Annotated in this window: 105 protein-coding genes and 1 riboswitch (2 of these 106 cut by a window edge); of the genes, 57 read left to right on the top strand and 48 right to left on the bottom strand. The window is 36.1% G+C overall.

Annotated elements, in window-relative coordinates; all coding sequences use genetic code 11:
• The 6 genes from AC59HC_RS08990 to AC59HC_RS08965 form a co-directional block, all read right to left on the bottom strand.
• On the bottom strand, window positions 1-1,165 hold the 5' portion of the coding sequence (locus AC59HC_RS08990; protein ID WP_411413423.1) for a SusD/RagB family nutrient-binding outer membrane lipoprotein. It extends 200 nt beyond the left edge of the window; only the first 1,165 of its 1,365 coding nucleotides appear in the window; the start codon lies at window positions 1,163-1,165; its stop codon lies off the left edge, out of view.
• Window positions 1,166-1,167: 2 nt separating this feature from the next.
• A complete protein-coding gene (locus AC59HC_RS08985; protein WP_496558462.1) occupies window positions 1,168-4,086 on the bottom strand; it encodes a SusC/RagA family TonB-linked outer membrane protein in 2,919 nt (972 codons plus the stop codon).
• A 366-nt stretch (window positions 4,087-4,452) separates the two neighbouring features.
• On the bottom strand, window positions 4,453-5,877 hold the full coding sequence (locus tag AC59HC_RS08980; protein ID WP_429812674.1) for a SusD/RagB family nutrient-binding outer membrane lipoprotein: 1,425 nt from the start codon (window positions 5,875-5,877) through the stop codon (window positions 4,453-4,455).
• 12 nt (window positions 5,878-5,889) lie between these two features.
• Window positions 5,890-8,889 carry a SusC/RagA family TonB-linked outer membrane protein gene (locus AC59HC_RS08975; RefSeq protein WP_496558461.1) on the bottom strand — a complete coding sequence of 1,000 codons (3,000 nt, stop codon included), beginning with the start codon at window positions 8,887-8,889 and terminating at the stop codon, window positions 5,890-5,892.
• Window positions 8,890-9,177: 288 nt separating this feature from the next.
• A complete protein-coding gene (locus tag AC59HC_RS08970; RefSeq protein WP_496558460.1) occupies window positions 9,178-10,608 on the bottom strand; it encodes a SusD/RagB family nutrient-binding outer membrane lipoprotein in 1,431 nt (476 codons plus the stop codon).
• Window positions 10,609-10,625: 17 nt separating this feature from the next.
• On the bottom strand, window positions 10,626-13,673 hold the full coding sequence (locus tag AC59HC_RS08965; protein WP_343643105.1) for a SusC/RagA family TonB-linked outer membrane protein: 3,048 nt from the start codon (window positions 13,671-13,673) through the stop codon (window positions 10,626-10,628).
• Window positions 13,674-14,163: 490 nt separating this feature from the next.
• On the opposite strand from AC59HC_RS08965, the gene rnhB reads away from it, so the two are divergent.
• Complete coding sequence (gene rnhB / locus AC59HC_RS08960) at window positions 14,164-14,748, top strand: ribonuclease HII (protein WP_496558459.1); 585 nt, start codon at window positions 14,164-14,166, stop codon at window positions 14,746-14,748.
• 131 nt (window positions 14,749-14,879) lie between these two features.
• Here the strand turns inward: rnhB and yidC are convergent, their stop codons facing one another.
• From yidC to AC59HC_RS08945, 3 genes are all read right to left on the bottom strand, one after another.
• A complete protein-coding gene (gene yidC, locus AC59HC_RS08955; RefSeq protein WP_227943270.1) occupies window positions 14,880-16,679 on the bottom strand; it encodes a membrane protein insertase YidC in 1,800 nt (599 codons plus the stop codon).
• A 178-nt stretch (window positions 16,680-16,857) separates the two neighbouring features.
• Complete coding sequence (gene pyrG / locus AC59HC_RS08950) at window positions 16,858-18,465, bottom strand: CTP synthase (protein ID WP_110008139.1); 1,608 nt, start codon at window positions 18,463-18,465, stop codon at window positions 16,858-16,860.
• Window positions 18,466-18,690: 225 nt separating this feature from the next.
• On the bottom strand, window positions 18,691-19,260 hold the full coding sequence (locus AC59HC_RS08945) for a YceI family protein (RefSeq protein WP_110008140.1): 570 nt from the start codon (window positions 19,258-19,260) through the stop codon (window positions 18,691-18,693).
• A 140-nt stretch (window positions 19,261-19,400) separates the two neighbouring features.
• On the opposite strand from AC59HC_RS08945, the gene radA reads away from it, so the two are divergent.
• A complete protein-coding gene (gene radA, locus AC59HC_RS08940; RefSeq protein ID WP_343640748.1) occupies window positions 19,401-20,750 on the top strand; it encodes a DNA repair protein RadA in 1,350 nt (449 codons plus the stop codon).
• Between the two features lie 122 nt (window positions 20,751-20,872).
• A complete protein-coding gene (locus AC59HC_RS08935) occupies window positions 20,873-21,466 on the top strand; it encodes an acyl carrier protein phosphodiesterase (protein WP_202841363.1) in 594 nt (197 codons plus the stop codon).
• A gap of 5 nt (window positions 21,467-21,471) precedes the next feature.
• Here the strand turns inward: AC59HC_RS08935 and AC59HC_RS08930 are convergent, their stop codons facing one another.
• Both AC59HC_RS08930 and AC59HC_RS08925 read right to left on the bottom strand, forming a co-directional pair.
• On the bottom strand, window positions 21,472-21,987 hold the full coding sequence (locus AC59HC_RS08930) for a DUF6702 family protein (RefSeq protein ID WP_202841365.1): 516 nt from the start codon (window positions 21,985-21,987) through the stop codon (window positions 21,472-21,474).
• Between the two features lie 77 nt (window positions 21,988-22,064).
• Entirely contained in the window at window positions 22,065-25,283 is a 3,219-nt protein-coding gene (locus AC59HC_RS08925) for a S8/S53 family peptidase (RefSeq protein ID WP_496558458.1), read from the bottom strand.
• A gap of 151 nt (window positions 25,284-25,434) precedes the next feature.
• Here AC59HC_RS08925 and AC59HC_RS08920 point away from each other — a divergent pair, with 151 nt between their 5' ends.
• The 4 genes from AC59HC_RS08920 (at window position 25,435) to AC59HC_RS08905 (ending at window position 29,269) form a co-directional block, all read left to right on the top strand.
• Complete coding sequence (locus AC59HC_RS08920) at window positions 25,435-26,013, top strand: HupE/UreJ family protein (protein WP_227943265.1); 579 nt, start codon at window positions 25,435-25,437, stop codon at window positions 26,011-26,013.
• A gap of 67 nt (window positions 26,014-26,080) precedes the next feature.
• Window positions 26,081-28,468 carry a M1 family metallopeptidase gene (locus tag AC59HC_RS08915; protein WP_496558457.1) on the top strand — a complete coding sequence of 796 codons (2,388 nt, stop codon included), beginning with the start codon at window positions 26,081-26,083 and terminating at the stop codon, window positions 28,466-28,468.
• A 278-nt stretch (window positions 28,469-28,746) separates the two neighbouring features.
• Entirely contained in the window at window positions 28,747-28,884 is a 138-nt protein-coding gene (locus tag AC59HC_RS08910; RefSeq protein ID WP_167348788.1) for a hypothetical protein, read from the top strand.
• 250 nt (window positions 28,885-29,134) lie between these two features.
• Window positions 29,135-29,269 carry a hypothetical protein gene (locus tag AC59HC_RS08905; protein ID WP_496558456.1) on the top strand — a complete coding sequence of 45 codons (135 nt, stop codon included), beginning with the start codon at window positions 29,135-29,137 and terminating at the stop codon, window positions 29,267-29,269.
• A 56-nt stretch (window positions 29,270-29,325) separates the two neighbouring features.
• On the opposite strand, the gene AC59HC_RS08900 is transcribed toward AC59HC_RS08905, so the two are convergent.
• Window positions 29,326-30,024: a LytR/AlgR family response regulator transcription factor gene (locus tag AC59HC_RS08900; protein WP_202841369.1), complete on the bottom strand. Its 699-nt coding sequence runs from the start codon at window positions 30,022-30,024 to the stop codon at window positions 29,326-29,328.
• Window positions 30,017-30,985, bottom strand: coding sequence for a sensor histidine kinase (locus AC59HC_RS08895; protein WP_496558455.1), 969 nt, complete (start codon window positions 30,983-30,985; stop codon window positions 30,017-30,019). The genes AC59HC_RS08900 and AC59HC_RS08895 overlap by 8 nt, the downstream gene beginning before the upstream one ends.
• Before the next feature lie 296 nt (window positions 30,986-31,281).
• Between AC59HC_RS08895 and AC59HC_RS08890 the strand changes: the two genes are divergently transcribed.
• From AC59HC_RS08890 to AC59HC_RS08815, 16 genes are all read left to right on the top strand, one after another.
• On the top strand, window positions 31,282-31,974 hold the full coding sequence (locus AC59HC_RS08890; protein WP_411413414.1) for a DUF2490 domain-containing protein: 693 nt from the start codon (window positions 31,282-31,284) through the stop codon (window positions 31,972-31,974).
• A 24-nt stretch (window positions 31,975-31,998) separates the two neighbouring features.
• Complete coding sequence (locus tag AC59HC_RS08885) at window positions 31,999-33,285, top strand: CitMHS family transporter (RefSeq protein WP_343640730.1); 1,287 nt, start codon at window positions 31,999-32,001, stop codon at window positions 33,283-33,285.
• A 46-nt stretch (window positions 33,286-33,331) separates the two neighbouring features.
• Window positions 33,332-34,543, top strand: coding sequence for a cation:dicarboxylate symporter family transporter (locus tag AC59HC_RS08880; protein WP_496558454.1), 1,212 nt, complete (start codon window positions 33,332-33,334; stop codon window positions 34,541-34,543).
• Window positions 34,530-35,321 (top strand): TerC family protein, encoded by a 792-nt coding sequence (locus AC59HC_RS08875; protein ID WP_496558453.1) that lies wholly within the window; start codon window positions 34,530-34,532, stop codon window positions 35,319-35,321. The genes AC59HC_RS08880 and AC59HC_RS08875 overlap by 14 nt, the downstream gene beginning before the upstream one ends.
• Before the next feature lie 116 nt (window positions 35,322-35,437).
• The gene (locus tag AC59HC_RS08870; protein WP_002976538.1) at window positions 35,438-35,716 is read left to right on the top strand and encodes a co-chaperone GroES; all 279 of its coding nucleotides are present in this window, start codon (window positions 35,438-35,440) and stop codon (window positions 35,714-35,716) included.
• A 33-nt stretch (window positions 35,717-35,749) separates the two neighbouring features.
• Complete coding sequence (locus AC59HC_RS08865; protein WP_115958591.1) at window positions 35,750-36,109, top strand: four helix bundle protein; 360 nt, start codon at window positions 35,750-35,752, stop codon at window positions 36,107-36,109.
• Between the two features lie 55 nt (window positions 36,110-36,164).
• Entirely contained in the window at window positions 36,165-37,790 is a 1,626-nt protein-coding gene (groL, locus tag AC59HC_RS08860; RefSeq protein WP_062675889.1) for a chaperonin GroEL, read from the top strand.
• A gap of 102 nt (window positions 37,791-37,892) precedes the next feature.
• Entirely contained in the window at window positions 37,893-38,792 is a 900-nt protein-coding gene (locus AC59HC_RS08855; RefSeq protein WP_496558452.1) for an alpha/beta hydrolase family protein, read from the top strand.
• Window positions 38,793-38,805: 13 nt separating this feature from the next.
• Entirely contained in the window at window positions 38,806-38,949 is a 144-nt protein-coding gene (locus tag AC59HC_RS08850) for a hypothetical protein (protein ID WP_496558475.1), read from the top strand.
• A 341-nt stretch (window positions 38,950-39,290) separates the two neighbouring features.
• Complete coding sequence (locus AC59HC_RS08845; RefSeq protein ID WP_496558451.1) at window positions 39,291-40,508, top strand: DNA cytosine methyltransferase; 1,218 nt, start codon at window positions 39,291-39,293, stop codon at window positions 40,506-40,508.
• Window positions 40,508-42,835, top strand: coding sequence for an ATP-binding protein (locus AC59HC_RS08840; RefSeq protein ID WP_496558450.1), 2,328 nt, complete (start codon window positions 40,508-40,510; stop codon window positions 42,833-42,835). The genes AC59HC_RS08845 and AC59HC_RS08840 overlap by 1 nt, the downstream gene beginning before the upstream one ends.
• Window positions 42,819-43,742 (top strand): response regulator, encoded by a 924-nt coding sequence (locus AC59HC_RS08835; RefSeq protein ID WP_496558449.1) that lies wholly within the window; start codon window positions 42,819-42,821, stop codon window positions 43,740-43,742. The genes AC59HC_RS08840 and AC59HC_RS08835 overlap by 17 nt, the downstream gene beginning before the upstream one ends.
• A gap of 406 nt (window positions 43,743-44,148) precedes the next feature.
• Window positions 44,149-44,556, top strand: coding sequence for a helix-turn-helix transcriptional regulator (locus AC59HC_RS08830; protein ID WP_496558448.1), 408 nt, complete (start codon window positions 44,149-44,151; stop codon window positions 44,554-44,556).
• Between the two features lie 26 nt (window positions 44,557-44,582).
• Window positions 44,583-45,032 (top strand): hypothetical protein, encoded by a 450-nt coding sequence (locus AC59HC_RS08825; RefSeq protein WP_496558447.1) that lies wholly within the window; start codon window positions 44,583-44,585, stop codon window positions 45,030-45,032.
• A gap of 71 nt (window positions 45,033-45,103) precedes the next feature.
• Window positions 45,104-45,598 carry a hypothetical protein gene (locus AC59HC_RS08820; RefSeq protein WP_496558446.1) on the top strand — a complete coding sequence of 165 codons (495 nt, stop codon included), beginning with the start codon at window positions 45,104-45,106 and terminating at the stop codon, window positions 45,596-45,598.
• Window positions 45,599-45,642: 44 nt separating this feature from the next.
• On the top strand, window positions 45,643-46,278 hold the full coding sequence (locus AC59HC_RS08815) for a hypothetical protein (RefSeq protein ID WP_496558445.1): 636 nt from the start codon (window positions 45,643-45,645) through the stop codon (window positions 46,276-46,278).
• 323 nt (window positions 46,279-46,601) lie between these two features.
• Here the strand turns inward: AC59HC_RS08815 and AC59HC_RS08810 are convergent, their stop codons facing one another.
• Complete coding sequence (locus AC59HC_RS08810; RefSeq protein WP_482399628.1) at window positions 46,602-47,030, bottom strand: CBS domain-containing protein; 429 nt, start codon at window positions 47,028-47,030, stop codon at window positions 46,602-46,604.
• Between the two features lie 549 nt (window positions 47,031-47,579).
• On the opposite strand from AC59HC_RS08810, the gene AC59HC_RS08805 reads away from it, so the two are divergent.
• The 18 genes from AC59HC_RS08805 to AC59HC_RS08720 all read left to right on the top strand — a co-directional run bounded on the left by AC59HC_RS08805 (window position 47,580) and on the right by AC59HC_RS08720 (window position 62,185).
• The gene (locus AC59HC_RS08805; protein WP_146207821.1) at window positions 47,580-48,209 is read left to right on the top strand and encodes a hypothetical protein; all 630 of its coding nucleotides are present in this window, start codon (window positions 47,580-47,582) and stop codon (window positions 48,207-48,209) included.
• Window positions 48,210-48,852: 643 nt separating this feature from the next.
• A complete protein-coding gene (locus AC59HC_RS08800) occupies window positions 48,853-50,028 on the top strand; it encodes a Kelch repeat-containing protein (RefSeq protein WP_496558444.1) in 1,176 nt (391 codons plus the stop codon).
• Between the two features lie 59 nt (window positions 50,029-50,087).
• A complete protein-coding gene (locus AC59HC_RS08795; RefSeq protein ID WP_496558443.1) occupies window positions 50,088-50,783 on the top strand; it encodes a hypothetical protein in 696 nt (231 codons plus the stop codon).
• Window positions 50,784-50,820: 37 nt separating this feature from the next.
• Window positions 50,821-51,330 (top strand): YegJ family protein, encoded by a 510-nt coding sequence (locus AC59HC_RS08790; protein WP_313003776.1) that lies wholly within the window; start codon window positions 50,821-50,823, stop codon window positions 51,328-51,330.
• Window positions 51,331-51,436: 106 nt separating this feature from the next.
• Window positions 51,437-51,982, top strand: a complete 546-nt coding sequence (locus AC59HC_RS08785; RefSeq protein WP_496558442.1) for a hypothetical protein — start codon at window positions 51,437-51,439, stop codon at window positions 51,980-51,982.
• Between the two features lie 7 nt (window positions 51,983-51,989).
• Window positions 51,990-52,649, top strand: coding sequence for a DUF2461 domain-containing protein (locus AC59HC_RS08780; protein WP_496558441.1), 660 nt, complete (start codon window positions 51,990-51,992; stop codon window positions 52,647-52,649).
• 30 nt (window positions 52,650-52,679) lie between these two features.
• A complete protein-coding gene (locus AC59HC_RS08775; RefSeq protein WP_202841388.1) occupies window positions 52,680-53,255 on the top strand; it encodes a hypothetical protein in 576 nt (191 codons plus the stop codon).
• A 9-nt stretch (window positions 53,256-53,264) separates the two neighbouring features.
• Window positions 53,265-53,804: a hypothetical protein gene (locus AC59HC_RS08770; RefSeq protein WP_496558440.1), complete on the top strand. Its 540-nt coding sequence runs from the start codon at window positions 53,265-53,267 to the stop codon at window positions 53,802-53,804.
• Window positions 53,779-54,231: a hypothetical protein gene (locus AC59HC_RS08765; RefSeq protein ID WP_496558439.1), complete on the top strand. Its 453-nt coding sequence runs from the start codon at window positions 53,779-53,781 to the stop codon at window positions 54,229-54,231. The genes AC59HC_RS08770 and AC59HC_RS08765 overlap by 26 nt, the downstream gene beginning before the upstream one ends.
• Entirely contained in the window at window positions 54,232-54,735 is a 504-nt protein-coding gene (locus AC59HC_RS08760) for a hypothetical protein (protein WP_343640691.1), read from the top strand.
• 1 nt (window position 54,736) lies between these two features.
• A complete protein-coding gene (locus AC59HC_RS08755; protein WP_202841396.1) occupies window positions 54,737-55,171 on the top strand; it encodes a hypothetical protein in 435 nt (144 codons plus the stop codon).
• Between the two features lie 85 nt (window positions 55,172-55,256).
• Window positions 55,257-56,867, top strand: a complete 1,611-nt coding sequence (locus AC59HC_RS08750; RefSeq protein WP_496558438.1) for a serine hydrolase — start codon at window positions 55,257-55,259, stop codon at window positions 56,865-56,867.
• A 131-nt stretch (window positions 56,868-56,998) separates the two neighbouring features.
• Window positions 56,999-57,382, top strand: a complete 384-nt coding sequence (locus AC59HC_RS08745) for a 5-carboxymethyl-2-hydroxymuconate Delta-isomerase (protein ID WP_062675862.1) — start codon at window positions 56,999-57,001, stop codon at window positions 57,380-57,382.
• 36 nt (window positions 57,383-57,418) lie between these two features.
• Entirely contained in the window at window positions 57,419-57,922 is a 504-nt protein-coding gene (locus tag AC59HC_RS08740) for a DinB family protein (protein ID WP_346562296.1), read from the top strand.
• Between the two features lie 477 nt (window positions 57,923-58,399).
• Window positions 58,400-59,644, top strand: a complete 1,245-nt coding sequence (locus AC59HC_RS08735) for a hypothetical protein (RefSeq protein WP_411413399.1) — start codon at window positions 58,400-58,402, stop codon at window positions 59,642-59,644.
• A 41-nt stretch (window positions 59,645-59,685) separates the two neighbouring features.
• A complete protein-coding gene (locus AC59HC_RS08730) occupies window positions 59,686-60,039 on the top strand; it encodes a DUF2200 domain-containing protein (RefSeq protein WP_496558437.1) in 354 nt (117 codons plus the stop codon).
• Between the two features lie 146 nt (window positions 60,040-60,185).
• Window positions 60,186-60,311, top strand: a riboswitch (FMN riboswitch).
• A gap of 92 nt (window positions 60,312-60,403) precedes the next feature.
• Window positions 60,404-61,051, top strand: a complete 648-nt coding sequence (ribB, locus tag AC59HC_RS08725) for a 3,4-dihydroxy-2-butanone-4-phosphate synthase (RefSeq protein ID WP_110008179.1) — start codon at window positions 60,404-60,406, stop codon at window positions 61,049-61,051.
• A 135-nt stretch (window positions 61,052-61,186) separates the two neighbouring features.
• Window positions 61,187-62,185, top strand: coding sequence for a T9SS type A sorting domain-containing protein (locus AC59HC_RS08720; RefSeq protein ID WP_343640676.1), 999 nt, complete (start codon window positions 61,187-61,189; stop codon window positions 62,183-62,185).
• A 62-nt stretch (window positions 62,186-62,247) separates the two neighbouring features.
• Here AC59HC_RS08720 and AC59HC_RS08715 read toward each other — a convergent pair whose 3' ends face one another.
• On the bottom strand, window positions 62,248-64,332 hold the full coding sequence (locus tag AC59HC_RS08715) for a TonB-dependent receptor domain-containing protein (protein ID WP_202841404.1): 2,085 nt from the start codon (window positions 64,330-64,332) through the stop codon (window positions 62,248-62,250).
• 163 nt (window positions 64,333-64,495) lie between these two features.
• On the opposite strand from AC59HC_RS08715, the gene AC59HC_RS08710 reads away from it, so the two are divergent.
• Both AC59HC_RS08710 and AC59HC_RS08705 read left to right on the top strand, forming a co-directional pair.
• Window positions 64,496-65,248: a DUF3575 domain-containing protein gene (locus tag AC59HC_RS08710; protein ID WP_110008182.1), complete on the top strand. Its 753-nt coding sequence runs from the start codon at window positions 64,496-64,498 to the stop codon at window positions 65,246-65,248.
• Between the two features lie 110 nt (window positions 65,249-65,358).
• Window positions 65,359-66,651: an MFS transporter gene (locus tag AC59HC_RS08705; RefSeq protein WP_429812618.1), complete on the top strand. Its 1,293-nt coding sequence runs from the start codon at window positions 65,359-65,361 to the stop codon at window positions 66,649-66,651.
• A gap of 48 nt (window positions 66,652-66,699) precedes the next feature.
• Here AC59HC_RS08705 and AC59HC_RS08700 read toward each other — a convergent pair whose 3' ends face one another.
• The gene (locus AC59HC_RS08700) at window positions 66,700-66,918 is read right to left on the bottom strand and encodes a hypothetical protein (protein WP_110008184.1); all 219 of its coding nucleotides are present in this window, start codon (window positions 66,916-66,918) and stop codon (window positions 66,700-66,702) included.
• A 218-nt stretch (window positions 66,919-67,136) separates the two neighbouring features.
• Between AC59HC_RS08700 and AC59HC_RS08695 the strand changes: the two genes are divergently transcribed.
• The 6 genes from AC59HC_RS08695 (at window position 67,137) to AC59HC_RS08670 (ending at window position 72,369) form a co-directional block, all read left to right on the top strand.
• Window positions 67,137-67,811, top strand: a complete 675-nt coding sequence (locus tag AC59HC_RS08695) for a DUF4919 domain-containing protein (RefSeq protein WP_343640668.1) — start codon at window positions 67,137-67,139, stop codon at window positions 67,809-67,811.
• A 202-nt stretch (window positions 67,812-68,013) separates the two neighbouring features.
• The gene (locus tag AC59HC_RS08690; RefSeq protein WP_496558436.1) at window positions 68,014-68,865 is read left to right on the top strand and encodes an alpha/beta fold hydrolase; all 852 of its coding nucleotides are present in this window, start codon (window positions 68,014-68,016) and stop codon (window positions 68,863-68,865) included.
• Window positions 68,865-69,335 carry an RNA polymerase sigma factor gene (locus AC59HC_RS08685; RefSeq protein WP_202841409.1) on the top strand — a complete coding sequence of 157 codons (471 nt, stop codon included), beginning with the start codon at window positions 68,865-68,867 and terminating at the stop codon, window positions 69,333-69,335. Before AC59HC_RS08690 ends, AC59HC_RS08685 begins: the two co-directional genes overlap by 1 nt.
• Window positions 69,325-69,918 (top strand): hypothetical protein, encoded by a 594-nt coding sequence (locus AC59HC_RS08680; RefSeq protein ID WP_202841411.1) that lies wholly within the window; start codon window positions 69,325-69,327, stop codon window positions 69,916-69,918. The genes AC59HC_RS08685 and AC59HC_RS08680 overlap by 11 nt, the downstream gene beginning before the upstream one ends.
• Window positions 69,915-70,526 carry a class I SAM-dependent methyltransferase gene (locus tag AC59HC_RS08675; protein ID WP_202841412.1) on the top strand — a complete coding sequence of 204 codons (612 nt, stop codon included), beginning with the start codon at window positions 69,915-69,917 and terminating at the stop codon, window positions 70,524-70,526. Before AC59HC_RS08680 ends, AC59HC_RS08675 begins: the two co-directional genes overlap by 4 nt.
• Before the next feature lie 61 nt (window positions 70,527-70,587).
• A complete protein-coding gene (locus AC59HC_RS08670) occupies window positions 70,588-72,369 on the top strand; it encodes a GEVED domain-containing protein (protein ID WP_496558435.1) in 1,782 nt (593 codons plus the stop codon).
• 85 nt (window positions 72,370-72,454) lie between these two features.
• Here the strand turns inward: AC59HC_RS08670 and AC59HC_RS08665 are convergent, their stop codons facing one another.
• The 5 genes from AC59HC_RS08665 to truA all read right to left on the bottom strand — a co-directional run bounded on the left by AC59HC_RS08665 (window position 72,455) and on the right by truA (window position 76,979).
• On the bottom strand, window positions 72,455-74,212 hold the full coding sequence (locus AC59HC_RS08665; RefSeq protein WP_202841416.1) for an ABC transporter ATP-binding protein: 1,758 nt from the start codon (window positions 74,210-74,212) through the stop codon (window positions 72,455-72,457).
• 128 nt (window positions 74,213-74,340) lie between these two features.
• Window positions 74,341-75,111, bottom strand: coding sequence for an alpha/beta hydrolase (locus tag AC59HC_RS08660; protein ID WP_343640659.1), 771 nt, complete (start codon window positions 75,109-75,111; stop codon window positions 74,341-74,343).
• Between the two features lie 86 nt (window positions 75,112-75,197).
• Complete coding sequence (locus AC59HC_RS08655; RefSeq protein WP_202841421.1) at window positions 75,198-75,785, bottom strand: Crp/Fnr family transcriptional regulator; 588 nt, start codon at window positions 75,783-75,785, stop codon at window positions 75,198-75,200.
• Between the two features lie 70 nt (window positions 75,786-75,855).
• Window positions 75,856-76,197: a hypothetical protein gene (locus AC59HC_RS08650; RefSeq protein ID WP_202841424.1), complete on the bottom strand. Its 342-nt coding sequence runs from the start codon at window positions 76,195-76,197 to the stop codon at window positions 75,856-75,858.
• A 29-nt stretch (window positions 76,198-76,226) separates the two neighbouring features.
• Window positions 76,227-76,979 carry a tRNA pseudouridine(38-40) synthase TruA gene (gene truA / locus AC59HC_RS08645; protein ID WP_429812606.1) on the bottom strand — a complete coding sequence of 251 codons (753 nt, stop codon included), beginning with the start codon at window positions 76,977-76,979 and terminating at the stop codon, window positions 76,227-76,229.
• An 87-nt stretch (window positions 76,980-77,066) separates the two neighbouring features.
• Between truA and lpxK the strand changes: the two genes are divergently transcribed.
• The 6 genes from lpxK to AC59HC_RS08615 all read left to right on the top strand — a co-directional run bounded on the left by lpxK (window position 77,067) and on the right by AC59HC_RS08615 (window position 82,967).
• Window positions 77,067-78,092, top strand: coding sequence for a tetraacyldisaccharide 4'-kinase (gene lpxK / locus AC59HC_RS08640; RefSeq protein ID WP_202841428.1), 1,026 nt, complete (start codon window positions 77,067-77,069; stop codon window positions 78,090-78,092).
• The gene (locus AC59HC_RS08635; RefSeq protein ID WP_202841430.1) at window positions 78,076-78,891 is read left to right on the top strand and encodes a purine-nucleoside phosphorylase; all 816 of its coding nucleotides are present in this window, start codon (window positions 78,076-78,078) and stop codon (window positions 78,889-78,891) included. Before lpxK ends, AC59HC_RS08635 begins: the two co-directional genes overlap by 17 nt.
• Before the next feature lie 210 nt (window positions 78,892-79,101).
• Window positions 79,102-79,617 carry a TlpA family protein disulfide reductase gene (locus AC59HC_RS08630; protein WP_202841432.1) on the top strand — a complete coding sequence of 172 codons (516 nt, stop codon included), beginning with the start codon at window positions 79,102-79,104 and terminating at the stop codon, window positions 79,615-79,617.
• A gap of 89 nt (window positions 79,618-79,706) precedes the next feature.
• Window positions 79,707-80,162, top strand: a complete 456-nt coding sequence (locus AC59HC_RS08625) for a GNAT family N-acetyltransferase (RefSeq protein ID WP_202841434.1) — start codon at window positions 79,707-79,709, stop codon at window positions 80,160-80,162.
• A gap of 190 nt (window positions 80,163-80,352) precedes the next feature.
• Complete coding sequence (dinB, locus tag AC59HC_RS08620) at window positions 80,353-81,450, top strand: DNA polymerase IV (RefSeq protein ID WP_343640650.1); 1,098 nt, start codon at window positions 80,353-80,355, stop codon at window positions 81,448-81,450.
• A 44-nt stretch (window positions 81,451-81,494) separates the two neighbouring features.
• Window positions 81,495-82,967 (top strand): alpha-amylase, encoded by a 1,473-nt coding sequence (locus AC59HC_RS08615; protein ID WP_343640648.1) that lies wholly within the window; start codon window positions 81,495-81,497, stop codon window positions 82,965-82,967.
• Between the two features lie 58 nt (window positions 82,968-83,025).
• Here AC59HC_RS08615 and AC59HC_RS08610 read toward each other — a convergent pair whose 3' ends face one another.
• From AC59HC_RS08610 to AC59HC_RS08600, 3 genes are all read right to left on the bottom strand, one after another.
• Complete coding sequence (locus AC59HC_RS08610) at window positions 83,026-83,193, bottom strand: hypothetical protein (protein WP_202841437.1); 168 nt, start codon at window positions 83,191-83,193, stop codon at window positions 83,026-83,028.
• 233 nt (window positions 83,194-83,426) lie between these two features.
• Entirely contained in the window at window positions 83,427-84,767 is a 1,341-nt protein-coding gene (locus AC59HC_RS08605; protein WP_202841438.1) for a carboxylesterase family protein, read from the bottom strand.
• A 224-nt stretch (window positions 84,768-84,991) separates the two neighbouring features.
• Window positions 84,992-85,894 carry a helix-turn-helix domain-containing protein gene (locus tag AC59HC_RS08600; protein WP_343640644.1) on the bottom strand — a complete coding sequence of 301 codons (903 nt, stop codon included), beginning with the start codon at window positions 85,892-85,894 and terminating at the stop codon, window positions 84,992-84,994.
• Between the two features lie 257 nt (window positions 85,895-86,151).
• On the opposite strand from AC59HC_RS08600, the gene AC59HC_RS08595 reads away from it, so the two are divergent.
• Window positions 86,152-87,207, top strand: coding sequence for an NAD(P)-dependent alcohol dehydrogenase (locus AC59HC_RS08595; RefSeq protein WP_110008202.1), 1,056 nt, complete (start codon window positions 86,152-86,154; stop codon window positions 87,205-87,207).
• A 52-nt stretch (window positions 87,208-87,259) separates the two neighbouring features.
• Here AC59HC_RS08595 and AC59HC_RS08590 read toward each other — a convergent pair whose 3' ends face one another.
• Complete coding sequence (locus AC59HC_RS08590) at window positions 87,260-87,688, bottom strand: winged helix-turn-helix transcriptional regulator (protein ID WP_411413392.1); 429 nt, start codon at window positions 87,686-87,688, stop codon at window positions 87,260-87,262.
• Between the two features lie 81 nt (window positions 87,689-87,769).
• On the opposite strand from AC59HC_RS08590, the gene AC59HC_RS08585 reads away from it, so the two are divergent.
• The gene (locus AC59HC_RS08585) at window positions 87,770-88,648 is read left to right on the top strand and encodes an NAD(P)H-binding protein (protein ID WP_343640642.1); all 879 of its coding nucleotides are present in this window, start codon (window positions 87,770-87,772) and stop codon (window positions 88,646-88,648) included.
• Between the two features lie 112 nt (window positions 88,649-88,760).
• Here the strand turns inward: AC59HC_RS08585 and AC59HC_RS08580 are convergent, their stop codons facing one another.
• The 23 genes from AC59HC_RS08580 to AC59HC_RS08470 all read right to left on the bottom strand — a co-directional run.
• Window positions 88,761-90,044, bottom strand: coding sequence for an alkaline phosphatase family protein (locus AC59HC_RS08580; protein ID WP_496558434.1), 1,284 nt, complete (start codon window positions 90,042-90,044; stop codon window positions 88,761-88,763).
• A gap of 110 nt (window positions 90,045-90,154) precedes the next feature.
• Window positions 90,155-91,000 carry a GNAT family N-acetyltransferase gene (locus AC59HC_RS08575; RefSeq protein ID WP_202841446.1) on the bottom strand — a complete coding sequence of 282 codons (846 nt, stop codon included), beginning with the start codon at window positions 90,998-91,000 and terminating at the stop codon, window positions 90,155-90,157.
• Window positions 91,001-91,175: 175 nt separating this feature from the next.
• Window positions 91,176-91,925: a DOMON domain-containing protein gene (locus AC59HC_RS08570; RefSeq protein ID WP_496558433.1), complete on the bottom strand. Its 750-nt coding sequence runs from the start codon at window positions 91,923-91,925 to the stop codon at window positions 91,176-91,178.
• A 1-nt stretch (window position 91,926) separates the two neighbouring features.
• Window positions 91,927-92,451 carry an ankyrin repeat domain-containing protein gene (locus AC59HC_RS08565; RefSeq protein ID WP_496558432.1) on the bottom strand — a complete coding sequence of 175 codons (525 nt, stop codon included), beginning with the start codon at window positions 92,449-92,451 and terminating at the stop codon, window positions 91,927-91,929.
• The gene (locus AC59HC_RS08560; protein ID WP_496558431.1) at window positions 92,448-92,993 is read right to left on the bottom strand and encodes a YceI family protein; all 546 of its coding nucleotides are present in this window, start codon (window positions 92,991-92,993) and stop codon (window positions 92,448-92,450) included. Before AC59HC_RS08560 ends, AC59HC_RS08565 begins: the two co-directional genes overlap by 4 nt.
• Window positions 92,994-93,004: 11 nt before the next feature.
• Complete coding sequence (locus AC59HC_RS08555) at window positions 93,005-93,352, bottom strand: hypothetical protein (RefSeq protein ID WP_496558430.1); 348 nt, start codon at window positions 93,350-93,352, stop codon at window positions 93,005-93,007.
• A gap of 1 nt (window position 93,353) precedes the next feature.
• Window positions 93,354-94,196, bottom strand: a complete 843-nt coding sequence (locus tag AC59HC_RS08550; RefSeq protein WP_202841450.1) for a DUF5777 family beta-barrel protein — start codon at window positions 94,194-94,196, stop codon at window positions 93,354-93,356.
• A gap of 125 nt (window positions 94,197-94,321) precedes the next feature.
• Window positions 94,322-94,972, bottom strand: coding sequence for a Crp/Fnr family transcriptional regulator (locus AC59HC_RS08545; RefSeq protein WP_202841452.1), 651 nt, complete (start codon window positions 94,970-94,972; stop codon window positions 94,322-94,324).
• A 206-nt stretch (window positions 94,973-95,178) separates the two neighbouring features.
• Window positions 95,179-97,359 carry a TonB-dependent receptor gene (locus tag AC59HC_RS08540; RefSeq protein WP_496558429.1) on the bottom strand — a complete coding sequence of 727 codons (2,181 nt, stop codon included), beginning with the start codon at window positions 97,357-97,359 and terminating at the stop codon, window positions 95,179-95,181.
• 29 nt (window positions 97,360-97,388) lie between these two features.
• The gene (locus tag AC59HC_RS08535; protein WP_411413383.1) at window positions 97,389-97,880 is read right to left on the bottom strand and encodes a hypothetical protein; all 492 of its coding nucleotides are present in this window, start codon (window positions 97,878-97,880) and stop codon (window positions 97,389-97,391) included.
• 86 nt (window positions 97,881-97,966) lie between these two features.
• A complete protein-coding gene (locus AC59HC_RS08530; protein WP_411413382.1) occupies window positions 97,967-98,437 on the bottom strand; it encodes a hypothetical protein in 471 nt (156 codons plus the stop codon).
• A 3-nt stretch (window positions 98,438-98,440) separates the two neighbouring features.
• Window positions 98,441-101,266, bottom strand: coding sequence for a T9SS type A sorting domain-containing protein (locus AC59HC_RS08525; RefSeq protein WP_496558428.1), 2,826 nt, complete (start codon window positions 101,264-101,266; stop codon window positions 98,441-98,443).
• 209 nt (window positions 101,267-101,475) lie between these two features.
• On the bottom strand, window positions 101,476-101,781 hold the full coding sequence (locus tag AC59HC_RS08520) for a DUF3467 domain-containing protein (RefSeq protein ID WP_002976436.1): 306 nt from the start codon (window positions 101,779-101,781) through the stop codon (window positions 101,476-101,478).
• Between the two features lie 87 nt (window positions 101,782-101,868).
• Window positions 101,869-106,134, bottom strand: a complete 4,266-nt coding sequence (rpoC, locus tag AC59HC_RS08515) for a DNA-directed RNA polymerase subunit beta' (RefSeq protein WP_110008212.1) — start codon at window positions 106,132-106,134, stop codon at window positions 101,869-101,871.
• Between the two features lie 122 nt (window positions 106,135-106,256).
• A complete protein-coding gene (rpoB, locus tag AC59HC_RS08510) occupies window positions 106,257-110,078 on the bottom strand; it encodes a DNA-directed RNA polymerase subunit beta (RefSeq protein ID WP_137905183.1) in 3,822 nt (1,273 codons plus the stop codon).
• Between the two features lie 594 nt (window positions 110,079-110,672).
• The gene (locus tag AC59HC_RS08505) at window positions 110,673-111,110 is read right to left on the bottom strand and encodes a hypothetical protein (RefSeq protein ID WP_202841462.1); all 438 of its coding nucleotides are present in this window, start codon (window positions 111,108-111,110) and stop codon (window positions 110,673-110,675) included.
• Between the two features lie 269 nt (window positions 111,111-111,379).
• On the bottom strand, window positions 111,380-111,748 hold the full coding sequence (gene rplL / locus AC59HC_RS08500; protein ID WP_062675820.1) for a 50S ribosomal protein L7/L12: 369 nt from the start codon (window positions 111,746-111,748) through the stop codon (window positions 111,380-111,382).
• A 46-nt stretch (window positions 111,749-111,794) separates the two neighbouring features.
• Window positions 111,795-112,382: a 50S ribosomal protein L10 gene (gene rplJ / locus AC59HC_RS08495; RefSeq protein WP_110008215.1), complete on the bottom strand. Its 588-nt coding sequence runs from the start codon at window positions 112,380-112,382 to the stop codon at window positions 111,795-111,797.
• Window positions 112,383-112,399: 17 nt separating this feature from the next.
• On the bottom strand, window positions 112,400-113,092 hold the full coding sequence (gene rplA / locus AC59HC_RS08490; protein WP_002976422.1) for a 50S ribosomal protein L1: 693 nt from the start codon (window positions 113,090-113,092) through the stop codon (window positions 112,400-112,402).
• An 11-nt stretch (window positions 113,093-113,103) separates the two neighbouring features.
• A complete protein-coding gene (rplK, locus tag AC59HC_RS08485; RefSeq protein ID WP_047435399.1) occupies window positions 113,104-113,547 on the bottom strand; it encodes a 50S ribosomal protein L11 in 444 nt (147 codons plus the stop codon).
• A 266-nt stretch (window positions 113,548-113,813) separates the two neighbouring features.
• Window positions 113,814-114,482 carry a hypothetical protein gene (locus tag AC59HC_RS08480; RefSeq protein ID WP_110008216.1) on the bottom strand — a complete coding sequence of 223 codons (669 nt, stop codon included), beginning with the start codon at window positions 114,480-114,482 and terminating at the stop codon, window positions 113,814-113,816.
• Between the two features lie 6 nt (window positions 114,483-114,488).
• A complete protein-coding gene (locus AC59HC_RS08475; RefSeq protein ID WP_110008217.1) occupies window positions 114,489-115,136 on the bottom strand; it encodes a hypothetical protein in 648 nt (215 codons plus the stop codon).
• Window positions 115,137-115,147: 11 nt separating this feature from the next.
• Window positions 115,148-115,343 carry the 3' portion of a hypothetical protein gene (locus AC59HC_RS08470; protein WP_110008218.1) on the bottom strand. It continues 425 nt past the right edge of the window, so the window shows 196 of its 621 coding nt (coding positions 426-621); its start codon lies beyond the right edge, outside the window; it ends in the stop codon at window positions 115,148-115,150.

Here is a 115,343-nt window from a genome sequence, read left to right as displayed (position 1 = left end):
GAGTAATTATATTCTGTAATGTTACTGCAGCTGAAGCTGTAGTAGCAAAGACAGGATTATCAGTACCAGTAACATCTATCAAAGATGCACTTACAGCAGTTTTCAGGGCAGCTTGAGCACCTACAGTATTTCCAAGTCTGAATTGTGCTTCTGCTTCTATGAATTTAATTTCACTATAGCTAAATATTATATTCGATGTACTTGCACTTCCTGCAAAGTAACTCCCAAAAGGAGAAGCATCTGTGTTGCTATCTTCCGGAGCTGATCCGGAATATCCCCCGGATGCATCTAATCCTGCATAATGAGGTAGCCTTGGATCACTACTATTCTTTAAAAGATCTATAAAATATTTTCCCATAGACATATAACCTGATCTTTGATTATTAAATGCAAACCAAAGATTTTGATTATTTCCTCCATCAAATCGAGCCACCAAGTTATCTGAACTGGAAGTAAACGAGTTTTGCAAGTAGTTTAAAGCCTTCTGAGCTGCTACAGTACTTCCTTCTCTTTGAGTTAGTCTTAATGCATATCTTGCTTTAATGGCATAGGCTAATTTTTTCCATTTATCTATATTTCCTGCATAAAAGATATCATCACCTGCCGGTAACCCTAAATTAGCATTTTCAGGTTTTGATAAATCTATTATTGCACTATCCAAATAACTTTGAATCTGAGAAATGATATTTTGCTGAGAATCATATTTTGGAGAGAAATTATTGACTCCTTGAAACGCTTCTGAAAAAGGTACATCACCCCATGTATCAGTAGCATACCCCATATTTAAGGCTAATAAAATCTTAGCCATCCCTGAATAATAAGGATATTTATCCCCAAACTGAGTGATAATCTGATGAAGATTTACTCCAGTCTTATAAATATTAGACCAATCTGTTTCATTATCCAGTTCTGTTAAAAAATAATTAGTATAATCTAATGACTGAAACAGATTACCATTGGTATGCTGAGTCAACAAACTTATTTGTCTTGTCAAATTACCTGTTGAATTATTAATTGTTCCTACTGCTGCACCTGTAAATAAAGTTTTAGGAGATGTAACTTGCGTAGGACTATTGGGATTTTCATTAAATGTATCTAGCTCATGCTGACAAGAATTTAGAAATAATCCAGCAATAATTATAGGTATGTATATTATTTTTTTCATAATTAGAAAGTAAATTTAAAGGATAGTGTATAACTTCTCGTCCCGGGATTATTGAAATAATCAAATCCATTAGTATTTGAACTTGCACCCGCAATTGATGTTTCCGGATCTACACCTTTGTAGTTAGTAATTAAAAATAAGTTTCTAGCGGAAAAAGTAACCTGAGCCTCTCTTATAAAAGATAGAGTTTGAGTATTAGATAACATTTTACCAAAATTGTATGATAAACTTACATCTCTTAGCCTAAACCAATTTATATCTCTTTCTATCTGTTGTTCATTCGCACTACCAGATCCATCTCCTAAAAAGCTTGAATAATATAGTTTGTTATTAATTGCTTTCGTATTAGGAGCACCAGTTTCAGTAACACCAGGTATGGTATACATTGCTGACCTATCATCAGCAGAAGTCTGGGTCATTCCTAATCTATGCAATCTCGCTAATGTTCCGTTCCAGATATCACCACCTTTACGAATATCCAGTAAAAAACTTAAAGACAAGTTTTTATAACTGAAATTATTTCTGATTCCTCCTAACCAGTCCGGATTAGGGTTTCCAATAATTTGAGATTCTGCTGAAACTAATGGTAAACCATCAGATCCTATAATTAAGTTCCCAGCCGAATCTCTTTTCCAAGCCGTACCATAAAATACTCCCAAAGGTTCACCTTTAATGATGGCAGGAACAACATTTCCAGAAAAGAAATCACCTCCTTCACTAGAAAAATTTAAATTGTCTTGTATTTCAACAACTTTATTTACGTTTTTAGCCCAATTAAGATTTACACTCCAGTTAAAGTTTTGATTTTTAAGAATATCATACCCTAATTCTACTTCTATACCTTTATTTTCAACTGTAGGACCGTTGGTAAAATAATTCTGAAATCCCGAAGACGGTGCAACTGGAGCTTGGATAAGTAGGTCATAGTTGGTTGATTTGTAAGCACTCGCATTTAAGCGTAACCTTTTAAATAATTCTAATTCTAAACCTACTTCAAATTCGTCATTTCGCTCAGGCTTTAAATTTGGATTTTTCGCAATGGTAGTCAGTCCATAGGCACCAACTCCCATATATGGAGAAGTTAATTGCGGACCAAATGTATCAAAATAAGTTGGAGTTCCATAAGTGTTAACAATATTGTAAGGATTAGCAGATGCAAAAGTTTTCGCATAAGCTACTCTTACTTTTCCTAAATTAACCCAGTTTGGTAAATTTAATGTCTTATTAAACAGCCAAGATCCTGAAAAAGAAGGATAGAAATAGGAACTATTTTGTTTAGGCAGTGTACTGCTCCAATCATTTCTTCCTGTTAATGTTAAATAAAATTGGTCATAAAATCCTAATTCTGCCGAAGCCAATATCCCTCTTTTAATTTGTTTAAAATCTGTATTATTGGATACAAAAGTCGTAAAATTAGAAAGGTTGAATTGATTAGGTTCCAACATTGTAGATCCTTGAGTATATTGATCATTTCCAAATTTAGAAATTATCTGCCCCCCAAAACTATAATTCAAATTAATGTTATCAGTAAAGTTAATTAATCCACTAAAGATCAAATCTAAATTGTATTGACTTTGTGTATAAATGTCTACAACGACCTGGCCTGTTCGGTCAGCTGTTGAATTACCATTACTTGAGAATGAATAATTCTGCTGAGCATGGGTTGTATATGTATCTACTCCCGCTCTCAACAATACATTCAAAGCTTTATTATAATTATATGTTAAATAACCACTGATAATGGATCTATTTGTCTCATCTTTATATGGATTATTGTATACTGTATAATATGGATTGTCATATGCTGCAAAATAATTTTTATTATATCCTTGTACAGTCTGATAATCTCTAAGGTCATAAGTTGCTGGTGTTCTCAGTAAAGACAACATTACTCCAGCAATATTACTCCCTTTCTGAGCTCTTACCCCATTTGTATTGGAGAACTTTACATCAGCTCCAGCTTTTAGCTTATCGGTTAATTTAAATTCAGAATTTACACCAAAACTTGTTTTTTTAAGCGAAGTATTTGGAATAATCCCGGTTTGATCAATATGTCCAAATGAAGCTCTGAAATTACCATAATCCCCGCCTCCTGAAAATGCCAGGTTATAATTTTGTGCAGTACCAGTCTCAAAAAAGTTTTTAGCATTATCATAGGCCTTCAAACCAGATACACTTGAAATTAAGGGTCCCCAACTTTGATTGGTTCCCCCTGTGACAGGAATACCATCAGAGCCATATTGAGCAGGTGCAATATAATTAACTCCATTAGTTCCGGCGGCATAAGTATTTTGAAGTTTCGGCAAGCGGGTAATCATATCAAAAGATACAGCTGTGGAGAAATCAATCCCAATTCCTTTTCTTTTTCTCCCTTTCTTGCTTGTATAAATAATTACACCATTTCTGGCATTTTCTCCATATAGTGCCGCTGCTGCACCTCCTTTCAAAATTGATACACTCTCAATATCATCAGGGTTTATATCAATAGCTCTGTTTGAGTCATCTACTCCAGCCAGATTACTGCCCTGCCCCGCATTATTATTGACAGAGTTATCAATGATCTGGCCATCTAAGACAATAATAGGCTGACTTGAAAGATTAATTGACTTTTGACCTCTGATCAGAATTTTACTTGATGCTCCCGGAGTACCAGATGAACCTGTAACCTGAATCCCGGCTGCTTTTCCTGCTAAGCCTTGAATAATATTTGCCTCTCCTGATTTTTTTAAATCATCTCCGTTTACTTGTGATGTAGCATACCCTATTGTCTTTTTCTCCTTTTTAATCCCGAGTGCGGTTACCACAACACCTTCAATCTCTTTTGTCTGTGTAATAGTATCTTTTTTCTTCTGCTGGGCATTTACAATAGCAACAGAAGAAGTTAATACTACAACAAGCAGACTCATTGTTAGTTTCTTCATATCAAAATTAATTTTTAGCCCGTAAAATTGTATTTTAATTAACAATTCAGCAAGAAAAAAAATTAAAAAATAACAAATAAACCAACAAAAGAAAGCAAAAACAATTAAAAAAATTAAAAAATTACATAAAAATTAAGAAAATTAATAAAAAAAATAACATCAATATTTCGATTGATACTATTAACATAGATCCAGACATAATACCATATAAATCTGACGTTTATACATAGAATACACAAAATACGTTTTTTATTTTCTAAATAAATCCATTTCTAAATGATATTAAATTTAAAAAAACATTATTTGCACAAATAAAAAACCACCCGAAGGCGGTTTAATTTAATATGAATGTTAATAAAATATGTGTTAATTTTTATCCCAGAAAAGTTTTGTTGTAGCCTTATCTCCGCCAATTTTAGTACCCGCAGCTTTTACATTATCTCCGTTTAGCACATACTCCTGATCAGAATAAGGCATTCTATAGGGTACAGAAGATAAATTTGACTTCGGAGGATTCACAAGAATCGGATAGTCTAAACGTCTGGTAAAATTCCAACTTGCAAATCCTTTGTTAAACATAGCAATCCAAGCTTGTACACCTATAGACTGTTTCCAGTTTGCCGGATTATAAGGATGTGCAAGCACATATGCATCTGCAATAGTAGCGCTTACACCATTCTCCCTCATAGATTCATTCACTGCAATTGCATAAAGCTCTGCTGCTGTACCTCCTGCTGAATAACCTCTTGCAGCAGCCTCTGCTTTTAAGAAGGCTACTTCCGCATAACTAAAAAGGTTGGATGCTGCAGTAGCACTTCTGAAATAAGAGCTTAATTGAGAGAAGTTAGTGTATGGATCATTCAGCTCTCCAAAAACTCCTCCTTTATATACTCCTCCTACTTTGGTAAACCACACATCCATTCTTGGATCGGAAAGAGAACTCATAGTATTGATTGTTAATTCACTAGGCAAAAAATCATTTCTATTTGATGCTACTAAATTATCAAATACCGGATTTGAGAAAGTTCCGCCGTCATATTTAAATTTGTAAGCGTCGTCGTCAGAAGAAATAACCCCACTGGCTATTGCAGATTCAACGGTAGTTTTTGACAATGCAGGATCAACATCTGCTAAATTTATTCCTAATCTTAATTTAATAGAATTTGCAAATTTCTTCCATTTGGTCATATTACCTCCATAAACCAGATCTCCATAACCGGTAGCTGCAGGTTTTATAGTAGCCGTAACAGCATCGATTCTTTTGATCAAGTCAAGATAAATAGTCTTGGCATCATCATATTTAGGGGTTAATATTTCATCAGGTTTGAAAGCCTCAGAATAAGGAACATCTCCATAAGTATCCACGATATTTTCCCAAATAAATATTTCTTCAATTTCTAAAGTAGCCAATTTATTGATTCTAACATTTTCATCTGGTTCTACTTCTTTTACCAGGTTAACCTTTGCTTGTTTCAGATTATTAATACTGTAAACATACATTCTGTTAAAATGATTACGAGGCTGATTACGGGTTACTAAATTATATTGAGTTTCGTCCGGATATTGAGTTTCTGCCCATTGTTGTGTAAAGAATCTGTAATTATTAAAATTCACACTGGGGTTATCCATATAATAAGATGACTGATATAAGGCAGTAGCTAATAAATTGTCAGACGGAAGGATTGATGGATGTTTAGGGTCATCGTTAAGAGAAGTCAAATCACTTTGGCATGAACTTAAAGCCAACCCAATGCATGCAGACACCAAACTTATTTTTATAATATTTTTCATTTTTAAAGTAATTTAGAATTTAAATGTAACATTGATACCCAAATCTCTTGTCGTAGGCATGGAACCAATTGACCATCCATAAGAGCTAAGTCCGCCGCCTACCATGGCTTCAGGATCAGCATATGGTAAATTTTTATGAATTATCCACAGATTTCTACCTACAATTGAAATCTTGGCATCATAAATCTTGGTACCTGCCAGTAAAGATTTTGGAAGCATATACCCAATACTTGCTTCTCTAAGCTTAATAAAAGATCCATCATAAACAAATTCGCTTGCTGGTCGGGTTTTGTATCCGGGAGAACCATTATTATCAACCGGTGATAATCCAATATTATTTGGAGTACCGTCAGGAAGAACACCAGGTAAAACAATAGGTTTATCCCTAAAATCTCCTTCAGCTGTTTCTTTGTACAGACCGGATGACAATCCATAATACATATCTGTTGAGAATATATCCCCTCCTTTACGCATATCAATCAAGAAACTTAAAGAAAATCCTTTGTAGCTGAAGCTATTTCTAATACCTCCAATCCAGTCCGGGGTAGTATTACCTATCACCTGATTTGGGTTTTGTAAATATTTTCCTGTCTTAGGATCGATAACTTTTTGTCCATTTAAATAGGTATAATCAGCACCAATCAATGTTCCCCAAGCTTCACCAACTCTGGCGTTTAAAGATACCCCACCCTGAAAACTATTTAATAGATAGTTATTAATTCCCGGATATAATTCTACTACTTTATTTTGATTTTTTGACCAGTTGGCGTCAATATTCCAAGTAAAATCTTTTGTCTTTATTGGCACTAGTCCTAGCTGTACTTCAACCCCGCTATTATCAATTCTACCAGCGTTGAATATTTTACCTGTATATCCTATAGCTGCAGAAGTAGGAAGTGGAGAAAGTATCTGAGGAGTAGTTCTTGTTTTATAATAGGCGAAATCAACCGTTATTCTGTCTTTTAAGAAATGTGCTTCAGTTCCGACTTCAAATTCATTGGCCTTTTGCGGTTGCAGACCTGGGTAAGGTTGATTTAAAATAGAGTTATAAATTCCTTGATTAGATAAAATTCCAGCAGGTCTATAATTATTAAATAATTGATAAGAAGCAGCAGATCCTCCAACCTGAGCATAATTTGCTCTTATTTTCCAGAAATTCATCCATCTTTTAGTATCTAGAATTTCGGACATAATTAACGATCCTGTAATAGAAGGGTAGTTAAAAACATTATTACCTTTTAAAAGGGTTGATGTTTCTTCTATTCTGAATGTTGCATCTAAATAGAATTTTTTATAAAAATCAAAGGAAGCTGTTGCGTACCATGAGTTAGTTTGTATTGTATACTCAGTTTCATCTGCAGCTAGTGGTGCCTTTTTAGAGTTGGATAGGGCATAAATCCCAGGTACAATTAGTCCTCCTTCTGTTGATGCATAGACTGAATTATAATAATTTCGACGTATATTTCCTCCTACAACTCCGGAAAGGTTAATATTATCCGTGATATCAAATTTGTAATTCACCATTAAGTCATAGTTGGTCTCTGTCTGCAGTATGTCTCGTCTTCCATATCCAGAACCAATGGTGTTATTTGATTGTCCAAAAGCCTGAGGCAAAGAACCAACTGCCAATCTAGTTTCTGCTATAAGATTTGATCTGTCATATGAAACTTTTCCGGTAACAGAAATATTATCAAACAGATCATATGTTACCAGGCCATAAGTGAAATTCCTGTATCTTTTGTCTGAAGAATAATTCTGATAGGCCTGAAAATATGGATTGTTCCAATATGCAGGTGCTCCATTTGCTGCAGACTTTCTGTTCCAGGTAACATTACCAAAGTTATTGGATGCATTGGCTACATTTGGATCTACATTTGCAAAATATAAGTTTTGCAGAGCATCAATATCTACGTTAGTCTGCCACCATTGTCTGAAACCGGTAGCTATATTGTTTGAATAACCCGTAATACTCCTACCTTTAGTATCCTGTAAAGTTATTGTTGAATAGAAAGACGAATGCAATTTAGGCGTTAGATCATAATTAATCTTTAAAGAGAAATTATTTTTATTAAGATGAGAGTTAGGTATTAACCCATCGGACATCATATTTTCATAGGTAAAACTAATATTTTTTCCTTTTTGCCCTTTTTCTAAAGTTACGCTGTTAATATATGAGGCTGGATTTTCGAAAAATTTAATCGGTCCATTCTTAGCGGCCACCCAAGGAGTTGCTTTTTGATAATTGGGGGATAAAGGATTAAATGAATCCCACTGATATACCAATAAATTAGGATCAAATTTAGGGCCCCATGAAGCATCTGCTCCAAAATTCGCATTATTCAAACCATCAGAAGCCTGTGTACCGAATTTTTGAGAATAACCGGCACCATATCTTGTCTGATATTCAGGAAAAGTAGACTTATCAATAAATCCTACCTGTATTGCTGAGGAAAACGTCACACCCCAAGAACCATCATCTTTTCCTTTTCCATTTTTAGTTGTAATAACAATTACTCCATTTAACCCTCTTTCACCGTAAAGGGCTGAGGCCGCTGCTCCTTTTAATACGTTTATGGATTCAATATCTTCCTGGTTGATATCAGAAAGAGCATTACCGTAATCAATTGAGTTTTCCCGGGTACTGGTGTTGTTAACAGGTGATCCATCAATAACAATTAACGGATTTCCGCCGGCAAGCGACTTCACCCCTCTTATAACCAAATTGGAAGATCCTCCAAAGTTGTTATTTGTAGTAACATTAAGACCGGCCACCTTACCTGATAATTGCGCTGCAATATTTCCTGTATTTGTTGTCCCGTCTGACAAAGCGCTTGCTTTAATTTCCTGCGACGCATACCCCAAAGATTTTTTTTCTCTTTTAATACCAAGTGCAGTGACTACCACTCCTTCAATTTCTTTTGCTTTAATTGTATCTTTCTTCTCCTGAGCACTTACAATTGCCATAGAGGAAGTCAATACTAAAACAAGAAGACTTGTTGTTAGTTTCTTCATATCAATTATTTTTATATCCGTACAAATTTGTAGAATATATTCAATAATTCAAATAAAAATGTTAAAAAAAATAAAAATTTACCACAAATAAGCAATAAATACTATTAATTAACAAAAATTTTAAATTAAAAAAAAGATATATATAAATAAAATACTATAGTTTTAATAAATTAACAAAAATATTTCAATCAACTTAAACACTTAAAACAATTTAATTATTAAATAAATGATATTATTAAATAAAAAAACCGCCCGAAGGCGGTATAATATGAATGTTGTTAATACGTTTTAATTTTTATCCCAGAAAAGTTTTGTTGTTGCTTTATCTCCTCCAATTGCATTCGCAGCTGCTGAAACGTTAGCATTATTGACTACATATTCCTGATCAGAATATGGCATCCTGTAAGGCATCCCCCCAGTATAAGATGATGCTGGAGCAGTAAGTACAGGACTATCTAATCTTCTCACAAAGTTCCAAGCAGCAAAAGGATTATTCCACATAGCAACCCATCCTTCATATCCGATAGATTGTTTCCAGTTTGTTGCATTATATGGATTGGCTAAGATGTAAGCTGCAGCATCAGTTGCAGATATTCCATTTTCAGTCATAGATGCAGTAACTGCTGCAGCATATAGACCAGCTGCTGTTCCTCCTGCATTATATCCTCTTGCCGCAGCTTCAGCTTTCAGGAATAAAACTTCAGTATAGCTTAATAGATTTGCAGGAGCATTACCTGTTAAAAAAGTAGGATTTACATGAGAAAAATTAGAAAATGTGTTTAAAGTACCGTAGACACCCCCCTTATAAGCTCCTCCAATCTGAGTAAAATAAGCTCCTCTTCTTGGATCTGATTTAGCATTCATTGGGTTTACAATAACATCCGATGGTAAAAAATCATTCCTCCCTGAAGCTACTAAATCATCAAATAATGGATTTGTAAAAGTATTTCCATCAAATTTCAATGAATAAGAGCTATCATTTGAATCAATTACTCCACCACTGATAGCACTTTCAGCTACTGATTTTGATGTTGCAGGATCAACATCTGCAAGATTAATTGCTAATCTTAATTTAATTGAATTGGCAAGTTTAACCCATTTATTCATATCTCCTTTGTAAACAAGATCTTCAGGATATCCAGCTTTAGTCTTATTAATTTTTGCTATTGCTGCATCTAATCTCGTTATTAAATCAAGATAGATTGATTTAGCATCATCATATTTTGGAGATTTAATAGTTTCTGCTTGCAAAGCCTCTTTATAAGGTACATTACCAAATGTATCCACAATATTTTCCCAAACAAAAATGGAAGCAATTTCTAGAGTAGCCCATTTGTTATTAACTACATCAGCATCAGCATTAATCTCTGTTGGAAGATCTTTTTTAGCTTGCTCAAGAGGTGCTAATGTATAAACATACATTCTTCTGAAGTGATTTCTTGGCTGAGCTCTAGTAGTCAAATTATAATTGGTTTCCTGTACATAGGTTGTCTCTGTCCATTGTTGCGTAAAAAAACGATAATTATTAAAGTTTACACTACCCGTATACATATAATAGAATCCTTGAAACATACTTGTTGCCAATAAATTCCCTGTTGGTACAGTTGAAGGGTGCTTGGGATCCTCATTCAGAGAGGTAAGATCGCTTTGACATGAGTTAAACAATAATAACGAAGCAACAACACCTCCAGCGTATAATATATTTTTAAACTTTTTCATTTTAATAAATTTTATTTTTAGAATTTAAAGGTAAAATTAACACCCAATTCTCTTGTTGTAGGAAGAGCTCCCACAGATGATCCATATGAATACAATCCACCCATTTGAGATGATTCAGGATCTGCATATGGAAGATTCTTATGAATAATCCAAAGGTTTCTACCCACGATAGAGATTTTAGCCTCATTCATGAAGGTATTTGCCAATATACTCTTAGGAAGAGAATACGTAATACTAGCTTCTCTTAGCTTTACAAAAGATCCATCATATACAAATCTTTTGTCAGGAGCAATGGCATACCCATCATTTGGATTGTTACCATATTCTAAAGGATTAACTACATCTGTGTTAACTGGTGTTGTATTTACCTGACCATTAGGATTAACTCCGGCTAATACAGGTATATTTGTTCTATAACCATCAACAGCAGTTTCAGGGAATAATCCACTCGCTAATCCATAATACATATCTGATGAAAATACATCCCCTCCGTGACGAACATCTATTAAGAAACTTAATGAGAAATTTTTATATCTAAATGAATTTCTTAATCCACCTGTCCATTTAGCTTGAACATTTCCGATTACTTTATTACTCTCTGTTTGATACAATCCTGTCTCAGGATCCACCACTTTCTCACCATTTAAGTAAACATAATCACTACCATAGATATCTCCCCACTGGTTTCCAACTGAAGCCACTATGGAAGCGCCTCCTACTAATCCTACGAGTTGATATACCTGCAGACCAGCATCTAGCTCTACAACCTTACTTTTGTTTTTAGCCCAGTTGACATCTATATCCCATGCAAAATCTTGTGTTTTTATTGGGCTTACTCCTAAATGTAATTCGATCCCTTTATTGTTAATTTGTCCCGCATTGATTGCTGCACCAAGTTTCCCGGAACCAGCTGAAATATCCGGAGTAATAAGTTGGTCAAATGTCTTTGTATCATAATACGCCCCATCAAGAACAATTCTGTCTTTTAAAAAGTGAACTTCCGTACCAAACTCAAATTCTCTGGATCTCTGAGGTCTTAAATTTTCATTTTTTAGAATTGTTTGAGGTCTGTAGATATTAATATTTCCATTTCCTGTATTAAAATATCCTGCTGTATAATAAGAATATTTCAATTGGTAAGAATCAGCAGTACCTCCTACTTCTGCATAGTTTCCTCTTAATTTCCAAAAATTCATTACTGATTTATCAGATTTTAAAAGTTCTGATAAAATTACAGATCCGGAAACAGACCCATAAGTATATTTGTTATTACCATCAGGTAAAGTTGAACTCGCATCTCTTCTAATTGTTCCATCCAGATAGAATACTTTATTAAAATCAAATGAAGCCGTAGCATATAAACTGTTAGTTTGTATTGTTCCTTCAAACTCTACTGGGTTTAATAAAGGAGCTTTGGAATTATCTAATGAGTAATATCCTCGCTTAATTAGACCACCTTCCGTTGATGCTTCGATAGAACTCTCATGATTTCTTCTTACATTTCCTCCAACTATACCACTGATGTTTAACCACGAAGTAATATCATATTTATAATTTGCGAATAAATCAAAGTTTGTTTCACTTCTACTTAAATCATATCGATGATATCCAGAGCCTATAGCTTTTCCTGAAACTCCAAAATTTTGAGGATACGACCCCTCAGCAAGCCTTCTTTCAAAAACTAAATTAGTATTATCGTAACTAAGCTTACCTGTAATATTAATATGATCATTTACATCATAAGTTAACTGAGCATACGAAAATGTTCTTGTTCTATCATCAGTAGAATAGTTTTGATATCTCTGAAAATATGGATTGTTCCAAAAGGCAGGCTTTCCATTTGATCCACTTTTTCTATTCCACGTAACATTTCCGTAGTTATTAGCTACTGTAGGATTTCCAACATTATTAAAGTAAGCATTTTTCAACGCTTCCAAATCAACATTTGTCTGCCACCATTGTCTGAAACCTGTAACAATATTGTCGTTATAACCAGTCTCTGTTCTACCTGTCGTTCCCTGTATTGTTAGGGTTGTATAGACTGTCGCGTGTAATTTAGAATTTAAATCGTAGTTTACTTTAGCCGAAATTGTATTTTTTCTTAAATCTGAATTTGGTAATAGACCACTAGATAGATTATTATCGTATGTCAGATTAAAATTAAATCCTTTGCTTCCTTTTGACAAGGAAATGGAATTAATAAATGACATCGGTGTTTCAAAAAATTTAAGCGGGCCATTTTTTGCCGCTACCCAAGGGGTTGCTTTTTTATAATTTGGTGATGTCGGATCAAATGAGTCCCATTGATAAACTAATAAATTTGGATCAAACTCTGGGCCCCAAGATGCGTCTTCTCCGAAATTGGCATAGTCTTTACCATCTGCCGCGCTTCCATAATAAAATGAAGGGTCATAACCTCCTCCATATCTAGTCTGATATTTTGCAAATGTAGATTTATCTATAAAACCTGCCTGCACCGAGGATGATAAAGTTACCCCCCAGGAGTTATCTTCTTTTCCTTTACCGTTCTTTGTTGTAATTACAATTACACCGTTAAGTCCTCTTTCTCCATATAAAGCAGAAGCAGCAGCTCCCTTTAATACGTTTACAGACTCTATATCTTCTTGATTAATGTCTGATAAAGCATTACCTAAGTCAAAACCTCCATTCTGATTACCAAAAGAAGTAGATGAATTATTGACAGGTGAGCCATCAATTACAATTAAGGGATTACTCCCTCCTAAAGATTTTACTCCTCGAATAACTAAGTTTGAGGATCCTCCAAAATTAGAGGTGGTTGTTACATTTAAACCCGCAACTTTACCAGATAACTGAGACGCTATATTTCCCGTATTTGTAGTCCCATCAAAAAGTTTATCCGCCTTAACTTCCTGGGATGCATAACCTAAAGATTTTTTTTCTCTCTTGATCCCAAGTGCAGTAACGACTATACCTTCAATTTCTTTAGTCTGTGAAGTTGTGTCATTTTTCTTCTGCTGAGCATTTACAATCGCAACAGAAGAAGATAATACAACAACAAGAAGACTCATTGTTATTTTCTTCATATCAAATTAATTTTGTACGCTACAAATTTGTAAAACTTTCTTAATAACACAAAGAAAAAAACAAAAAAAATATCAATATTTCAACATTATATAAAAAAAACTAACGAAAGTATACTATTTTTTGTTAAAAAACACATATTTAACAAAAATAAACCATTAAGACATTATATTTTTTTAAGAAATATTAACAATAATAAATATTTATATTATCTATAGAAAAAATGCACAAAAAGTACATCAAACCAACTGATTAACAATAAAATAAGTCACTTATAAAAGATAAAAAACTCTATAAAAATCAAAATACAATGCAATGCATATGATATTTTCACCCTGAAAAAGGAATCAATTACCCACAAATAGTGAAAAAAATATATTTAAATTACCAGAATCCGAATAGAAATAAATAATAACTGAAATAATGACAATAATAAATCCTATAAAATACTTTCCTGTAAAATTTTATATTTTTGCAGTATACATACAATTCATGGAGCTAATAAAAAACTGGTCAAACCTTTACATAGAGGCAGGGTGTGATGAAGTAGGAAGAGGATGTTTAAGTGGTCCGGTGGTAGCGGCAGCAGTAATTTTGGATGATGATTTTAAACAAAATCTGGTTAATGATTCAAAGAAATTAACGTTCAAAACCCGTATGGAGCTGGATAGTTATATTAAAGATAATGTGAGAAACTACGCCATTGCAGAGCTTCCACCGTCCTTCATTGACGAACATAATATTCTCAATGCAAGCATCCATGCAATGCATCGTGCGCTGGACAAACTAACGATAACTCCTGAACTTATTCTGGTGGACGGGAATAAATTTCATCCTTATAACTACATCCCTCATCAATGTATTATCAAGGGAGATTCCAAAGTATTATCGATTGCTGCAGCGTCTATTCTTGCCAAAAATTATAGGGATAAGTTAATGATTCAGCTTCATGAAGAACATCCTGAATATGGCTGGGACACCAATTTTGGCTATGCTACTAAAAAACATCAGGATGCGCTTATTAAACATGGGCCGACCCGATATCACAGACAGTCTTTCAGACTGAAATATGATTAAAAGTAACTGATTTTCAATTATTAAATTTTCATCCACTGATTGAAAATTTAAAATCATTCTAAATAAATTACAGATAAAAAAAGAGAAGCAATTGTTCAATTGCTTCTCTTTTTTAACGTATTATTAAGAATTTATTTCTTTTTATTTCTTTGTTGTTCCTGAGCTTTTTGCTGCTCCTGAGCCTTCTCCATCATTTCTCTCATTCTCTTCTGGAATTTACCTTCTGCTTTCGGTTTTTCCTTATTAGACTGAATCTGGGCATGGATTTTCTTTTCATCCAGGATCAAATACTTAATAACAAGGATAATCAGAATATTAATCGCATTCGATACAAAATAATACCATGAAAGACCTGAAGCCGAAGTATTAAGAAAGAACAGGAATGTAATCGGGAAGATATACATTAACACCTTCATGTTTGGCATTCCTTCCTGCTGAGGCTGCTGCATATTTCCTGAAGTCATAACAGTATAGATTAAAATAACAACTGTACAGGCTAAAGCGAAAATACTTAGGTGGTCTCCAAGGAAAGGAACTTTAAACGGAAGCTTGATCAAATCATCATACGCTGTCAAATCTTTTGCAAACCAGAACCCTTGACCTCTAAGATCAATAAAGTTTGGGAAGAAACGGAACAAAGCATAGAAGATAGGAATCTGAACTAATGCCGGTAAACATCCCGCCATCTGATTCACTCCGGCTTTTCTGTAAACCTCCATCGTTGCCTGCTGCTTCTTCATCGGATCTGCATCCTTGAACTTCGCATTCACCTCGTCAATTTCCGGACGAATCACCTTCATCATAGCACTTAACTTGTGCTGCTTATACATAATTGGCGACAGGATCAGCTTTACGATGATCGTCATTACAAAAATCACCCAACCTGCTGATAATCCCCACGCAGCAATAATACTGTATAACCACATGAAAAAATAACGGTTCATTGCCCCGATGAATGACCAGCCTAACGGAAGGATTTCATCAAAATTCTTATCGTAAGATTTAAGCAATGGCAAATCCAATGGCATAAAATACCATGTGAAATCCTGGTTCAGCTCACTTCCGGTCATCTGAACAAAACCTTCGTAGTTGAATTTCTTCAGATACTCTCCTTCTTCAACATTTTCCTGATTACCTTTACTTTGTGTAAATCCGTTTTTAGCTTCAATGACTGAAGAGAAAAACTGCTGTTTTACACCAATCCAGTTAAGAGTTTCTTTTTCCTCTTCCATTGTGGTTCTTCCATCATAATCATAGTCTTTATAATTATTGAAGGCATAAGAAAATTCTGAGTGAGACTGCTCCTGAGCTCTACCTTTTTCAAGGTTTCTTACATTATAATCCCAGATAAAATCTGCTTTGTTATCAGAAGTAATTTTAGAAAGTCCCTGAGTTCTTACTTTAAAATCAAGGGTATATTTTGGTAATAGTGTGTAAATGAATTGAATGACAGCACCATTGTAATCTGCAGTTAAGGTTACAGCATTTCCATTAACAGCTGGTGAGAAAACTAAATCTTTAGTATTAACGATTTTCCCTGTTTTATCTTTAAACTGAAAACCGTAGTTTGAGTTATTCTTAGTAATAAGATAAAGCGGCTGATCTGCATTATCCGTTTTGTGGTTGTAGGCTTTATATTTTAAAAGTTCTACTTTGGAAACCTGTCCTCCTAAGCTTGAAAATTCAAGTTTCAATTCATTATTCCCAAGACTTGCTGTCTGAATGGCATTAGGAGTTACATTTGGATTGATATTGCTTGCCTGAGTTTGCTTTACGGCATTTTTTGCCTGTTCCGTTTTCTGCTCCTGAGCTTTCAACTCCGCTTCTTTCGTTTGTTTGTTCTGGAAATAGAACATAAAACCGAAGAGAACAAGGCATAAAACCGCGAAACTAATCATTTGCTTCTTATCGATTCCGTTGTTTTGTTGCATTTTATTTTATATTAAAATTTTAAATTTAAAATGTACGTACGGGTGTACATAATTTGAGCTGACAAAAATACTGTTTTTTTATCAAAACTCTATGCTTTACGTTGTTACTATATAATAAACTCAGGCTGATTATTCTCAGCCTGAGTTTATATGTAGACGTTTATGATAAAATTTTACCTTATTTCTTTTCGCAAGCTTTGATGAAAGCTCTGAATAAAGGATGCGGTGTTGCTACCGTACTCTTATATTCCGGGTGATACTGAACCCCTACATAGAACGGGTGATCAGGAAGTTCAAGCGCTTCTACCAAACCTGTTTCAGGGTTAGTACCTGTAGCAAGGAAACCATTCTTTTCAAATTCCTGAAGATAATCACTGTTGAATTCATAACGGTGACGGTGTCTTTCAGAGATATTTTTGTTTCCGTAGATATCGTATAATTTAGAACCGTTTTTCAATGAGCACTTCCATGCTCCAAGACGCATTGTTCCTCCTTTATCTACTACATTTTTCTGTTCTTCCATCAAAGAAATTACAGGATCAGGAGTAGCGGTATCAAATTCCATGGAGTTTGCTTTGGTATGTCCTAAAACATTTCTTGCAAATTCAATCGTCATAATCTGCATTCCTAAACAGATTCCCAACATTGGAATTTTATTTTCTCTTGCATATTTTGCGGTAAGAACTTTTCCTTCAATTCCTCTGTCGCCGAAACCTGGAGCTACAAGAATACCATTCACACCTTTCAGTGTATCTTTGATATTTTCTTCCGTAATATCCCCACTGTATACCCATCTAACTTTGACTTCAGTTTCAAGGTCAGCTCCGGCATGTTTGAAAGCCTCAGCAATTGAAATGTACGAATCCTGAAGGGAAACATATTTTCCAACCAAAGCAATTTCAACGGTTTTCTTAGGATTCTGGAATTTTTTAAGGAAACTCTTCCAGTCTTTAAGATCAGCATCTTTATCACTTTTCAGATCCAGTTCTTTCAAAACTACATCATCAAAGTTCTGCTTCTGAAGGTACATCGGAACTTCATAAATGGTTTCAAGATCTTTACATTCAATAACATTATCTAAAGGAACGTTACAGAACTGAGCCAATTTTGCTCTCTGATCTTTAGGAATTTTATGTTCTGTTCTGCACACCAAAACATCAGCCATAATTCCGCTTTCCATCAGCTGACGAACGGAATGCTGGGATGGTTTTGTTTTTAATTCTCCACTTGAAGCCAGATAAGGCAGTAAAGTAAGGTGAATCACCATAGAATTACTCTCTCCCAATTCCCACTTCAACTGGCGAACAGTTTCAATGTATGGTAAAGATTCGATATCCCCTACAGTTCCTCCGATCTCAGTAATAATGATATCGTAGTTCTGTTTTGAAAGGATTTTAATTCTACGTTTGATTTCGTTAGTAATATGAGGAATTACCTGAACTGTTTTTCCAAGGAAGTCTCCTTTTCTTTCTTTTTCAATTACAGTCTGGTAGATTTTTCCTGTAGTAACGTTGTTGTTTTGGGATGTAGGAGCATCAAGGTAACGCTCGTAGTGGCCTAAATCCAGATCCGTCTCTGCACCATCTTCAGTCACATAACACTCTCCGTGCTCATAAGGATTCAAAGTTCCTGGGTCGATATTGATATAAGGATCTAATTTTTGGATCGTTACATTAAAGCCGCGTGATTTTAGTAGAAGTCCCAGAGAAGCAGAAACGATTCCCTTTCCCAAAGATGAAGTTACACCTCCTGTCACAAAGATGTACTTTGTATTCTTTTTACTCATTAGATTAGGTTTGTGCAAAGTTAGGGGAAAAAGAAATACAAAGCAATCTTTTACATTTTGAAAATGATAAAACACCCCTCAAACAACTATAAAACCAGATAAAAATTTTTATTAATATTGATCTAAACAAATGAAACAAAGCTACAACCCAAAGGATTCTCGCCTATCAGCAAAAAAGGTTTTCCATTTGAGCGGAAAACCTTTTTATATTTTATATTCTGAATATTATTGCTTAGTCAGTTCAAAGTAAGCTGTTACTTCAACATCTTTCGCGATTCCGGCTCCTGACGGGTCATATTTGATTCCATAATCCAGACGATTCACGGTAAATTTGGTCTGAATTCCCATAATCTCTTTTCCGTCCTTATTTTTTGTAATTCCTCCAAACGTAACTGGAGCAGTAATTTCTTTTTCCACGCCCTTCATCGTCAGTTTCCCTTTTACGATGTAATTATTGTTCTTATCTTTTGTAACGGAAGAACTCTTAAATTCAATCGTAGGATATTTGGCAACATCGAAAAACTCTTCGCTGATAAGATGTCTGTCTCTCATGTCCACTCCTGTATTAATGGAAGGGACACTGATAGAAAAACTCAAATCGGCATTATCCAGATTAGCACCACCAGTGGCTGCTTTTCCGTCAAATTTATCAAACCTTCCCTGCACAAAACTGATTCCCATGTGCTTGATATTAAAATTGATTGATGAATGCATCTGGTCTACCTGCCAGCTTCCCTGTGCAAAAGCAACAATACTTACAAGCGTAAATACGAAAGATAAAAATACTTTTTTCATTGTAATGATATTTTACATTAATATATTTTAATTGAATAAAGCTAAGATATGAAAGATATTCCTATCACAGACGTATTAGTTTTTTTATATTAAACCCATTTACATTCTGAAAAAAAAATGCTTTTTTATAACTTCGCAGTATGGCAAAACTGAAAACAGCATATTTCTGTCAAAACTGCGGAACCCAGTACCCTCAATGGCTGGGGCAATGTAAAAACTGTGGAGAGTGGAATACATTAGTGGAAGAGATTGTGGAAAAACCTTCTCACAAAACACCTCCCTTTTCGAAAACCAAACAACATGTTATCAATATTGTTGAAGTAGAAACCAGCGAAGAACCTAGAATAAAAACACCTTCCGAAGAGCTGAACCGTGTTTTAGGAGGCGGCATCGTTTTGGGTTCTGTGACCCTGATTGGTGGTGAACCGGGAATCGGGAAATCTACCCTTCTGCTTCAGCTTGCTTTAAAAATGAAGAAAAAAATCTTCTATGTTTCCGGGGAAGAAAGTGCTTCTCAGATCAAAATGAGAGCAGACAGGCTTACGGATATTCAGAATCCGAACTGTTTTCTTTTTACTGAAACTTCACTGGAAAAAATCCTTCATGAGGCCAAAAAACTGGAGCCGGATTTCATGATCATCGATTCTATCCAGACGCTGCAGTCTCAATTGATAGAAAGTTCTCCGGGAACCGTATCCCAAATCCGGGAATGCTCCAATGAGATCATCAAATATGCCAAAGAAAACAATACTCCGGTATTTCTTGTAGGCCACATCACCAAAGACGGACAGATTGCCGGGCCAAAGGTTCTTGAGCACATGGTGGATGTTGTTCTGAATTTTGATGGAGACAGGAATCACCTGTTCAGATTACTAAGAGCCAATAAAAACCGTTTCGGGTCCACTTCAGAAATCGGAATTTATGAAATGATCTCACAGGGATTGAAAGAGATTAAAAACCCTTCGGAAATATTGATTACCAAGAAGTTTGAGGAACTTTCAGGGAACTCCGTTGCAGTAACTCTGGAAGGAAACAGACCTATGCTTCTTGAAATACAGGCACTGGTAAGTACCGCCGTTTATGGTACTCCTCAAAGAAGCAGCACCGGTTTTGATTCCAAAAGGTTGAATATGCTTTTAGCCGTACTGGAAAAAAGAGCTGGTTTTCAATTGGGGGCAAAAGACGTTTTCCTTAATATTACCGGAGGAATAAAGACAGACGATCCGGCACTGGATCTGGCGGTGATCGCTTCTGTTCTTTCATCCAACGAAGATATTGCTATTTCCGAACATTACTGCTTTGCCGGAGAAATTGGTCTGAGTGGTGAAATCCGTCCGGTAGCCCAGATTGAGCAGAGAATTACTGAAGCAGAAAAACTGGGTTATGAAAAAATATTTGTTTCCAACCTTAATAAAATCCCGAAAAGAAAATTTGGAATCAAGATTGAAGAAGTGAGTAAAATTGAGGATTTTCACGAGAGACTGTTCTAGAGTGAATGGTCAATTTTGCTTCGCAAGTCAATGGTCAATTAATATCACGATAAAAAATTCACAAGCGAAGCGAATTCACTTTTCACCTTTCACTATCCACATTTAATTCATACCTTTAAATTATGAATTATCTGGCTCATTCTTTTCTTTCTTTTACCGACGGGCAGATCGTGGGGCAATTTCTCGAAGATTTCATCCGCAACAGAGATCGTTTTTCTTTCCCGAAGGAAATTCAGGACGGAATTACCCTGCACAGAGCGATTGATACATTTACAGATTCTCATCCTGCTATTCACGAAGCCAAAAAAGTATTTGCTCCTTTGGTAAGACTGTACGCCGGTGCATTTGTTGATGTTTCAATGGACCATTTTGTAGCCAGAGATCTTTCCCTGAATTCCCTGGCAGAATGGAAAGCACATTCACTTCATGTTTACAGTGTTTTGAATGCCCATGAACAGTGGCTCCCTGAAAATTTTAAAAAGATGCTGGTTAAAATGGAACAGGATGACTGGCTTTATAATTACCGTGAAGACTGGGGAATTAAATTCAGTATTCAGAATGTACTGAATAAAGCCAAATATCTGGATAAAGATATTCCTGTTTTTGAAGCTTTTTTAAAAAATAAAGATCTTCTTCAACAGTGTTATGATGATTTTTTTCCTGATCTGCTGGCTCACGCCAAAGGAATCAATACATTGCTTCAGCTGGAAAACTGATATTCTTAAAACTGTTTATAGAGATAACGGTTGGGATAGGTAAGTTTTTCACTGTTTCTTTGCCCGTTTACAATGATATGAACAATATTGATCTGATCATCAAAAAGGTTATATAAAAAACTGACAGCAGCTTCTACTTTTTTCGGAACGGGCACCGGTTCTGACTCAAGAAAGATATCTACAGATTCCTGATCTTCTTCATAACCAATATAATTTACTTTTAAAAATTTGTTATCAGCCTTTAACCTGAAATATTCTGAACAATATTTTTGCAGGGCATCATTCAGTTTCGCCTTATATTTTTCGTCATTAAAATGGAAAGCACTTCCATATTTTTTCCCCAGCCCATTTTCCATGTCATCAAGAAAGAATCTTCCGGTTACTTCAAAGGTTCTGGATTTTGAATTATAATTAATTTCAACAGATCCTACATGGTATGGATGAACCGCATCACTGCTCACAAAGCTCTGAAAAACAATTGTCATCAAAAAAAGAAATCCCCAAAAAAACTTACCCGGCATGAATTTTATTTTACAGCAAATATAAAAAAAGCAGCAGTTATACAACCGCTGCTTTTGATTATAATGGATTGATGAATTTATTGCTTCATTACTTTTTTCGTAATTTTTGTGTTATCATCCAATGCAATGGTAAACAGATACGTTCCTCTTACCAGTTCTGAAACATCAATTTTACCGGAATTTTTATCTACATTGACCGTTTTAACCAATTTTCCTGAAGCATCATAAATAGTTACTGCTCCTTTAGAATATCTGCCTAACGATACATTTACAAAATCTTTTGCAGGATTCGGGGTGATGTTCACTTCTGAATTTAATTTAACATCTGCTGTTCCCAATGTTGTTCCTGTTTTTACAAAATATCCGCCAAAGCCTGCCGTCTGGAAGCTCACTTCCCAATATTGGTAAGTATCATTCCAGATAATATCTGCAATATTCGGGGTAATAATTGTGGCAGTTCCTCCAAAAGAAGCTACGGTACCTGTAGTACTTGTTCCTGTATATTTTTCAATAAGAAGATTTGCTTTATTTGCAACATCAGTAGGTGAAGTAGGTAATTTCACTGCATTGCTCAGATTATAGGCATCGAAATCACTCTGTTTGAAATATAAGGTTACTTTACCGGTTGCTGTGGTTGTGTTTGCATCCGAATTGATTTCATATCTTCTTGCCACATAGTTGGGCTGTGCATTATCAATCCACACTTTGGATGTTACATTTCCTGTTACGGTACTGGCTGTTTCTTTTTCTATTCTTGAGATAAGCTGGCAGGAATTTGTAAAATAATTGTAACCATTTGTCACCGTACCGGCTTTCGTCTGGTTGGAAGTTGCTAAATTCTTTACTTCAGCAACATTTTCGTAGACCACGGCTCTCATTTTAAGATCAAATGTTCTTGAAGTCCAGGTAGTACCGTCTGTAGAAGTCTTAGATCTGTTATTCACTACTGCATTTTCAGCTTTCATGGCAATCCTTCCTCCTAATCCGTTTACGACAATATAAAATTCTTTTCCGGTTACCATTTGAATATTCAGATCTGAAAGGCTCACATAATTCCAGGTAAATCTTTGAACGTTATTAAGCCATGAAGTAATGGTTTTAGTCGCAATAATATCTCCGGGGTTTCCATTGGCATCCACTTTTCTGATTTGAATATCAACCGGAATATCCGAAGGAAGAGAAGTACCTGTTAAGAATGAAAAACCGCCCAGTTTTCCTGTCAATGTCGGCGTATATCTTACTGCCAGGGCAATATTATCAAAGTAATAATTAGATTCTGTATTGGCAATAATATAAGGCTCATCGTATCCTACAGTTTCAAAATTAGATTTTACACAACCTAATTCATCCGTAACAGCTTTGTAAATATCTAATTTCCCATATCCCCATCTCATATTGGGAACAGTTCCTGTTGCCCCATCCATTCTTGCATTGGAAGTAAGACGTGCTTTCACCTGGGCTGCCGTTAATGAAGGATTAGCCTGAAGCAGTAAGCCGACAGCTCCTGCTACCCCCGGTGAAGACATACTTGTTCCCTGGTTTTTTACATAATAATTGGTTCCTGCAATAATATCTGTTGAGCCAGGAGCAGAATCGGCTGATCGGGCAGAAATCACGTTCTGTCCTGAGCCTGCAATATCCGGTTTCTGGACACCATCTACTCTTGGTCCCTGTGCACTGAATGAAGAGATGGATTCTTGCGGAGTAAGTGTAAAGTAGCCGCTTGCTCCACTGTACCAACTGGCTCTTCCCATATAGGAAGCTACCGTGATGGCGTTGGAAGCATTTCCCGGTGATCCTACAATATATTCATTATCCCCGTTTTGTAAGGTGGTTTGCACTCCCTGACTATACAGCCAGCCGTGGGCTGTGATCTGCTGGGTTCCGTTGTTGGTAATTTCCAATGAATAATTTCCCTGAACATTGGTGGTTCCGGAGGTTCTGGTCACTACCAACTGCACATACCTTTTATTGTTGTCGTTACTCCAATAGTTGTACATAGTTGCGGTAAGACCTCCTCCCAATATAGTGTGAGCGGTGTTTGTACTGATATTCTGTGTATACTGCTGTCCGTCCGGAGTGGTTAATTTTGCAGTAACGGGAGTATTGTCATTGGCATACATAATGAATGAGAATACTGAAGCTGCGGAAGTGTTGCTTGCTACGGTAAAGTTATAGGTCTGTGCCGCACCGGCTGCAATATCTACTTTTCTGTGAAGATTAGCTCCATAATCATTTCCTGCAGAAATCACAACAACTCTTCCCGCTCCTGAAGTGGTAAAACTATTCACTGCTACTTCATGGCTGGAGGTTCCGTCGTGGGCACTGCTCTGACCACCGATACTCATATTAACGACAATGGGCTTATTAAGAGCCGTTGCCACGTTCTTGAAATACGTTAAAGCATTAATGGTATTGGTTGTGGGAAAAGACCCGTTGCCACCTTTTACAAAAACAATATCTGCATCAGATGAGAATCCCTTATGTCTTTTATCGGCAAAGGCTGCACCATTCCCGGCTGCTGTACCTGAAACGTGGGTTCCGTGACCATTAATATCATTTTCACGAACAAAACCTGTTGGTGTTCCGTCCAGTTCATCTTCAATCTGCGCTCGGGTATATTCTACACCAGTAGAAAACCCTATCGGGGCGGTTTCTCCCGCCTGTGCAGTTAATGTCTGATCCCAAATGGAAACAATTCTGCTTTTGGTCTGATCATCGGCTTTTCTGAAATCAGGATGCTTCCAGTCTATTCCGCTGTCATAAATTCCTACCAAAACACCTGTTCCGTTATAAGCGGTGTTATTGAAAACTCCATCCTGCAAAAGGCTTGCTCCGGACTGAGCTCTGCTCACATCATTATGAAGCTCATCAAATTCCGGCGCCATTACAGAGGTTACATAAGGAAGCTGCATCAGTCTTTCAATATCTTCAATGGTAACCAAAGCTGTGGAGAAAGCCGGCAGCTGGCTCTGAATAATAAAACCGTCTGCTTTCAGTTTTTCCGGTTCTTTGGTATAAATAATACATGAATACATGGTTTGTGCTCCCTTTGAAGTCACTACCAGATGCTTATCAAGTTTCATATCAGGACGTTCCAAATCCCTAACAGATCTTCCATTGGCTATATTTTCCTTATTTTTCAATAAAATATCAAACCGGGAGTCCAGTTTTTGTACCTGTCCGTAAAATGCATAGGAATATAATCCTAAAAACGCTGCTGCAGCATTTCTGAGAAGCTTCGCTCCTCCGGGTGAAATGTTTACATTTGTAGAAAATAATTTTTTAATATCCATAATTCATTTTTAAGCAATACAATTATACAATTTTTATTCAACATATCAATAAGCCAAGATATTAACAACAATCAAGCTTAAAAATTAAACCAAATAATAAAATCAATCATATTTTAACAATATATTCAAAATATAAAATTTTTTAACCAAAATGCAGGATTTTCTTTTTTATTTAAACCTTGGATGGGAACACATTATTTCACTGGATGCCCTTGATCATCAGCTTTTTGTTCTGGCTTTAATTGCTGTTTATTCTTACAGTGACTGGAAAAAAATTCTGATTCTTGTTACGGCATTCACCATTGGACATTCCATTACATTAGCACTGAGTATTCTGGATATTTTCAGAGTTCCTTCCGACTGGGTGGAATTTTTAATTCCTTTAACCATTGTTCTGACCTCTCTGGATAATATTATCATGAAAAACCAGAAACAAACTCTGATGCGGGCCAACTATTATCTTGCACTGATCTTCGGCCTTGTTCATGGGATGGGATTTGCCAACACCGCAAGAGTAATGATTGCCAAAAGCCAGAGTATAGCCTTACCTCTGCTTGGCTTCAATATCGGACTGGAGCTTGGCCAGATTGTAATTGTTTTTGCTATTTTGATCGTCCTTTTCATTCTGCTCAATCTTTTTAAAGTGAATAAAAAAGACTGGATTTTATTTGTCTCTTCAGGCGTATTTGCTTTATCCCTAAAAATGACTTTGGAAAGAATTCCTTTTTAAAATTTAAATATTCATATTAATTCAACAGGTAATTACTATCTTTGATCATCAAAAAATCATTTCGGTTATGAAACTAAAAGTTGTTATACTTTCACTTTCTGTATTTGCATATACAGGTTTCACCGCACAAAATATTCAGAATAACCCAGGCAGCAATCATGGTAACAAGTTTGAGCAGCTGGGCACTATTCTGCCAACACCCAACATTTACAGAACGGCATCAGGAGCTCCCGGTCACGGGTACTGGCAGAACAGGGCCGACTATAACATCACCGCTTATCTGGATGAGGATAAAAGAAATCTGAAAGCTTCAGAAACGGTGACTTATTACAACAATTCGCCTGATGATCTGGATTATATCTGGCTTCAGCTTGATGAAAATGAACATTCCAGCATTAGAAATGCAGGATATGATACGTCATCTGTTCTTCACCCTTCAACAACAGACCAGCAGCTTAAAGTAACAGAACTTCCTGTTAAGGATAACGGGTATGGTGTAAGTCTTGAGAAAGTGACTGATGCTTCAGGTAGTCCTTTGAAATATACAGTCAACAAGACTATGATGCGTATTGATCTTCCCAAGGTTTTGAAAAAGGGCGAGAAATTCGTTTTCAAAGTAGACTGGAACTACAATATTCCCAACAGAATCAAAATGGGTGGCCGCGGCGGTTATGAAAACTTTCCTGAAGACGGCAACGATCTGTATACCATGGCACAATGGTATCCGAGAATGTGTGTGTATAGTGATTTCCAGGGCTGGCAGAACCACCAGTTTACCGGAAGAGGTGAATTTGCGCTGGTTTTCGGAGACTTTAAAGTTTCAATGAATGTTCCTTCCGATCATATTGTTGGCGGAACCGGAGAGTGTAAAAATTATGATCAGGTATTAACGTCTGATCAGCTGTCAAGATACAGAAAAGCTGAAAATGCTTCTGAACCGATTGAAATTGTAACTTTGGATGAAGCCAAGAAAGCGGAAAAAAATCATTCAAAACAAAGAAAAACATGGGTTTTTGAAGCGAAGGATGTTCGTGACTTTGCCTGGACTTCTTCCCGAAAATTTGTATGGGACGGAATGCGTGTAACCATTCCTGAAAACAATAATAAAGTAATGGCAATGAGCTTTTATCCAAAGGAATCTTATGGTCTTTACAGAAAGTTTTCCACAAAAGCGGTTGCTCATACCATTAAAACCTATTCGGAATTTACCATTCCTTATCCATACCCTGTAGCCCAATCTGTAGAAGCGGCCAACGGAATGGAATATCCGATGATCTGTTTCAACTTCGGAAGAACCGAAAAGGACGGAACCTATTCTGAAGGGACCAAAAACGGAATGATCGGAGTTATCATCCACGAAGTTGGGCACAACTTCTTCCCTATGATCATCAATTCTGATGAAAGACAGTGGGCATGGATGGATGAAGGTCTGAACACCTTTACAGAATACCTTACAGAAGAAAAATGGGATAATAAGTTCCCTTCCAAAAGAGGACCGGCATGGACCATCGTAGATTATATGAAACTGCCGAAAGATCAGCTGGAGCCTATCATGAGCAACTCTGAAAATATTGTTCAGTATGGGCCGAACGCGTATTCAAAACCTGCCACCGGATTGAACATTCTTCGCGAAACAATCATGGGAAGAGAGCTTTTCGACAAAGCTTTTAAAACGTATGCCAAAAGATGGGCTTTCAAACATCCTGAACCTGCTGATTTATTCCGTACCATGGAAGATGCCAGTGGTGAAGACCTGGACTGGTTCTGGAGAGGATGGTTTTACGGTACAGATCCTGTAGACATCGCTATTGATAAAGTAACGGTAGCCGTTCCTGATCTTGAGACGAATCCTAAAGCTGCTGCTGAAGTGAAATATCAGGTAGAAAAACCATTGGTCAACAATTTTGAAGATCTTTCAAAAATCAGAAACAGAGAAGATAAGAATATTAAATTCTATGTAGACGGCGATAAGGATGTTCAGGATTTCTATTACAAATATGACAGAGGCCAGGAAAAGGTAGATAATAATAAGCAATATAGCATCAAAACCGAAGCTGGTCTTCCTTTAGATGCTAAGGATAAAGAGAAATTCAAAAATATTACAGGATATCAGATCGATTTTGTCAACAAGGGCGGATTGGTAATGCCTATCATTCTTGAGTTCACGTTTGAAGACGGTTCAAAAGTGTATGATAAATCTGCTGCACAGATCTGGAGGCTGAATGAACAAAAAGTTTCCAAGACTTATTATTTTGATAAGAAAGTGAAATCTATTCAGCTTGATCCCATGAGAGAAACTGCTGATATTGATACCACCAATAATTTCTGGAGCAGTACCGGAGCGGGTACTGAAACTTCTAAATTCCAGCTTTTCAAACAAAAACAGGAAGGCGGAAATGTAAGAGGAGGCTCAACCGGAAAGGTTAATCCAATGCAGGCTGCAGGAAAAAGTTAAAACCAAGAAGTTGTAAACTTTAACAAATACAGCACTACTTCGTATTAAAAAGAATAATTCTTTTTTTAATACGAGGTAGTGTTTTTTTTTGCTTAAATCTGCCTATCCAAAAGTTCAGGAATCAATTGAACTCCTGCAAATACCAACACCTGTTTTCCGTCTATAAAAAATATAACAACCTGACTTAAAAAGTTTTATATTTGAATAAACATCAACATCAATGTCAAAAACCTGATTGACAATAAATGCTCAGGGTTCAAAAAAACAAAATATTACTTATGAAAAATGCCAAATTACTAAGCAGAGATGCTCAGAAAACCATCAATGGCGGGCTTGCTGCCAGACTCGTATGCTGCGAACGCGACGACAACGGAAAATGTACTTTATGGATCGGACCGGGACAAAATTGTCCTTAATCTGTAACCTGATAACAATTAAAATAAAGCCGGAGTTTTCCGGCTTTTCTGTTTTATATTCTCAAGCTCCGGATTTCGGATAAAAACCATTAATAACTGATAATCAAAATTTTATTATAAAAATTATAAACAAAAATATATCACATTATAAGGAAAAATAGTATCTTTGATTCACTTCTTTTACACCAAATGTCAAAATCCTGATTGACTTTAAATGTTCAGGGATATACAAAACAAAATATTATTAACTATGAAAAACGCTAAATTATTAAGCAGAGATGCTCAGAAATCAGTCAATGGCGGAGCAACAGGACGTATTTGCTGTGAGTACAATTACAAAGGACAATGTATCCTGTGGATCGGACCGGGACAATATTGCCCATAGTTCCAATCCTTAGATAACAATTTAAGATAAAGCTGGAAATATTCCGGCTTTATTTTTTAACTTAAATGTTCTTTTACATTCTTTTTATAAGTTCTCCCTAACGGAAGCTCATCGCCGTTTTTCAAAAAAACATGGCTGGAATTATACGAATTGATATGTTCTGATAACACAATATAAGACTTGTGAATTCTGATAAAACCGAAATGTTGAAACTTCTCTTCAAAATTGGACATTCTCTCCAGAATCATATACTTTTTCAACGGCGTCATAAGGACAATATATTCTCCGAATCCCTGTATCCAGAGAATATCTTTTAGAAAAACTTTATTCATCACATAATTGGATTTGAACATAATAAAGTCTTCCTGCTGCTGACTGCTGGCTGAGCTTTTAAACTGAACAAAATCCCTTGCTTTATTGACTGCTTTTTTAAATGTTTCAAAATCCACAGGTTTGATAAGGTAATGAACAACATCCAGCTCAAAGGCTTTCACTGCATATTTTGTTTCCAGCGTAAGAAAAATACATAGCGGCGGATCAGGAAGCTGCTGCAAAAGCTCTACTCCATTAATCCCAGGCATATTAATATCGAAAACAACAAGATCTACTTTATTGGTTTTCAGAAATGCCAGTGCTTCTTCCGGTTTCTGAAATGAAGCCAGCAGTTCAACCTCTTCAAGCTGATCACAATATTGTTTTACAAGCTGTAATGCAGGATATTCATCATCTACATTTACGATAGTCAGGTTAGCCATTGATAATAATTGTTAAAGCAATTTTATACTGATCATTTTCTTTCGGGCCGGAATAGAACTCATACTGATCAGTATAAAATTTTTCCAATATATGAATTATGGCTTCATTTCCCAACCCGTGATAATCAGATTCAGCGACAAGAGTTCTATCTTTCCCGACAGAATTTATAATTTCAAAATACAGTTCAGAACGCTCAATATGACAGAATAATTTTATAAAAGCGTGAGCATCTTCTCCTATTGCTGAATGTTTTAAAGCATTTTCAAATAATGTAAGAAGTATAGCGGACGGAATTTCAGCAATGTCAAATTCTTCCTGATCTTCAATATCCATGACAATATCCAGCTGATTATTATATTTAAGCTGATACAAAGCAGCAAGTGCCTTCAGGGAAGAAAATTCCTGAGAAACGGTTACTTTTTCTTTTCCGCTGTCATAAATAATATATTTCAAAAGCTTGCTCAACTGCAAAATAGAATCCGATGTCTTCTCCGAATGGGTAACACTGTTGGCATAGATATTATTAAGGGTATTCAGCAAAAAATGAGGGTTCAGTTTAGACTTCAGCAAATCAAGATAAAGCTGATCTTTCTCTTCTCCAAGGCTGATCACATCCTGTTCTATTAAAAATTTGTCTTTGGTAATTCCCAAAAAAGAGCCTACCAGAATGATGATTCCCTGTGAGATATACACGTTATACAAGAATCCGACGTGGTAGCCTTTACCACTGAAATCCATCTGAAAAACGGCAGGTCCCCAAAGAATTCTGAAAAGACTGGAGACTAAAAAGAGGATCAAAGCATAGAGGATAAACTCCGGGTATTTATTGGACAAATAGAACCGGGGAACCAGATAATAGTACACCAGATAGTAAATTCCCACATTGAAAATGGTGTTCAAAATAATGCTTATTACCAACTGAGTTGAGTCCAGGAAGTAGTTTTCGGTGAAATAAGTCATCAAAATGAAGATAAAAAGGAAAAAAATGTGCTGAAACCTCAACAAAAATTTCCAACGGTATTTCATAAGACTTTCCAGAATCTTACCACTAAATAAAATTCTGATAATCAATAATATAACAATAAAATTAATGATTAAAAACATAGTCCATACCTTATTTTGAAACGCCTCAAATATAAATATCTTTTTGCCTCAAAATGCAGTTCGTTGAGAAAAACTGTCATTGATTGAAAAATTCCAGAGCCGCTCTTTCTAATAAATATATTTGAAAAAGTACAATATTAACCCAATATTATATGAAAATCAATATAAAATTAACCCTTATTTTATCATTATGTTTATTCAACGGACTTTATAGTCAGAGTAAAGATAATTACAATATGTGGTTTCAGTACCTGATGTCGGCAAAACTTACCGATAAAAGTACTTTAACTGCACTTACCCAGTACCGTTCCTTCGATCTGGCTTATGACACAAGACTTTTTCTGGTAAATGCCTATGTAGATTATGAAGTAGCTGAAAATATAAGACCTGCCGCTGGAGCCATGTTTCTGATCCTTGAATCTTACAATGCTGACGATTCTAAAAAAATACGGTATGAAAAGAGACCATTCCAACAGGTAACTGCTGATTATTATATCGGAAGAACATCAATTTCCAACCGTCTCAGAGTGGAAGAGCGTTTTCTCAGCAACCCCGATGAATTTGAGGTAAGACTCCGGTATCTGATCTCTGTCCGTATTCCCTTCAACAAAAAAGGAGAAAAAGAAAAACTCTACGGTATTCTTAAAAATGAAATAAGAATGAATATGGATAAAGAAGAACCTTTCGACAGCAATCGTATTACCGCAGGCCTTGGAATAAAAGTGGGAAAAAATTCTGCTCTGGAACTGGCCTTTATCAATCAGATGGAAACCGGAAAAACAAGCAATTACGGATTTATAGGCTTCAGAAACAGTTTTGACTGGAGAAAAAAGAAACAACAATAACCTCATTAATATTTATAGATAACTATGCTTACATTTCTTGGTTTTTTAATGATTTTCATCTTCATGATCCTGATCATGAACAAAAAGATGACCCCGCTTACGGCTTTGGTCATTGTGCCGGTAACTATAGCCCTTTTTGCAGGCTTTGGTCCTCAGTTGGGAGACATGATGAAAAACGGTGTCAAAGAAATAGCTCTGACCGGTGTTATGCTGATCTTTGCGATCCTTTATTTCAGTTTAATGATAGACACGGGACTTTTTGAACCGTTAGTGAATATAATTTTAAAAGCAGTTGGAGACAATCCCATCAAAACAACCATAGGAACTGCTGTTCTTACGGCATTGGTTTCATTGGATGGTGATGGTTCATCCACCTATTTAATTGTCGTGGCTGCTATGCTTCCGTTGTATAAAAAACAAGGGATGAATCCGCTGATTCTTACCTGTATTATTATGCTTGCCGGGCAGATTATGAATATTCTTCCCTGGGGAGGACCAACAGCAAGGGTAATGAGTTCCCTGAAGCTTGGCCACACTGAAATATTTGTGCCTATGATTCCTATTATGGCAATAGGGATTCTGTGGGTTATATTTGTTGCCTATATTTTGGGCAGAAGAGAAAAAATACGAATTGCAAAACATGGTAAGTTTACAAACTACAACAGCAATGATATTATTGGTGAAGCAGATCCTTCACTCCGCCGCCCGAAACTGATTCTGATCAATCTTGCTCTTACCATTACCCTTTTGGTAGTCATGATTCTTGATATTGTTCCTTTAGGGATTGCCTTTATGATTGCTTTCTGTATCGCTTCCATCATCAATTATCCCAAATTAAAGGACCAGCAGAAAATCATTTCCAAACACGCAGGAAATGCCCTATCAGTGGCAGGAATGATCTTTGGAGCCGGAATTTTTACGGGAATCCTGAACGGATCGGGTATTATGCAGGCAATGGGAAACAGTATGATAGAAATAGTTCCTAAGAGCTGGGGCGGTTATATGAATATTGTGACAGCCTTATTCAGTATACCGTTTACTTTTTTCCTATCCAATGATGCCTACTACTTTGGAATATTGCCCATTATCGTTGCTACCGGTCACCAATTGGGAATTTCACCGGAAATATTGGGAAGAGCAAGTCTTATCGGGCAGGGTTCTCACCTTCTCAGTCCATTGGTTCCGTCTACTTATCTGTTGGTATCGCTGGCGGGTGTGGAGTTTTCAGATCATTTGAAATATACATTAAAGTGGGCCTTAGGATCATCAGTCATCATGTTGCTGAGTGCATTGATTCTTGGTATTATATAAGGTTATATCTTTGAATTTCGTAATCTTATTATCTATAAAAAAGTGAATGATGAAAACTGTTAAGCAAAAAACATTTACAGACTCCTATTTAAGAAACCTTACCCTGTATGTTTTCACGGCTATTATCTGTGGCGCATTAACGGGTTATTATTTTCCGGAAGTCGGTAAACAGCTGGAAAAGGTAAGCAGTTACTTTTTTATGCTTCTTGAAGTGTTGATCATTCCTGTTATTTTCATTGCGGTGACCTATGGCGTAAGCTATATTTTCAGCACTAAAAATGCTTTTAAAATTGTAATCCAGATGGTTCTGTATTTTTTAATCATCACTTCCATAAGCATTGTATTGGGAATCGGGTCCGGTCTTCTTTTAAAGCCGGGAGCCAACACGGGAATTATTATTTCTTCGCACAAGGCACTTCCGGAAAGATTTTTAACAACGGCCAGCAACCCACTGCATATCAGCAACTATGTACTTTTTCTTTTCATATCCATATCTGCGGGAATCGTCATTGGTATTTCGAAGAAGAGAAATAACATCTTTAAAGCTTTAGACGCAGGAAGAAATTTGTTTTTCAGGCTCATCAAATATGTGTATCTGTTTCTGCCAATAGTCATTTTCTGTAACATCGCTTATGGCATTTCGGTATATGGAATCAATACTTTGCTGCCTTTAAGTAAAATTGTGGCCACAGTGTATCTTACCAGTGTATTTTTTATTTTCGGGATATTAGGGGTTATAACGGCTTACTTTAAAATTAATCTTTGGGACTTTCTGATCAGTATCAAAGAAGAAATCATTCTTGTAGTGGCCACTTCCTCTTCAAAAACGGCCTTCCCAATGATCTTTGACAAAATGGAATCCCAAGGCTATGACCGGAAAATCCTTCGTCTTATTATTCCTCTCGGGTACAATTTCAATCTGACAGGAGCTTGTATTTATCTTTCTATTTCATGTATTTTTCTGGTTCAGCTTTACAATATTTCCCTTACGCCAATGGATTATTTCTGGCTTTTTATAACGATTTCCATTGCTTCCAAAACAGCTTCCGGAGTTCCCGGATCAGGCTTCCTTGCCCTGATGTTTACCCTAAGCAGGTTTGGAAAAATTCCTACCACGGATCTTGCCCTTTTATACAGCATAGACCGCTTTATGAACGAAGCGAGATCGGTTACCAATTTCATCGGCATTTCAGTTTCGGCTGCCATTATTTCAAAACTTAATCAAAATTCTATTTCCTTAAAAAATGATGTTTCCTGATTTTACACACCTTTTCAATGACATATTAGAAAACCCTGCAAAATCGATAGCCATTATCGGCAATCTGATCCTTATCGAAAGCCTTCTCTCCGTAGACAATGCTGCCGTATTGGCAACCATCGTCATGGACCTGCCCGAAAATCAAAGAAAAAAAGCACTGAAATACGGAATCCTTGGAGCTTATGTATTTCGCGGGCTTGCTCTTATTTTCGCCTCCGTACTCATTTCCGTCTGGTGGCTGAAACCACTGGGAGGATTATATCTTATTTATATTTCCTTTGACTGGTTTGTCAAAAAAATAAAAAACACAAATGATGAAGAAAATACTGAGGAAAACCCGGACAAAGAATCCAGCTGGCTGTATAAAAATTCAATCGGGCTGGTTGGACAATTCTGGGCAACGGTTGCTATTGTGGAAGTAATGGATCTTGCTTTTTCTATCGATAATGTTTTTGCTGCCGTAGCATTTTCAGATAATTTACTTCTGATTACATTGGGGGTTTTTATTGGAATTTTAGCGATGAGATTTATTGCACAGTGGTTTGTCCGTTTGATGCAGGTATTTCCTTTCTTGGAAACGGCAGCTTTTATTGTCATAGCTATTTTAGGAATTAAATTAAGTCTGTCCCTATACGAGCACTTCTACCCTGCTACAGCCTTTGCCAAGTTTTTAGCCAGCCATACCATGGAAATTTTAGTTTCCGCCATTACCGTTCTGTTGTTTGTAGTACCGGTAGCCACCAGTTATCTTTTGGGATTTCCGGCCCGCAAAAAATAATTTTTCTGCCAAATTTTCACATTCGGAAATAAAAATCTGCCATTTCAGCCATCAGCGTCTCATGGCATACATTTAGAGAATTACAACACAGAAATAATTAAAAAATTAAATATATTATGTCAGTAAACTTTAAACCATTGGCAGACAGAGTTCTGGTAGAGCCAATCGCAGCAGAAACTAAAACAGCTTCAGGAATCATTATCCCGGACACTGCAAAGGAAAAGCCGCAAGAAGGTACTGTAGTAGCAGTAGGTCCTGGTAAAAAAGACGAGCCTACAACGGTTCAGGTAGGTGACAAAGTACTTTATGGTAAATATTCAGGTTCTGAATTGAAGTTGGAAGGTAAAGATTATTTGATCGTAAGAGAAGCTGATTTATTGGGAATCATTGGGTAAAAGCAGTAGGCATTAAGCTATAAGCAGTAGGCAATGAGAGACTACAAAAAATATGATACCTGGAAAATTTCTCATGAATTGGTAAAAGAAATTTATATTATTTCTGAAAATTTTCCTAAATCTGAGCTTTTTGGTCTTACTTCTCAAATAAGAAGGGCAGCTGTTTCTATTCCTACCAATATCGCAGAAGGCTGTGGTAGATCCACAGATAAAGAATTTGCAAGATTTATAGAAATAAGTATAGGTTCTACAAACGAAACCGAATATCTTCTTTTTCTTTCTTGTGATTTAGGATTTACTTCTGAAGATAAAATAGCAGCACTTAATGCAACACTCAATTTAACCCGGCAAAAACTTATACAACTTAGAAAAAAATTATTAAATAATAATTAATTGCTAAAGGTAAAAAGCTTATCGCTTAAAGCCTATAGCCCAAAGCTTAAAAATTATGGCAAAAGAAATAAAATTCGATATTGAATCAAGAGACGCTCTAAAAAGAGGGGTTGATGCATTAGCAAATGCAGTAAAAGTAACTTTAGGTCCTAAAGGGAGAAACGTAGTAATCGAAAAATCTTTCGGTGCTCCACACGTAACTAAGGATGGTGTTTCTGTAGCAAAAGAAATCGAACTTGAAGATAAGGTAGAAAACATGGGAGCTCAGATGGTAAAAGAAGTAGCTTCCAAAACCAACGATATCGCAGGAGACGGTACTACTACCGCTACTGTATTGGCACAGGCTATCGTAAGAGAAGGTCTTAAGAACGTAGCTGCCGGTGCTAACCCAATGGATCTTAAAAGAGGGATCGACAAAGCGGTAACAGCTGTTGTGGAAAACCTTAAATCTCAATCTCAGGAGGTTGGAGATTCTTCAGAAAAAATCAAGCAGGTTGCTTCTATTTCTGCCAACAACGATGATACCATCGGTTCTTTAATCGCTGAAGCGTTCGGAAAAGTAGGTAAAGAAGGAGTAATCACTGTAGAGGAAGCTAAAGGTACTGATACAACCGTAGACGTTGTAGAAGGTATGCAGTTCGACAGAGGATACCAGTCACCTTACTTCGTGACTAACCCTGAGAAAATGTTAGCTGAACTTGAAAACCCATATATCCTTTTAGTAGAGAAGAAAATTTCTTCAATGAAAGAATTACTTCCGGTTCTTGAGCCAATTGCACAAGGTGGTAAGTCTCTATTAATCATCTCTGAAGAAGTTGAAGGAGAAGCTTTAGCTACTCTGGTAGTCAACAAACTAAGAGGTTCTCTTAAAATTGCTGCTGTAAAAGCTCCAGGATTCGGAGACAGAAGAAAAGCAATGTTGGAAGATATCGCAATCCTTACAGGTGGACAGGTAATCTCTGAAGAGCAAGGTTTCACAATGGAAAACATCTCTTTAGATATGCTTGGAACTGCTGAGAAAGTAACGATCGACAAAGACAACACAACAGTTGTAAACGGTGGTGGTGACGAAGCGAAAATCAAAGGAAGAGTTGCTCAGATCAAAGCTCAGATGGAAACTACAACTTCTGACTACGACAGAGAGAAACTTCAGGAAAGATTAGCTAAGTTAGCTGGTGGTGTTGCTGTACTTTACGTAGGTGCTGCTTCTGAAGTAGAAATGAAAGAGAAAAAAGACAGAGTAGATGATGCCCTACACGCTACAAGAGCAGCTGTAGAAGAAGGTATCGTTGCTGGTGGTGGTGTTGCTTTAGTAAGAGCCATCTCTGCACTTGATAATCTTTCAGGATCTAACGCTGACGAAACTACAGGGATCAAAATCGTTAAGAGAGCGATCGAAGAGCCATTAAGACAAATCGTTGCCAACGCAGGTGGTGAAGGTTCTGTAATCGTTGCTAAAGTAGCAGAAGGTTCAGGAGACTTCGGGTACAACGCGAAAACTGACGAGTATGTTCACATGCTTGAAGCAGGAATCATTGACCCAACTAAAGTAACAAGAGTTGCCCTTGAAAACGCAGCTTCTGTTTCCGGAATGCTTCTTACAACTGAATGTGTAATCACTGAAGTAAAGAGCGCTGAACCAGCTATGCCAATGGGTGGTGGAATGCCAGGAATGATGTAACGGTCAGCGACCGAGGCAAATTAATATACTAACCGTTCTACTTTTTGTAGGGCGGTTTTTGTTATATTTGATGAGTAACTATGACACATGAAATAATTTAAAATGAAAATCAGTTTTTTCTCTAACATATTTATTGGGTTGCTATTAATAGCTTTGCCAGAAATGGTACTTTCACAATCCACCGATTTTACCATTCAGGATGTAAAATTTGAAAGTCAGGGGATCACCCTTGCAGGCTCAATTTTAGAACCTAAAGAACCATTGGTAGCCGTTATAATTGTTCACGGGTCTGATCCTGTAAAAAGAGAAATAGAGTTTGCAAAACGTCTTGCTAAAGAAGGGATTGCCGTATTAACATATGATAAACGCGGTGTTGGAGAATCTGGAGGCGTGTATGTAGGGCCGTCTGTTGGCACCAATAATATTGACACTACTAACCTTAATTTATTGGCTCATGATGTAAATGCAGCCGTAAAAACATTCCATTCCTATCTGAAAGATAAAAAAATACCAATCGGATTAGTAGGATTCAGCCAGGCTGGATGGATAATCCCGATTGCTGCAAGTAAAAACCCACAAATTGAATTTATGGTTTTATTTAGCGGTCCTACCATTACTACTCTTGAGCAGCTTCGCTTTCAGTTTTATACTAATGGAAACAATAATTTTTGGGAAAATCATACAGAAACAGATGCCATTGAACATACCAAAAATGATCCAGACAGGTACCAATTTGCAGCAACTGATCCCAAAATCTATTTAAACACCCTTTCAATTCCCGGGCTTTGGCTTTTTGGTGAAAAAGACATACAGATTCCGGTAAAGTTATGTATAGAACAATTAAATACACTTAAAGCTCAAGGTAAGCCTTTTGAATATACTCTTTTTTCTAAATTGAGCCACAACACTTCTTCTAGCAATGATACAACTCCCGTTAATGTTGCTATCCAATGGATTAAGCAGAAAGTTTTCAAAAGTAAAAAACATACATATTCAAAATAAAGCATATATAAACATGCTTGAGGCAGGTATCATTGCCCCAACTAAAAACGCAGCTTCTGTTTCCGGAATGCTTCTTACAACTGAATGTGTAATCACTGAAGTGAAGAGCGCTGAACCAGCTATGCCAATGGGTGGTGGAATGTCAGGAATGATGTAACAGCGTGTCGCTGAGACAAATTTAATATACTAACCGTTCTACTTTTGTAGGGCGGTTTTTTGTTTTTTAACAAAAATACGGTTTTCCGTAATGGAATATTATACTTATATTTTATATTTGATTATTAATAACTAAAATCAAAATAACATTTATATAATTGTAGGTTATATATTGGCTAAATACATAAAATTTGATGATATAGACGATTCTAAAAATAGATCTTCCTAAATAAGGGTTGATCAAAATAATTCAAACTCAATCAAAAATAGCCTTGTAATTTCTTATAAAACCTTTATATTTCAATTTAAAAAAAACTAAATTTGAAAAATTTTTTTGTATAGATGAGCACTTTTAAATATATAGATTTATTCTCTGGTTGTGGAGGGCTATCATTGGGGTTACATAATTCCAACTGGAAGGGTGTTTTTGCTATTGAAAAAAATAGTGACGCATTTAAAACTCTAGAATTTAATCTTATAAAAAAGAAAAAACATTTTGATTGGCCAAAATGGCTACCTCAAAATGCTCATGATATTAATCAAGTATTAAATAACTATGAATCGGAACTCAAAAATCTTCAGGGTCAAATAAATTTAGTGGCAGGAGGTCCTCCTTGCCAAGGTTTTTCGATGGCTGGTAGAAGAGATGAATCTGACGAAAGAAATAGTTTAATTAATTCTTATATAAAGTTCGTACAACTTGTACAGCCTAATTTGATTTTTTTTGAAAACGTCAAAGGTTTTACTATGGAATTTAAAAAGAATAGAGAAAAAGGCATCGCTTATTCTGAATTAGTTCTAAAAAACCTTCGAAATCTTGGATATATTGTTCAAGGAAAATTAGTTAATTTTTCAGAATTTGGAGTTCCTCAAAAAAGAACGAGATTTATATTAGTAGGAATGAAAGATAACCTTCCTAAAGCATCACAAGAAATAGTAAATGCTTTTTTTGAAGAATTAGAAAATAATAAATTCAAATTTTTAAAAAATAAAAATCTAAGTTTTGTAAACACTGTAGAAGATGCAATATCTGACTTACTACAATCTAATGGATTAGTCGATTCAATTGACTCTCCTAGCTTCAAATCATCAAAATATGGTTTAAGTAAATCAAAATACCAAAAATATTCTCGTAAGAATGTTACATCAGACATTCCCGATAGCCATAGATTTGCAAAACATCAAATTTCTACAATTGCAAAATTTAGGAATATTTTGGAATTAACTGAAAACAGAAGAAATTTAGATATATCAAACGATATTAGAGAAAGATATAATATAAAAAAACACACAATAATCCCTTTATGTGGTAATAACTGTAGTCCAACAATTACAACACTTCCAGACGATTACATTCATTATAAAGAACCTCGAATATTAACAGTTAGAGAATATGCAAGATTACAATCTTTCCCGGACTGGTATCAATTTCAAGGTAAATATACAACAGGTGGAAAACTTAGAACTAAAGAAGTTCCTAGATATTCCCAAATTGGAAATGCAATTCCACCATTATTTGCGGAACAAGCGGGTATTGTTTTAAAAAAACTTTTATCATAATGCAAAACGAATTAAATTTTAAAATAAGTTCAGCATTAAAAAATATTATTGGGCGTGATTTAATCAATGACGACTTTATAGCTGTTTTTGAACTTGTTAAAAATGCTTATGATGCTCATGCAAGTGAAGTAAACATTTTTTTTGAAAGAGATTCCATCTCTTTCAAAAAAATAATTATTACCGACAATGGGAAGGGAATGAATTATTCTGACCTAATTAACAAATGGTTATTCGTAGCTTATTCTGCAAAAAAAGAAGGAACAGAAGAAGATAGTTATGAATATAGAGATAAAATTAAAATAAAAAGAGCTTATGCTGGAGCTAAAGGAATAGGTAGGTTTTCATGCGATAGATTAGGTTCTAATTTATATCTTGAAACAATAAAAGATGAGGATAACGCTAAAGTTGAAGTACTTATTACTGATTGGGAAAAATTTGACAATGATTTAAATGATGAGTTCATTAATATTAGTGTATTACACGAAACGTTAGATAATAGTTCTTATGAAAAAGATAAAGGAACGGTATTAGAAATTACTAACTTAAGAAGTGATTGGAATAGAGGCAAACTACTTAAATTAAAAAGTGCTTTAGCTAAGCTTATAAACCCCAATACTCAAAATGAAGAAGACAGATTTAGAATCAATTTGATTGTAGAATCTGAAAGTAAAAAGGATGAAGAGATAAAAGAATTGGGATTAAAAAAAAAGAAGTCAGAAGAAGCTATTTACAATGAAATTGTAAATGGAGAAATAAAAAATTTAATATTTGAGACTTTAGATTTTAAAACAACTAAAATTATTTCTCGTGTTTCACAGAGTTCTATTTCTACTGAGCTATTTGAGGGAGGAAAACTAGTTTACAAAATTACAGAACACAATACTAATTTGTATTTAAGTGATGTTGATTTTACTATTTACTATTTGAATCAATCAGCAAAACTTACCTTTAATAGAAGAATGGGAATGCCTGTAGTTGAATACGGGCATATCTTCGTTTACAAAAATGGGTTAAGAATATATCCATATGGTGAAAGAGGTGAAGACCCACTAAAAATGGATAATAGAAAAGCTCAAGGTACAGCAAGATATATTGGTACTAGAGAATCTATTGGTTATATTGAAATCAACGGAGAGAATTATCATTTATCTGAAACGTCAAGTCGTGGTGATGGTTTAATAAAAACCTATGCTTACAATGAATTGTATGAATGGTTCTATACAACATTGCGTAGACTTGAGAGATATGTAGTAGAAGTTTCCGATTGGGGAAAAGACTTATCAGAAGATGATTATATTAATTTAGATGAATCTCAAAAAGTTTTAGCGCTTCAAAATATTGTACAAAAATTAGCACGTTCACAAAATTTAATTTCTATAGAATATGCAGATGATCTATTTGAAATTTTGGAAGAAAAGGAAGAAAATTCAACTAAAAAAATTCTTGAGGAAATTAAAGAAAAAGTCAACAATCAAGATTTCAATAAAGATGAGATAATTTCATCTGTCAAAAAAATAGAAAAGAAAATATCTCATTTACAGACGACTAAAGAAGAAGCCGAAGAGGAAACTATTAAAACTCTTATAGAGAATGAAAAGCTGAATTCACAAATAGAGGCTGAAAAAAAGAAAAATCTTTGGACTAACTCAATTATTGGAACTGATAAGGAAAAAATTATAGCCTTGCAACATCAGATATTTCACTCTTCTGGACGTATAAATAGAAATATTGGACTATTACTTAAGCAATTAAAGAATATAGATGGATTTGAAAAGTATAACAAATTTATTTCAGTAATCTCTTTAGAATCTGCGAAAATAAATTCAATTGCCAATTTTATTACTAAGGCAAATTTCAATCTTAAAGCTACTGAAATTAATGAAGATCTAATTGAGTTTATTGTAGGATATATCAATGAAATATACATTAGTGATGACAAAGTAATTGATTTATCTATGAATATCGATATTAAAAATCAAAAAAATATTCAATATAAAACTAAGTTTATACCTTTAGAAATAACAACTTTATTTGATAATTTTATAAACAATTCAGAAAAATTAAAAGCAACCAAATTTGAAATTTCTTTTAAAATTTCTGATGAAAATATGATTGTTTCTTTATTTGATAATGGAAAAAATTATATACCAGAAGAAGATTATTATAAAATATTTGAATTAGGATATTCTACTACTGATGGTTCTGGAATTGGCTTATTCCAAGCAAGTGAAATTGTTAAAAAACTAAAAGGTAAAATTACTGTTCAATCATTAAAAAATGAAGGAACTACTTTTCAAATAACATTACCCTATGAAAATAGAATATAGCATTTTATGGCTTGATGATAAGAAATCTGACATAATAGATGATAATTATGCAGAGGATATCGTAAGTTTTATCACGGAACTCGGTTTTGAACCTATAGTGCACATTGTCAGTAATGAAGAAGAATTTTTTAAAAGCTTAAATGATTCTTATGATTTAATTTTAACAGATTACCACTTAAATGATGAAGAGGAGGGTGAAAGAAACGGTGATGTTATAATTGAAGAAGTGAGAGAAAAAAACATTTTCACAGAAATAATGTTTTATTCAGCTCGTGGAAATGTTAAAGATACTGATAAAAAAGATAGAATTACATTTGTTGAAACTAATAGAATCCCTGGTTCTACACATTATGAAAAGATTGTTGAGAAAGCGAAAGATTTGATTTCCTTAACTATAAGAAAATTTCAACACATTGTTCCAATGAGAGGATTACTTATTCAAGAAGCTAGCAATCTTGAAAATGAAATGTTAGAAATTATTATAAAATATCTTGACAAGAAAGATTCAGAAACTGTAAAACAAGCAATATTTACTGACGTAACTGCATTTTATAAAAGAAAGTTTGAATTATCTGAAAAATTTCAAAAAAACAACAATATAAATCAAATACTAAAAGATCCCTTGCTTATTTCTTCAGCACAAAGAGCAGTTGCAATAAGTCAAATTTTGAACGATGAAGGAAAAGAAAATTTTATTGATGATTTCAAAAATGATATTATTAAAATGAGAAATGAATTTGCTCACGCAAAATATATAAAAGATAACGAAAAAGGTATTGAATATTTTCAAACAAAAGCAGGTGATGTAATTTTTGATGCAGAACTTTGTAAAACAATTAGAATAAATCTAATCAAACATAAAAAGAATATTTCAGATTTAGACCAAAGTATTGATAGTTTGCAATAATTTTGAAAAAGAGCTGCCTATAACAAGACAGAAAACTTTTTATTCTTTTTATTTGATAAGATAATAATGACTAATCCTAGCTCTCGCTAGGATTTTTTCTTTATATCTATCTCTTTTACAAATTCGTATTTCTCTTCCAAAATTGGCTGTTATGGCCAGAAATCTTTTAGAGAGCATCCTAATTAGATATTAAGTTTAGGCTTTTAATATTGTATTTTGCGGTTTTAGAATGCGCTTCAATACCCAATGCTCCGCAAAGTCTCTCGACTTTGCGGAAAAAAAATAAGTAATCCAAAGTCAGGAGACTTTGGATTCTTTATATTCCTACCTCATCTAAAATACCTCCATTCTCCCATTTCCTATCCCCCAACTTTTACTTATATTTGTTTCTATAACGTACACAAATATGCAAAACAAAAAAATACATCAAGGGAGAAATATCAAGCGTTTTCGTGAGATGTTGGGCATCAAGCAGGAGGCTTTGGCTTTTGATCTTGGGGAAGACTGGAACCAGAAGAAAATTTCGCTTTTGGAGCAGAAAGAAACTATTGAAGATCCTTTACTGAAAAGGATTTCTGAGGTATTGAAAATTCCTGTGGAAGCTTTTCAGAATTTTGATGAAGAGCAGGCTATCAATATTATTTCTAATACTTTCGATAATTGTCATCAACCAGCTTCTATTTTCTATAATTCTACACTTAATCCTGTGGATCAATTAATCAAAGTACACGAAGAAAAAATTGCACTGTACGAAAGAATGCTGAAAGAAAAAGATGAAATGATGGCCAGACTGGAGCAGCTGATTCAAAAATAAAAAACAAAACTAATAACCAACCCTTCATGAAACTCTATACTTTCATAGCAGTATTATTCTTGCTGTCCTTCAGCTGTGCAAGAAAAGACCAATACCGTGTCGGCCAGCAATGGAACTACAAAACCCGCCCCACAGAAAAAAGCTCTACCCTTACCATATTAAAGATTGAAGACTACCCTGAAACCGGAAAAGTGATTCATATTTCTGTCAGCGGTTTGAAGATGAAAAACCCTGCCAGTCCTACTGGGTATGCAGAAAACCTCAGCCATCTTCCTCTATCAGAAGAAGCTTTGAACAAAAGTGTCACCAGCTTGAAAAAGGAAGCCTACAAAAAACTGGACTCCCTTGAAATGGATGGATATTCTTACTGGAAAAAAGAGTTTGATAAAGGAAATGCCGGGATATTTACGATTCCCGTTTCTGAGATTGTAAGTACAATGGAAAAATCTATTGTTGCAGGGGATTATACCAAATAAAATACCTACATGACAAAGTCTCTGGACTTCAGAAACAAACTATATAATTTAGAATTATCCTTGATACTGGTATGAAAAACTTTAGTCTGATTTTAGCTTTATTACTTTTTTTATCTTGCAACTCACAGAAAAAATTGCAGGGAACCTATAAATCCAACAAAGCTGAATTTGGTTTCTTTGTCACCAAGATAGATTTTAAGAATAACAATGAATTTAATTACGTGTTTTCCGGAGATCTTCAACATCAGGAACTTTCCGGGCATTATACGGTAAGCGGCCATAATTTGTATTTAAAATTCAATAAAAATAAAGAAGAGGTCGAATCTGTACATGATTCATTAACAATAGCTGACATGTTATCCGGCAACTATAATAATTATGATTTAAAAAACGAAAACGGGATCAACTACCATTTAAAATATAAAATCAAAGGAAATAAGCTCTTTGTTTATGACATCAAAAGTGGGCAACTGAAAAGAAAATCAAAAGTATATACTAACCAAAGGAAGTATGTATTTTGGGGCTCCCGGTGGAAATACCAAACAGTTTATCTTAAAAAAATATAGTCCTGGAATATTAATTTAATATCTAAATTAAAATCAGAATGAAAATGAATTGCAACAAATGTAAAAATGAAGTGATTACTCTAAAATTTACAGAAGAACAAAAGCTTGATCTTTATATTTTGATGCAAAACGATTTAAAATTATTTGCTGAAAAAAAATTAATTGACGAATTCAATGTAGACCAAAATGAAGCAAGAATTATTATTCAACATGTAAACAATAGAAATGGCAGATGTGCAGAATGTGAGTTTGAAAAATTGAATGGAGAATATACTGAATGTCCCAATTGTGGTGCTTTTAATTTTAATCTTAATGAACCAGTGTTTAATTTAGAATTTTGCAGTCATTTAGAATGGTCTCTGGATTTTAAAAACATTGAAAATGAAAAGATAAAATATTATGCTAAGAGTTTTTGGTGTGATGGTATACATCATTTACCCGAAGACACAAAATCTTTACTTTATCATAATATTGAAAACAACAAGCAAATAATAACAAAAGCCTGGATTGGATATGGTGGCAATGAAATTTATGAAATGAAAATCAAGTTTGGGAAAAAAGCTATAGAAAATTATAAAAATAATAAAAGTTTAATCGAATGCATTCCAGGAAATAATGAAGTTCCGAATTGGATAAAGTTATTTATGGAAGATAAAAAGATTGAAATTCAATTAAAATAATAACTGTTGTTAACCTGAGTTTTAACCATTGTAGAAGACAGTAACCTTGCTCCACAATGTCTCCTGACTTTGCTCCTCACCCGCTGCCGTACAATTGTATCCTGTGGCTTTGATTTTATATTATAAGAATCTTTAATTGATAATATTATAACCACACGAAAGAATTCTTGCAGCAACGGGGACATTCAGCAGCCTCTAAAAAAATAAAGAAACCCAAAGCCAAGACTTCGGATTTCTTATACGTATATAATTTCCAATTACTCTGAATTTGGAAAATGTAAGAACTCAGTGTAAGTGGACATTTAAAATGAATACTGGTTCATTTAATACTGCTGCAATAAATACTTTAAAATATCTGTAGTAGTCACAATACCTTTTAGCTCGCCATTTTCTACCACCGGAACAGAATGAAAACTATGTTCGGATAAAATCTCTGCCACTTCCTTTATGGTAGTCTCAGGATTTACAGTGAGAGGAGCTTTTGTCATCACCTGCGAAATAGTAAATACATCGTATACCACTGCTGACACAGGAACATCCTCCGCATCATCCGATTGTTCTACGTCCGCATAGCTGATTTTTAATAAATCACTATAACTTAATACGCCTAATAACTTTTGATTTTCTACAACCGGAATATGCCTGATTTTATTTTTTTTAAATAAATTTTCAGCCTCATACAATGATTGTGTAAGATTGAGTGTAATCAGGTTTTTAGTCATAATTTGGGAAATTGGAACTCTTTGTTTCATAGCATTTTTGTTTAGATTATTGTGAAGATTTACAATGAAAAACGAACCTTAAATCCCTTTTTCATACTCAAAGTTAGCGAAGAAACACCTGCCTCATCATACCATTGCAGCTGATATTTATCAATTTTCCCCGCTGTATGATATGTTACATATCATGGTTTCATTTTTGTATTTTTTCAAAGAAACCTCTAACTTTAGTATATCATTTTCAATAACTTACAAAAAACCACTCCACATTCTATGACACTAAGCAAGCAACAATATAGCTTTTTGTCCTCATCTAAAATACCCGCTCCCCCCGCTACCGCACGATTGTATTGTATGGCTCGGTTAAAACTATATAATTTATAATACTGTAACCACACGAAAGGATTCGTGCAGGTAGCATGGTATTGCTGGAATTTAGGGTTGAATGTTAGCAATAGAACTATTTGTTTCAGAAATCTTCGTAATTTTACACGGATTATGCTTCGGTTGCCCCGAAACTACAGCAATACCCGAAACGTTAGCAGAAATTTTATCATATACATCGCTTATCAAGCAAAACTTATGAAATTAAAACCAATTATTATTTTATCATCTGTACTTTTACTTACAAGTTGCGTAAAAGTTTGGAATCAGATGAGTGAATTGAAGCCACTTGAAGAGTACTCTACTCAAAACGCAAATATCCAAGAAAAAAATGTGATGGATGCAAAAATCACTTTCATTAACGATAAAACGATTGATGGAAAAATTAGAGGTCAAAAAAATATAATTTATGGATTTCTAAATGAAACTTCAATAAACAAATTTCTTCAAATTTATGATAAGACAGGAAAAAAAGAATACATCTATTTCCAACTCCTAAAAGAAATAACTATTAAAGATTATAACGGAAACGAAAGAAGATTTGTGAATAGAGGTTCTGAATATAAATCTTTGCAGGAGAACTTTTATGATGGAAAAATTAAATGGTTTAGAGAATATTACAATAACGCATATGATGGAAGCGTTCAGATAAAAGATCATTTCATCAATGAAAAAAATCAAGAAGTGAATGTTGGCACATTCAATAGTATGAAAAATAAACTGAAAGAAATTACCTCTTCAAAACCTGAATTATCTTCAAAAATTGAAAATACATCAACATTTGACAAAGAAACTGTTATTAGAATTTTAAAAGAATATGAACAATAAGAAAAATTTCTGATAACATCGGTTTTGCAATAGTGGGGCGAACCCACGCTCCGCAAAGTCTGGAGACTTTGCGCCATCATAAAAAACAAAATCCGAAGTCTCCCACTTCGGATTTTTTATATCCCTCCGCCTAAAATACCCCACTCTCCCGCTCCGCAAAGTCTCCCGACTTTGCGAAAAAAATAAAGCACCTCTACCCTCTTCTATAAATCCTTCAGCCACTTCATGAAGTATCTCCAGCCCCTTCCATAAGTCCTTACAGCCCCTTGGGTAAGGAAGTATCTCCCCTTCGGAACGGCCTTTACCCCCTTATGCAACCCCCTATAACCACTTCCTAAAGCCCCTCCAACCCCTTCCATAAGTCCCTTTACCCCCTTGGATAAGGGGCTATACCCCCTTCATGAACCCCCTATATCCCTTTGGTAAGGGGGTAGCGATACCTGATGAAATATAAAGTGTGATTGAAATCGACCATTTTTTAGAAATAGAACCTCATGCTTGTCTGAATAAAGTAATTTTAAAATTCTCTTCAACTTTTTCCTATCTTTAAACCATGATTATTCTCTTAAAGTCCGGTACTAAAAATAAACCCGGGCTCCAATAAAGAAAATCAGATAAAACAAACACACTAAACCTCATACCATTGAAAACAAAATTATTATTCCTTTCATTTTTGGGCTCACTGCTCGCCCATGCACAAACACTTCAATTTAAAACGCTCGCCAATATGTCTGCAGGAAGAGGAGCTATATCCAGTGTCATTGTAGATGATAATATCTATGTGAGCAACGGATATCAGGAAAGCGGAGGTATGGCCAATTATATTGAAAAATACAATATTACTGATAACAAATGGAGTGTTCTCAATGCTACTATCAGTCCTAAAAAATTTGCTAATTCGGAGACTTACAATAATAAAATGTATATTTTTAACGGTTGGGGAAACAGCCATCTTGAAATTGTAGATCTTGAAACCATGAAAGTAACGAAGGGTGCTGTGAACCGTTCGTATACAGGAAATGCAGGTTCTGCCATCCATAACGGGAAAATATATGTGTTCGGCGGAAGCGGACTGAACGGCGCTGCAACCACTGCATTTTCCAACAGATTCCAATATTATGATATTGCTTCAGATACCTGGCATCCATTACCGGATATGCCCACCGCCAGAGAAGCAAAGGGCAAAATTGTGAATGATAAATTGTATGTCATTGGCGGTTTCAACGGTACCTCATCCCGCCTGATCAATATCTACGACATCAATACCAATCGCTGGACCGATCAGATTACGATGCCAGCCGGGATATCAGGACATTCATTAGCGGTATCCGGTGATAAAATTTTCATTGCAGGAGGTTATAATAATCAGACGTTTCTGGCCTATTTCGATACAACAACCAATAAATTCCATCAGCTGTCATCCAATATGATTCCCAGAAGACACGCTGCAGCGGAAGTTTATAACAATAAATTATACATCATCGGCGGAAGTACAACGTCTGTAACCAAATCAGCTATTAAAAGTACACAAGCAGCTGATATTTCTGAAAGTGCCCTTTCTTCCAATACAGCCAATGAAGATCGTGAGACCACAACAAGAGTCTATACCAATGCATCCAGAGACGGTTTTATCATCAGTAATAAAAATAACAGCAATCAGTTTGAATTTACCGTCTACTCTTTAGATGGACAAGTGATCAACAGGGGCTTTGCCTATTATAACAGAAATATTGACTTATCAAGAGTACAGCGCGGAACTTATATCTTTAGTTTTAAAGATGAAAAAGGGGTTTTACAGAAGATTAAAATTGTAAGATGATAGTAAGTGCTATTTATTAAATATTTGCATTAGCACCATAATCCATTAAAACAGCTTTGATGGATTTACAGGATTTGAAAACCAATAACCATACTATGAACGCTCAGGAACTTCAAACATTACTCACTGAAAGAGCTGAAAAGTTTCATCTCAAAAATGAAGCATTTCACACGCTCCAAAAAATACTCTCAGAAGATCCTGAAGAATTGATAGGAGGCTTTGCCCGCCACGAAATTACTTTTGTATTTGAGGGATACCAATATCTGATTGAACAGCAATACCGGGAACCTGTTATCCGGGCAAGAATAAGTCTTTGTGTAGAAAATGACATGTATCTTAGAAATTCAGAACCCATTGGGTATTATGATCTTGAAATGGATTTTGATGGAGAAATAGTAGATGACTGGTTTGTTATCGAAAAGGAGAAATACCTGAAAGACATCGGAATCATATCCTATTTTCAGGAGATGAACAAAATGATGCCTTCTCACTATTTAAAAGGAAATCATGGCGAATATGAATTTGTTTCCTATATATCCTTAGTTGGAACACTATTCAAAAGCAAAGATTTTGAAGGCTCCGGATTATTTGTCGACCGAGCAAACACTTATTTAAAAGATCATTCTTTACCTGATAAAGATTACTTAAAGGAATGCAAGTATTTCCTGAAAATAATAAGCCGCTACCTGATAGAAAATAACCTGGTTTCTGAAGAACTGAAACAGAAATTAGAAGATTATACGATTAATAAGTGACAATTAGAAACTTGAATTAATATCATCAGATTAAATTATGCGCTGCAAATATCCAATCTATCTACTTCTAAGCCTTATCGTATTAAGCTGCCAAAGAAAAGATCAAGTTGTAAAAAGAGATAATGAGCCCGACATTCATATTCTGCAGGGAGAAGACACCGAAATGAATACTGCGATAGAAAATGCCCAAAAATCATTATATAAGTTCAAAGAAGCAATAGAAAGCCGCAATCCGGATTACTACAATTTTGCACTGAAAGAAAGATTTAACACCGCAGGTTCCGGAGGCGAGCATATCTGGATAAGTGAAGTTCAATATTCTGATGATAAATTCTATGGAATTGTAGATGGAGATCCCATATCAACAACAGAAGTAAAACTGGGAGATACTATTGAAATTAATCCACACAATATTACAGATTGGATGTATATCGATAAAAATATTGTGAAAGGAGGTTATACTACCAGAGTTTTAAGAAAAAGAATGTCACAAAAAGAACGTGAACAAATGGACAAAGAAAATGGGTTTACATTTGAAAATGAGTAAGCCTCATCATTTTCCCTTCCTTCATTTTTTATCCCTCCAACTTTCCCTTATATTTGTTTCAATAACGGTCTGATCAATGATGACGGCACAAACCAAACAAAAAAATATGACAACAAAAGAAGACTTCTGGGACAGGAAAAAGAAATTAAATGATGATTTTTTCGTAATGAGTTCCCTGACAAATCCGGCCACCGAAGAACAGATTACAAAGTATGAAGAAAGTACAGGTTTTACATTCAGTGAAGATATTAAGGATTTCCTGACAACATTTGGCTCCTTGCTTCTTGAAGTTAGAGAAGAAGTATGGAAACGGCCCGAAGAATTTGATGTTCTTCCAGCCTGGAAATTCGGGTACGGCTTTTTCGTGTACGGGCTTTCCCAGGACGAAGAAATGCCTTCATGGATGGGTTTTGAAGAGAAGCATGCCGAAGCTCTTGAATATAAAGAAAAGCCTCTGGGCCAATTATTTTTCAAACGCAGTGGAAATCTGTACAGAGCTTATACCGACAACGGCATCATCAAAGTGGAGTACGACAAATATGACGAGGAAGATTACGATATATTTGAAGGAAATATTTATGATTTCCTGATAGAGGAAATTAACAAATTAGAAGAAGATTATCAAGAATATATCAACGAAGGAAAATCCTGATCTGAATATGAAAAAAGCATTTGAGTTTCTTACCCATTTAAAAGAAAATAACAACCGGGAATGGTTCGCAAAGCACAAATCCGAATATGATACCATTGTAAAGGAAAATAAAGTTTTATTTACTCAGATCTACAATGAACTTCAGGAGCATGATCAGCTTAAAGGAATGCATATTTTCAGGATTTATAATGACGTCCGTTTTTCCAAAAACAAAACACCCTATAAAACCAATTTTGGAGTGGGATATTCCCGTTCGAAGCCCATGCTGAGAGGTGGATATTATATTCAGCTGGAACCGGGCAACAGTTTTGTAGGTGGTGGATTCTGGGGGCCTGAAGCCAAAGATTTACTTCGCATCCGTAAAGAATTTGAAATCAGCAGCAAAGAAATTGAAAAAATTATCGCTGATAAAACTTTTATACAATATTTCGGAGAACTTAAAGGAGACTCTGTAAAAACAGCACCGCGGGGTTTTGATAAAAATCATCCGGCTATAGATTTAATCCGAAAAAAACAATTCCTGGTGATGCGGGAATTTACAGATAAGGAGGTTCTGTCAGACAGCTTTCAGAAGGAAGCCATCCAGACCTTGCTGGCAATGCGTCCTTTTTTTGATTATATGAGTGAAGTGCTGACAACGGATCTCAATGGAGAGCTTTTGTATTAAAATTCATACTTTTTCAAAGCTAAACACGATATGAAACCGTTCCTTCTATTATCTTTTTATTTATTGATATCAGCATGTCATTCGTCAAATAAGAATGATGGCATCATCTCGAAACCTACATTTGAAATCATTAAGGAGACAGATTCAACGTCTTCTTTACGCTGGACTAATGGTAAGAGTATATTCAATTCTTCAGAGCCGATCAGTAACAATTATCTGGATCATAAAACATCCTTACAATGGAGTAATGATCAATTCATGTGTATCAGACATTCCAATGGAAGCGATACATGGACAGACTTAATTTTACCTTTCGACAGTAATGAAGTTAAATTGTATGAAAATGCTCTGGCTTATGACAAAGTGAACGGTATTGTTATCTATGAAACAGACTCTCTTCCTTACCGGTTAGTAGCCGAAAATATGATTAAAAAGGAAAAGCAGTTCCTGGGAGAAAACTGGAAAGACTGCTCCAGCATTTTCCCTCATTATTGCATCGACAGTATTCATATTGAAAACAAAGAATTGTATGTTCATTGGACTTTACCCAACAAAATAGATAAGCCCAACAAAACAGAAGTAGAAAAAATTAAAGTAAAACTTTAAAAACAACCCATGAAAATAAAAATTCTTCTTCTTCTTTTATTCATCGTCAATGCTGTCAAAGCACAAATCACCGAGAAAATAACCATTCCCAATGGCGTAGTATATCATTATGCAGATGATAAAATCAACGAAAAAGCAAAAAAACTGCTAACGGAGAGTCTTACCAATGCACCCAATGATGATCTGTTGGGAAAAAATTTAATTATCGGACCAACACTCTGGAAAAGATTTAAAAATATTGAAAGCTTAAAAAGTATTCCTGATAGTTTGATTTTCCATATAGATGATGTGGAAATTGAAGGAAAAATGGCCAAAAAGCTGGATGACTCCAAAAAAATATGGAATGAATTTAAAAAAGAAGTTTCCGGGAATTATCAGATAAGAAAAGCCAATGAAGACGAATTAAAATATTACTGGTCTACCATTTCATTTGATATTCAGGAACCCTTGTTCATCATTCAGACCGAGAACCACTATTATATTGTCAACTTTCTGCAGGAAAAGCTAAAAGTATTCTGGCTGGATGAGTTCCCATATAAAAATTCTTAGCAATCCTATTGACAAGGGAACCTATAGAACGGATGGAACCATTAAAACGTATAAAAATGGCAATGAGGTATATGTTACCGATAAAGGCAACAAAGAAACTAAACTTGAAAAGGTCATATTCTTGTCCGGTGATTCAGAATTAAAGGCCAATTCTTCTTTTGAGGATATTAAATCTGTTATTGAAAAAACCAACAGAATTTTTGAGAATTTGTTTAAAAACTCAAAAGGTGAAGGAAAAATAATGGTTCAATTTGAATTGGGAAAAAAGAAAAACGACATTCAGTTTGCAGTTAAAGATAATCCGGATCTGGAAATCATGAAAGAATTTGAAAAACAGGTGAATAAAGAAACATATCCTAATTCTAAAAAAAATACCGTTAAGTTTCAACTGCTTTATAAGGTTAATTCTTACAACGATATTGAATAAATGTCCACCATCATTAAAATAAAAAACAAGACCAATTGGCTATTGACCATTATATTAGGGTTAGGGTTACTCATACTCTCTTTTATTATTCTGATTATTATTCCTCTTTCAAGCCTTCAGGAGGAAAGTTCCTTTTTTATTTTACATTATATTTCATTTACCGCTCCATTTACAGTTTTTTTTATTCTATTCCTGTATATCTGGCTATGGAATACCTTTGGAAAAACGGTTCTGACCATTGATCCCGAAACCATAAAAATTGAGTATAAAAATAAATTGTTTGCCAGCCCTAAAACTTATCTGAAAAAAGATATTAATCAGATTGAAATAAAAGATTTTCAGGTAGAAAGATATAAGTTGGGTGTTCGTTATCACTTTTCTCTGAATGGCTCAACCTACTCTGTTGTTTTTGTACATAATGGCAATGAAATAAGACTTATAGACTGGATTACAGAAACCAAAGCCAGTGAAATAGTGAATGAAATAAAAAACATGTGGTATTAAAATGAAAAAAAACGATCAATCAAAACACCGTATCTGTATTTCAAAGATAAAAAGAACTACTATTAAACCTTACGATGCTTTTCAATGGACAAAATTTTATGAAGACAATTATTCTTTTTATGATGCATATCCTGGCATCTCAATCCAATTAAATGCAGAAGAACTTCTGATCTGTTCTACTATTATTGACTTAGATAATTACAGTATTCTGACGACTCAGAAATTGATCACATCAGAAAAAGGAGTTTTGGAATCCGGACTCATTATACATGCAGAAAATGGATTATACGGAAATTTTAAAGGACATGGAAATGAGAAGTTTACTTTCGGAAAAATCATTCTGGAAAATGGAAAAACCGTAAAGTATTTTATCGAAACCGGAAAAGCATCTATGATCATGGTCTATGGAGTTAAGACTTTAATTCAAATTAAATAATCCTCTACTCTTCTTCAATAAAAACATTTTTAAAACCCCATGTAATATTATCACACTCAAAAGTGTCTTATTTAAAAAAAATTACATGAAATCTATTCTCACCTGTATCGTTTTAATGTTTGCGATGCATCCTCTTTTTTCACAGAAATCCCAAAAACTGGAACAGTTATTTTCAACGTATGAAAAAGCAGGATTGTTCAGTGGTTCTGTTTTGATTGCCGAAAAAGGAAAAATTATTTTTGAAAATAGCTACGGCTACAGAAATGCTCCTAAAAAAGAAAAAAATACCAATAACAGTCTTTATAGAGTTTTCTCCACCACAAAAATGTTCACAGCAACCGTTATTTTTCAGTTGGAAGAACAAGGGAAATTGTCTCTGGATGACAAACTCTCCAAATATTATCCTGATTTTCCGAAGGGTGACAGCATTACTTTAGCTCATCTGCTTTCCCATACATCAGGAATTCAAAATCATACCAACTCTGAGGATACTGTAGATGAAGAAACATTTTTAAAATATATTTCTGCAAAACCCTTGAATTTCCCCCCGGGCAAAGATTGGGATTACTCCAATTCCGGATATTATATTCTGGGTTACATTATTAAAAAAATAACAGGTTCAGGTTATGATAAAGTGATAGAGAATAATATCCTGAAGCCCCTTAAAATGAACCATAGCGGATTCAACTTCAACAATGTTACGGATGAGAATAAAGCATTAGGTTATGAATTTCTATCCGATAATAAGTCTAATGAAGCATTACGTTTCAAAACTGACCATCCTTTTGGGGCAGGAGCCATGTATTCTACGGTAGAAGATCTTTTCAAGTTTAACGAAGCATTAAAGAATCACACCCTTCTGAAAAAGGAAACCACAGATAAAGCTTTTACTCCCTATCTCAAGGATCATTATGGATTAGGCTTCCAGATTTCGATTGTTTTTGACAAAAAACGGGTGGGGCATGATGGCGGCGGACCAGGTTACAGAAGCAGATATTACAGAATTCCGGAGGATGATATTTGTGTGATTGTCATATCAAATTCAGAACTTTCACACACGGATTTTATCTTTCCTCAATTAGAAAAAATACTGTACAATAAACCATATAGCATTCCGGCCATTGCAAAAGTGAGTCCCGGGGATTTAAAAAAGCTGGAAGGTGTTTATTCCACAGAAGATTCAAATTTTTACATCACCAGTAACGATGGACAACTTGTTTTCAAAGAAGGCAGCTATCCAAGAAACGCTTTATTACCGAAAAGCAAAACATCATTTCAGCTGGATGAAAAATTCACCTGTACATTCCAACGGGATCAAGACGGAAAAATAAATACTCTGGTCATTCATTTCTGGGATGGAACTGTAAAAACAGCAAAAAGAAAGGCCAATACTCTTACGTGGGGAATTATCGGAAACGCAACGCCGAACGGTTGGGAAGGAAAAGATATACCACTACAAACAGATCCTAAAAATCCGAATATCTCTTTTCTGAAAAACTATACATTAAAAAAAGGTAATTTAAAATTCAGGTTTAATAATGACTGGGGATACAACCTCGGTCTGAATAATGACAATAAAAGTATTGCCTTCGATGCTTATGATTTCCCAATCCATGAAGATGGAATTTATGATATTGTTCTTGACATGACCAACGCTGTACAACCACAATACAGCATTAAAAAATCAAATCTATAAAACCAGTATTCACAAAGTAAAAAATACATATTTTAAAGCCGTTTTGTTTTCAAAACGGTTTTTATTTTTAATTTCCATTACTATTTTTTATTATTTTTATCTCACACAAAATCAAACACAAAATAGAATCTATGCCCCATTTTATAATAGATTGTTCACAGGATATTCTTCAGCAGAGAACACCCGATGAATTGATGGATGCAGTTTATGAAGCGGCAGACGGAACAGGACTGTTTGCTCCCAATGACATCAAAGTAAGACTTCAACCCTATCAGTATTACAAATTAGGCACAGGTAAGAAAAATTTTCTACATGTGTTTGGGTATATCATGCAGGGGCGCAATACAGAACAAAAAGCAGATCTTTCGAAGCAGATCTGTAACCAGCTTTCAGAATTGCTGCCTGATATTTCTTTTCTTTCTGTCAATATCAATGATTTCGAAGCAGCGACCTACAGCAACAAAGCACTCATTAATCCTGAAAATTCAGACCAGGACAGGCATTTTGGTTTATAACATTCACCTTTACACACACAACTAAACATTAATAATATGAGCTTAAAAACATTAGTCAGCAAAAGTGCGCAGTACAACAATTGGGTAGTCAATAAATATATCGACTGGTTATCCACAAAGTCTGATGAGCAGCTTAACCAGGAAACTATTTCCAGTTTTCCGACTATTTTAAAAACACTACACCACATCTGGCAAACTCAGGAATATTGGTGGAGCCACATTTCAGAAAAAGATGATTTTGATTTTGTAAAAACAGCAGAAACTACCAGCAAAGAAGATGTTTTCAATGCCATAAAAAACAATTCGCAGAAACTTGTAGATTATGTGGAAAGTTTATCTGAAGAAGATCTTTCAAAAAATGTAAAGATAGAATCCCAATGGTTTCAGTGTGATTTTTCGAAATACGAGTATATCCAGCATGCTATTCTTCACGGAACGTATCACAGAGGACAGATCGTAACGATGGGAAGAAATATAGGAATCACCGATGCTCCTATGACGGATTTTAATTTCTGGAATATTTATAAAGATCAGCAATAAAAGCCCAATTTTGTGGATAAGTGTAAAATAGAATTTTCGGACACCGATCGAATCCAATTAAAATATTGATTTTAAATATTTTAAATCAAAACAGGCCGTTATCCACATTTTCAACTATTTGTGGATAACTTTTCAACATCCCATTCACAGCTGTGGATAAAGTATGGATAAGTTTTTCACTCATGAAAACAAACAATATAATATACTGAAAATAAATAATTTAAATCAATATTATTTTTTTTGAGAATTCCTGAAATAAAAAATCATGTGGATAAGTTCTGTGGATAACTTATCCACATTTTTTCGACCTTATTATTCGCAGGCATTATTTTTAAAGCAAATGCCAGAGGTTATCGACAAAATAAATTGCTCCAATTACCGGAATTGTTTTCATACCGGATTATTAGATTTTTTGTAAGTTAGTTGATAAGGTATAGAACCTCATTTTTTCAATAAAATTTTAATGTAAAAAGTTCAATGTACAACACTACAATCCAAAAAGAGTGGTTCTCAGAAGGGGAACGTTATGCAAAAGGCATCAATGAAATGGTTGAGTTTGGTGAAAAAAACGGCTGGGAAAACTGGAAAGGTGAAGAACCTGAAGATAAAAGAGCCAATATTGCCCGCGAAGTTTTTGAACTGCTTAAAACTGCCAACAAAAAAGGAGACACAGAAAACTTCAGAGAATATTTCCCACCTGCTCACGCTCCTATCATTCCCTTAATGGAAAATAAAGCTCAGAATATTGAGCATATGCACTTTATCACTGATGAAAAAATTGTTTTCCTGACAGGCACTTCATATGAAAAAAGACAGGCTTATCTTCTTGATAAAGATATTGTCACAAAACTCGATGAAAATATCCATGCTATCGGGAAATCCAAACGGGAAAACATTTTCGCCATTGCAGATGCTCACAAAATATCTTTATACAAAGGTTGGAATGGAGACCTTATCAATGAATTTGAAATGGATGAAAACCCAGATTTCGGGATTACAGATTTATATCCTTTTAATGATGGAAGCAAAGTTGTGATTGTTTCCTCAGACGGAATTTTTCTGGTTTCAAATACTGAAAAAAAACTCATCCATCCCATCAATGAAGACAATGAAGAAGACTGGAGCTCTCAGATTGACATGGAAAATGCAGCATTATCCAACGACAATTCTTATATCGTAGTAGGAGATCAGTGCTATGATCACAGAATACTGGATCACGAAGGCAATACCGTGGGATCTATAGGACCACAATCATCTTATCCACATTTTTGTCTTTTTGCAAAAGATGACAGCCAACTGATTACAAATTCCTGCCACTTTTACAACGGAATTACCATCGGAATCAATGCCGATCAATATGCAGGAGCTGATATTGAAGCGTATACAGAAAGTGAAGACTTTACTTTCATTGATGAAGAAATGAGAGTTTATGAAGGGGCTGCCATAAAAGATTATTATATTCTGGGAGACGCTTACGGCTATATCAAAGCTTTTGATAAGAATGGAAATCAGCTTTGGAGACACTTCCTTGGGTCTACCATTACAGGAATTGCACTTTCTGATGATGAAGAAACCCTGTGGGTAGCGGCACACTCAGGTATTTTACACAAATTAAAACTAGAGAAAGGACATAGAGATACCCACACCATCGGCAATGGGAAACATTATGAAGAGTTCAGACTGCTGATCTGGAAAGATGAGCCTCAGATCTGGAAGTGGTAATTAAAATCTTATTCTCAATATTAATTAATAACAATAAAGTCATGCAGAATACTAAAATTTTCACAACTGCTTTTGCCAGTGTTTATCCACATTACCTTCAAAAAGCTGAGAAAAAGGGACGCAGCAGAGAAGAAGTGCATGAAATCATATTCTGGCTGACGGGATATGATGAAAGTGATCTGCAGAACATCCTTAACAACAAAACCGACTTTAAAACTTTCTTTGAACAGGCACCTCAACTCAATCCAAATGTTTCATTGATCAAAGGAGTCATCTGCGGATATCGTGTGGAAGAAATTGAAGATGAACTGATGAGAAACATCCGGTATCTGGATAAACTGATTGATGAACTGGCCAAAGGAAAGAAGATGGAAAAAATTCTAAGAACAGCCTGAAAATTTAATTTCAAAAAAAAGTCATTGCTTAAATATGATTAAAAAGCTTCTCCAATTCAAAAAACTTCACGAAATTAGCGGTCTGTGCGTTAAATACTATTAATGAAATAAAAATTTAATTACAACATACAGCAAAACTTAGTATAAGTTTTCTTCGGGGCAGGGTGAAATTCCCTACCGGCGGTTACAGTCCGCGACTCCTTTCTTCGGAAGGGACTGATCTGGTGAAATTCCGGAACCGACAGTTAAAGTCTGGATGGGAGAAGAAAATGAGATGACCAATAAGATTCCTTATGGATTCTTGTTGCGTTGTATTTCATTTCCATGTACCGAAGTGTATTTTAACTTTTAAAAGTAAAATAACATGGAAAAATTATTAGAACAATTCGGAGCAAACTCCAAAGAACGTGTAGAAAAAGCACTTCAGACATTACAGCAGGGAAAAGGTATTCTACTGGTAGATGATGAAAACCGCGAAAATGAGGGCGATATCATCTTTCCCGCCTCCACTATTACAGAACAGGATATGGCACTTCTGATCCGCGAATGCAGCGGTATTGTCTGCCTTTGTATTTCCGAGGAAAAAAGCCGCCATCTTAATCTTCGTCCGATGGTGGAAAACAACAATTCAAAAAACCAGACCGCATTCACGATTTCCATTGAGGCAAGAGAAGGTGTGGAATCGGGAGTTTCTGCCAAAGACCGCGTGACAACAATCAGAACTGCTGTAGCAGCAAATGCTCAGGCAGAACATATTGCAAGTCCGGGCCATGTTTTTCCTCTGATTGCAAGAAAAGATGGTGTATTTGAAAGGCGTGGACATACCGAAGGCAGTGTAGATCTTGTAAAAATGGCCAATCTTGGTGAAGATGCCGTACTTTGTGAACTGACAAATGAAGACGGTTCCATGGCAAGGCTCCCTGAAATTGTAAACTTTGCCATCAAAAAAGATATGAGTGTCGTAACCATTGAAGATATTTATGCTTACCGTAAAATGGTAATAAGCAATTAAACCCAAGCATTTTTAACGCACAGACCGCCTGTTGATTCGATCAGCAGGCGTTTTTATTAAAAATATAATTAAAAAGAAAAAAAATTAACATTTGAATACTATTTTTTAATTATTTTTAACAAAAAAATTCTGACTATGAAAAAATCTCTACTCCTTTTACTAGGAGCATCTGCCATGATGTCTGCGCAGATCACGCTTACAAAAGCAGCCAATGACCCTATTTCCGGAAATATTGTTAATTACAACAACACAGCCGGCACCGTAAACAACTCTGCAACAGGTCCTAACGCAACATTTTCCAATGGCGGGCTTACGATGGGAGCAGCATCACAAACAACGTATTCAACTCCTAGTTCTACTGAAATAGCAACTTTCCCGGGTTCTACTCTTAAAATGGTAGACGGAGCAACAACCGTTTATTACAAAGCTTCAACTTCTAAACTGGAAATTACAGGAATTGTAAATACACAGGCCACTTTAAACTTTAGTGTGGATAACGGTACTCATATTAATTATCCAACAACGTACGGAGCGACACAGAACGACACCGCCAAAGGTACTTTTTCCTCATCTTCTGCCAGCGGATTATTCAGTGGTACAATGACTGCCATTGCTGATGCATATGGAACTTTAATTATAGGCAATCAAACATACACTAATGTTCTTAGAGTAAAATTCACACAGAATTTCAACCTGTATTCATCTCTGGATGTTACTTATTCTAACCCTATCGGAGCAATAACCAATACAGCCTATTCTTATTACGATGCTTCTCACAGATATGCCCTGCTTAATTCTACAAGCGGAAATATCAGTATTCCACTGTTGAGCATCAACCAGAATGTAAAAACTACATTTGCATTAAGTGAAACATTCCTGGGCGTAAACAGTGCAGTAAAAAAAGAAAACTTAGTGGTTTATCCTAATCCTGCACAGGATTTTATCGGTTTCAAAGGAAATACGGATAACTATTCCAAAGCAGATATTTACAGCCTGGATGGTAAACTGGTTAAAACTTCAGATGTAAAATCCGGAAACATACAGATTTCAGATCTTCCGCCAGCATCTTATTTCATTCAGATCAGCGGAAAAAATGCTGCAGATACAAAGAACACAAAATTCATTAAGAAATAATAAAACAAAATCCCCACTCCTACAAATGAGCGGGGATTTCTTATTAACATTCAAATTAGCATCTAAAAGGTAGCTGCAGGTGCAGTATCATTATTAAGCTTTCGCTGAATTTCTGTCTTTTTCCCTTTCGAGAAATCATAGCTCAGTCCTAATACAAACATGGATTTGTTGTTCATAATCTGTGTATGAACTTTATAATCTACGAGACTTTCCGGTAGGCTTTTCGTTTTATATTCCGAAGGCATTCCTATCCAGTACATTCCTGTAGAAAATGTCCAGTTCTTATGTTTATAGCTCACAAAAATATTATTCTGGTTTTCATTCGTATTAAGAAATGCTCCATTAAGGCTGTATACCGGAATATTGAACTGGTACTGAACAGAGAAAGATTTATATTCTGAAGAAAGCGAAAAGTAATTTCCTAAATAGTCATTTTTTATCAGAGCACCTTTACTAGTTCTTACTGTTTCAGATGTTGGTGTGATTACAGCTTTTATGACCAAAAGAGTATTTCCGAAAGGTTTATAAGATCCTGTTAACTGAACTCCATATCTCTGAGCATTCTTCCCGTTTTCATAAGTCAGGGCATATCCATTCAACACCTCATCGTGAACGTAGTACTGATTGATTACCCTGTTGGTATACCGGTAAAATAAGCCTGCATTAAAATCAAAATACTTATTATTAAAAGAATAAGTCAGGTTATTAGAAAAAACCTGCTGAGATTGTAAAAAGGGGTTTCCCCTCTGAACAATATTAGGAGCCAGCTGCACCACATTGCTACTCAAAGCATTACTCCATGGACTTACCGGATTATAACTTGCTGTAAAACGTAGGTTCTGATTCCCTTTAAGCTGATAAGCTAAAATAACCTTTGGAGTAAAAGTCCATTCATCAAAAGTATTTTCTGCACTTTTATTGTGAATATTGGTAAGCCCTGCTCCGATACGATAACTGAATTGATCTGCTTTTCCTGCAAATTCAGTATAAAAATACTGTTCCAGATAAGTAACATTATATTGAGAGTATCCGGCAAGATTATTCAGATCATTGGAAATAGAAGACCTTGAAATCCGGTATCCGGACGAAAGTTTTCCAGCCGTGAAATCATGCATATGCGCAAGTTCCCCAACCAAACTTGTTTGCTTTGCTTTCAATACCATATCATTGTCATATACAGACAATCCCGAACCAACAATCCATTCTTTGGCCGTTTCTGTGGTATTGGTGGTGTAATGAGAACCTACTACATTAATACTCAACTCATCTTTTTCACCAATCTTTTTAGAATAATATAGATCCAGCTTAGGAATCACATAATCCGAGCCATTATTTTTAAACATATTGTGTTCTTCTTTCAGATAATCTTCGGTAAAGACGCTCTGTCCTGTTCCTTTCGAAAACCTGCTGAAAATATCCATATTAAGTTTAGCCTGAAAAGCATAGTCATCGGGAACAAGTCTCGTATAGCGCAAAGCTATACTCTGGAAGGTATATCCAAAATGATCTTTGCGGTTTTCATCAGACCGGTAATGCTTCCCGTTCAGCTGATAATCATAGATGCTGTTGACTCTTCTGTCATTATAATCCCTAAGATTAAGGGAATATTCCAGTCCGAAATTATTTTTCCCTTTAGTATAATTGGCGTAGGCAGAACCGTTCACAAATCCGGTATTCAAAGCCGTAGATACATCAGCCCCGAAAACATACCCTGTTTCTGTGGATCTTGTCAGAATATTAACTACCGTATCTGCTCTCGTAGCCCATCTCGCTGGCGGAATGTCATAATATTCTACTTTCACCACTTCACCGGGCGCAACACTTCGGATCTGCATATCTGTAGCTTCAATCCCGTTGATAAGGAATAGTGTGGTTCCGCCTTTCGTACTGGTAATGGTATTTTCTACGGGATTCAGTTGTAACTCCGGGAGTGTGCTAAGTAAATCTTTTGCATAGCGTGCTCTGGCAAGCGCTTCTTTATCAAAAGTATAAACAGCTTTGTCTGCAAACTGTTTTTTACGTTGTGATTTTAAAATAACTTCCTGAATTTCTTTGGTTGTCCCTACATCAGCCGTATCATTTTTCTTCTCCTGTGAAAACATAAAAGCACTGCAAAGAAAGAAGATGGTATATATAGTTTTTTTCATGTCTGAAGATGAATTATACTAGTAGGACAATCAATGGCTGATGACTATTACATTAATAACAGCAAACAATTAAAAAATCAACATATTTTTTTATTTTCCATTTATTATGTTAAATTCAGCCCGTTTTTTGCTGGTATTTTTTTACATCACAAAATATTGAGTCATGAAAAAAGCATTCATAGTAATTCCGTACTTCCTGTTTTCGGTCCTGGGAGCTCAGGAAATTCAGAACAGCCCGGCAGAGAAGATGAATATCATCAAGACCAATGTCACGGCTTATACGTTCAGAAATATCAATCTGTCTTATGAAAGAGCTATCAGCCAATGGTTTTCTGTGAATCTCGGTTTCGGCACAATGCCTGAAGGAAAAGTACCTTTCATTAATGCTTTTCTGAAAGATGAAGATGAAAAAAGATTCCAGAATCTTAGAGTAAAAGCAACCAATTTCACCATTGAACCAAGATTTTATATCGGTAAAGGCTATGGAAAAGGATTTTATTTTGCTCCTTATTACCGGTACTCAAGTGTTACTTCCAATACTTTTGATTTTTATTATGATTATAAGGGTCCGAATGGAGTTACCTATCCAATTCCACTCAAAGGACAGGGGGACACCAATGGAAACAGTGGTGGATTAATGGTTGGGGTACAATTCTTTCTGACCAGAAGCCAGAATCTTGTCCTTGATTTCTGGATCGCTGGAGCCCATTACGGAAGCGGAAAAGGTGATTTTACCATGACCTCGGATTATGTACTGACGCCTGATATGCAGGCTCAGCTTAAAAAGGAAATTGAAAATCTGGACATTCCATTTGTTAAGTATACCGTAGAAACCAATGCCAATGGTGCCAGAATAAAAGTAGACGGGCCGTGGGCAGGCTTCAGAAGCGGGCTTTCCATTGGATATCGGTTTTAAGAAATCATTCTTAATATAGTATTCAACCGTTCTTTTTAGGAACGGTTTATTTTTTTCTGAATTTTGTATCTTGGATGTCATTATAAAAAAACTTTCTGGAAACAACATCTATGGACTCAGCCTCAATCACCACAGGTCAAAGAATCAAAGCCATCATTGGCGGATCTATCGGTAATCTCGTTGAATGGTACGACTGGTATGCTTACGCAGCCTTCGCCATTTATTTCTCCCATTCATTTTTTCCTGATTCTGATCTCAATGCCCAACTGATGAATACCGCAGGGATCTTTGCCGTAGGTTTTCTCATGCGCCCTATCGGCGGCTGGATGTTCGGAAGCATTGCAGATAAGATCGGAAGGAAAAAAGCAATGACGCTCTCCGTCCTGCTGATGTCTTTTGGATCTCTGCTGATTGCCCTTACTCCCACTTATCAGTCTATTGGTATTCTGGCCCCTTTATTACTTTTACTGGCAAGATTACTTCAGGGGCTAAGTGTGGGTGGTGAATATGGAGTTTCCGCCACTTACCTCAGCGAAATGGCCACGCAGGACAGAAGAGGATTTTATTCAAGCTTTCAATATGTCACTTTGATTGGCGGGCAGCTTATTGCTTTAGGTATTCAGCTTATTTTACAAAAATTATTACTCACTGAGGCCCAGCTTGAAGAATGGGGATGGAGAATTCCTTTTGTGATCGGAGCTATGCTTTCTATTATTGCCTTATATCTTAGAGCTAATCTTCATGAAACGGAAGCTTTTGAGAATAAAAAAGAAGTCAGCGAAAAGAAAAAAGGAACGGTAAAAGAGCTTATGAAACATCCAAAAGCTTTGCTTACCGTTGTGGGGCTGACCTTAGGAGGAACGCTGGCATTTTATACCTACACCACTTATATGCAAAAATTCCTGGTAAATACAGTACATCTTACCAAGGAAGAATCTACATTAGTCTCCTTTGTTTCACTCTTTATATTTGCATGTCTTCAGCCTGTATTTGGAGGATTATCAGATAAAATCGGAAGAAGGCCGCTTCTTTTAGGTTTTGGTATTTTGGGAACTTTATGTACCGTTCCGCTCCTTACGGCTCTCAGTACTACCACTTCAATATGGGGTGCATTTTTCCTGATTATGGCAGCTTTAATTATTGTAAGCGGCTACACTTCGATCAATGCGGTAGTAAAAGCAGAACTTTTCCCTTCTGAAATCAGGGCACTTGGTGTAGGTTTACCTTATGCTATTACTGTTGCTGTATTTGGCGGAACAGCAGAATATCTTGCGCTTTGGTTTAAAAAGATAGGGTCTGAAGAATATTTTTACTGGTATATTACCGGCTGTATTCTTTTTTCTCTGGTTGTTTATACCGGAATGAAAGACACCAAAAAGACCTCTACACTGGATAAAGATTAAATTATAAAAAACATGCACCGCAGATTTTCTGCGGCGCATATTCTATTTTTAATGATAGGCCTGTTTAAATTTTTCAATCATATGATCCAGATTATGACGCTGGACATAGATACTTTTTACCTCTTCATACCTCGGCGATTTGTAGAAAACCTCATGGAAATCCATACTGCCGTTTCCTACTTTCACAACTTTCTGTACTTCGATATTCAACTTTCTTAATTCGTCTTTGAAGACTTTAAATTCATCTTGTATACTACTACTGCTCATTAATATTTTTAGTTTTTTAGTTAAAAATTCCTTTTACCCCTTCAAATGTCAGGGGTAACATCTCAAATTCCGAATAAAGTTAGTAAATTTATTGACACAAAGTAGCAGTTTGATAATATTTTATTATTTTTTTTACAAATAGTAAGTTGATATTACCCGATTGATGCATATTTCGTATTTTTAATCTCACAAAAAATTGTAACAACCTTATACAAACCATGAGTATCAAAGCATTTTTCACTTTATTCTTTCTAACACTGCTGACTTTTCTGCATGCTCAGAAAATGGAATTCAAAGCACCGGATTATGCTGCCATTCAAAAAAGTATTGAGGATAAAAATTCAGAATTCTATTATCCAAAGCTTTTAAAAAGATTAAAGCAGAACGATACGCTCCTTACCGGCAATCAGTACCGTCATCTTTATTTCGGATATACATTTCAAAAAGAATATCAACCTTATAAAATAGGAAAGAAAGCTGAAGAAGTAGCCAAATATTACCGAGGTGAAGGTATCTCCCAAAAAGATCTTTCAAAGGGAATCCAGTTGTTCCTGGGTGCATTGGAGGAAAATCCACTGGATTTGCGGGCTATGAATTATCTCGCTTACTTGTATCATTTGAATAAAGATGATGCTACCGCCGAAAAAATTGCAGGAAATTTCCACGGATTATTAAATGCCATTCTTACTTCCGGCGATGGTCTCACATGTGAAACAGGTTTTCATGTGATTTCTGTAACAGATGAATATGTCCTTTTAAACAGATTTCAAATGGAAACAAAATCTCAAAGCCTGAAGGGAAAATGCGATTATCAGGAGTTTGAAAAGGACCAATATAAAATTCCCGGATTTTATTTTGACATCAGCAGGTTCTATGGAAAAATATTGGATTAATCATCCCGAATAAATACTTATCAATTTAATATTATTGAACCATTAACAAAAAATCGCTAAAATAAATTTCATATGATTTTGCCCTGAACAAAAGGGTTGAGAAGGAGGAGAAATATTTTTTTTCAAAAAAAATCAAATAGTGTGTAACATTTTTTTAAGGTTCGTCTCTAAAAGACAAATACACTTTAAAACTTAAGAAATCATGAAAAAATTTACACTCCTTTTAATCATTATGTTGTTTTTTTTAGCAGTATGCAATATATTCGGCCAACAAACAGTGTATCCGTTTGAATTAAAGAAAACAGGAAACGGAAATCAGGCATTAATTTTCATTCCCGGATTTGCTTCTTCAGGTGACGTCTGGAATGATACCACCGCAAAGTTTGAAAAAGATTTCACCTGCTATACTTTAACAATGGCTGGATTTGCAGGAATAAAACCCCAGACAGATGCCAGTTTTAAAGACTGGGAAAAAGGAATTGCAACCTATATCAAAGACAATAAAATTGAGAAGCCCATTCTTATCGGGCACAGTATGGGAGGCGGTCTTGCCCTGGCCATAGCGGCAGATTATCCGGAGCTTGCAGGTAAAATTATCATCGTAGACACGCTTCCCTGCCTGGCAGCGCTATCTGATCCCAGTTTTACATCGAAAGAAAATAATGACTGTTCGCCTGCTATTGCTCAATTGACAGCGATGAACGATGAGCAGTTCCGGAAAATGCAGGCACAGGCTATGCCACGTCTTCTGGCTGATATTTCTATGCAGGAAACGGTAATCAACTGGAGTATGAAATCGGACCGAAAAACATTTGCTAAAATGTACTGTGATTTTTATAATACCGATCTCAGAGAGAAAATAAAAAACATCCAATGTCCTTCCCTTATTCTTCTGGAATCTTATTTTGTTACTCTAAAGCCAACGATCGAAAACCAGTACAAAAATTTAAAAAATGCCAATATGCAGTATGCTTCAAAAGGTTTGCATTTTATCATGTACGATGATAAGGATTGGTATCTTAATCAGCTTACTCACTTTTTATCTGCGAAATAATGGTTTTTGAAGAGATATATGAACTCTACTGGCAAAGGATATTCCGTTTATGTATGGGATATGTAAATGATGCCGAACTTGCTCAGGATCTTGCCCAGGAAACCTTTATCATCGTCTGGCAGCAGCTTCCGAAATTCAGGAATGAATCCAGTATAGGGACGTGGATTTTCAGAATTGCATCCAATAACTGCCTCCGGCAGATTGAAAAGGAAAAGAAATTCAGCAAAACCGGTCTGCCCATGAATCTGGAAGAGAAAAAACAGGAATCTATAGAACCTCAGATCCAGATGCTCTACCAGTTTATTTCAGAACTGCCTGAAACGGACAGAATTATTATTTCATTGGAACTGGAAGAGGTAAAACAGGCTGAGATAGCCCATATCGTAGGACTTTCTGAATCCAATATAAGGGTAAAGATTCACAGAATAAAAGAAAAATTAACGCAAAAGTTTAAAGAAAATGGATTCTAATATAGATTTTAAAAATATATGGAAGCAGCAGACTTCCCACAAACCTGATCTGGATGCGCTTCTCGGTAAGCTGAAAAAATTCAGAAATCAAAATCTGCGCAGACTAATCTTTGCTAATATTGGATTGATCGCTACCTCCTTATTGATTCTTTTTATCTGGTACCGTTACCAGCCTGAAATGATCACTACAAAAATCGGGATTGTACTTGTCGTGCTGGGAATGGTTATTTTTCTTCTTGCCTACAACAAAATGTTTATGGTATTTTACAAGATTGATCAGACGCAGTCAAACAACGAGTATCTCCAGAGTTTATATGTAGTAAAGAGTAAGCAGAAATTTATGCAGACCACCATACTTAACTTATATTTTGTCATGCTCTTTCTGGGAATATGTCTGTATATGTATGAATATACTTCAAGAATGCCCCTTAGCTCAGGTATTCTGGCCTATGCTTTAACATCTGTCTGGATTGCTTTCAACTGGTTTTATCTGAGACCGCGAACAATAAAGAAACAGCAAGGTAAACTTGACGAATTAATTAATAAATTTGAAGAGATCAATAATCAATTAAAAGAATCATGATATCTTCTGACAACAAAAATCACTGGGAAAATGTATATGAAACCAAAAATCCGGATCAGGTAAGCTGGACCCAGAAAAAACCTCAGACTTCCCTTGATTTTATACATTCTTCCGGATTGGGAAAAGAGGCCAGCATCATAGACATTGGTGGTGGAGACAGCAACCTTGTTGATTTTCTTTTGGAGGAAGGTTATAAAAATATTACAGTTCTTGATATTTCTGCTAAAGCTTTGGAAAAAGCACAGAAACGACTTGGAGCAGCAGCAGACAAAGTAAAATGGATCACTAGCGACATTACGGCTTTCGAACCTATGGAAACCTATGATATCTGGCATGACAGAGCAGCCTTTCATTTTCTGACAACCCCGGAACAGGTTTCAAAATATATCGGTATTGCAGAAAAGAATGTGAATAACTTTATGATCCTCGGAACTTTTTCGAAAAACGGTCCTACGAAATGCAGTGGATTGGATATTCAGCAGTATGATGAAGAATCATTATCCGAAAAATTTAAAGAAAGCTTTGAAAAAATAAAATGTATTACTGAAGATCATATCACTCCCTTTGATACAGTTCAGAATTTTGTTTTCTGCAGTTTTAAAAAGTAGTAATGAATTGTATGTATTTTTTATTTATTTTTAAATTCCCAACCATTTAAATAAAAATACTATGAAAAAATTATTATTTCTGCTTATTTCAGGCACATTCTGCTCAAATTTTTATTCACAACATTTGGAATTCCAGGAATGCGGAACCGATGAATTAATGAAAAAACATTATGAAAGGTATCCTGAAGAGAAAGCGCGTGACGATGCTTTCAACCTGGAATTGTCAAAAATGATCAAAAGTGGCAAATTTACGTCTAAGCTCAACAATCAGGTATACGAAATCCCTATTGTTGTACACGTTGTAGGAGACGGAAGTGCTATAGGAACTGCTAATAATAAGTCTGACGCAGACATCATTGCATGGATAAACTATACCAATGGTGTTTTTGCAGGAAGTTCCACCAGCGGAATGTCAGGAACAAGTGCAATACTGCCTGTCAAATTTGTTTTTGCAACCAAGGATCCTAACTGTAATGTAACTAACGGGATCAATAGAATCAATGCTTCAGGTCTTCCCAAATATGTAAGCGGCGGTGTAAATAATGACAATACAACCAATGCCGTAACTGCTTCTGAGATTACTGCAATGGGAATGTGGGATACTTCTAAATATTATAATATCTATGTTGTTAAAAAATTAACATCCAACTCCGGAGGATTAAATGGCTTCGCTTATTATCCGGGAGGAAGCAAAGATTATTCTTTTATGGCAGCAAGTGCATCCGCTGTTAATGCTCAGACTTTAGGGCATGAATTCGGACACGCTTTGGGACTCAGACATACGCATGAGGGATACAATGAAACTACAGGAGACTGCCCTGTCAACAATGACTGTACTTTAGAAGGAGATCTTGTTTGTGATACTGAGCCTATGAAAAGTCTTTATCATTCCTCAGTTCCTCACACATGTCAAACCGGACAGATCAATCCTTGTACCACCCAATTATACAATGGTGGTGAGAGAAATGTGATGGCTTATACCTACTGTTTCAGAGATTTATTTACACAAGGACAGACCAACAGAGCTACAGCACAGCTTTTACAATACAGACAATCGCTGATCAACTCACCGGTTGGATCTCCAACTACTATTAATAACAATGTAACATTAACCAATGCATGTACTCCCGCAACCATTACAAATCCGGGTAATTACAATGTAGGAATTACTTTGGTAAAGTTTGGAAGTATTAATAATTATTCAACTAATTATAAGCAGGCAACCAATAATTTTTATGAAAACTTTACCGGTACTTACTGTTTGGGGATTTCAAAAACCAATATTCCCCAAAATGCAGCCACCACACTTACTGTAGCTCCGGGAACAAACAACCCTCACATTATCAAAGCATATATTGATTATAATAATGACGGTCAATTCGATGAATCTACAGAGCTGGTTCTTAATCAAAGTGGAATAAGCAATGGTTCATTGGCTACAGCACAGGTAACTCCTCCTGCGGGTGCAATAACCAATACTCCTTTAAGAATGAGGGTCATTGGAGAGTACAACGGAACAGCAGTAACGGCATGTTATACTCCAAAGTACGGACAGGTGGAAGATTACTCCGTCATCATTGAACCTCAGAATGTATTAGCAATAGAAAATACAGGATTGAAAAATGCACCTGTTATTTTTAAAGATGAAAATTCAGCATCTGTAAGAAGTAATGTGAAAATTTCCGCGGTACATATTTATGATGCTGCAGGAAGATTACTGATGAGAAAAAATGATATTAAATCTTCAGAATTCAAATATCCTGTTGACCAGAAAAATATAATCATCACGGCTACAGCAGTACTGGAAGACGGAAAAGTAATTACGAAAAAATTAAAATTTTAATTATTTCAATTATAGAATAAAAAAAGAGAGTTATTGCTGACTCTCTTTTTTGTTTATCTCATTCAAAAGAATAATTTCTTCCCGATTATGATTCTTTTTTTTCTTCCATTTCCACTTCATGTCGAAGCTGAGCTTTATAAAGCGTGGCATAATATCCGTTCTTATCCAGAAGTTCAAGATGCTTTCCTTCTTCTACGATTTTACCATGCTCCATCACAATAATCTTGTCTGCTTTCTCAATGGTGGAAAGTCTGTGGGCAATAATAATGGAGGTCCTATTTTTCGTAATTTTCTCTGTAGCTCTCTGAATCAGCTTTTCACTTTCATGATCAATGGAAGAGGTAGCTTCATCCAGAATTAAAATTTTAGGATCTGATAAATAAGCTCTCAGGAAAGACAGTAACTGTCTCTGACCTAAAGAGATTGAAGAGCCTCTTTCGCTCACTACATAATCATATCCACCGGGAAGCTGCTCGATAAACTGATCTACCTCAATTTCTCTCGCTCCCGCTTTTATTTTTTCCAGTGTGATACTATCATCCCCGAAGGCAAGGTTTTCAAAAATACTTCCGTGGAAAAGGAATACATCCTGCAGCACCACGCCGATATGACTTCTGAGATTATAAAGCTCATAATCTTTTAAATCCACATCATCAATCAGGATATTTCCGGAGTTGATATCATATAATCTTGTAATCAGACTAATGATAGTAGACTTTCCGGCACCTGTAGCACCAACGATGGCTACCGTTTCTCCCGGATTTACTTTAAAGTCAATTCCTTTCAGTACTTCCTGCTTTTCATCATAAGCAAAGTGTACTTTCTGGAATTCAATTTTTCCTGCAAAATGATCTTTCTTCACGGTTCCGTTATTCGGCATCGAGTTTTCTTCATCCATTAATCCCAGCACTCTTTCTGCTCCTACAATTCCTCGCTGGATATTGTTAAAACGGTCAGCAATCTGTCTCAAAGGACGGATCAGCATTGAAATATACTGGATAAATGCAATCACGACTCCGGCACTGATGGTAATATATCCTCCATAGAAAAGAATAAATCCTATGAATAATGAAGAAATAAGTTCCACCACAGGGAAGAACAGTGAGAAAATAAATACGGTTCTCAGCAATGCTCCTTTCAGGGTAATATTGATATCATCAAATTTCTTAAACTCAGATTCCTGTCTGTTGAATACCTGAATAATAGACATTCCTGCCAGTCTTTCCTGAACAAAAGAGTTCTGATTGGCTGTCCAGTTTCTCTCATCCCCGAAAGCTTTCTTCAGTCTTTTCTGGAAGAATCTCGTAATGACTACCATCAAAGGTAAGATGGCCAGTGTAATATAACTGAGGTGAACATTGGTACTGAACATCATCACCAATACAAACAGAATTCTCAGGATATCTCCAAATACCATCAGGAAACCATCTGTATATACCGTCGCAATGGTTTCCACATCTCCTACAGCCCGCGTCACCAGCTGTCCGATGGGTGTTTTATCAAAAAATGAAGTTTTGAAATAGATCAGTTTAGCATATAATCGCTCTCTGATATCCCTGATCACATTTTGTGAGATAAAATTTGAAAAATAAACCAGGAAAAAATTTAAAATCGTTTCAGCAAACACCAATCCCACAAGGATATAGATATGTTTCATCATCAAAGCCTTATCATGAAGCTTTGTTATATCATTATCCACCACCTGCATAGTGAGATAAGGCCTGTAAGTAGAAACTATCGAAAGGAATATGGAAATGATAAGGGTAAGGATGAACCAAGAACGAAATTTCATTCCGATAAAGAACAGCCTCTTTATAATTCCCCAGGTATCTTGTTTTTTCATTGTACGAATCGAAAGAAAGAATTAAAATATTCTATGCAAAAATAAGACATTATAACCGGACTGCCTTTACAACTTTTGCAAATCGTCATAGAAAATATCAGATACCTACCATTTACAATATGAATAGATTAAGTATTCTTTTGTATCCAGCCTAAAACATATTCTGCTACTTCTTTCCAATTTTTCTCTCCACAGATGAAATGACTTCTCCCTGCAAACTCTTTAAAATCGACAATGCTTCCCGGATCTTTGTAAGCCCCTGCTATTTTCTTTGAAAATGCTGCCGGGAAAATATGATCATTAGAGCCTGCAATGAACAGCAGCGGTTGATGGGGTTTCTTTAAATCTAATTTTGCAGAAGCTTTAAACAAAGGATCTTTTGCCAATTTTCTACTTTCAGGAACTGCTACTGTCTCGTAAAGCCTGTCACTTTCTTCCTTTGAATAATTATTGAAAAAAGCTTTGTGATACCATTCTTTTGTTCCCATATATGGACTGTTTCCTTTGAAGAAATTCACTACAGGCCAAACAATTTTAATGGTAGAAAAAGGAGCCATGATATTTTTCGGAGGAGCACCGTCAATACTTATACCAGCTGCTGCTTTTCCCATGTCAATCAGCTTCTGAACCATAAGTCCTCCAAAAGAATGTCCGATAACAATAGGCTTTTCGGGAAGACTGTCAATCAGTTTCACAAGATTGTCCACGGTATCGTCAAAACCGACATGTCTTAATTCTCCGGGAATATTATTTTTTAAGTATACGGGATCCCCTCCATGTCCCGGATTTGAGGGTGTATGTACAGTATATCCCTGCGCTTCAAAATAAGTTTTCCATTCTTTCCAGCTTGTATTATTCACAAATAACCCATGAATGAATACGATCGTTTTTGTTTTCATAATTTTCACTTTTTTGTTTTGTTAAATTGATGAAACAAATTTCTGCAGATAAAATGACGAAAACTTTAACCCAGGTTAAAATCGTACTATTTGCCTGAAATTCTTTTTCTTATCCTGCTCAGAGAAGGTCCCTGAATCCCTAGATAAGAAGAAATATGATACAGCGGAACATTACTGAAAATATCCGGATGCTCTTTCATCAGATCCAGATAACGCTCTTCCGGAGACTTTAATAAAAATCCTTCTACCCTTGTCATGGTAACGTTAAATGCTGCCTGTGCCAGAAGTCTCCCAAATTTTTCCCATTGATGCGACTGCTGGTAAAGAGAAATAAGATCTGCATGCCGGATAAAAATAATAGAAGTATTCGTAAGGGCCTGTGTAAAATAATCACATGGGATCTGATTGAGAAAACTTTTAAAAGAAACTACAAAACCATTGGCCGAATAAAGAAAAACATTCTTTTCTTCACCCGTATCTCCATTGATGACATAAGAACGAAAAACTCCATCGACAATAAATCCTAAATAAGAACAGACGTTTCCCTGAAGATTATAAAATTCTCCTTTTTTATATTCTTTTGGAAACCAAAAATTTTCAGACAGTCTGAAATCTTCTTCTGAAAGTCCAGCAAAATGATATAATGCGAAGGCTAATTTATCAATTTCAGTCATGGCTATTTTTTTTAGTATTTCTTACAGTATTTAAAAATAATCTTAATTTCCGATACTAAAAAAAGAAATCTTACTGATCAATAGTCTTCCCTATCTCTTCAATTTCGATGGTCTTTGCCGGTCTTTCTTTGATAAATTTATTTTCAAGGAATTTATAAACTCCCCAAACCGCAACAATAGAGATTAACCAGCCAACGATATTCACTGCTGAAAATCCTGTATAATTGACATTTTCTGCGGATTCAGGATCTGTTAATCCCATATATATACCATAACCTAAGCCTAACAAAAGCTGAGTTCCCAGATAAATACCGATAGCCAGAACACCATACTGCCACTTTGTTTTTCCAAACCTTTCTGCTAATTGTGCATAATACCGGTAAGCGCCGATAAGAATAAAAATTGATAACATGATTATTATTTTGTTTTTTAAGTTTTTATTTAAAATTCATATCCCACATCTACAAGATACAGCCCGTGTCCCGGTGCTGAAGTTCCCGCGGCGTTACGGTTTTTGTCTTCAATCACTTTACGGAGATCTTCAGGTTTCAGTTTTCCGGTTCCTATTTCTACCATCGTTCCGACAATTGCGCGAACCATATTTCTTAAAAAGCGATTCGCAGAAACTGTAAATTTAAGTTCCGTTCCGTTCTGTTCCCATTCTGCTTTGTAGATTTTACAGATATTGGTTTTGTTGTCGGTTTTTAATTTGGCAAAACTGGTGAAATCTTCATATTCAAAAAGAATTTTACAGGCTTCATTCATGGCATTAATATCCAGTGATCTTTTCCAGTGTTGCCATGCAGATTCCTGAGTGAAGGGATTTTTTTCCAATGAGATAAAATATTCGTAGGTTCTGTACGTGGCATCAAAACGGGCATGAAAATCGTCTTTTACCGGAAAAATCCTTTTAATGGAAATATCAGGAGGAAGAAAACTGTTCAGCCTTCTTGTAAGCTGATCATCCAACTCTTTTTCCGTATCAAAATGGGCAAATATTTTTTTGGCATGAACTCCTGTATCGGTTCTTCCTGCTCCTGTTGTTTTAATCTCTTCGCGCAAAATGGTAGAAAGCGCTTTTTCCAGTTCTTCCTGTACAGAAATAGCATCCGGCTGTATCTGATAGCCGAAATAATTCTTTCCGTTGTAAGAAAATTCAATAAAGTATCTCAATGTATTGTAATAACTCCACAAAAATACTTTAATTTAACGAAATATTTGTTGAAAAGTCTTCGAGAATATTACATCAATGCTTATGAAAATTCCTATTTTTGCAATCGTATGAAAAGATGGTACCTTTATCCTTTTTCCCTTGGTTATCATTTGGTAACGGGTATCCGGAACACAATGTATGATCTGGGAATTTTTAAGTCGACAAAATTCAAAACACCGATAATCAATGTCGGGAATCTTTCTGTGGGCGGAAGCGGAAAGTCACCTATGGTGATGTATCTTGCTCAGTTCCTGTCCAAACATTACAGAACCGGAGTGCTTTCACGGGGTTATGGAAGGCTTACCAAAGGTTATGAAGTAACAAATTACGAAAGCAACTACAAAATGGTGGGTGACGAAGCGATGCAGCTTTTTGAACGTTTTAAAAACCGTTTCGTAATTGCCGTTTCTGAAGAACGTGTTCCCGGAGCCAAAAAAGTAATTGACGATATGGATCTTGAAGTTCTTGTACTGGATGATGCCATGCAGCACAGAGCCATCAAAGCCGGATTCAATATTCTGATGACCGATTTCAGTGATCCTTTTTTCAAGGATTATCTTCTTCCTGCCGGAGATCTTAGAGAATCAAGAGCCGGATATAAAAGGGCCGACATCATCATGGTCAGCAAATGCCCTGATGAACTGACGGAGGAAACAAAAAGGTATTATATATCAAGAATACGACCTTCTTACGGGCAGAAAGTATTCTTTTCATCCATCGGTTATGACGAAAATGTCTACGGAAAAGATAAAATGCTTCCGGATAATAACCTGAATTATTATGATATTTTACTGATCACCGGAATTGCCAATCCTAAACCGCTTCTGGAACATCTGGCAAAATTCTCAAAAAGGGTGAAACATTTAAAGTTCAGAGATCATCATAATTTCACGGATGATGATATTAAAAAAATCCTTGCCGAGTATAAAAAATTAGGAGAATATAAACTGATATTAACCACAGAGAAAGACTATGTGCGTCTGAAAACTTTTGACTATCTTAGAGAAATTGTTTACTACTGGCCTATCAATGTATTGATTGATAAGAAAGAAGAATTCAATCAAATCATCTTAGATTATGTTAGAAAAAATTAAAGAAACTGCAGATTTTATTAAAAATATTATTCAGGAAACCCCTGATTTTGCAGTGGTGTTAGGATCCGGACTGGGAAAATTACAAAATGAAATAGAACTGATCCATGTTTTAGAGTACAAAGACATTCCTCATTTTCCACAGACTACAGTGGCCGGACATACCGGAAAACTGATTTACGGAATTCTGGAAGGAAAAAAAGTACTGATGATGAGCGGACGTTTCCATTATTATGAAGGACATTCTATGGAAACGGTGACATTCCCCATAAGAGTTTTTCATTTGCTGGGAATTCAAAACCTTATTCTTTCCAATGCCTGTGGTGGTGTAAACCCAGCTTACAATGTTGCAGACATCGTTATTCTGAAAGATCATATCAACATGATGCCTGAGCATCCTTTACGTGGAAAAAATATCGATGAGCTCGGGCCACGTTTTGTGGATATGAGCGAGCCTTACAACAAAAAAATGATTGCCACAGCGGAAAAGGCTGCTGCCAACCACCAGATTAAAATTCATCAGGGAGTTTATGTGGCACTACAAGGACCAACTTTTGAAACCCCGGCCGAATATGGCATGATTAAAGCTATTGGTGGGGATATGGTAGGAATGAGCACCGTTCCCGAAGTTATAGTTGCCAGACATATGGGAATGGATGTTTTCTGTATTTCCGTGATCACGGACCTTGGCGGACCGGATGTCGCTTTTGCCGTTTCCCACGAAGAAGTTCTGAATGCTGCCAATAAAGCAATGCCCAATGTAATTGCCGTTGTCAAAGGCCTGATTAAAAACTATCAGTAAAAATAACCTAATACTGCAACTGAAGACGTAATATTCCCATCCTCTGGAGGGGTAGCAAAAACTCAAAGAATTTTTGACGGGGGTGGTTTTCACACTCTCACTCTCCTATTCCATAGAATCCATCAATATTATAAATTTTTCCTAATTCACCGGAAATCAGTTTCAGATTCCAATTCATTGTTTAGATTTGTACCCATGAAATTGTACGAAATGAAAAAGCTGATATTAATTTTTATGATGGGTATTTTTGGAATAAGTTATTCACAAAAAGCACCTGCTGTCCTTAAAACAGGATTTTCAAAAGAAGCTTTACAGCAGAAGCTGGAAGATGAAAATGGAAAAACCGTTACCATCCAGCAGATTCTGAATCAGCATAAAGGAAAAGTTTTAGTGATTGATTTCTGGGCCGGATGGTGCAGAGACTGTTTAAATGCTCTTCCAAAAGCTAAAGAATTAGAAGAAAATAACAAGAATATTGATTTTGTATTTCTATCATTAGACCGTTCAAAAGAAGGGTTTGAAAAAAGTCTGGAAAGATTTGATATGAAAGACAAAGAAAACTATTGGTTTTCTACAGGCTGGAAGAACGATTTCAATAATTATGTAGATCTAAACTGGATCCCGAGATATATGGTGATTGATCAGAAATCTTCCATTGCAAAATATTATGCAATATCTCCTGAAGACCCTGAACTTCAACAAACCATAGACAAGCTTTTAAAATAATTATTATTTATCTAATCCGAAAAAACATAAAAAAACTCATTGAAAACCAAAAACTTTCAGTGGGTTTCAAATTTTATACCCATAGCACCATGATTACAAGAGAAGCCAAAGAGCAGGATTTAGCAATCCTTTTAGAATTTGAACAGGGAGTTGTTACTGCCGAAAGACCGTTCAACAGCACATTGATTGAAGGAGAGATTCATTATTACGATTTAAAACATCTGATACAATCTCCCGAAGCAACCGTAATTGTTGCCGAAGAAAATAATGAAATCATTGCATCAGGATATGCTCTGATTAAGAAAGCGGCAAAAGATTATTATCAGTTTAAAGAATATGCCTATCTTGGTTTTATGTATGTAAAGCCCGAACACAGGGGAAAAGGAATCAATAAAGTCATTACTGATGAACTCATTTCCTGGTCAAAATCAAGGGGAATCAATGAGGTAAGACTGGACGTATATGCTCAGAATGAATCTGCCATAAAAGCGTATGAAAAGGCAGGTTTTGAACCTCATCTTCTTACCATGAGACTGAAGGCTTAAAGGCAGGAAGCTGGAAGTAGTTTATGCACTAAGAATAGCCTGTGATTTTTTAATTAATTTTCAATAAACAGGTCATCAATTTCTATATCGTCCTCATTAACTTCCAGCCTCCCGCTTCACACTTCCATCATATAAAAAACTTCCCTTCTAAAAAAAATTACCGTCAATAAAGGAATCCATATCTTTGTATATGGATTTTTCTTTGCCTCTTCGTAAAATTATTCATGTGGATATGGATGCATTCTATGCTTCTGTAGAACAGCATGATAATCCTACCTTAAAAGGCAAGCCAATAGCAGTAGGAGGACAGCATCGTGGCGTTGTCGCTGCCGCGAGCTATGAAGCCAGAAAATATGGTGTCCGTTCTGCCATGCCCAGTAAAACAGCCAAAGAAAAATGCCCTCAGCTTATTTTTGTTCCTCCCCGCTTTGCCCGATATAAAGAAATCTCGAAAAAGATCCGGGAAATTTTTTACGAGTATACCGATCTGGTAGAGCCACTTTCTCTGGATGAAGCCTATCTGGATGTCACCGAAAATAAAAAAGGAATGGAATCTGCCAACCTCATCGCCAAAGAAATCCGCCAGAAAATTTTTGAACAGACAGGATTAACAGCTTCTGCAGGAATTTCAGTGAATAAGTTTCTGGCTAAAGTTGCTTCTGACATCAATAAACCTAATGGCCAGAAAACCATTCATCCTGATAAAATGGAACAATTCCTGGAAGAATTGCCCGTAGAAAAATTTTATGGGGTTGGAAAGGTTACGGCTAACAAAATGTTTAGTTTAGGAATTTATAAAGGAAAAGATTTAAAAAAGAGATCACTTGAAGATCTGATAAGGCTTTTTGGAAAATCCGGCCAGCATTATTATAATGTGGTTCGCGGAATCCATACATCCGAAGTGAAACCTCACCGGATTCAGAAAAGTGTAGCCGTAGAAAGAACTTTTTTTGAGGATCTTCTTGATGAACAGCAGATCAATGAAAAGCTGGAGAGCCTGGCTGAAGAAATTCATCAGAGACTACAGAAAAATAATATTCTCGGAAGAACTTTAACATTAAAAATAAAATATAAAGATTTTTCTCTTTTTACAAGAAGCATTACGAAAGAAGATTATTTCTCCTCACCGGAACAATACTACAACACCGGAAGAAAACTCTGGGAGCTTCGCCCTTTTGATAAAGCTGTCCGGCTGCTCGGATTGTCTCTTTCCCACCTGAATACGGAAGAAAAGAAACAGGTTTCCGTTCAACTAAAAATCCCGTTTGAGGAATTTGAAAATGAATAGGTCATATTTTTTTGCTATCTTGTATCAATCAAATCAGCAAATTTATGAACCCAACCATGATTCAGTTTTTTCACTGGTATTCTGAAGGAGACGGAAAGTTGTGGAAAGAAGCCGAAAAACAGGCAAAATATCTGGCAAAACTTGGAATTACTTCTGTATGGTTTCCTCCAGCCTATAAAGGAACAAATGGCGGTTACTCGATTGGTTATGATGCCTATGATCTGTATGATCTCGGAGAATTTGACCAGAAGGGAACTATTCCTACCAAATACGGCACTAAAAACGATTATATAAAAGCTATCAAAGCCTTAAAGAAACAAAATATACAAGTCATTGTAGATATTGTTCTGGGACATAAAGCCGGAGGTGATGAGCTTGAAAAATTTAAAGTCGTAAAAGTAGATGAGGAAAACAGGGAAAAAGTGATTTCCGATGTCATCGAAATAGAATCTTATACGAAATTTACGTTTCCCGGAAGAGGAAAAAAGTATTCTGATTTTGAATGGAACTTCACCTGCTTCAGCGGTGTGGATTATGCCGAGGGTATGGACTCTCATATCTTTAAAATCCAATCCGAATATGGAAATGACTGGGAGGAAATGATTGATGATGAAAAAGGAAATTATGATTACCTGATGTATAATGACATTGAGCACCGGAATCCTTTTGTACGGGAAGAACTCAACCATTGGGCAAAATGGTATTTCGACCAGACAGGTTTTGACGGCGTGAGACTGGATGCTTTAAAGCACATTTCATTTGATTTCTACAAAGAATGGCTCACTCTGCTTCGTTCCAATTCCGGGAAAAATATTTTTGCCGTAGGCGAATACTGGGCTCCGGGATATTTACATTTACTTCAAAAGTATATTGAAGTGACAGAAGGCTGTATGAGCCTTTTTGACAGTTCATTACAGAATAACTTTCATACAGCATCACGGGAAGGCGCTTCGTATGACCTAAGAAGAATTTTTGATGAAACCCTTACCCAGGCAGATCCCCTACATTCAGTAAGTTTGGTAGCCAATCATGATACGCAGCCTTTACAGGATCTTGAAGCTCCTGTAGAGCCATGGTTCAAGCCACTTGCCTATGCTCTTATTTTATTGAGAAAAGACGGTTATCCATGTGTTTTCTATCCGGATCTTTATGGTGCTCATTATACGGATAAAGACAGAGAGGGCAACGATCAGGAAATATTCATGCCTAAAATTGATGGAATTGAAGAATTATTAAAAGCCAGAAAAGAACACGCCTATGGTGATCAGCATGATTATTTTGAGGATGCCAACTGTCTTGGATGGGTTCGTACAGGAGATGACAAACATAGCGGATGTGCAGTCGTTTTAAGTAATAAAGATGCCTACAATAAGCCTATGGAAGTAGGAAAACTTTATGCCGGAAAAAAGTTTAAAGACCTGCTGAAAAGATTCGAAGAAAAAGTAATTATTGATGAAAACGGCTGGGGAGATTTTCCTGCTCCGGCAGGAAATGTAAGTGTCTGGATTCCTGAATAAGATTAATTTATCAGAAACCCCTGTCAAGGTTTCAAACCTTGACAGGGGTCTTTAAGATTTAGCAGTAAATATATCTGCAATTCCAAACATCTATAGCCCATTCACAGCAATACCCTTCTTCGTTGGAAGTACAGCATACTCTGTCCCTGTTGATATCTCCGGCTTTTAAACTCTTTAATTCCAGACGGTTCAGTTTTCTTACTTTGAAGTTTCTGTTTGTTTTCATAATTATTATTTTTATGGTTTAGATAATAAATATACATTAAAAATTACAATTATGAATATATATTCAATACCAATTACTTAATTTAAAACATAATTCATAAAAAAAACAAACATTGAAAAACGATAACCACCCCGTCAAAAATTCTTTGAATTTTCGCCGCCCCACAGGAGGGGAATTTACGTCTTCAATTGAATATCGATTAAGTTGAAAGGTCGTGGTAAGTTGATGTATGGTTACATCTTTTGAAGCTCCAGGATTTCCGGTCTTTCTGAGGTATCAGCAATTTTTCCGGTTCTGGCAAATTCAGCCCAGAGCGCTCTCAGTTTTTTACCATTCTCATGAATACGACTCCATGGAATATCTTTCAGCAATTCGGAAGATTTCCAGGCTGATTCATTTCCGAAAATTAAAGGAAGATCAATACAATGCGGTGCTCCGATATGATTGTCTTTCAGTTTTGAATGAATTCTGAATAGATAGACATTTCCACCGGCATCCGCCAGATTCCGGGCAAACTGTCTTGCCGGATTTCCATAGATCAATGCTGTAGTTTTTTCAACCGTTTTATCCATGATTTTTAAACCTAATCCTTTTCCGAAATATTTATTTAAAGCTTCTGAGGTTTTAAGATAGAATGCCGTTTCATCATTATTTAAACCAATCAGGACATCAAATTTCTGAGCATTTTTTTTCCACATTTCCACAGAATCTTCTTCTTTACACAAAGGAAAATGTCCGTATTGAGTTCCGAAAGGCATCGCAGCTTTCAACCCATATTTTATTACGGAAGGCACACATGCTTTGTACTCATCCATCATTTTTAAAACATCGGTTTCCTCTTTCAGCACTTCTGTTTTTTTCAGAAATTCTGCAGACATTTTTTGTCTTTTATGACGTAATCCCAAGGGAGCACTTTGAATAATCACACGCTGGAATAAGCCTTCCACACCTTCCGAAATCATTAAATGAGCAATAGCATCGCCTCCTGAAGACTGCCCGAGAAGGGTAATATTATTTTGATCGCCCCCCAGATCTGCTATATTGTTTCTGATCCACCTTAATGCTTCGATGATATCCAGCAATCCAAGATTGGCAGGTCTTTTCTCATCTCCCCCTAAAAAACCAAATAATCCCAGACGATATGAAACACTCACAACGATAATATGCTGTTCTTTTACCCATTCGGCAGGATCGGCTGTAGCCAGATCTCCACAGCCTATTTCATGAGAGCCTCCATGGATCCAGACCACCACAGGAAGTTTTTCATTTTCAGATATAATTTGTGGCCGGGTTATGGAAAGATACTGGGTAGATTCATCTGCTTCAAAACTTTCAACAGGTGTCGCTCCGATCATTTTTTCTACAAGCGGACTTAAAGCCTGCGGGCACACCGGAGTTTTTTCCGGAGAAATAATGTTTGAAGATAAAGAGGCTTCTATGGCGACTGGTTTTTTAAATCTTTCAGAATGGGCGTATCGGATACTTTTAAGCCTTATAACTCCTTGTTCTTTTAGAGCTGTAATTCTCCCGAATCTGGTATTAAAAACAGTAGTGTCTTGGTGATTTGGTGTCATCTTAAAACTGTGAAAACTTTTCTCTTTAAATTTAATTATTTAAACACAAATTTCACAAATGAGTACACAAATATTCACTAATAATTATGGTGTCATTGGTGAAAAGATTAGCGTTATTCGTGTTAAAAATAATTTAACCACTAATTCCACAAATGCAGGCACAAATATTCACAAACCATTATTGTGTAATTCGTAAAAAATTTAGTGTTATTCGTGTTAAAAAACTAGTTCAGGGTTTTATATTCGCTGGGTGAAATTCCTACTTTGGTTTTGAACAGCCTTGTAAAATGCTGTGGATATTTAAAGCCCAGATCATAAGAAATTTCGCTTATTGTTTTTCCCTGATCCAGAATCTGTTCTTTAGCTATATCAATCAGTTTATTGTGGATAAACTCCTGAGCTGAGATTCCCAGTTCTTTTTTGATCAGATCTCCGAAATAATTGGCAGAAAGATTTAGCTTTTCCGCAAAATAGTTCACCATAGGAAAACCTATATTCTTCGGATTTTCAGATTTTAAATAATCATCCACCAGATTTTCAAATTTACCTATGACACCCTGATTGATATGATCTCTTGTAATGAATTGCCGGTCGTAAAAACGCATACAGTAGTTCAGAAAGAGTTCAATATTATTAACAATTAAAGATTTACTATGTTTATCAATAGCCTGTTCCAGCTCCAGTTTAATATTTTTAAAGCAATCCAGCACCACTTCTCTTTCTTTTTCTGAAAGATGAAGCGCTTCATGTACATCATAAGAGAAGAAGGAATAGTCTTTCATATTCTTCCCTAAGTTGGTTCCTTTAATTAAATCAGGATGAAAAATAAGGGCAAAACCTGCAGGCTGGATAAATCTGTCATTATTATAAATTCCATACGTCTGTCCGGGAGCAATAAAAACTAAAGTTCCTTCCTGATAATCGTAGCTGTGTTTCCCATACTGCATATCTCCGCACATTACATCTTTCAGAAAAACGGTATAAAACCCGAATTTTCTTTGGTGCTGGCAGATAGGATCAGATTTGGAAAAATCAATAATACTCACCAGCGGATGCAGGGTTTCATGATTGGCCATTTTATTGTATTCCGAAACACTGTTGTAGATTTCAACCTTCTGATTTTCCATGAAGTACATTTTTATTACTATTCAAAATTACCACTTTCATTTGTAACTGAAATGGTGTCTGTAAAATTGGTAAGTAATTCGGTAATCTGTATAAGTTTTGTTTACAGGAAAGTTTCGACTTTTGTATCGTTATAGAAACTTTTAATACGGACATTCCTCAAAAAGGGAAAAGCTTTTCCGGATTAGTTCTCTTAAGGAACAGCATAGGTTCATATTGAATATCATAATTTATAACCCTAAATAAACTAAATATAAAAATGAGTACAATAACAGTAAAAGCTTATGGTGCAGAGTCTACCACAGCAGATCTGAAAGAAATGAATATTGAAAGAAGAGAAGTCACCTCAAAAGATGTAGAGATTGAAATCCTATACTGCGGGGTATGCCACTCTGACCTTCATACAGCCAGAAATGACTGGGGCGGATCTTTATATCCTGTAGTTCCGGGACATGAAATTGTTGGAAGAATTACCAAAGTAGGAAGTGAGGTTTCCAAATTTAAAGCAGGAGATCTGGCGGCAGTAGGATGCATGGTGGATTCATGCGGACATTGCGACAGTTGTCAGCACGATCTGGAGCAATATTGCCAGAATGGATTTACAGGGACTTATAACGGAAAAGATAAGCACCTTGGAGGTCATACTTTTGGAGGATATTCTCAAAAAGTAGTTGTTGATGAACATTTTGTTTTAAGTGTTCCTGAAAATTTAGATCTGGCAGCAGTAGCACCCCTTCTGTGCGCAGGAATTACCACATGGTCACCGTTAAGACACTGGAACGCTGGTCCGGGTTCAAAAGTAGCCGTTGTAGGATTAGGCGGTTTAGGTCATATGGCTATCAAACTAGCAAAAGGACTGGGAGCAGAAGTTACTTTATTCTCAAGAACTCCGGGAAAAACGGATGATGCGAAACAGCTTGGAGCAGATCACGTAGTAATCTCTACGGATGATTCTCAAATGGATGCTGTAAAAGGTAAATTCGACCTTATCATTGATACGGTACCTTACGAACACGATATCAATCCTTATATGCAGACTCTTTCTCTGAACGGAACTCTGGTTCTCGTAGGATTCGTAGGTGAATTCCAGGAAACGCAGGTAAGTACAAGACCTATGATCTTCCAACGTCGTTCTGTAGCAGGATCTTTAATCGGAGGTATTGCAGAAACCCAGGAACTGTTAGATTTCTGTGGAAAACATAATATTGTATCTGATATTGAACTGATTAAAATGCAGGATATCAACAACGCATATGAAAGAATGCTTAAAAGCGATGTAAAATACCGTTTCGTTATTGATATGCAGTCTTTATAATTCTTCTATAAAATAGTAACAGAAACAGGTTCTTCAGATCGAAGAGCCTGCTTTATTTTTTCAGATTTTGGCTAAAAGCATTCTGATCCTGATTCGTTATATATCTGTTTCCTTCAGTACATTTATTATCATTTCTTTCCATATCCTGAAAAGCCCATGCTGCCATGGCATCAATCACTGGAGCCAGTTCATTCCCTGCTTCACTCAGTTTATAGGTCACATGAGGTGGCACTACAGGTTTTGCTGTTCTGATAATGAGTCCGTCTGTTTCAAGCTGTTTCAAATGCTGGATAAGCATTTTTTCTGTTACGGCAGGAATTGCTTTTTTCAATTCGCTGTATCTTTTTTCTCCTGTGGAAAGATTGAACAGGATAATCGGTTTCCAGAATCCTCCAATTCTTTCCATAACGTACATTACAGGACAATCCTGCACTGTTTTTTTATTCTCCTGAATGGTTGAACTTTCTTTAATCGCTGTCATATCTACATACTTTAGGGTAAGTACTTGTATAAAAGTAAGTACAAATATAACTTTGTTCTCAGAAATAAAAAATATTTACATATGAAAATTATAATCACAGGATCACTAGGAAATGTAGCTAAACCATTAGCACAAAAATTAATTGCCGACGGGCACAATATTACCATAGTAAGCAGCAGCGATGCCAGAAAACAGGATATTGAATCTCTGGGTGCAACTCCGGCCATTGGGTCTATCACAGACGTTGATTTTTTAACACAAACATTTGATGGAGCGGATGCAGTTTTTGTGATGACCCCTCCAGCGATCAGCCCGGATAAAATTGTGGAAAACACGACCAATGCAGGAAAAAATTATGCTGAAGCTTTGAAAAATACGAATGTAAAAAGAGCTGTCATGTTAAGCAGTGTAGGTGCAGAATCTCCGGTAGAAAACGGTCCTATTGCGGGTCTTCACAATATTGAAAAAATATATAATGACGTAGAAGACACTTCTTTTACTTTTTTAAGAGCCGGATATTTTTACAATAATTTTTTCAATGATATTCCTTTAATTCAAAATGCAGGAATCATTGGAGGAAATTATCCTGCAGATATTGAAGTACCTGTAGTACATCCCAATGATATAGCCAACGCTGCCGCTGAAGAATTGGTAAAAGATGAAAAAGCTAACAACATCAGATATATTGTAAGTGATGTAAGAAAAGCTTCTGACTTTGCAAAGGTTCTGGGAACATCTGTTAATAAACCTGAACTTCCATGGGTAGAATTCTCTGATGAAGATTCTTTAAACGGAATGCTTCAGGCGGGATTACCTGAAGATATGGCTAATTTGTATGTTGAAATGGGAAGAGGAATAAGAACCGGTGTTGTACAGAAAGATTTTATTGATCATGGTTCCCCGATTACAGGAAGTGTTAAATTAGAAGATTTTGCAAAGGAGTTTGCTTCTCAATTTTAATTTCTTTTGTCTTGAAACAAAAGTTCAGGACTGGAATTAAAATGCTGGCTATAAGTAAATTCGGCGCACCTTTGGTGCGCCGAATTTATTTTATAATATCTTTAAATCAATACTATTTTTTGTTTTTTAAAGTTCTTTTTAAAACTTTCAGTTTTCCATCAATAGGCTGATCAATTTTTAATCCTAAAACCTCAGCTACCAATGGATAAACATTGATGTTCGCAAATTCGCTGATCACCATATTGCTTTTAAATTCCGGTCCCCAGGCAAAGAAAACCGCTTTCATTTCCGGTACAACTTTAGGGTTATAGCCGTGTTTTCCAACAGATGTTTTCTTACCTTTTTCCAGAAATATTTTTGGGGCTTTAGGAATCAGAAGAATCTGTCCTATTCTGTTGTACTGGTCATCTCTTGTTGCAAAGTGAAGGTATCTGGGAAGTTTTTTATCAAGATATACTTCGTAATCATCCGTTTTATTAGCCTTCAGTTCTTTGTAAACTGCTTTTACCTCATCCGGATTTTTAACATAAATTCTCAACAAAGTCTGGGAATTATAAAAATCAAATCTGTTTTTATCAAAAAGAAGAGCAGGAATTTCCAAAGGTGTACCGCCGTCTACTTTAATCATCCCGTGATCGGAAACAAAAACAAAGTTGACATTTTTCAATCCTAATCCATTTACTTTCTGAACAAGATCACCAATAGCCTGATCTATCAGATGAACAGCTGTTTCCGTTTCTTTCGCATCAGGACCAAAATGATGCCCGCTCCCATCTACTTCCGGGAAGTACAATGAAATAAAATGAGGTCTTTTATCTTCAGGCAGTTTCAGCCAGTTTACCACTTTTTCTACCTTTTCGGAAGGCATGAACTTTTCGTGATATGGATAATAATAAGTGGGTCTCATCCCTCCTGCATCGCTGGCAGATCCTACCCACATTAAAGAGGCCGACACCATTCCCTGTTTTTCAGCAAGCCCCCAAAGCGGAGTTCCTCCATACCAGCTTCCGTCCTCAGCATTTTTCTTATTGCTCATCGCATATCCTTCTTTTCTCTTATAATCATAGAAAAAATTATCAATCAGGCCATGATGGGAAGGATAAAGCCCTGTGATAAGACTCCAGTGGTTGGGGAAAGTAATACTTGGATAGCTTGGAATCATTGCTTCAGCCTTTACACCGCCATTAGCCAGTTTTAAAAGATTTTCAGCATTATATTTCTTAGCATAATCATAACGGAAACCATCCGTTGATATCATAATCACATAAGGTTTCGACTGTGCTTCAGTACTGTTTTGTCTTTCTGGTATTACAACCTGGGCAGTATCAATATTGGCCTGCTGGGCAAAAGCCGTAAAGGAAATGAGCAGCAGTAAAAAATGGATTCCTCGCTTCATTATTTTAAAAATTTTCGGCAAAGTTACATCCTATCCTTCTCCCTGAAAAGTTTAAGAGATTAAAAGTATATTAAAACCTCTTATTTTGTTTGAATCAAAATTAATCGCTGTTAAATAGACCTTTTCATTTCAAATTGTGACAGCCAGTTGTTCAGTCCTATTTTTTCGCTAAGAAACTTATCTGTACTTTCTGAAGAATCATCCACATTGTTTAACGCTATCGCCTGCCCGTTATTTTTTTCTCTGATAGCATTAAAGAGCTTTGTACCAATTCCCTTATTTCTGTAATTCTTATCTACAGCAAACTGATATACTTTTTTCGATGCAGGACCATAAACAATATATCCGACGAGCTTTTCCCTTTCATAAGCACCTAAAGTCACATAATTTTCAGGCATAGGTTCCAATACGAAAACTGATCCCTGCCATGAAGGTTCAATATCCCAGAATGAACATAACAAATCCCATTGAAATTCTTTCAAATCCTTAATAGAAACCTCAGCATTTTCTTTTCCCTGCTGAATACTTCCGTTGAAGCAAAGTAATCTTCGTACAATCGTAAACCCGAGATTTTCATAGGCTCTGATGGCAGGCTGATTTCCTTCAATCACTTCAAGCAGTAAGGTATTGGCATTTCTATCCTTTAAAACAGGAATAATAAAATCATACATTTTTCTCACCAAGCCTTTGCCTCTGCTTTCCGGAACTACTCCTGTACCGCCATTGTAAATAATTTTCTCCCCGTTTTCAATTTTTTCAGACTGAAGAATAAAGCCAACCAGTTTCCCCTCTTCAAATGCTCCGGCAGACAAACTCAGATCTAATTTTTCTGCTGCAATTTTTGAAACAAGCACTTCTTTCGTCAGGTGAAAAGGAACAACATAATCAGAAAATGAGTAATTGAATACGGATAAAAGCTCATCTATTGTGATATCAGCTAAGGTTTTGAATTCCATGGGATCATAAAAATTATAAGGTCAAAAAATTTTCCTTTATTAAGAATCAGGATACATACAAATATATAAATTTTAAAGCAATCTCCCTGAAATTGGGACTTTAAGAAAAAATGATACCCCTGAAAAATCAGAGGTATCTGTTAAAAAAATATTGAGGTGTGTTTTTTCTGAAAAATTATTCTTTGATCAGTTTTTCATAAGATGTACTTCCGTCTTTAAGCTGAATTTCAAGATAGTAACTTCCTGATTTTAGATTTTCAATACTGATGCTTTCTCCATCCGGTTTTACTGACAATACTTTTCTGCCTGTTGCTTCGTAGATATCAACGGATTTTATTTTGTCAGAATTTTTGAAATTAACGGTTGATTTTGCCGGATTAGGATATAGATTTACCTTTTTGCTATCAGCTGTAATTTCATTGGTGGATAAAGTGGCAGCTGTCATCGTCAATGTTGCATATCCTCTTCCTGCATCATGATATCCTAAAGAAGTTCCTCCACTTTTACGGGCATAGAAAATATTGATAGTTCCCGCAGCATTGGCAATGGCAAAATCTCCTGTTCCACCTGTAAGTGACCTTGTTGCTACTACAGTTCTTGTAGATCCGGATACGGTGTTCGAAGTTTCTGTCCAGTCCTGAGATGCATCGGCCGAAGGTGCATTAGGAACATTACTGAACGAATAGTCTCTATTGGCAGAAGAGTTATAAATAAATCCGTCTGATCCAGCAGCCATGCCGGTAGTTCCAAAACCTATTCCCATCATAGAGTTGCTGTCACCTGTTACCGTAATCGTTACTCCTGAAGGAGTTGTATCTAATTTCACCGTCATGGAAGTTGCCGGTAAGTTTACCGTTCCTGACGAAAACTGTGCCAATGCGAAATTAGCAAGAAGTACGCTTAGCGCTAGTAGAGTTTTTTTCATATCAATTTTTTAAAAGATTAATAATTTCCTTGTTATTGGTTTGTAATGCATATTCGAAAGGGGTCATTCCCATTGAATCTTTCTTTGTTTTATCTGCTTTATATTTCAGCAGCTGTTCTACCAGATCTTTATTTCCGGATTTTACAGCCCAGAATAAAGGGGTGTATCCTGTTTCATCTGCAATATTGGGATCTGCTTTTTTCTTAAGCAGATGTTCTACAAGGTCTTTGTTGTATTTAATCGCAAGACCTGCCAATGCCGTTCCTTCACGGCTTTTGTAATTGATATCTTTTACATTTTCAATCAGAAAATCGGCAACGTCTGTATTTCCTCTGTAACAGGCCAGAATAAGGGGTGAAAATCCGTGTTCATTGGTATGATTAATCACATCCGGATTTTGCTTCATCAACTCCTGTACTTCAGTTACAGTCCCATTTCTTGCAATATCAAATATTGATTTCGCTTTTTCCTGAGCAGATACTAATGAACTCAGGAACAGTCCTAATATTAAGATGAAATGTCTCATTGTTTTATCATTACATAGTTGTATTCAATATTGACATTTTCAGCCACTTTCTTGGTTACCATTTTCGGAATGGTCACTTTATAATCTACTGGCCTGGCTACAAATCCACCCTGCATATAGATTTTGCCGTCTTTTGCGTATAATGTGGCAGAAGAAATAACAGCCTTGTCTACCCCATGGAAGTTTAGCGTTCCCTGAACGGTATATTTCTGAGGACTTGTGGTAAGCTTTGTTTTATCAAAGTTGACAATTTTCCCTTTGAAAGTGGTTTTCGGATATTTTGCAGATTCAGCGTAGCTTTCATTGAAATGCTCTTCCATTAATTTTGTTTTAAAATGAAAGTTTTTAACGGTTGAAACAGATGCCATTTCACCGTTATCTGCATTCAGAATCACAATATTATTATCATCCTGGGCAAAGATATCGTCAAACAGAGGTACTGATGCTTCAAAAGTTACTTTTCCTGTTTTGGAGCTATATTTCTGTGCCGAAGCGTACCCCGCAGAGAGAAGTAATACGCTTAATAATGCTAATTTTTTCATAATCATTTATTTTAATTTTCATTTAATCCGTCAGCTTTCCATTTGATGAAAATATTGATCTGAGCGGCAGATAATGATCCTCCCTGAGGCATTTTCCCGGGATCGCCATTAGGTCTTTGGATACGGTCCAGAATTCCGTCTATATTATTCTTTACCTGATCATAAGTAACGAGAGGTTTAAAACTTCCCGCAGAATGACAGCCTGTACAGCTGTTATCCATAATGGGTTTTACATCTGCTGTATATTTTACAGATGCCGTTATCGGTGTGTTATCAGAAATCTCTTCATACGTTCTGCTGTCACAAGCCGTCAGTATGATTGCTGACGACAATATCAATAAGGATGTTAGCTTTTTCATATTAAAAAACTCTATAAAGATTAAACCCAAAGAAAATATGTCCCTTTCCCCATGCTCCTGTGGCATTGGTAAGATATCCGATATCAGAATTAATCTGGGAGTTTGTCAGTAAAAGCTGGAACACATGTCCTCCGGTTTCTATATCTACGCCCAACGATAAAGGGTTTTTATAAAAACTGTGATCGTCAAAATTCACAAAGTATTCTGCATTCACAGAAACTCGTTTTGAAATTTTATAGCGTCCTCCCAAACCTGCCATAAACTGGTTTTTGTTTTCAATGGTAGGTTCATAAAGGTTTTTATGAACAAATGAAGGTGTAAGCTGTACTGAAAGCTTATCACTGAATCTTCTTGAGATCAATGCCTGGGTAAGATAAGAAAGCCTGTCACTGAATGTAAGGTGAGGATATGTGTCCTTATCCAGTTCAGTATTGGCTCCCATTACGTTATACCCCACAATATCCACCGGGAAGTTTTCACTTTGTTTTATCAATCTGTATTTCACTGCTCCTTCAAATGTTTTCATATTAGTTTCTCTGGAAAGGCTTACAGATACTGCGTCTGAAATACCATAGATAACACCTAATTTGGTGGAAGCATGATCAAGACCGAAAAAGTCTTTAAATCCAGCGCTTATATCACCAAATCTATGGGCAACGATAATGTACCATTCTTTTTTGGCTGCAAGTTTTGTAGATTGTCCTGTTACAATCTGAAGGGCTTTGAAAGCAGGTTGTGAGGTTTCTGTATTGGTTTTAACCGTGTCAATATCTTTCAGCAGGTCTTCCTGTGCAAAGACAAGACCTGAAGAAAACATTGACAAAAATAAGAGAGTTTTTGTCATATACAATTTGAATTAAATTATGATATGACAAACTTATTGAGTTCTCAATTCAAAAATAGGTGATAAAAGTCACCAGTCAAATTGTTTTTATCAATAATAGAAATAAACTTTTCAAACAATTAAAATTAGACCGTTCTAACATTTTCATTTACAGGAACTTTTATTCCTTCTTTAGTCTGAACAATTTCACCTTCGCTTTCAATTTTTTTCAGAACTCTGCTCACAACTTCTCTGGAAGTCCCCAAACTGTTGGCAATTTCACGATGGGTGATCTTAATAGGATTGTTTCCCTTGGACGAAATCTGTTGTTTGATATAATTGAGAACCCTTTTATCCAGTTTATGGAAAACAGCATCATTCACCATATTCATAACTTCTGAAAATCTCCGGTCATATTCATGGTAAAAGAGCTTATTGATTTCCGGAAACCTTATAAGCCATTCGTGCATGACAGAAACGGGAATAAGAATCGCTTCCGAATCTTCTTCTGCGATGGCATATACCCTGCTGATATAATCTGTCAGAATGGATGAAAAGGTCATGAGACAGCTATCTTTCGGTTTGATGTAATAGTAGATCAGTTCTCTTCCATCATTAAGGGTAAAGACTTTGATAGAGCCTTTTATGAGGAAAGGAACAAATTTATTCTTCTGCCCTTCTCTTATGATCTCTGTTTTTGCTTTTATATCAACAGCAACAGCATGTTTTTCAAGCTCCGATAAAAATTCGGCACCCAAAAAGCCAAATTTACTTACAGCGAACGAGTTATCAATCATATCTTATATTTTCTGCTTTTTCTTAAACAAAGATATAAAATTGATATATGCTTACTACATATTTTCACCTCATTAAAGAAAATTAACAATTAGACAAATCCAATATGAATTTCAGTGATGTTTATAATTCAATAAAAAACCACAGTCATGAACTGTGGCATTTTCATTTTGCTGTAAAAAGATATCTATGAATATAAAAGTATATTTTAAAATCTGTATTTCACATTGAATCCGTAAAAGAAATAGGCTTTTCCAGGTCCCGGATTGAGATCTGTAGGAACTATGTAGTTACTTCCTTTATCTGAATCGCTGATATTATTTCCTAAGAATAAAAATGTATAATTAATCTGGCTGGTAAGATTATTACCCATCACATACAGGTCCAGATCCAGTTTATTGAATGATTTTTTAAACCCTAATTTTGAATTAAGCAATCCGAAACCTTTTACCAGATTCGAATTGTTAAAATCAGAATAAACATTTCCAAGATAATTATATGTATTCACCAGATAAAATCCCGGTTTGGTAAAGATATCCAATCCTACAGCGTACTTATTTCTTGGTACTCCTACTACTGTCTTATGGTCGTACACCATTAGTTTCCCTACAGTCTTCCCTGTAACAGGGTCTTGATATTTGGGATCATAGATTGAAAAATCTTTATATTTTGTATCGTAATAAGAAAGATTTACAAAAGGAACAATTCTCTCAATAAATGAGTTCTCTGTTCTGTACTGATATCCTATACTCAACTCAAGGCCTGTATTTTTCTGACTTCCGGTATTAGCCCAGTACGTTTGCCCACTTGTATTACCTGGTAAAAGGAGCTGTGCAAGTTTATCGGAATAGTCGATTCTGAATGCTGAAATGCGGTAATCCAGTTTTGTATTCAGTAAAAGGCCATGTACACTGAAGTCAAACATTTTTGCACGCTCAGGCTTTAAATCATCATTTACAGTGTTGGTAGCAGTTATGAACGAAGAAGCTGCGGTAGGAGTATTATATCCTTCACTATAGCTTAGATTAAAGATCTGGTGTTTCCATTCTTTCTGTAATGCAAAATGAGGCGTATAAGCCATGTCATACTTTTTATTAAAAGACTGATCTTTGTGTCCGGGAACTAAATCTGGTAAGGCATAAAGATCCTTCCTGTCATAATTGGTTCTGTTGGCACTAAGTCCAGCGAGCAAAGTAAGCCCCCAGGGCTTATATGTCAGATAATCGATCACAAAATAGGTGGATTGATTATTATTATATTTAAAATAAGATGCTTCGGACATTCCTGTTGTCTGCAGTGGATTTGTTTCTGAGCCTGTAAAACGATAACTTGAAGTAGTGGAAACAGAATTTTGTATTTCTACGCCAAAGTCCAGCTTATTTTCAAAATCTTTAAACCCGTTCTTTAATGTAAAAGTGGAACGCAGCCCTACATTCGGGGAACTCGTCACTCCGTATGCTCCGGCAGAAACACTTTCTGTATTTGCGTTATAATAAAACAGAGTGGTATAGTTTTTTAAATTTGAAGTAAGGCTTACAGTATTACTCAATCCTACTCTTGTTGATTTTATTTTTGTTCCGGCATTTTTTCTGATATAAGCAACATTTCCGTTATCGATTCCGGCATAGTAATCATCGTATGAGATCTGTCCTGAAGTGTGTTCGTACGAATAAGCCTGACTTGCAAGGAAACTTAACTGATCTTTTTTGCTTAATTTCACTGTACCATTGACATTGAAAAAGTTTTTTAATCCACCTCCATTGGGTCTGTAACCGTCAGTTTCAAGATGTCCATATGCAGCATTTACGGAGTAGTTTTCATCTGCAGCATTCAGCTGTGTTCTGGACTGAAAGGTTTTAAAAGCGCCCAACATTACATCTTCCGAAACTGAAATTCCTTTTGTAAAATCCGGTCTTGTATAAAAACGGACCGCTCCGCCTGTTCCACCTCCATACATGGTGGCTGCCGGACCTTTAATAACTTCTACATTATTCACAAAAGCAAAATCCATATCATCCAGAACAGTGATTCCTTCTGCTGTAGTTAACGGTATATTATTCCAGTATGCTTTCACTCCCCAGTTGTTGAATTTCTGATCATTTCCATATCCCCGGACAACAAGTCTCTGGCCACCAAAGTTGGTTCTTTTATCTACCTGCAGTCCTGCCATAGTGGATAAAGTCTGATCTATTGCTGCCGGATTATTTCTGCTAAGGTCTTCTTCGGAAAGAGTTTCTACTGACTGTCCATGTCTTTTAAATTCCGCACGTTCCTGTTTTATTTTTTTTCTTCCCAGGATATTCACTTCGTCAATTGTCCCCTCCTGATTTTGCTGAGCATGCGCTATAATGCAGCCTAACGCCGCTGCCATGCATATATATTTTTTCATTATTCAAAATTTGTGTTACCATTAATATACTATTTATATCTGTTTTGATGGATACACATTTCAGGAGGAGGAGGAATAATGGATATATAGGATGTATTTGCTGATGGAAAATTATAGTCCGGGAGTATTCTGAAATCTGAATGATCCGAAACATCATCTTCTTTACTAGAAATAACCGCTAAAAAAAGAGAGGTTTTACATTCATTTTTATGATGCAGAGGGAAGTTAATATGCTTGTGCATATCTATATTTTGTACAGCCAGCATTTTTGACAGATCAATCAGGGAATTGATGATTATATCTTTTTTATCCCTATAACAGAAGAATTTTTTTTCTCCATTAATGATCCGTATTTGGATGATGTCATAAGAATATCCGTTAAGAATAAATTCCTTCTTTTCTTTCCACTGCACATTTGCAATATCTGCTTCTGTAAAGCACACGGTTTCTGAATCCTTGAATTTATTCCTGGTAATATTATATTGTGTTTTCTTATACAATTCTTTTTTCAGAAAAGTCATACCGGAATATATCATATTATTGAACAATACGATAACAGAAAGGCACAATACAATAGAAAATATTTTTTTGTACAAAGAATTGGATATTAAGGAGCAGATTCACCGGAAAAATCAACTGCAATAAATTTTGAAATGTTTATTCTGTGCAGCGTTTGGGAACCTTGTACATTGTATTCTATCCAATTGTCTTTTGGATTTTTTTTGGGGGAAACAGGAATTTCATCAGATTTTCCTGCCGGCACCTGATCAGCCATTTTGGTTTCATCTTCGTTTTTATACTGAAGATTGCCTCTTACTATAATTGTATTTCCGGCATTATCCTGACTAAACGGAATAGTATTTCCTTCTGCTCTCAGCGTTTTTACCGTAACTATACTGTTATTATTTTTCTTAAATTTAACGGTATACATGATTCCCTTTACTCCCGATCTTCCTCCTGTCCATTCTGTTTTTTCAGCAGAGATGACTGATATTGCCTTATCCTGATATAAAGAGGATACCGGCATCCCGCAGGAAGCCAGCATCCAAAACACAGTTAAAAATAATTGATTATTCATTTTTTAGTCATTATCACCTCCTTTAGGTCCCAATACAAGGAAGTTACCACTATATACAATTTCACCTTTATATTCGGCTTTCAGTATATAATTTCCAGATAACATTTTTTGTCCGAACTCTTCATCAGATTTTACGTTTTTCTTACTATACACAAGCCTTCCCGATGCATCCACAATACTTATATCCACGCTGTTATATTTAGCTGTATCAAATCTCAGATGGGAAATCCCTTTTGAAGGATTCGGATATATAATATTCATATTCTTTTTAAATTTGGTCTCTGTGGTTGACAATGGAGTCAGCGTATTCTGTGTTGTCCAGGCTCCTCTTCCATAAGTAGAAACCAATACTGTTTTGGTAGCAGGTCTGTAATCCAGATTAGTAATTCTCACATTCCCTATATTTCCAGTTACTGAAGACCATTCAGGAGTTAAATCAAGGAAATTAGTAGTTCCCCAAACTCCCATTTCTGTTCCTATTAATACTTCATTGGGATCGTCTGGATTTCTGAGGACTGTTCTTACCGGCATATCAGGAAGGTCTCCTTCTTTGTTCTGCCAGGTTGTTCCTCCATCTGTAGAATAGAAAACGCTGGTGAGGTTATAATTGGAAAGTGTTACCATAATCTCATTTTCATTTGCTCCAAACTCGATATCAGAAATAGTTCCTGCTATTGGTGATGTTAACAGAGTTGCTGTATATGCTGTGGTATTTGCATTTGCTATTTTAAAGATTCTCCCAAGATTGGTTCCTACAAAAAGTGTGGTGGAAGCAGTTGTATAAGGGGATACTTTCATCCACGATATCTGCTCTCCGGACTGTGCTGTTCCTACAGTAACCACATCATTAGTGAATGATGTAGCAGTAGCAGAAAGTCCGCTTGTTCTGAAAAGCGTGAGCCCTGAACGGTAAGAATAGAAGACATCATTGATTCTATCTAATGCTATTTCATTGACAAAATGTCCTAAATTTGCATTGGTATCGGCTATAAGACTCTGCGCATTGTTCGTCAATAAATAGTGATTGTTATAAGTATAGCTTGATATTTCATAAGTATCCAGATCATCATATTCTGTGTACATGCCATCTCCCCCTGTAGCAGGCCACTTGGAAAGAAAGTTATTGGCTTGTGGAACACCATAAAGCCACCATGAACCATTATCCTGAGCCCCCGCCAGTAATTCTTCGTTAGCAGGTACTTTTGTAGGATTGAGCATAGCTGTGTAGAACTGAGTTACATTATACCTGGTATTTCTTGCAACAAAGCCATCTACAGTCCCGATATTGGTTTTATTGGAAGCATAATACACTCCTCCATCATTTCCAAAAAGCATTTGCCCGGTTGCGTAATTATTATAAGGACTGAATATGATTGCATGCTGATCCGCATGTACCTCTGAAACCTGTAAAGCGGCCATATTGTTATTATTGGACCATTTTGAAATCTGACTCCATGTACCTCCTCCGTTGGTAGATTTATACAGATCAACACCTCCGATATACACTGTATTGTCATCTTGAGGATCTGCTGCAATCACAAGATCATAAAAAGATTGTCCCCGGGTGAAATCATTAGCAGGAATACTCGTGTCTGTAGGCGCAGGTAATGTCAAAACAGGCGCTGTATCATTGGTAGCCTGCCATGTTACTCCTCCGTCAGCAGAACGTGCAATTCTGATTGGTTCTGCAGTAGTAGAGCTTCCCTGCATAAAAGCATACACTTTATTAGCATTTGTTTTGGAAAGACAAAAATTGACTCTTGCTCCTGCATTTCCAACATTATACACCTGATTAAAAGTATTTCCGTCAGCAGATTTAAAAATTCTTCCTCCTGAATCTATAGTGGAATATATTGAAGATCTGGTGGAGACCCAAACCGAATTATCAGCTCCGATTTCTATTTGCTGAATAGAATATCCTATTGTACTGGTTGAATTTGTTGTTGTATTCTGTGCTAATAAACTGGTGTTCTTTACAAATGTAGCACCTCCGTCTGTAGATTTGTACAATCCCGCCTGATTTAATCCCTGAAATGTACCACTAGAATAATTACCGCTTACTCCAGCATAAACCTCTGAAACTCCAGCATTATTTCTAACTTTAATATCATTAATATAAAAGTTTCCATTTCCTATTCCATTCGAATAGGTTACCGGTATTGTAAATATCTGTGTCCAGGTAGTGCCTCCATCCGTTGATTTCCAAATTCCGGATCCTTTGGCATCACCCGTTTCACATTCCCCTGTACCAACATAAAATACCTGTGGATTGTTTGGGTCGTAAGTAATGCATGAAACCGAAGTATTGGCCCAGAACGTACTGAGCGGCTGCCATTCATTTGTACTTACAGAAGGATCCTGATTAACCCAAAGTCCACCGGAAATTCCACCTGCAAAGACTCTTTTGCCGGTAGTATCATTAGGGTCATACATAATTGCCCTTGTTCGCCCTCCTACATCATATGGTCCTCTTTCAATCCAGGGTTCATTAATAATTTTTCCAGTGGAAGAATGATGATTACTGGAAATAAATGACATAGGTTTTTCAGAACGATATTTACCCGACAGGATATCATGATTTATTTTTACCAGTTTCCCAAAATAAGTCCTTCCTGTAACTGGATCCATTGTTCTTTTGTAATCTTCCTCATAATATTCATTGGGAGGTATTCCAGCTGCCCTAGCAGCTTTATGTTGCTGTTTAAGTTTCTTATCGTACTGGGCATACAATTTCTGTAAATGTTTTTGATTATTGTTGAGCGTATTTTGCTGTGCATTAGTAAAAGTGCAGAATAATACCGCTGCGATAGGATAGATTTTCAGTTTCATTTGTTTTTTTTCAAATATATTAAAAATAAATATTAAATATTCAATAAAAAACAAAATACATTACAGATATACATATAAAAACAACACAAATATATCAAATACCTAATTGAGCGTTTTTTGTTTTTTAATTAAAATGCTTATTTTTTTTTAATTAAAAAACAAAAAGCCCCGGATAAATCCGGGGCAATTATATGATTACAAAAGAAATCTTACGCTTGAACGTTGTTTCCTCCTAATACGAAAGGCTCAACTTCTTTGATTTCTCCGAACTGCTGCTCGTAGTTAGCGATGTTCTGTTGAAGAGCATTTAATACTCTTTTAGCGTGAAGTGGAGCAAGAATTACTCTTGATCTTACTTTAGCCTGCTGAACACCTGGCATCAACTGAATAAAGTCTACTACAAATTCAGATGGGGAGTGGTTTACCAATGCAAGGTTAGCATAGATACCAGCCGCTACCATTTCGTTTAATTCGATGTTGATGTTTCCGTCTTGTGGATTTTGATTGTTGTCCATTGTTATAAATTATGTTTTTAAAATTCGAAATTTGAGATTGTGAAAATATAAAAATAATTTCAAATCCCAAATTTCAAATCATTAATTTTAGTTAAGGTCTTCGAATTCTTTCTTAGAACCAACAATAACGTTCTGATATTCTTTAAGACCTGTACCTGCAGGGATTCTGTGACCTACAATTACATTTTCTTTAAGACCGTTAAGATCGTCTATCTTACCAGCAACTGCTGCTTCGTTAAGAACTTTAGTTGTTTCCTGGAATGATGCTGCCGACATGAATGACTTAGTCTGAAGGGCTGCTCTTGTAATACCTTGCAGTACCGGAGTTGCCGTAGCAGGAAGAGCTTCTCTTACTTCTACCAATGCTAAATCTTCACGCTTCAACTTAGAGTTTTCGTCTCTTAATTCTCTTGCAGTAATCATCTGACCTGGCTTGAATTCTTTAGAATCACCAGCATCTACTACTACTTTAAGACCGAATACTCTGTTGTTTTCTTCCAGGAAGTCATACTTATGTTCAAGAGCTCCTTCAAGGAATTGAGTATCACCTCCATCTACGATAGATACTTTCGTCATCATTTGTCTTACGATAATTTCGAAGTGCTTATCATCGATTTTTACCCCCTGTAGACGGTAAACTTCCTGAATTTCGTTTACTAAGTATTCCTGAACGGCTGTTGGACCTTTAATTCTCAAGATATCTTCCGGTGTGATAGAACCGTCAGAAAGTGGAGAACCTGCTCTTACGAAGTCATTCTCCTGAACAAGAATCTGGTTAGAAAGTTTTACTAAGTAAATTTTTCTTTCTCCGGTTTTAGCCTCAACAATAAGTTCACGGTTACCTCTCTTGATTTTTCCGTAAGAAACTACCCCGTCGATTTCAGTAACAACCGCTGGGTTTGAAGGGTTTCTTGCTTCGAATAATTCGGTAACTCTCGGAAGACCTCCGGTGATATCCCCTGCTTTTGCAGATTTTCTTGGGATCTTGATTAAGACTTTACCAGCCTTAATTTTTTCACCATCGTTAACCATTAAGTGGGCTCCTACCGGTAAGTTGTAAGCTTTTTGCTCAACTCCTTTAGAGTCTACCACTTTCAGGGTAGGTACGGCTTTCTTATTTCTGGATTCAGAGATTACTTTCTCTTCGAATCCTGTTTGTTCGTCAATTTCAAGCTGGAATGAAATACCCTGGATGATATCCTCGTATTCTACCTTACCTGAAGTTTCAGCAATGATAACCGCGTTATACGGATCCCATCTACAGATTGTATCACCTTTCTTCACTTTATCACCTGGTTTTACAGATAATATAGATCCGTAAGGTACGTTAGCTACCATTAATGGAGTTCTGGACTCATTATCAGCAACTAATCTGAATTCTGTTGAACGGGAAACCACAACCTCAGCTGTATTACCGTTTTCATCTTCAGAAGTAATTGTTCTTACTTCATCCATTTCTACGATACCATCTCTTCTTGCAACGATAGATGGGTTTTCTGATACGTTACCTGCAGTACCCCCCTGGTGGAAGGTTCTCAACGTAAGCTGAGTACCTGGTTCCCCAATGGATTGTGCTGCAATTACACCTACCGCTTCACCCATGTGAATCACTTTACCTGTTGCCAAGTTTCTACCGTAACATTTCGCACAGATACCTTTCTTAGCTTCACAAGTTAATGGTGAACGAACCTCCACAGCTTCTAATCCAGCTTCTTCGATTCTTTTCGCCAAAGATTCAATGATCACCTGATCTGCACTTGCAATAAGCTCGTCAGTTTCAGGATCGTAAATATTATGAAGAGATACTCTACCTAAGATTCTTTCAGAGATTCTTTCAACGATCTCGTCATTTTTCTTAAGTGCAGTAACTTCTGTACCTCTTAGAGTTCCACAGTCGTCTTCTGTAACGATAACGTCCTGTGCAACGTCTACCAATCTTCTCGTTAAGTAACCGGCATCGGCTGTCTTAAGAGCGGTATCCGCAAGACCCTTACGAGCACCGTGGGTAGAGATAAAGTACTCTAGAATCGAAAGACCTTCCTTAAAGTTGGCAAGGATCGGGTTTTCAATGATCTCCGCTCCGGTAGAACCAGCTTTCTGCGGTTTTGCCATCAAACCTCTCATCCCTGATAACTGACGGATCTGTTCTTTAGAACCCCTCGCTCCAGAGTCAAGCATCATATATACAGAGTTGAAACCACCTTGATCAGTTTTCATTCTGCTCATGATCATTTCAGTTAATCCGGCGTTGGTATTTGTCCAAACGTCGATTACCTGGTTATAACGTTCTGTATCGGTAATCAGACCCATGTTATAGTTGGCTCTAATTTCGTCTACAGTTTCGATTGATTGTGCAATCATCTGTTTTTTCTCAACAGGAACTACGATATCCCCAAGTGAGAAAGAAAGACCTCCTTTGAATGCGTTTGAATACCCTAAGTCTTTCATTGCATCAAGGAACTTCACAGTTGTAGGGAAATCCGTATCAGCAAGGATCTTACCGATAACGTTTCTCAATGATTTCTTAGTCAGAAGTTCATTGATATATCCTACCTGTTTAGGTACAATCTGGTTGAAAAGGATTCTACCTACAGAAGTTTCGATCAGTCTTGTTACGATTTCACCGTCTTCTTTAATAGGAAGTCTACATCTTACTTTAGCATTTAAAGATACTCTTCCTTCAGCATAAGCGATTTCCGCTTCTTCAGGAGAGTAGAATGCAAGACCTTCTCCTTTTACTTTCATGGTCTCAGTAGAGCTTAATTCTTTAGTCATGAAATAAAGACCAAGAACCATGTCCTGAGATGGTACTGTAATTGGAGAACCGTTTGCAGGGTTCAGGATGTTTTGAGAACCTAACATCAATAACTGAGCTTCAAGGATCGCTTCTGGTCCTAACGGTAAGTGTACCGCCATCTGGTCACCATCGAAATCGGCGTTGAAGGCTGTAGTTACTAACGGGTGCAGCTGGATTGCCTTACCTTCGATCATCTTAGGTTGGAAAGCCTGAATACCCAGTCTGTGAAGCGTAGGTGCTCTGTTCAATAGAACAGGGTGACCTTTCATCACGTTTTCAAGGATATCATAAACTACCGGTTCTTTTCTGTCGATAATTCTCTTTGCAGATTTTACTGTTTTTACAATTCCTCTTTCAATCAGCTTTCTGATGATGAACGGTTTGTAAAGTTCAGCTGCCATATCTTTAGGAATACCACATTCATGAAGCTGTAAGTTTGGACCTACAACAATTACCGAACGCGCAGAGTAGTCAACCCTTTTCCCTAGTAAGTTCTGACGGAAACGACCTTGCTTACCTTTCAATGAATCAGAAAGTGATTTCAATGGTCTGTTTGACTCAGATTTTACTGCAGAAGATTTTCTTGTGTTATCGAATAATGAATCTACAGATTCCTGAAGCATACGCTTCTCGTTTCTCAAGATTACTTCAGGAGCTTTGATCTCCAATAATCTCTTCAAACGGTTATTTCTGATGATAACTCTTCTGTAAAGGTCATTCAGGTCAGAAGTTGCGAAACGTCCTCCATCCAATGGAACCAATGGTCTTAGTTCTGGCGGGATAACAGGAAGCACACGCATGATCATCCACTCTGGTCTGTTGATCATTCTTGTATTAGCACCTCTCAATGCTTCTACCACGTTCAATCTCTTAAGAGCTTCAGTTCTTCTTTGTTTTGAACCTTCGTTGTGAGCTTTGTGTCTCAAGTCAAAAGACAATGCATCAAGATCGATTCTTTTTAAAAGATCTTCCACAGCTTCAGCACCCATTCTGGCGATGAATTTGTTTGGATCAGAATCATCAAGATACTGGTTTTCTACAGGAAGAGTTTCCATGATATCAAGGTACTCTTCTTCTGTAAGGAATTCCATATTTTCAAAATCAGAACCGTCTAATTTTTTAGCAATACCCTGCTGGATCACCACATATCTTTCGTAGTAGATGATCATATCTAATTTCTTAGAAGGAATTCCTAAAAGGTATCCGATTTTGTTTGGTAATGAACGGAAATACCAGATGTGTGCAATTGGAACTACAAGGTTGATGTGCCCGATTCTCTCTCTTCTTACTTTTTTCTCAGTAACTTCTACTCCACAACGGTCACAAACGATTCCTTTGTAACGAATTCTCTTGTATTTACCACAAGCACATTCGTAATCCTTTACAGGACCAAAGATTTTCTCACAAAATAGCCCGTCTCTTTCAGGCTTGTGAGTTCTGTAGTTAATAGTTTCCGGTTTTAAAACCTCCCCTCTTGAGTCTTGTAAAATAGACTCCGGTGAAGCTAAACCGATGGTTATTTTATTAAATCTACTTGATTTATTTTTATTTGACATAATTTTTTTTAGATTTTAGATTTCAGATTTCAGATTTCAGAAGAAATCATCATTCCAAATTCAAGGATTATAAAATTGTTAGAGTGTCGTAGTCTGACATCTTGTGTCTGACATCTGATATCTTACTCCTCCAATCTTACGTCTAATCCAAGACCTTGTAACTCGTGAAGTAATACGTTGAATGATTCCGGAATACCTGGTTCAGGCATAGATTCACCTTTTGCAATTGCTTCATAAGTTTTTGCTCTACCAATCACGTCATCCGACTTCACAGTAAGGATCTCTCTCAGGATGTTAGATGCACCGAATGCTTCAAGTGCCCAAACCTCCATCTCTCCGAATCTCTGACCTCCGAACTGAGCTTTACCTCCTAACGGCTGCTGAGTAATCAATGAGTAAGGACCGATAGAACGTGCGTGCATTTTGTCATCAACCATGTGTCCTAATTTCAGCATGTAAATAACCCCTACAGTCGCAGCCTGAGTAAATCTTTCTCCAGTACCACCATCATAAAGGTAAGTGTGACCGAATTTAGGAAGACCTGCTTTGTCTGTATATTCAGTAATCTGATCAAGAGTTGCTCCATCGAAGATTGGTGTAGCGAACTTCATACCCAGCTTCTGACCAGCCCATCCAAGAACTGTTTCATAAATCTGACCGATGTTCATACGGGAAGGTACCCCAAGTGGATTCAATACGATATCTACCGGTGTTCCGTCTTCCAGGAATGGCATATCTTCTTCACGAACGATTCTTGAAACGATACCTTTGTTACCGTGACGTCCTGCCATTTTATCTCCTACATTCAGTTTACGTTTCTTAGCGATGTAAACTTTAGCCAGCTTCATGATACCTGCAGGAAGCTCATCTCCGATTGAAATAGCAAATTTCTCACGGTTTTTAACTCCTTGAATGTCGTTATATTTGATTTTGTAATTGTGAATCAATTGTTTGATCAATTCATTCTTGTCAGCGTCTACTGTCCAGTCTGAACCGCTAACGTTTACATAATCTTCAACTGAAGTTAATAACTTGTGAGTGAATTTCACACCTTTACCGATGATTTCTTCGTCAAGGTCGTTTTGTACCCCCTGAGAAGTTTTACCGCTTACCAGTGTATTTAATTTTTCAATTAATGTATTTCTCAACTCATCAAACTTAGCCTTGTAAGTGTTTTCAATTTCTTCAAGTTTAAGTTTTTCTTCAGTTCTTTTCTTTTTGTCTTTAATATTTCTTGAGAACAATTTCTTGTTGATAACAACTCCTCTTAATGATGAGTCTGCTTTCAGTGAAGCATCCTTCACATCACCAGCTTTATCACCGAAGATTGCTCTAAGAAGTTTTTCTTCAGGAGTTGGGTCAGATTCACCTTTTGGAGTAATTTTACCAATCATGATATCTCCAGGCTTCACTTCAGCACCGATTCTGATCATACCGTTCTCGTCAAGATCTTTCGTAGCTTCTTCAGATACGTTTGGAATATCTGCTGTAAGTTCTTCCATACCTAATTTAGTATCACGAACTTCAAGAGAATATTCATCTACGTGGATTGAAGTAAACCAGTCCTCACGTACAACTTTTTCGTTGATTACGATTGCATCCTCGAAGTTGTACCCTTTCCAAGGCATGAACGCTACCACTAAGTTTCTACCAAGAGCCAATTCTCCTTTTTCAGTAGCATACCCGTCGCAAAGTACCTGTCCTTTTTCCACTACATCACCTACTCTTACGTTTGGTCTTAGGGTAATGGTTGTACTCTGGTTCGTTTTTCTGAACTTAGTAAGGTTGTATGTTTTAGTAGCAGACTCAAATTGTACTAAATCTTCGTCTTCGCTTCTTTCGTATTTAATAACGATTCTGTCAGCATCTACGTACTGTACTGTACCTGTACCTTCAGCGTTAATTAAAATTCTTGAATCTCTTGCAACCTGCTGCTCAAGCCCTGTACCAACGATTGGAGCCTGTGGCTTCAATAGAGGAACGGCCTGACGCATCATGTTGGATCCCATCAATGCACGGTTCGCATCATCATGTTCCAGGAATGGAATTAATGAAGCGGAAATACCGGAAATCTGGTTTGGTGCTACGTCGATAAGGTCTACCTGGCTAGGTTCTACTACCGGATAGTCACCATCCAATCTTGCAATGATTCTGTCTGTTTCGAATTCACCGTTGTCGCTCAATTCAACGTTTGCCTGAGCAATTACTTTAGATTCTTCATCTTCCGCATTTAAGTAGATAGGATCTGCGTTAAGCTCAATCTTACCGCCTTCTACTTTTCTATATGGAGTTTCGATGAAACCTAGTCTGTTGATTTTAGCATAAATACCTAAAGATGAAATCAAACCGATGTTTGGTCCTTCCGGAGTTTCAATCGGACAAATTCTTCCGTAGTGAGTATGGTGAACGTCTCGAACCTCGAAACCTGCTCTTTCTCTTGATAAACCACCAGGCCCTAGTGCAGATAATCTTCTCTTGTGAGTGATCTCTGATAGAGGGTTGGTTTGGTCCATAAACTGAGAAAGCTGGTTGGTACCAAAGAACGAGTTGATTACTGATGTTAATGTCTTTGCATTGACAAGGTCAAGCGGAGTAAAGATTTCGTTATCTCTAACGTTCATTCTTTCCTTGATTGTTCTTGCAATTCTTGAAAGACCTACCCCGAACTGTCCAGCCAACTGCTCACCAACAGTTTTAATTCTTCTGTTTGATAAGTGGTCAATATCATCAACCTCTGCTTTAGAGTTGACAAGCTCGATTAAGTGTCTTACAATAGCAATGATATCTTCTTTTGTAAGAACCTCAGTTGTCGTTGGAATGTTAAGACCTAGCTTTTTGTTCAATCTGTAACGCCCAACTTCACCTAATGAATATCTCTGCTCAGAGAAGAATAATTTTTCAATGATTCCTCTTGCTGTTTCCTCATCTGGCGGATCTGCGTTTCTTAACTGACGATAAATATACTCTACCGCTTCTTTTTCAGAGTTAGTAGGGTCTTTTTGTAATGTATTCTGGATGATAGAGAATTCGTTGCTGTTTTCTTTGTGAATCAGGATTGACTTCACACCAGCATCAAGAATAAGATCCAAATGTTCTTTTTCAAGAATCGTTTCTCTATCCAGGATGATTTCGTTTCTTTCAATAGAAACTACCTCACCTGTATCTTCGTCTACGAAATCTTCGAACCAGGTGTTCAATACTCTCGCAGCCAATGTTCTTCCTTCTACTTTTTTAAGGGCAGCTTTAGAAACTTTCACTTCTTCAGCAAGGTCAAAGATCTGAAGGATATCCTTGTCAGATTCGTAACCGATTGCTCTTAATAAAGTTGTTAATGGTAATTTTTTCTTACGGTCGATATACGCGTACATTACGCTGTTGATATCAGTTGTAAATTCCATCCAAGATCCTTTGAAAGGGATAATTCTTGAATAGTAAAGTTTGGTTCCGTTAGCGTGGTAAGTTTGTCCGAAGAATACACCAGGTGAACGGTGAAGCTGCGTAACAATAACTCTTTCAGCACCATTGATGATAAAAGAACCACTTGGCGTCATATAAGGAACCGGACCTAAGTATACGTCCTGAACCACAGTCTGGAAATCTTCATGTTCCGGGTCAGTACAATACAGTTTAAGTCTAGCTTTTAGAGGAACTGAATAAGTAAGTCCTCTTTCCACACACTCATCGATTGAATAACGTGGAGAATCTACCAGATAGTCTAAGAATTCTAATACGAATTGGTTTCTTGAATCCGTAATTGGGAAATTCTCTTGGAAAGTCTTGTAAAGAGCTTCTGTCTTTCTGGCTTCAGGAAGTGTATCAAGCTGGAAAAATTCTCTGAAAGATTCAATTTGGATATCCAAAAAGTCCGGAGTGATGATTTTTCCTTTCGCTGATGAGAAATTAATTCTCGGATTTCCTTGAGTTGTTGATTTTGTTTTACTCATAAAACTTTTAAGAAAGGGTTAAAAAATATTTTGATTCATTAAAAAATATCAGAAAAGAACAAGAAACAAGATAAAAGTAAAAGGTAAAAGTGTTTTTGGCGCTCACAAAGGACCTTAGATTCTTTTAAACTTCCTACATGGTTCTTTCTAACTGCAACACTGGTATATCTTTTCACAGCGTAATGCAAAATATTTTTATTACTTTTGAGGCTGTATTACCGCAGTATTTATATACACGAAATCCCCTCCACGTTTACACAGTGAAAGAGTTGATTTTCAGTATTTTATAAATTTACATACAATTTTTCGCGCCAAAAGAAGGGCAAAGATACAAAAAGTTATCCACAAAAACAAATAAATCATCTCATTTTGAGACTCTTAAAAACGAGAGAGGCTGCCCAAATATGAGCACCCCCTCCACAACACAAGCTAATCCTATGATTATTTCACAATAACCTTATAAGATTTTATTTTTTGAGTTCCCGTGACTGTACAAATACAAATACCTACCTGAGCGATTTCCCGGAAACTTACAGATCATTAGTAGAACGATGGTTAATAATTTATTTTTCATTTCTAATGCTATTTGATGTTTTATATAAATGTACTTTTTGAAAGGACAATTCTATTCTCATCTAATTTATAAATAACACCACAAAGGCGCTTATACTTATAAGATGTTACAGGATTATGAATAATGCCATCCATTCTATTGGGCAGTCGATTTACTACTTCTGAGGAAGGACATTTCAGAATTGCTGTTTTAAAAAAAGGAAAATTATCCCGGAAACCTTTATTACATAACCAATAGCTTTCTTTTTGACCGGCAGAACCATTATACAAACCTGTCCAATAATAAACGGAAACATCAGCAAAGCAACCCCATAAATGATTGGTAATAGCTGTACCATATGAGAACCCAGGCTTTGCCCTTATTAGAGATATTATCTTCGTGTTTAGTTTTCCTATAGCCGTCAAAATCTTTAGAAGCGTAATCTTATGACCAAAGAAAAGAAGGTTATTTCTATCCAATTATTGTGTTTTTTTCAATACAAATATAATATTTTTTCAATTAAAACAATAATTAACTAATAAAAATTCACATAAAATAATTAAACATAATAATAAACATAAAAAAAATCATACGTTACCACAAAATATGCAATCATAAAAAACTATATCAGTATTAGTAATAACAATATTATATTACTATTAAAAATTAAAAGACACATTTACAAAAGCTTACATACAAAAAAGCCCGGGCAAATGCCCGGGCTTCTTTATTTATAATACAATTGAAATTATTTCAATTCTACTTCAGCACCAGCTTCTTCTAATTGCTTCTTAAGAGCTTCAGCTTCGTCTTTAGAAACACCTTGCTTAATTGCAGCAGGAGCTCCGTCTACGATATCTTTAGCTTCTTTAAGACCAGCACCAGTTAAATCTTTTACTAATTTAACGATAGCTAATTTAGAAGCACCTGCAGACTTAAGAATTACGTCGAATTCAGTCTTTTCTTCAGCAGCATCACCTGCACCACCTGCAGCAACAACTACAGCAGCAGCAGCTGGCTCAATTCCGTACTCATCCTTAAGGATAGCAGCTAATTCGTTTACGTCTTTTACAGTTAGGTTTACTAGCGTTTCAGCTAAATTTTTTAAATCTGACATTGTTGTAATGTTTTTGTTGATTATTTATTTAATTTTTTGAGTGTAATTATTCAGCAGCTGGCGTTTCGTCAGTGCTTTCTGCAGCAGCTTCAGGAGCTTCAGCAGGAGTTTCTTCTACCGCAGGAGCAGCTTCTTCAGCTTTAGCTTCTACAGTTTCAGGTTTGTTTTGAAGAGCAGAAACAACTCTCTGGATTGGAGACTGAAGTAATCCGATGATTTCACCGATCATTTCTTCTCTAGACTTGATGTTAGCCAACATGTCCAGGTTATTGTCACCAACGTAGAAAGTTTCTTGAACAAAAGCAGACTTTAAAGCTGGCTTTTCTTCTTTCTTTCTGAATCCTTGGATCAATTTCGCAGGAGCGTTTGCTGTTTCAGCAATCATTAACGCTGAGTTTCCTTTGAAAGATGGGAACATTTCAGAGTAATCAACTCCTTCAATTTGCTCCATTGCTTTTTGTAAAAGTGTATTTTTTACAACTTTCACTTTGATATTTTGTTTGAAAGCCTGTCTTCTGAAATCTGAAGATTTACCAGCGTTCAAACCTTCTAAATCTGCTACGTATACTACTTTTGCATCCTGAAGCAAATCTTTGATCTCTTGTATTGCTACAACTTTTTGGTCTTTTGTCATTGTCTTAAGGATTATTATTAGTTAACAGATTTAGTATCAATTGCAATACCTGGGCTCATTGTAGAAGATAAATAGATACTCTTCACATAAGTTCCTTTAGCAGCAGTTGGTTTCATTTTGATCAATGTCTGGATTAATTCCTGAGCATTTTCTTTGATCTTGGCAGCATCGAAAGATACTTTACCAATACCAGCATGGATAATACCATACTTGTCTACTTTGAAATCAATTTTACCTGCTTTTACTTCAGTTACTGCTTTACCAATTTCCATTGTTACAGTTCCTGATTTAGGGTTTGGCATTAAACCTCTTGGACCTAATACTCTACCTAATGGACCTAATTTACCCATTACAGCTGGCATCGTAACGATAACGTCAACATCTGTCCAACCTTCTTTAATTTTTTGTAAATATTCGTCAAGACCTACATAGTCAGCACCAGCAGCTTTAGCTTCTGCTTCTTTATCTGGAGTTACAAGAGCTAATACTTTAACATCTTTACCAGTACCGTGAGGAAGAGATACAACACCTCTTACCATTTGGTTTGCTTTTCTAGGGTCTACTCCTAATCTTACTGCGATATCTACAGAAGCATCAAACTTTGTAGTGTTCACTTCTTTTACAAGAGCTGAACCTTCTTCAAGGTTATAGATTCTTCCTTTTTCTACTTTGCTTAAAGCTTCCTTTTGCTTTTTAGTTAATTTTGCCATTTCTTTAAGTTTTAAGCGTTAGTTGGTTTAGTTCCTGTTACTCTTAATCCCATAGATCTGGCAGTACCTGCAACCATAGAAAGAGCAGAGTCCATTGTAAAACAGTTAAGATCCGCCATTTTATCTTCAGCGATTTTCTTTACCTGTTCCCAAGTTACAGAACCTACTTTGTTTCTGTTTGGTTCACCAGAACCTCCCTTGATCTTAGCTGCATCCATTAACTGGATTGCTGCAGGTGGAGTTTTAATAACGAATTCAAAAGATTTGTCTTCGTATACTGTAATTACTACAGGTAAAACTTGCCCTGGCTTATCTTGGGTTCTTCCGTTAAATTGCTTACAAAACTCCATGATGTTCACACCTGCAGAACCCAATGCTGGACCTACTGGTGGAGAAGGGTTAGCTGCGCCACCTTTCACCTGAAGCTTTACCATTTTAAAGACTTTCTTAGCCATTGTTTGTTTTTTAAATTTGAATAATTAATGAGTTTGGAAGCATTTATTATTCAGTAGGTTATGCACTCACATAACAATAAACCTACTTTTTGGACTGCAAAAGTATAAAATATTTTTGAAATAGCAAACGGAAATTGCTGATTTTTAAAAGTTTTAGAAAAATAAATCATGTTTCCCTGTCAAAGAATTGAAAATACAGTCAGTAAAAACGAAAACGGTTATTTTATGCAAATAACCGTTTTAAAATATTTTAAAAGGAAGGCTGATTAAAAACCTGAAGGTTTATTAATTGTTTTTGTAGAACCGTCGTTTCCTCCAAGATCATCATTGATATCGTTTATATTTTGCTTTTCAATTAATCTTTTGTAAGCCATCAGATAAAGATCAACCGTAAAGTTATTATAGGTTCTTGATGGTGTAGTTGTGTTGGTGGCAATCATTCTGCTATCTGTAAATCTAGCTCTGACATGCCATGTTCCGTTACTTTTGAAAGCCACTACATCCGGTGATCCCTGTTTGTTATCATTCACACCGTTGTCGCCATAATCAAGCATTACACTCGTATTTCCATCGTTCAGCTTGAAGGAATAATTGTGGAGGATAACCAAAAAGTTGTTGGCATCAATTTTAGTATCATAATCTGTAATGCCTGTTCCAGGTACGCCGGTAAGGGTAAGTTTAAGATAATTGAACAGCCCGCTGCTTTCCAAAGCCGGATCATACAATTGTAAGGCATTCTGCGAAGTGGCTAAAAAGCTTCCTCCTGTCATCGTAGGTTCTCCCGGATTTCTTAAATATAAGGAATTCGTATATGTTTTTCCATTAACATCAAGTGTTTCTGCGGGATTAGCAGTGTTGATCCCTACTTTTCCTTTCTGGGCGTTTAAAAACATCCCAAGACATAGGATTATTGTGATATAAATTTTTCTTTCCATAGTTTTTTATTGAAGGCCCAGTGGCGTATTGGTTGATACTCCTGAATATCCCGGTGAAACGGATGCTGAAACAGAACCGTTAAAAGTTCCCCAGTCTTTCACTAAGGATTTTTCAAAGACATTTAAGGTAAGTGTCCAGGTTCCATTGATGGAAGAAACAGTTCCTGCTCCTTTAAAAGCTAAATTAATAGCATGGTACTGTTTACCACCGCTGGTCACCTGTGTAATTTCAGTTGAGTAAGAACCATACGATTTAGGGTTGGTACTTGTGTTCGCTGCTGAAACCGCTCCTGTAAAAACAGCACCTGTAATAGCCACCACATATTTACTTGCATCTAATCCTGTATTGAGATTCACAACTTCATCCTGTCTTACATTTTTCAATACAACATTATACATATTTACAGGGGCTACATTACGGAGCGATATATCCAGCAGCTTCACCTTACCTACCGGTGAAGTATCTTTTGACCGGGTAAGAAGAAGATAGTTTCCGCTTGCCTTTGTATTTTCAGTATCTATTAAATAAGATTCTACTAAAGTTTCCCCTTCAACATCAAGAGTTCCTTTAGGTGTTTTAGTATTTATTCCTACTTGTGCATTTATGCTTAAAGCAGCAAAACCCGTAAAGAGTATCGCAATAATTTTTTTCATAATTTATGTTTTTATTGAATTAATGGAGCTGTCGCCGCACCAGTAGTTAATCCATTAAGGTTTTGTGTTGAATTAAAATCTTTGGCGTACGACCTGTCAAACACCAGTAAGTTGAGTGTCCAGACTCCTGTAGGCAAAGAATTATCAGGAGCAAATCCCTGGTAATCTGCCTTAAGTTTCCATGTCCCTCCTGCAGAATAAGCAAAG

The organism is Chryseobacterium sp. DZ-32, assembly GCF_059587025.1.
The sequence above is the reverse complement of the archived record's forward strand: the minus strand, read 5'-3'. Positions and strand labels throughout refer to the sequence as shown.

What these genes read in the sequence shown, in the direction of transcription:
- AC59HC_RS08985 (WP_496558462.1), bottom strand. Translation starts at nt 4,086, where the DNA reads ATGAAGAAACTAACAATGAGTCTGCTTGTTGTAGTATTAACTTCTTCT.
- AC59HC_RS08980 (WP_429812674.1), bottom strand. Translation starts at nt 5,877, where the DNA reads ATGAAAAATATTATAAAAATAAGTTTGGTGTCTGCATGCATTGGGTTG.
- AC59HC_RS08975 (WP_496558461.1), bottom strand. Translation starts at nt 8,889, where the DNA reads ATGAAGAAACTAACAACAAGTCTTCTTGTTTTAGTATTGACTTCCTCT.
- AC59HC_RS08970 (WP_496558460.1), bottom strand. Translation starts at nt 10,608, where the DNA reads ATGAAAAAGTTTAAAAATATATTATACGCTGGAGGTGTTGTTGCTTCG.
- AC59HC_RS08965 (WP_343643105.1), bottom strand. Translation starts at nt 13,673, where the DNA reads ATGAAGAAAATAACAATGAGTCTTCTTGTTGTTGTATTATCTTCTTCT.
- rnhB (WP_496558459.1), top strand. Translation starts at nt 14,164, where the DNA reads ATGGAGCTAATAAAAAACTGGTCAAACCTTTACATAGAGGCAGGGTGT.
- yidC (WP_227943270.1), bottom strand. Translation starts at nt 16,679, where the DNA reads ATGCAACAAAACAACGGAATCGATAAGAAGCAAATGATTAGTTTCGCG.
- pyrG (WP_110008139.1), bottom strand. Translation starts at nt 18,465, where the DNA reads ATGAGTAAAAAGAATACAAAGTACATCTTTGTGACAGGAGGTGTAACT.
- AC59HC_RS08945 (WP_110008140.1), bottom strand. Translation starts at nt 19,260, where the DNA reads ATGAAAAAAGTATTTTTATCTTTCGTATTTACGCTTGTAAGTATTGTT.
- radA (WP_343640748.1), top strand. Translation starts at nt 19,401, where the DNA reads ATGGCAAAACTGAAAACAGCATATTTCTGTCAAAACTGCGGAACCCAG.
- AC59HC_RS08935 (WP_202841363.1), top strand. Translation starts at nt 20,873, where the DNA reads ATGAATTATCTGGCTCATTCTTTTCTTTCTTTTACCGACGGGCAGATC.
- AC59HC_RS08930 (WP_202841365.1), bottom strand. Translation starts at nt 21,987, where the DNA reads ATGCCGGGTAAGTTTTTTTGGGGATTTCTTTTTTTGATGACAATTGTT.
- AC59HC_RS08925 (WP_496558458.1), bottom strand. Translation starts at nt 25,283, where the DNA reads ATGGATATTAAAAAATTATTTTCTACAAATGTAAACATTTCACCCGGA.
- AC59HC_RS08920 (WP_227943265.1), top strand. Translation starts at nt 25,435, where the DNA reads ATGCAGGATTTTCTTTTTTATTTAAACCTTGGATGGGAACACATTATT.
- AC59HC_RS08915 (WP_496558457.1), top strand. Translation starts at nt 26,081, where the DNA reads ATGAAACTAAAAGTTGTTATACTTTCACTTTCTGTATTTGCATATACA.
- AC59HC_RS08910 (WP_167348788.1), top strand. Translation starts at nt 28,747, where the DNA reads ATGAAAAATGCCAAATTACTAAGCAGAGATGCTCAGAAAACCATCAAT.
- AC59HC_RS08905 (WP_496558456.1), top strand. Translation starts at nt 29,135, where the DNA reads ATGAAAAACGCTAAATTATTAAGCAGAGATGCTCAGAAATCAGTCAAT.
- AC59HC_RS08900 (WP_202841369.1), bottom strand. Translation starts at nt 30,024, where the DNA reads ATGGCTAACCTGACTATCGTAAATGTAGATGATGAATATCCTGCATTA.
- AC59HC_RS08895 (WP_496558455.1), bottom strand. Translation starts at nt 30,985, where the DNA reads ATGACTTATTTCACCGAAAACTACTTCCTGGACTCAACTCAGTTGGTA.
- AC59HC_RS08890 (WP_411413414.1), top strand. Translation starts at nt 31,282, where the DNA reads ATGAAAATCAATATAAAATTAACCCTTATTTTATCATTATGTTTATTC.
- AC59HC_RS08885 (WP_343640730.1), top strand. Translation starts at nt 31,999, where the DNA reads ATGCTTACATTTCTTGGTTTTTTAATGATTTTCATCTTCATGATCCTG.
- AC59HC_RS08880 (WP_496558454.1), top strand. Translation starts at nt 33,332, where the DNA reads ATGATGAAAACTGTTAAGCAAAAAACATTTACAGACTCCTATTTAAGA.
- AC59HC_RS08875 (WP_496558453.1), top strand. Translation starts at nt 34,530, where the DNA reads ATGATGTTTCCTGATTTTACACACCTTTTCAATGACATATTAGAAAAC.
- AC59HC_RS08870 (WP_002976538.1), top strand. Translation starts at nt 35,438, where the DNA reads ATGTCAGTAAACTTTAAACCATTGGCAGACAGAGTTCTGGTAGAGCCA.
- AC59HC_RS08865 (WP_115958591.1), top strand. Translation starts at nt 35,750, where the DNA reads ATGAGAGACTACAAAAAATATGATACCTGGAAAATTTCTCATGAATTG.
- groL (WP_062675889.1), top strand. Translation starts at nt 36,165, where the DNA reads ATGGCAAAAGAAATAAAATTCGATATTGAATCAAGAGACGCTCTAAAA.
- AC59HC_RS08855 (WP_496558452.1), top strand. Translation starts at nt 37,893, where the DNA reads ATGAAAATCAGTTTTTTCTCTAACATATTTATTGGGTTGCTATTAATA.
- AC59HC_RS08850 (WP_496558475.1), top strand. Translation starts at nt 38,806, where the DNA reads ATGCTTGAGGCAGGTATCATTGCCCCAACTAAAAACGCAGCTTCTGTT.
- AC59HC_RS08845 (WP_496558451.1), top strand. Translation starts at nt 39,291, where the DNA reads ATGAGCACTTTTAAATATATAGATTTATTCTCTGGTTGTGGAGGGCTA.
- AC59HC_RS08840 (WP_496558450.1), top strand. Translation starts at nt 40,508, where the DNA reads ATGCAAAACGAATTAAATTTTAAAATAAGTTCAGCATTAAAAAATATT.
- AC59HC_RS08835 (WP_496558449.1), top strand. Translation starts at nt 42,819, where the DNA reads ATGAAAATAGAATATAGCATTTTATGGCTTGATGATAAGAAATCTGAC.
- AC59HC_RS08830 (WP_496558448.1), top strand. Translation starts at nt 44,149, where the DNA reads ATGCAAAACAAAAAAATACATCAAGGGAGAAATATCAAGCGTTTTCGT.
- AC59HC_RS08825 (WP_496558447.1), top strand. Translation starts at nt 44,583, where the DNA reads ATGAAACTCTATACTTTCATAGCAGTATTATTCTTGCTGTCCTTCAGC.
- AC59HC_RS08820 (WP_496558446.1), top strand. Translation starts at nt 45,104, where the DNA reads ATGAAAAACTTTAGTCTGATTTTAGCTTTATTACTTTTTTTATCTTGC.
- AC59HC_RS08815 (WP_496558445.1), top strand. Translation starts at nt 45,643, where the DNA reads ATGAATTGCAACAAATGTAAAAATGAAGTGATTACTCTAAAATTTACA.
- AC59HC_RS08810 (WP_482399628.1), bottom strand. Translation starts at nt 47,030, where the DNA reads ATGAAACAAAGAGTTCCAATTTCCCAAATTATGACTAAAAACCTGATT.
- AC59HC_RS08805 (WP_146207821.1), top strand. Translation starts at nt 47,580, where the DNA reads ATGAAATTAAAACCAATTATTATTTTATCATCTGTACTTTTACTTACA.
- AC59HC_RS08795 (WP_496558443.1), top strand. Translation starts at nt 50,088, where the DNA reads ATGGATTTACAGGATTTGAAAACCAATAACCATACTATGAACGCTCAG.
- AC59HC_RS08790 (WP_313003776.1), top strand. Translation starts at nt 50,821, where the DNA reads ATGCGCTGCAAATATCCAATCTATCTACTTCTAAGCCTTATCGTATTA.
- AC59HC_RS08785 (WP_496558442.1), top strand. Translation starts at nt 51,437, where the DNA reads ATGACAACAAAAGAAGACTTCTGGGACAGGAAAAAGAAATTAAATGAT.
- AC59HC_RS08780 (WP_496558441.1), top strand. Translation starts at nt 51,990, where the DNA reads ATGAAAAAAGCATTTGAGTTTCTTACCCATTTAAAAGAAAATAACAAC.
- AC59HC_RS08775 (WP_202841388.1), top strand. Translation starts at nt 52,680, where the DNA reads ATGAAACCGTTCCTTCTATTATCTTTTTATTTATTGATATCAGCATGT.
- AC59HC_RS08770 (WP_496558440.1), top strand. Translation starts at nt 53,265, where the DNA reads ATGAAAATAAAAATTCTTCTTCTTCTTTTATTCATCGTCAATGCTGTC.
- AC59HC_RS08765 (WP_496558439.1), top strand. Translation starts at nt 53,779, where the DNA reads ATGAGTTCCCATATAAAAATTCTTAGCAATCCTATTGACAAGGGAACC.
- AC59HC_RS08760 (WP_343640691.1), top strand. Translation starts at nt 54,232, where the DNA reads ATGTCCACCATCATTAAAATAAAAAACAAGACCAATTGGCTATTGACC.
- AC59HC_RS08755 (WP_202841396.1), top strand. Translation starts at nt 54,737, where the DNA reads ATGAAAAAAAACGATCAATCAAAACACCGTATCTGTATTTCAAAGATA.
- AC59HC_RS08750 (WP_496558438.1), top strand. Translation starts at nt 55,257, where the DNA reads ATGAAATCTATTCTCACCTGTATCGTTTTAATGTTTGCGATGCATCCT.
- AC59HC_RS08745 (WP_062675862.1), top strand. Translation starts at nt 56,999, where the DNA reads ATGCCCCATTTTATAATAGATTGTTCACAGGATATTCTTCAGCAGAGA.
- AC59HC_RS08740 (WP_346562296.1), top strand. Translation starts at nt 57,419, where the DNA reads ATGAGCTTAAAAACATTAGTCAGCAAAAGTGCGCAGTACAACAATTGG.
- AC59HC_RS08735 (WP_411413399.1), top strand. Translation starts at nt 58,400, where the DNA reads ATGTACAACACTACAATCCAAAAAGAGTGGTTCTCAGAAGGGGAACGT.
- AC59HC_RS08730 (WP_496558437.1), top strand. Translation starts at nt 59,686, where the DNA reads ATGCAGAATACTAAAATTTTCACAACTGCTTTTGCCAGTGTTTATCCA.
- ribB (WP_110008179.1), top strand. Translation starts at nt 60,404, where the DNA reads ATGGAAAAATTATTAGAACAATTCGGAGCAAACTCCAAAGAACGTGTA.
- AC59HC_RS08720 (WP_343640676.1), top strand. Translation starts at nt 61,187, where the DNA reads ATGAAAAAATCTCTACTCCTTTTACTAGGAGCATCTGCCATGATGTCT.
- AC59HC_RS08715 (WP_202841404.1), bottom strand. Translation starts at nt 64,332, where the DNA reads ATGAAAAAAACTATATATACCATCTTCTTTCTTTGCAGTGCTTTTATG.
- AC59HC_RS08710 (WP_110008182.1), top strand. Translation starts at nt 64,496, where the DNA reads ATGAAAAAAGCATTCATAGTAATTCCGTACTTCCTGTTTTCGGTCCTG.
- AC59HC_RS08705 (WP_429812618.1), top strand. Translation starts at nt 65,359, where the DNA reads ATGGACTCAGCCTCAATCACCACAGGTCAAAGAATCAAAGCCATCATT.
- AC59HC_RS08700 (WP_110008184.1), bottom strand. Translation starts at nt 66,918, where the DNA reads ATGAGCAGTAGTAGTATACAAGATGAATTTAAAGTCTTCAAAGACGAA.
- AC59HC_RS08695 (WP_343640668.1), top strand. Translation starts at nt 67,137, where the DNA reads ATGAGTATCAAAGCATTTTTCACTTTATTCTTTCTAACACTGCTGACT.
- AC59HC_RS08690 (WP_496558436.1), top strand. Translation starts at nt 68,014, where the DNA reads ATGAAAAAATTTACACTCCTTTTAATCATTATGTTGTTTTTTTTAGCA.
- AC59HC_RS08685 (WP_202841409.1), top strand. Translation starts at nt 68,865, where the DNA reads ATGGTTTTTGAAGAGATATATGAACTCTACTGGCAAAGGATATTCCGT.
- AC59HC_RS08680 (WP_202841411.1), top strand. Translation starts at nt 69,325, where the DNA reads ATGGATTCTAATATAGATTTTAAAAATATATGGAAGCAGCAGACTTCC.
- AC59HC_RS08675 (WP_202841412.1), top strand. Translation starts at nt 69,915, where the DNA reads ATGATATCTTCTGACAACAAAAATCACTGGGAAAATGTATATGAAACC.
- AC59HC_RS08670 (WP_496558435.1), top strand. Translation starts at nt 70,588, where the DNA reads ATGAAAAAATTATTATTTCTGCTTATTTCAGGCACATTCTGCTCAAAT.
- AC59HC_RS08665 (WP_202841416.1), bottom strand. Translation starts at nt 74,212, where the DNA reads ATGAAAAAACAAGATACCTGGGGAATTATAAAGAGGCTGTTCTTTATC.
- AC59HC_RS08660 (WP_343640659.1), bottom strand. Translation starts at nt 75,111, where the DNA reads ATGAAAACAAAAACGATCGTATTCATTCATGGGTTATTTGTGAATAAT.
- AC59HC_RS08655 (WP_202841421.1), bottom strand. Translation starts at nt 75,785, where the DNA reads ATGACTGAAATTGATAAATTAGCCTTCGCATTATATCATTTTGCTGGA.
- AC59HC_RS08650 (WP_202841424.1), bottom strand. Translation starts at nt 76,197, where the DNA reads ATGTTATCAATTTTTATTCTTATCGGCGCTTACCGGTATTATGCACAA.
- lpxK (WP_202841428.1), top strand. Translation starts at nt 77,067, where the DNA reads ATGAAAAGATGGTACCTTTATCCTTTTTCCCTTGGTTATCATTTGGTA.
- AC59HC_RS08635 (WP_202841430.1), top strand. Translation starts at nt 78,076, where the DNA reads ATGTTAGAAAAAATTAAAGAAACTGCAGATTTTATTAAAAATATTATT.
- AC59HC_RS08630 (WP_202841432.1), top strand. Translation starts at nt 79,102, where the DNA reads ATGAAAAAGCTGATATTAATTTTTATGATGGGTATTTTTGGAATAAGT.
- AC59HC_RS08625 (WP_202841434.1), top strand. Translation starts at nt 79,707, where the DNA reads ATGATTACAAGAGAAGCCAAAGAGCAGGATTTAGCAATCCTTTTAGAA.
- dinB (WP_343640650.1), top strand. Translation starts at nt 80,353, where the DNA reads ATGGATTTTTCTTTGCCTCTTCGTAAAATTATTCATGTGGATATGGAT.
- AC59HC_RS08615 (WP_343640648.1), top strand. Translation starts at nt 81,495, where the DNA reads ATGAACCCAACCATGATTCAGTTTTTTCACTGGTATTCTGAAGGAGAC.
- AC59HC_RS08610 (WP_202841437.1), bottom strand. Translation starts at nt 83,193, where the DNA reads ATGAAAACAAACAGAAACTTCAAAGTAAGAAAACTGAACCGTCTGGAA.
- AC59HC_RS08605 (WP_202841438.1), bottom strand. Translation starts at nt 84,767, where the DNA reads ATGACACCAAATCACCAAGACACTACTGTTTTTAATACCAGATTCGGG.
- AC59HC_RS08600 (WP_343640644.1), bottom strand. Translation starts at nt 85,894, where the DNA reads ATGGAAAATCAGAAGGTTGAAATCTACAACAGTGTTTCGGAATACAAT.
- AC59HC_RS08595 (WP_110008202.1), top strand. Translation starts at nt 86,152, where the DNA reads ATGAGTACAATAACAGTAAAAGCTTATGGTGCAGAGTCTACCACAGCA.
- AC59HC_RS08590 (WP_411413392.1), bottom strand. Translation starts at nt 87,688, where the DNA reads ATGACAGCGATTAAAGAAAGTTCAACCATTCAGGAGAATAAAAAAACA.
- AC59HC_RS08585 (WP_343640642.1), top strand. Translation starts at nt 87,770, where the DNA reads ATGAAAATTATAATCACAGGATCACTAGGAAATGTAGCTAAACCATTA.
- AC59HC_RS08580 (WP_496558434.1), bottom strand. Translation starts at nt 90,044, where the DNA reads ATGAAGCGAGGAATCCATTTTTTACTGCTGCTCATTTCCTTTACGGCT.
- AC59HC_RS08575 (WP_202841446.1), bottom strand. Translation starts at nt 91,000, where the DNA reads ATGGAATTCAAAACCTTAGCTGATATCACAATAGATGAGCTTTTATCC.
- AC59HC_RS08570 (WP_496558433.1), bottom strand. Translation starts at nt 91,925, where the DNA reads ATGAAAAAAACTCTACTAGCGCTAAGCGTACTTCTTGCTAATTTCGCA.
- AC59HC_RS08565 (WP_496558432.1), bottom strand. Translation starts at nt 92,451, where the DNA reads ATGAGACATTTCATCTTAATATTAGGACTGTTCCTGAGTTCATTAGTA.
- AC59HC_RS08560 (WP_496558431.1), bottom strand. Translation starts at nt 92,993, where the DNA reads ATGAAAAAATTAGCATTATTAAGCGTATTACTTCTCTCTGCGGGGTAC.
- AC59HC_RS08555 (WP_496558430.1), bottom strand. Translation starts at nt 93,352, where the DNA reads ATGAAAAAGCTAACATCCTTATTGATATTGTCGTCAGCAATCATACTG.
- AC59HC_RS08550 (WP_202841450.1), bottom strand. Translation starts at nt 94,196, where the DNA reads ATGACAAAAACTCTCTTATTTTTGTCAATGTTTTCTTCAGGTCTTGTC.
- AC59HC_RS08545 (WP_202841452.1), bottom strand. Translation starts at nt 94,972, where the DNA reads ATGATTGATAACTCGTTCGCTGTAAGTAAATTTGGCTTTTTGGGTGCC.
- AC59HC_RS08540 (WP_496558429.1), bottom strand. Translation starts at nt 97,359, where the DNA reads ATGAAAAAATATATATGCATGGCAGCGGCGTTAGGCTGCATTATAGCG.
- AC59HC_RS08535 (WP_411413383.1), bottom strand. Translation starts at nt 97,880, where the DNA reads ATGACTTTTCTGAAAAAAGAATTGTATAAGAAAACACAATATAATATT.
- AC59HC_RS08530 (WP_411413382.1), bottom strand. Translation starts at nt 98,437, where the DNA reads ATGAATAATCAATTATTTTTAACTGTGTTTTGGATGCTGGCTTCCTGC.
- AC59HC_RS08525 (WP_496558428.1), bottom strand. Translation starts at nt 101,266, where the DNA reads ATGAAACTGAAAATCTATCCTATCGCAGCGGTATTATTCTGCACTTTT.
- AC59HC_RS08520 (WP_002976436.1), bottom strand. Translation starts at nt 101,781, where the DNA reads ATGGACAACAATCAAAATCCACAAGACGGAAACATCAACATCGAATTA.
- rpoC (WP_110008212.1), bottom strand. Translation starts at nt 106,134, where the DNA reads ATGTCAAATAAAAATAAATCAAGTAGATTTAATAAAATAACCATCGGT.
- rpoB (WP_137905183.1), bottom strand. Translation starts at nt 110,078, where the DNA reads ATGAGTAAAACAAAATCAACAACTCAAGGAAATCCGAGAATTAATTTC.
- rplL (WP_062675820.1), bottom strand. Translation starts at nt 111,748, where the DNA reads ATGTCAGATTTAAAAAATTTAGCTGAAACGCTAGTAAACCTAACTGTA.
- rplJ (WP_110008215.1), bottom strand. Translation starts at nt 112,382, where the DNA reads ATGACAAAAGACCAAAAAGTTGTAGCAATACAAGAGATCAAAGATTTG.
- rplA (WP_002976422.1), bottom strand. Translation starts at nt 113,092, where the DNA reads ATGGCAAAATTAACTAAAAAGCAAAAGGAAGCTTTAAGCAAAGTAGAA.
- rplK (WP_047435399.1), bottom strand. Translation starts at nt 113,547, where the DNA reads ATGGCTAAGAAAGTCTTTAAAATGGTAAAGCTTCAGGTGAAAGGTGGC.
- AC59HC_RS08480 (WP_110008216.1), bottom strand. Translation starts at nt 114,482, where the DNA reads ATGGAAAGAAAAATTTATATCACAATAATCCTATGTCTTGGGATGTTT.
- AC59HC_RS08475 (WP_110008217.1), bottom strand. Translation starts at nt 115,136, where the DNA reads ATGAAAAAAATTATTGCGATACTCTTTACGGGTTTTGCTGCTTTAAGC.